Source organism: Oscillospiraceae bacterium, from assembly GCA_035380125.1.
Lineage (GTDB): Bacteria > Bacillota > Clostridia > Oscillospirales > JAKOTC01 > DAOPZJ01.
In genome coordinates this window covers 3435-110934 of sequence record DAOSWV010000008.1, presented here as the reverse complement: position 1 = coordinate 110934, position 107500 = coordinate 3435, and the positions used below count along the sequence as shown (strand labels likewise).

93 protein-coding genes, 3 tRNA genes, 1 rRNA gene, 2 pseudogenes and 1 other annotated feature are annotated in these 107500 nt (G+C 49.5%); of the genes and pseudogenes, 77 read left to right on the top strand and 22 right to left on the bottom strand.

Features of this window, described 5'->3' with window-relative positions; genetic code table 11:
- Window positions 1-79: 79 nt before the first annotated feature.
- From PK629_04540 to PK629_04525, 4 genes are all read left to right on the top strand, one after another.
- Window positions 80-155 (top strand) — tRNA-Lys (locus tag PK629_04540).
- Between the two features lie 189 nt (window positions 156-344).
- A tRNA-Glu gene (locus tag PK629_04535) sits at window positions 345-419 on the top strand.
- Window positions 420-584: 165 nt separating this feature from the next.
- Window positions 585-700: ribosomal RNA gene (rrf, locus tag PK629_04530) — 5S ribosomal RNA — on the top strand.
- 103 nt (window positions 701-803) lie between these two features.
- Window positions 804-880: transfer RNA gene (locus tag PK629_04525), tRNA-Ile, on the top strand.
- A 274-nt stretch (window positions 881-1154) separates the two neighbouring features.
- On the opposite strand, the gene PK629_04520 is transcribed toward PK629_04525, so the two are convergent.
- Window positions 1155-2081, bottom strand: a complete 927-nt coding sequence (locus tag PK629_04520; protein HOP10739.1) for a leucine-rich repeat domain-containing protein — start codon at window positions 2079-2081, stop codon at window positions 1155-1157.
- A 310-nt stretch (window positions 2082-2391) separates the two neighbouring features.
- Here PK629_04520 and PK629_04515 point away from each other — a divergent pair, with 310 nt between their 5' ends.
- The 3 genes from PK629_04515 to PK629_04505 are packed head-to-tail and all read left to right on the top strand — an operon-like array spanning window position 2392 to window position 4869.
- Complete coding sequence (locus tag PK629_04515) at window positions 2392-3231, top strand: hypothetical protein (GenBank protein HOP10738.1); 840 nt, start codon at window positions 2392-2394, stop codon at window positions 3229-3231.
- Window positions 3232-3270: 39 nt separating this feature from the next.
- A complete protein-coding gene (locus PK629_04510) occupies window positions 3271-3891 on the top strand; it encodes a hypothetical protein (protein ID HOP10737.1) in 621 nt (206 codons plus the stop codon).
- A gap of 48 nt (window positions 3892-3939) precedes the next feature.
- Entirely contained in the window at window positions 3940-4869 is a 930-nt protein-coding gene (locus PK629_04505) for an aminoglycoside phosphotransferase family protein (protein HOP10736.1), read from the top strand.
- Between the two features lie 47 nt (window positions 4870-4916).
- On the opposite strand, the gene PK629_04500 is transcribed toward PK629_04505, so the two are convergent.
- From PK629_04500 to rbsK, 3 genes are read right to left on the bottom strand one after another with little or no spacing between them, the layout of a single operon-like run.
- Window positions 4917-5549 carry a histidine phosphatase family protein gene (locus tag PK629_04500; GenBank protein HOP10735.1) on the bottom strand — a complete coding sequence of 211 codons (633 nt, stop codon included), beginning with the start codon at window positions 5547-5549 and terminating at the stop codon, window positions 4917-4919.
- 29 nt (window positions 5550-5578) lie between these two features.
- The gene (locus PK629_04495; GenBank protein HOP10734.1) at window positions 5579-6661 is read right to left on the bottom strand and encodes a uroporphyrinogen decarboxylase family protein; all 1083 of its coding nucleotides are present in this window, start codon (window positions 6659-6661) and stop codon (window positions 5579-5581) included.
- Window positions 6658-7584 carry a ribokinase gene (gene rbsK, locus PK629_04490; protein ID HOP10733.1) on the bottom strand — a complete coding sequence of 309 codons (927 nt, stop codon included), beginning with the start codon at window positions 7582-7584 and terminating at the stop codon, window positions 6658-6660. The genes PK629_04495 and rbsK overlap by 4 nt, the downstream gene beginning before the upstream one ends.
- 232 nt (window positions 7585-7816) lie before the next feature.
- Here rbsK and PK629_04485 point away from each other — a divergent pair, with 232 nt between their 5' ends.
- Window positions 7817-8275, top strand: coding sequence for a DUF4234 domain-containing protein (locus PK629_04485; GenBank protein ID HOP10732.1), 459 nt, complete (start codon window positions 7817-7819; stop codon window positions 8273-8275).
- Window positions 8276-8288: 13 nt separating this feature from the next.
- Here the strand turns inward: PK629_04485 and PK629_04480 are convergent, their stop codons facing one another.
- Window positions 8289-8435, bottom strand: coding sequence for a hypothetical protein (locus PK629_04480; protein ID HOP10731.1), 147 nt, complete (start codon window positions 8433-8435; stop codon window positions 8289-8291).
- A 77-nt stretch (window positions 8436-8512) separates the two neighbouring features.
- On the bottom strand, window positions 8513-8734 hold the full coding sequence (locus PK629_04475) for a hypothetical protein (protein HOP10730.1): 222 nt from the start codon (window positions 8732-8734) through the stop codon (window positions 8513-8515).
- Between the two features lie 374 nt (window positions 8735-9108).
- Between PK629_04475 and PK629_04470 the strand changes: the two genes are divergently transcribed.
- A complete protein-coding gene (locus PK629_04470; GenBank protein HOP10729.1) occupies window positions 9109-9825 on the top strand; it encodes a prolyl oligopeptidase family serine peptidase in 717 nt (238 codons plus the stop codon).
- An 85-nt stretch (window positions 9826-9910) separates the two neighbouring features.
- Here the strand turns inward: PK629_04470 and PK629_04465 are convergent, their stop codons facing one another.
- Window positions 9911-11572 (bottom strand): hypothetical protein, encoded by a 1662-nt coding sequence (locus PK629_04465; GenBank protein ID HOP10728.1) that lies wholly within the window; start codon window positions 11570-11572, stop codon window positions 9911-9913.
- A 289-nt stretch (window positions 11573-11861) separates the two neighbouring features.
- Here PK629_04465 and PK629_04460 point away from each other — a divergent pair, with 289 nt between their 5' ends.
- The 4 genes from PK629_04460 to PK629_04445 all read left to right on the top strand — a co-directional run bounded on the left by PK629_04460 (window position 11862) and on the right by PK629_04445 (window position 18594).
- Window positions 11862-12758 carry a serine hydrolase domain-containing protein gene (locus tag PK629_04460; protein HOP10727.1) on the top strand — a complete coding sequence of 299 codons (897 nt, stop codon included), beginning with the start codon at window positions 11862-11864 and terminating at the stop codon, window positions 12756-12758.
- Between the two features lie 129 nt (window positions 12759-12887).
- Entirely contained in the window at window positions 12888-15371 is a 2484-nt protein-coding gene (locus tag PK629_04455; GenBank protein HOP10726.1) for a substrate-binding domain-containing protein, read from the top strand.
- A gap of 69 nt (window positions 15372-15440) precedes the next feature.
- Entirely contained in the window at window positions 15441-16808 is a 1368-nt protein-coding gene (locus tag PK629_04450; protein HOP10725.1) for a sulfatase-like hydrolase/transferase, read from the top strand.
- 265 nt (window positions 16809-17073) lie between these two features.
- On the top strand, window positions 17074-18594 hold the full coding sequence (locus PK629_04445; GenBank protein ID HOP10724.1) for a hypothetical protein: 1521 nt from the start codon (window positions 17074-17076) through the stop codon (window positions 18592-18594).
- Window positions 18595-18740: 146 nt separating this feature from the next.
- Here PK629_04445 and PK629_04440 read toward each other — a convergent pair.
- The 3 genes and pseudogenes from PK629_04440 to PK629_04430 all read right to left on the bottom strand — a co-directional run bounded on the left by PK629_04440 (window position 18741) and on the right by PK629_04430 (window position 22143).
- A pseudogene (locus PK629_04440) lies at window positions 18741-19445 on the bottom strand (cysteine synthase family protein).
- A gap of 266 nt (window positions 19446-19711) precedes the next feature.
- Window positions 19712-20911, bottom strand: a complete 1200-nt coding sequence (locus PK629_04435; GenBank protein HOP10723.1) for a metallophosphoesterase family protein — start codon at window positions 20909-20911, stop codon at window positions 19712-19714.
- Window positions 20912-20943: 32 nt separating this feature from the next.
- Window positions 20944-22143 (bottom strand): patatin-like phospholipase family protein, encoded by a 1200-nt coding sequence (locus PK629_04430; protein HOP10722.1) that lies wholly within the window; start codon window positions 22141-22143, stop codon window positions 20944-20946.
- Window positions 22144-22298: 155 nt separating this feature from the next.
- Between PK629_04430 and PK629_04425 the strand changes: the two genes are divergently transcribed.
- Window positions 22299-25301, top strand: coding sequence for a glycoside hydrolase family 2 TIM barrel-domain containing protein (locus tag PK629_04425; GenBank protein HOP10721.1), 3003 nt, complete (start codon window positions 22299-22301; stop codon window positions 25299-25301).
- 36 nt (window positions 25302-25337) lie between these two features.
- Complete coding sequence (locus PK629_04420; GenBank protein HOP10720.1) at window positions 25338-26399, top strand: uroporphyrinogen decarboxylase family protein; 1062 nt, start codon at window positions 25338-25340, stop codon at window positions 26397-26399.
- 71 nt (window positions 26400-26470) lie between these two features.
- Here the strand turns inward: PK629_04420 and PK629_04415 are convergent, their stop codons facing one another.
- Window positions 26471-26884 carry a hypothetical protein gene (locus PK629_04415; protein HOP10719.1) on the bottom strand — a complete coding sequence of 138 codons (414 nt, stop codon included), beginning with the start codon at window positions 26882-26884 and terminating at the stop codon, window positions 26471-26473.
- Between the two features lie 137 nt (window positions 26885-27021).
- On the opposite strand from PK629_04415, the gene PK629_04410 reads away from it, so the two are divergent.
- The 16 genes and pseudogenes from PK629_04410 to PK629_04335 all read left to right on the top strand — a co-directional run bounded on the left by PK629_04410 (window position 27022) and on the right by PK629_04335 (window position 45331).
- The gene (locus PK629_04410; GenBank protein HOP10718.1) at window positions 27022-28098 is read left to right on the top strand and encodes a Gfo/Idh/MocA family oxidoreductase; all 1077 of its coding nucleotides are present in this window, start codon (window positions 27022-27024) and stop codon (window positions 28096-28098) included.
- 92 nt (window positions 28099-28190) lie between these two features.
- Window positions 28191-28904, top strand: coding sequence for a ThuA domain-containing protein (locus PK629_04405; GenBank protein ID HOP10717.1), 714 nt, complete (start codon window positions 28191-28193; stop codon window positions 28902-28904).
- Window positions 28905-28913: 9 nt separating this feature from the next.
- A complete protein-coding gene (locus PK629_04400) occupies window positions 28914-29882 on the top strand; it encodes a sugar phosphate isomerase/epimerase (protein ID HOP10716.1) in 969 nt (322 codons plus the stop codon).
- Between the two features lie 167 nt (window positions 29883-30049).
- A complete protein-coding gene (locus PK629_04395; GenBank protein ID HOP10715.1) occupies window positions 30050-31114 on the top strand; it encodes an alpha-L-fucosidase in 1065 nt (354 codons plus the stop codon).
- A 16-nt stretch (window positions 31115-31130) separates the two neighbouring features.
- Window positions 31131-32171 carry a Gfo/Idh/MocA family oxidoreductase gene (locus tag PK629_04390; protein ID HOP10714.1) on the top strand — a complete coding sequence of 347 codons (1041 nt, stop codon included), beginning with the start codon at window positions 31131-31133 and terminating at the stop codon, window positions 32169-32171.
- A gap of 74 nt (window positions 32172-32245) precedes the next feature.
- Window positions 32246-33226, top strand: coding sequence for an SGNH/GDSL hydrolase family protein (locus PK629_04385; GenBank protein HOP10713.1), 981 nt, complete (start codon window positions 32246-32248; stop codon window positions 33224-33226).
- Between the two features lie 178 nt (window positions 33227-33404).
- Window positions 33405-34319: a homoserine O-succinyltransferase gene (gene metA, locus PK629_04380; GenBank protein HOP10712.1), complete on the top strand. Its 915-nt coding sequence runs from the start codon at window positions 33405-33407 to the stop codon at window positions 34317-34319.
- 430 nt (window positions 34320-34749) lie between these two features.
- The gene (locus PK629_04375) at window positions 34750-35319 is read left to right on the top strand and encodes a cupin domain-containing protein (GenBank protein HOP10711.1); all 570 of its coding nucleotides are present in this window, start codon (window positions 34750-34752) and stop codon (window positions 35317-35319) included.
- A gap of 5 nt (window positions 35320-35324) precedes the next feature.
- The gene (locus PK629_04370) at window positions 35325-36962 is read left to right on the top strand and encodes an AMP-binding protein (GenBank protein ID HOP10710.1); all 1638 of its coding nucleotides are present in this window, start codon (window positions 35325-35327) and stop codon (window positions 36960-36962) included.
- Window positions 36963-37202: 240 nt separating this feature from the next.
- Window positions 37203-38486 (top strand): NAD(P)/FAD-dependent oxidoreductase, encoded by a 1284-nt coding sequence (locus PK629_04365; GenBank protein ID HOP10709.1) that lies wholly within the window; start codon window positions 37203-37205, stop codon window positions 38484-38486.
- Window positions 38487-39158: pseudogene (cmk, locus tag PK629_04360) on the top strand ((d)CMP kinase).
- A gap of 21 nt (window positions 39159-39179) precedes the next feature.
- Window positions 39180-39803, top strand: a complete 624-nt coding sequence (locus PK629_04355) for a lysophospholipid acyltransferase family protein (protein HOP10708.1) — start codon at window positions 39180-39182, stop codon at window positions 39801-39803.
- Window positions 39804-39822: 19 nt separating this feature from the next.
- Window positions 39823-41988 carry a bifunctional 4-hydroxy-3-methylbut-2-enyl diphosphate reductase/30S ribosomal protein S1 gene (locus PK629_04350; GenBank protein HOP10707.1) on the top strand — a complete coding sequence of 722 codons (2166 nt, stop codon included), beginning with the start codon at window positions 39823-39825 and terminating at the stop codon, window positions 41986-41988.
- A gap of 89 nt (window positions 41989-42077) precedes the next feature.
- Window positions 42078-42806, top strand: coding sequence for a sporulation protein YunB (gene yunB / locus PK629_04345; GenBank protein ID HOP10706.1), 729 nt, complete (start codon window positions 42078-42080; stop codon window positions 42804-42806).
- Window positions 42748-44766 (top strand): NAD-dependent DNA ligase LigA, encoded by a 2019-nt coding sequence (ligA, locus tag PK629_04340; GenBank protein ID HOP10705.1) that lies wholly within the window; start codon window positions 42748-42750, stop codon window positions 44764-44766. The genes yunB and ligA overlap by 59 nt, the downstream gene beginning before the upstream one ends.
- A gap of 157 nt (window positions 44767-44923) precedes the next feature.
- Window positions 44924-45331 carry a hypothetical protein gene (locus PK629_04335; GenBank protein ID HOP10704.1) on the top strand — a complete coding sequence of 136 codons (408 nt, stop codon included), beginning with the start codon at window positions 44924-44926 and terminating at the stop codon, window positions 45329-45331.
- 85 nt (window positions 45332-45416) lie between these two features.
- Here the strand turns inward: PK629_04335 and PK629_04330 are convergent, their stop codons facing one another.
- From PK629_04330 to PK629_04320, 3 genes are read right to left on the bottom strand one after another with little or no spacing between them, the layout of a single operon-like run.
- Entirely contained in the window at window positions 45417-46043 is a 627-nt protein-coding gene (locus PK629_04330) for a hypothetical protein (GenBank protein HOP10703.1), read from the bottom strand.
- Between the two features lie 53 nt (window positions 46044-46096).
- Window positions 46097-47788, bottom strand: a complete 1692-nt coding sequence (locus PK629_04325) for a hypothetical protein (GenBank protein ID HOP10702.1) — start codon at window positions 47786-47788, stop codon at window positions 46097-46099.
- A 36-nt stretch (window positions 47789-47824) separates the two neighbouring features.
- Window positions 47825-48886 carry a uroporphyrinogen decarboxylase family protein gene (locus tag PK629_04320; protein ID HOP10701.1) on the bottom strand — a complete coding sequence of 354 codons (1062 nt, stop codon included), beginning with the start codon at window positions 48884-48886 and terminating at the stop codon, window positions 47825-47827.
- Between the two features lie 444 nt (window positions 48887-49330).
- On the opposite strand from PK629_04320, the gene PK629_04315 reads away from it, so the two are divergent.
- The 5 genes from PK629_04315 to PK629_04295 are packed head-to-tail and all read left to right on the top strand — an operon-like array spanning window position 49331 to window position 56041.
- Window positions 49331-50500 carry a zinc ribbon domain-containing protein gene (locus PK629_04315; protein HOP10700.1) on the top strand — a complete coding sequence of 390 codons (1170 nt, stop codon included), beginning with the start codon at window positions 49331-49333 and terminating at the stop codon, window positions 50498-50500.
- A 21-nt stretch (window positions 50501-50521) separates the two neighbouring features.
- Window positions 50522-52324 (top strand): zinc ribbon domain-containing protein, encoded by a 1803-nt coding sequence (locus PK629_04310; GenBank protein ID HOP10699.1) that lies wholly within the window; start codon window positions 50522-50524, stop codon window positions 52322-52324.
- A 29-nt stretch (window positions 52325-52353) separates the two neighbouring features.
- Window positions 52354-53697 carry a zinc ribbon domain-containing protein gene (locus tag PK629_04305; GenBank protein ID HOP10698.1) on the top strand — a complete coding sequence of 448 codons (1344 nt, stop codon included), beginning with the start codon at window positions 52354-52356 and terminating at the stop codon, window positions 53695-53697.
- 23 nt (window positions 53698-53720) lie between these two features.
- The gene (locus tag PK629_04300) at window positions 53721-55487 is read left to right on the top strand and encodes a zinc ribbon domain-containing protein (protein ID HOP10697.1); all 1767 of its coding nucleotides are present in this window, start codon (window positions 53721-53723) and stop codon (window positions 55485-55487) included.
- The gene (locus PK629_04295; GenBank protein HOP10696.1) at window positions 55484-56041 is read left to right on the top strand and encodes a zinc ribbon domain-containing protein; all 558 of its coding nucleotides are present in this window, start codon (window positions 55484-55486) and stop codon (window positions 56039-56041) included. The genes PK629_04300 and PK629_04295 overlap by 4 nt, the downstream gene beginning before the upstream one ends.
- A gap of 442 nt (window positions 56042-56483) precedes the next feature.
- Here the strand turns inward: PK629_04295 and PK629_04290 are convergent, their stop codons facing one another.
- From PK629_04290 to PK629_04275, 4 genes are all read right to left on the bottom strand, one after another.
- A complete protein-coding gene (locus tag PK629_04290) occupies window positions 56484-57599 on the bottom strand; it encodes a Gfo/Idh/MocA family oxidoreductase (GenBank protein ID HOP10695.1) in 1116 nt (371 codons plus the stop codon).
- 192 nt (window positions 57600-57791) lie between these two features.
- Window positions 57792-58814: a Gfo/Idh/MocA family oxidoreductase gene (locus tag PK629_04285; GenBank protein HOP10694.1), complete on the bottom strand. Its 1023-nt coding sequence runs from the start codon at window positions 58812-58814 to the stop codon at window positions 57792-57794.
- A 2-nt stretch (window positions 58815-58816) separates the two neighbouring features.
- Window positions 58817-60196 carry a sulfatase gene (locus PK629_04280; protein ID HOP10693.1) on the bottom strand — a complete coding sequence of 460 codons (1380 nt, stop codon included), beginning with the start codon at window positions 60194-60196 and terminating at the stop codon, window positions 58817-58819.
- Window positions 60197-60375: 179 nt separating this feature from the next.
- Window positions 60376-61173 carry a sugar phosphate isomerase/epimerase gene (locus PK629_04275; protein HOP10692.1) on the bottom strand — a complete coding sequence of 266 codons (798 nt, stop codon included), beginning with the start codon at window positions 61171-61173 and terminating at the stop codon, window positions 60376-60378.
- A 261-nt stretch (window positions 61174-61434) separates the two neighbouring features.
- On the opposite strand from PK629_04275, the gene PK629_04270 reads away from it, so the two are divergent.
- The 7 genes from PK629_04270 to PK629_04240 all read left to right on the top strand — a co-directional run bounded on the left by PK629_04270 (window position 61435) and on the right by PK629_04240 (window position 69789).
- The gene (locus PK629_04270; protein ID HOP10691.1) at window positions 61435-61821 is read left to right on the top strand and encodes a GntR family transcriptional regulator; all 387 of its coding nucleotides are present in this window, start codon (window positions 61435-61437) and stop codon (window positions 61819-61821) included.
- The gene (locus tag PK629_04265; GenBank protein HOP10690.1) at window positions 61818-62726 is read left to right on the top strand and encodes an ABC transporter ATP-binding protein; all 909 of its coding nucleotides are present in this window, start codon (window positions 61818-61820) and stop codon (window positions 62724-62726) included. Before PK629_04270 ends, PK629_04265 begins: the two co-directional genes overlap by 4 nt.
- The gene (locus PK629_04260) at window positions 62701-64722 is read left to right on the top strand and encodes a hypothetical protein (protein HOP10689.1); all 2022 of its coding nucleotides are present in this window, start codon (window positions 62701-62703) and stop codon (window positions 64720-64722) included. The genes PK629_04265 and PK629_04260 overlap by 26 nt, the downstream gene beginning before the upstream one ends.
- A 45-nt stretch (window positions 64723-64767) precedes the next feature.
- Window positions 64768-64913, top strand: a sequence feature (ribosomal protein L10 leader region).
- A 28-nt stretch (window positions 64914-64941) separates the two neighbouring features.
- Complete coding sequence (gene rplJ, locus PK629_04255) at window positions 64942-65481, top strand: 50S ribosomal protein L10 (protein HOP10688.1); 540 nt, start codon at window positions 64942-64944, stop codon at window positions 65479-65481.
- A 52-nt stretch (window positions 65482-65533) separates the two neighbouring features.
- Window positions 65534-65914 (top strand): 50S ribosomal protein L7/L12, encoded by a 381-nt coding sequence (rplL, locus tag PK629_04250; GenBank protein HOP10687.1) that lies wholly within the window; start codon window positions 65534-65536, stop codon window positions 65912-65914.
- Between the two features lie 495 nt (window positions 65915-66409).
- A complete protein-coding gene (locus PK629_04245; GenBank protein HOP10686.1) occupies window positions 66410-68410 on the top strand; it encodes an FAD-dependent oxidoreductase in 2001 nt (666 codons plus the stop codon).
- 146 nt (window positions 68411-68556) lie between these two features.
- Complete coding sequence (locus PK629_04240) at window positions 68557-69789, top strand: hypothetical protein (GenBank protein ID HOP10685.1); 1233 nt, start codon at window positions 68557-68559, stop codon at window positions 69787-69789.
- 14 nt (window positions 69790-69803) lie between these two features.
- Here the strand turns inward: PK629_04240 and PK629_04235 are convergent, their stop codons facing one another.
- Window positions 69804-70907, bottom strand: a complete 1104-nt coding sequence (locus PK629_04235; GenBank protein HOP10684.1) for an anaerobic sulfatase maturase — start codon at window positions 70905-70907, stop codon at window positions 69804-69806.
- A 154-nt stretch (window positions 70908-71061) separates the two neighbouring features.
- Here PK629_04235 and PK629_04230 point away from each other — a divergent pair, with 154 nt between their 5' ends.
- Window positions 71062-72510, top strand: a complete 1449-nt coding sequence (locus PK629_04230; protein HOP10683.1) for a sulfatase-like hydrolase/transferase — start codon at window positions 71062-71064, stop codon at window positions 72508-72510.
- A gap of 128 nt (window positions 72511-72638) precedes the next feature.
- Here the strand turns inward: PK629_04230 and PK629_04225 are convergent, their stop codons facing one another.
- Window positions 72639-74189 (bottom strand): ABC transporter substrate-binding protein, encoded by a 1551-nt coding sequence (locus PK629_04225; protein ID HOP10682.1) that lies wholly within the window; start codon window positions 74187-74189, stop codon window positions 72639-72641.
- A gap of 304 nt (window positions 74190-74493) precedes the next feature.
- Here PK629_04225 and PK629_04220 point away from each other — a divergent pair, with 304 nt between their 5' ends.
- Together PK629_04220 and PK629_04215 are read left to right on the top strand one after the other, a co-directional pair.
- The gene (locus PK629_04220) at window positions 74494-75189 is read left to right on the top strand and encodes an MgtC/SapB family protein (GenBank protein HOP10681.1); all 696 of its coding nucleotides are present in this window, start codon (window positions 74494-74496) and stop codon (window positions 75187-75189) included.
- Between the two features lie 103 nt (window positions 75190-75292).
- On the top strand, window positions 75293-77101 hold the full coding sequence (locus PK629_04215; protein ID HOP10680.1) for a DUF4365 domain-containing protein: 1809 nt from the start codon (window positions 75293-75295) through the stop codon (window positions 77099-77101).
- Between the two features lie 138 nt (window positions 77102-77239).
- On the opposite strand, the gene PK629_04210 is transcribed toward PK629_04215, so the two are convergent.
- Together PK629_04210 and PK629_04205 are read right to left on the bottom strand one after the other, a co-directional pair.
- Window positions 77240-78931 carry a phospho-sugar mutase gene (locus tag PK629_04210; GenBank protein ID HOP10679.1) on the bottom strand — a complete coding sequence of 564 codons (1692 nt, stop codon included), beginning with the start codon at window positions 78929-78931 and terminating at the stop codon, window positions 77240-77242.
- Between the two features lie 80 nt (window positions 78932-79011).
- Window positions 79012-79620, bottom strand: a complete 609-nt coding sequence (locus tag PK629_04205; protein ID HOP10678.1) for a stage II sporulation protein R — start codon at window positions 79618-79620, stop codon at window positions 79012-79014.
- Window positions 79621-79997: 377 nt separating this feature from the next.
- Between PK629_04205 and PK629_04200 the strand changes: the two genes are divergently transcribed.
- From PK629_04200 to PK629_04050, 31 genes are all read left to right on the top strand, one after another.
- A complete protein-coding gene (locus PK629_04200; GenBank protein HOP10677.1) occupies window positions 79998-80840 on the top strand; it encodes a site-specific DNA-methyltransferase in 843 nt (280 codons plus the stop codon).
- Window positions 80841-80842: 2 nt separating this feature from the next.
- Entirely contained in the window at window positions 80843-81916 is a 1074-nt protein-coding gene (locus tag PK629_04195; protein ID HOP10676.1) for a hypothetical protein, read from the top strand.
- A gap of 139 nt (window positions 81917-82055) precedes the next feature.
- The gene (gene rimP / locus PK629_04190) at window positions 82056-82529 is read left to right on the top strand and encodes a ribosome maturation factor RimP (GenBank protein HOP10675.1); all 474 of its coding nucleotides are present in this window, start codon (window positions 82056-82058) and stop codon (window positions 82527-82529) included.
- A 32-nt stretch (window positions 82530-82561) separates the two neighbouring features.
- The gene (nusA, locus tag PK629_04185) at window positions 82562-83713 is read left to right on the top strand and encodes a transcription termination factor NusA (GenBank protein ID HOP10674.1); all 1152 of its coding nucleotides are present in this window, start codon (window positions 82562-82564) and stop codon (window positions 83711-83713) included.
- Between the two features lie 3 nt (window positions 83714-83716).
- Window positions 83717-83980, top strand: a complete 264-nt coding sequence (locus tag PK629_04180) for a YlxR family protein (GenBank protein HOP10673.1) — start codon at window positions 83717-83719, stop codon at window positions 83978-83980.
- The gene (locus PK629_04175) at window positions 83973-84287 is read left to right on the top strand and encodes a ribosomal L7Ae/L30e/S12e/Gadd45 family protein (protein ID HOP10672.1); all 315 of its coding nucleotides are present in this window, start codon (window positions 83973-83975) and stop codon (window positions 84285-84287) included. The genes PK629_04180 and PK629_04175 overlap by 8 nt, the downstream gene beginning before the upstream one ends.
- 10 nt (window positions 84288-84297) lie before the next feature.
- Window positions 84298-86799, top strand: coding sequence for a translation initiation factor IF-2 (gene infB / locus PK629_04170; GenBank protein ID HOP10671.1), 2502 nt, complete (start codon window positions 84298-84300; stop codon window positions 86797-86799).
- A gap of 112 nt (window positions 86800-86911) precedes the next feature.
- Entirely contained in the window at window positions 86912-87271 is a 360-nt protein-coding gene (rbfA, locus tag PK629_04165) for a 30S ribosome-binding factor RbfA (GenBank protein ID HOP10670.1), read from the top strand.
- A 17-nt stretch (window positions 87272-87288) separates the two neighbouring features.
- Complete coding sequence (locus PK629_04160; protein HOP10669.1) at window positions 87289-88251, top strand: bifunctional oligoribonuclease/PAP phosphatase NrnA; 963 nt, start codon at window positions 87289-87291, stop codon at window positions 88249-88251.
- On the top strand, window positions 88239-89117 hold the full coding sequence (truB, locus tag PK629_04155) for a tRNA pseudouridine(55) synthase TruB (GenBank protein ID HOP10668.1): 879 nt from the start codon (window positions 88239-88241) through the stop codon (window positions 89115-89117). Before PK629_04160 ends, truB begins: the two co-directional genes overlap by 13 nt.
- Window positions 89114-90016 (top strand): riboflavin biosynthesis protein RibF, encoded by a 903-nt coding sequence (gene ribF, locus PK629_04150; protein HOP10667.1) that lies wholly within the window; start codon window positions 89114-89116, stop codon window positions 90014-90016. The genes truB and ribF overlap by 4 nt, the downstream gene beginning before the upstream one ends.
- Window positions 90013-90972, top strand: a complete 960-nt coding sequence (locus PK629_04145; protein ID HOP10666.1) for an FAD:protein FMN transferase — start codon at window positions 90013-90015, stop codon at window positions 90970-90972. The genes ribF and PK629_04145 overlap by 4 nt, the downstream gene beginning before the upstream one ends.
- Before the next feature lie 346 nt (window positions 90973-91318).
- The gene (locus tag PK629_04140) at window positions 91319-91561 is read left to right on the top strand and encodes a hypothetical protein (protein ID HOP10665.1); all 243 of its coding nucleotides are present in this window, start codon (window positions 91319-91321) and stop codon (window positions 91559-91561) included.
- 70 nt (window positions 91562-91631) lie between these two features.
- Entirely contained in the window at window positions 91632-92153 is a 522-nt protein-coding gene (locus PK629_04135) for a zinc-ribbon domain-containing protein (protein HOP10664.1), read from the top strand.
- A 147-nt stretch (window positions 92154-92300) separates the two neighbouring features.
- The gene (locus PK629_04130; GenBank protein ID HOP10663.1) at window positions 92301-92675 is read left to right on the top strand and encodes a hypothetical protein; all 375 of its coding nucleotides are present in this window, start codon (window positions 92301-92303) and stop codon (window positions 92673-92675) included.
- Window positions 92676-92714: 39 nt separating this feature from the next.
- Complete coding sequence (gene nadA, locus PK629_04125) at window positions 92715-93617, top strand: quinolinate synthase NadA (GenBank protein HOP10662.1); 903 nt, start codon at window positions 92715-92717, stop codon at window positions 93615-93617.
- A gap of 1 nt (window position 93618) precedes the next feature.
- The gene (locus tag PK629_04120; protein ID HOP10661.1) at window positions 93619-94086 is read left to right on the top strand and encodes a GNAT family N-acetyltransferase; all 468 of its coding nucleotides are present in this window, start codon (window positions 93619-93621) and stop codon (window positions 94084-94086) included.
- Between the two features lie 16 nt (window positions 94087-94102).
- Window positions 94103-95320, top strand: a complete 1218-nt coding sequence (locus PK629_04115; GenBank protein ID HOP10660.1) for an EpsG family protein — start codon at window positions 94103-94105, stop codon at window positions 95318-95320.
- 18 nt (window positions 95321-95338) lie between these two features.
- Window positions 95339-96046 carry a purine-nucleoside phosphorylase gene (gene deoD, locus PK629_04110; GenBank protein ID HOP10659.1) on the top strand — a complete coding sequence of 236 codons (708 nt, stop codon included), beginning with the start codon at window positions 95339-95341 and terminating at the stop codon, window positions 96044-96046.
- A gap of 162 nt (window positions 96047-96208) precedes the next feature.
- Window positions 96209-96619 carry a cytidine deaminase gene (locus tag PK629_04105; protein ID HOP10658.1) on the top strand — a complete coding sequence of 137 codons (411 nt, stop codon included), beginning with the start codon at window positions 96209-96211 and terminating at the stop codon, window positions 96617-96619.
- A 92-nt stretch (window positions 96620-96711) separates the two neighbouring features.
- The gene (locus PK629_04100; GenBank protein ID HOP10657.1) at window positions 96712-97062 is read left to right on the top strand and encodes a hypothetical protein; all 351 of its coding nucleotides are present in this window, start codon (window positions 96712-96714) and stop codon (window positions 97060-97062) included.
- A gap of 39 nt (window positions 97063-97101) precedes the next feature.
- Entirely contained in the window at window positions 97102-97461 is a 360-nt protein-coding gene (locus PK629_04095; protein ID HOP10656.1) for a hypothetical protein, read from the top strand.
- A 200-nt stretch (window positions 97462-97661) separates the two neighbouring features.
- On the top strand, window positions 97662-99395 hold the full coding sequence (gene iorA, locus PK629_04090) for an indolepyruvate ferredoxin oxidoreductase subunit alpha (GenBank protein ID HOP10655.1): 1734 nt from the start codon (window positions 97662-97664) through the stop codon (window positions 99393-99395).
- Between the two features lie 104 nt (window positions 99396-99499).
- Window positions 99500-100075: an indolepyruvate oxidoreductase subunit beta gene (locus tag PK629_04085; GenBank protein HOP10654.1), complete on the top strand. Its 576-nt coding sequence runs from the start codon at window positions 99500-99502 to the stop codon at window positions 100073-100075.
- Between the two features lie 47 nt (window positions 100076-100122).
- Window positions 100123-100542 (top strand): acetolactate synthase, encoded by a 420-nt coding sequence (locus tag PK629_04080; protein ID HOP10653.1) that lies wholly within the window; start codon window positions 100123-100125, stop codon window positions 100540-100542.
- Between the two features lie 21 nt (window positions 100543-100563).
- Window positions 100564-101997 carry a proline--tRNA ligase gene (proS, locus tag PK629_04075; GenBank protein ID HOP10652.1) on the top strand — a complete coding sequence of 478 codons (1434 nt, stop codon included), beginning with the start codon at window positions 100564-100566 and terminating at the stop codon, window positions 101995-101997.
- Between the two features lie 57 nt (window positions 101998-102054).
- The gene (locus PK629_04070) at window positions 102055-103062 is read left to right on the top strand and encodes a hypothetical protein (GenBank protein ID HOP10651.1); all 1008 of its coding nucleotides are present in this window, start codon (window positions 102055-102057) and stop codon (window positions 103060-103062) included.
- 8 nt (window positions 103063-103070) lie between these two features.
- On the top strand, window positions 103071-104285 hold the full coding sequence (locus tag PK629_04065) for an L-serine ammonia-lyase (protein HOP10650.1): 1215 nt from the start codon (window positions 103071-103073) through the stop codon (window positions 104283-104285).
- A 343-nt stretch (window positions 104286-104628) separates the two neighbouring features.
- Window positions 104629-105069, top strand: a complete 441-nt coding sequence (locus tag PK629_04060; protein HOP10649.1) for a J domain-containing protein — start codon at window positions 104629-104631, stop codon at window positions 105067-105069.
- Window positions 105070-105439: 370 nt separating this feature from the next.
- Window positions 105440-105589 carry a hypothetical protein gene (locus tag PK629_04055; GenBank protein HOP10648.1) on the top strand — a complete coding sequence of 50 codons (150 nt, stop codon included), beginning with the start codon at window positions 105440-105442 and terminating at the stop codon, window positions 105587-105589.
- A 49-nt stretch (window positions 105590-105638) separates the two neighbouring features.
- On the top strand, window positions 105639-107500 hold a 1862-nt coding region (locus tag PK629_04050), incomplete at its 3' end, for a leucine-rich repeat domain-containing protein (GenBank protein HOP10647.1).

Genomic DNA, 107500 nt, shown 5'->3' with positions numbered 1-107500 from the left:
TCGTGACATGTCACCGGCAACATAGCGTTGTGAAACAACGCATTGGAAGAATGTAACCATTCTTCTTTCGCCGGCGCGAGCACCACTAGCTCAGTTGGTAGAGCAGCTGACTCTTAATCAGCGGGCCCAGGGTTCGAGTCCCTGGTGGTGTACCAGTGACGCTATGCGTCGCAAGTAAGAAGTAATCGTGAAGAGTGAAGAAGTGATTCCGATCTCAAAACTGAATCTTCTGACAAAACTCCGTAACCGCAAAGACCCATGAGAAAGTGAATATCCTTTATCCGGCCCGTTGGATCAGAGCGTTAAACCGCTTGACCAACAAGAGAAGTGAATATCCTTTATCCGGCCCGTTGGTCAAGCGGTTAAGACACTGGCCTCTCACGCCGGTAACATGAGTTCGATTCTCATACGGGTCACCAACAGCTCACAAGTGAGCTGTTTAAAAGAACCTAACGGTTCTTCTCATCGATCAAATTCTCCGTATCCAACGACCAACGTCCTGAACAGTCAGGACAAAACAGCACGATGAATGCTGTACCACAAAAGGGTAACCCGCCCCATATGGAGCGTTTACCATATATCTTGCCGGTGTCGATTGCTTTGAGGTTCCACCCGTTCCCATTCCGAACACGGTAGTTAAGCTCACGGTCGCTCAAAATACTTGGCTGGTAACGGCCTGGGAAAATAGGTGACGCCGGCACAGAAACGATGGAAAACAGCTTGAATAAAGCTGTTTTTGTCGTTTATGGGGATAAATGAATGGACTTAAATGGATAAAAGTAGTATACTGTAGGCAATCAGTCGGGCTCTTAGCTCAGTTGGTCAGAGCTACCGGCTCATAACCGGTTGGTCCCGGGTTCGAATCCCTGAGAGCCCACCAAAAAAGCACTTGCAGAATCTGTAGGTGCTTTTTGTTTTATGAAGTGCTTTTTTCACCGGGGGGATAATCCCTGCGAGGGGATTCGGGACTATCCCCCCAGTGGCCGCTTCGCTCACCCCCCTAACCGAGGTAAACCTTCGGGTGGAATTAATAAAATAATTGATAAATTAATAAGCGTCAAAAGGCGCTTTTTGTATTGGTGGCCCTTTTTTGCTGTCGCAAAAAAGTATTAGCTTTGCATCTATGAATTTTATGCATCCCACAGGAATTAGAATTATTCTTGATAAAAATTTACTTCAACTCCATTATCAAAACTTGTACTTTCATAAAGACAACTTATTGATACATTGACGGTTTTTAAATTGCAACTGGTAAAAGCAAATCTCGAGATTTTATGTACGCTCTTTGGGATCGTTACAGAAGAGAGATTCGTGCAGCCATAAAATGTATATAATGGGATTTCGGTCAATCCATCGGAAATAATAGCGGATGATAAATTTGTACAATTCTTAAAAGTATACAAATCCATTTCTACAACGCTATTCGGGATAATTATTGAAGAGAGACCGGTGCATCCTTCAAAGGCGGATTCACCGATATGGGTAACACTGTTCGGGATAGTCACAGAAGTCAAACCTGTGCAGTCCTTAAAAGTTTCGTTATCAATATCAGTAACACTATCGGGAATTGTTATGGATGTCAAACCGGTACAACCGTAAAAGGCAGATTCGATATAAGTTACGCTATCCGGAATTGTCACGGATGTCAAACCGGTACAACCAAAAAAAGTGTTTCTGAAAAAAGTCACGCTGTCTGGAATTGTAACGGATTTCAAGCCGGTACAGTAAATAAAAGCGGAGTCAATCCAAGTAACACTGTTAGGAATCGTTATTGAAGTTAATCCGGAGCAGCCTTGAAAGGCGTAATTACTAATATTCGTAACACCGTTTTGAATTACCACGGTTTGAATGGAAGTATTATCACGAAATGCCTCAAACCCTATGGAAGTGACCGGAAGACCTTGGATTTTTGACGGAATGATAACATTGACATCTGAACCGGTGTACCCGGTTATTGATACTTTTTTATCAGAGATACGATATTCGAAGTATTCGGAGGGAGTGGATTTCACAACAGGAGTGCATGCAAACAGTGAAAAGAGAGTGAAAAATGCAATGAGTAAAGTAATTAATTTTTTCATATTTTAACTCCTTTATTTAAAACCTGAACTTATATTTTTATAATACTTTAAATTATTGGAAAATGCAAGATACTTTGACTTGCGTGATAATATCGGTATAAGGTATAATTAAGGGAATATTGGCTCATTTTAAAGGAGTTTTTTGTCTGAAAATGTTAATCGAATTTTGCGAAGTGAATACGAAATCTAGGTAATTCATTAAGTCAATACCTACCGGTGGTCGGTGACAGCGTGGAGAGTGAAGGCTGAGGGCGGGTTTATTTTATGGTAGAATAGCAACCAGAGTATTTGTAATTAATTGGAGGCAGCAATGGATATCATAAATCGAACTGTTATAAAAAAATATGAATATACGCAAGTGAATTTAATTACGGACGCCAATGGCAACAATTTTATAGAAAAAATTCGGTTTCATCTACCGCCTGTGTTACCCTTAACTTTTCAATACGACTACAACGAATTTGAAATGATTGAATCAATTATAAAAACGTTGGAAATACCCCATGCCCGAATCATCGAAAGCGTCCAAAATGAACAAAGCACAATATATATCATGGATTTTATAGACGGTATTCATTGCGAAGATGAACCCAAAGCGGAATATTTATATATTACCGCCGAAAAATTAGGCACAATATATCACCAATCAAAAATGAATATGAATCGCTTAAACAAGGATATTATTAAAAAATATACTTTAACCGAAGAGAATATTTTCGATTATATCAAAGTGATCAATCAGTATTATAAGATGCCGCCGATGGATTCAATGATTCATTATATATTTGAAAAATACCGGAACCGACCTTGTTTTGTTACGCATGGGGATGTTCAATTCAAAAATTTCATTTATAACGATGATTTGCATTTGATTGATTGGAGCGGGCAAATTGACCCGTTTTTTTCGGATTTACATAGTCTCGTAACGCAAGCGCACGAGGTAAATGCCGACATAGCGGAAATAAAAAGACGATACTTAAAATTTTCACAAATCAGTTCTTTAGATGATGAAGATATACTCATCGGAGGTATTATCGGTGCCATTAAGGGGGTTTTCAATTTATTGATCTTTGATTGTCCGATTGAATGGATAGAAGATTCTTATCATGGATTATTAAACCTTGTTTCTTTATTGGATTACCGCAAATAAAGATTAGTTTACCCATCTTTAAATAGGAGATGATTTTTATTGAAAAACATTATCATCGCAGGCCCGTCAAGAGCCGGGAAATCGACATTGGCGAGAAAATTAAACGAAGAACTGAATTATTTTGTCATCAGTGTCGATAAACTTGTCGCCACATTTCAAGGGGCATATCCGCAATTGGATATCCGATTGAATTGGGACAGAGATAAGACCACCGATAATATTGCACCGTTCCTGGGTCATTTTCTCGGCATGTTTTCTTCGGCGGACGGGCGCGGACTGCTCCCGTACAGTCATGGCGCTGTAGAAGGAAACCGGTTCGTGTTGGAAGGTGGGTACTTTAATTTCGAGAAGATATCGCCTATTCTGAAAACATATGGGATAGAAGAATTAAAAGATAATTTCATTCTGATCGGATTGGTGCAGAATAATAAAACAGTTGATGAATTCATAAGCGATTTTAAGAAATACGACACAAAAGACGATTGGACGTATCAATTCAATGATGATGATTTACGGGAAGTTGCGGAAGACGCCGTTTTATTCAGCCGGTCGATGTCTGAACATTTGGCGAAATACGGGTTTACGATTTATGATACGTCTGCGGATCGAGAGCAAGTTTTGGAGCAAATCGTAGAAGATATTAAGGCGAAATCGGTATAATGAAACATAGTCGTGGGTCAAGCTCATAAAAAACGGGAGAAGATACTGATGAAAATGATTCAGCAAATATTAAAAGATAAATATGATATAAGTGCGGTTTCAACGGAAACGGTGCCTGTAGGTTGGTCGGCGGCAGCGTGGAAGGTGAAAGGCGAGGACGGCGATTATTTTTTAAAGATATATGACAAGCAAAAGCCCTCTAAAAAGTGTTGGGTTGAACGAATTGACCGGTATATGCCGGCGGTGTTATGGCTGTCGCAAAATAACGGGCTTTCGGGGAATATGATTGCACCGCTGATGACGAAAAACGGGGCTTATAAATGGGAAGATGACGAATTTTTATATCTCGTGTTCCCTTATGTCGATGGGCAGACGATTGGACAAGAAGAATTGAGTCCGGAACAAGTGCGGGAACTGGCAAAAACGGTTGCAACATTGCATCGTTACGGGGCGGAGATTCCGGTTTCGACGCAAGGGTTGAAAGAGAACTTCGACGTTTCGTTTTGCGGTGAATTGAAAGAGTGGTTGGTAAAATCGGGATTGCTTTCGCAATATGCGGAGACAATTTTCAATTTTGCCGAGGAGCTTGAAAAAAGGGCGGTAACACTGCGAAAAGCGGATTTGAAGTTTGTATTTTGCCATACGGATATCCATGGTTGGAATCTGATGCAGGCGGACAAATTAATTTTGATCGATTGGGAGGGGTTGAAACTGGCGCCGCCCGAAGCCGACTTGTTTTCATTTACCAATGCATCTTTCTTCGGATATGCGTGGGAGGAATTTTTGAAGGAATACCGAACTGTTCATCCGGATTTTCAGGTAAATATCGAGGTGATGATGTTTTATCAATTGCGGCGTCGGCTGGAGGATATCCACGCGTTTGCTAAAAGTATTTTATTTGATGGGCTTTCTAAAGAGGATAAAGAACGGTCGATGTGGTATCTGAACCGCGAATGCGAAATATTAGCTGATATGTGAGATGCAATCAAAAAACAAGCTGCTTCATGGTGAAGCGGCTTGCCTTATTATTTAAAATAAGAGAGATCGTTTAATCGGGATATGATGTGGCGTTTATTTATATCTTCGTGTAAAAAGGAAACACCGCCCGACTTGCCGGAGAGATTGCATTGATTAAGCATGGTGATATCCAAACCGAGCCACAGGGCAAAAAATATGCTCAAAGTACCGTCGTGCGAAACGAGAATGAAGTTTTGTTCCGGGCTTGCCATGATTTGTTGGTAAAAACCCGAAAGGCGATTCCACACATCACGTTTGGATTCGGCTTCTGCGAATGGTATATCATCGATATTTTTCGGCCAATCGACGGTTCCCGGCCAGATGGAGCACTTTAAATTGGCACGTGCCCACTCCTTTGATTTCCCAACTGCCTCGCCGAGGTTGAATTCCCGCAAAGCAGGGGTAAGAATCGGTTCGACACCAAAATATCCGGCGACGATATCCGCCGTGTGTTTCGCTCGTTTTAAGTCCGAGGAATACAAGAGATATCGCTCGTTTTTTAGTTCTTCAAAGAGACGTTCTCCGATCCGTTTGGCTTGCTCAACGCCGAGTTCGGTCAAGTCCCAATCTGCCCAAGAACCGATCATACCGTTTGTATGCTGGGCGGACTGAGTATGTTGAATCGTAATGATGTTTTTCATGTATCCCCCTAAAACCGATACGAAGCGGCTTATTTATCTCCGAAAACCGAGCAGATGAGGGTTAAAATCCTTGAGGTCTGGTCTTCGGGGATATCTTCGCTGACTTGAAGCATGCAGGGGGAATTTTGCGCTTCGGCTTTGAAATTCAGAAGAAATTTTTCGATGGTCTCGTCGCTCTCACAGCAGAGGTTTGAGGGAAAGTTCGGGATGATCGCCTTGCCCGGGAAGGCATTCACGGCTTCGGTGAAGGTGTAATCCCCCCCGATTTGCGGCAGCGACATGGACTCGATGACATCGAAATCGGTGTTATTCAAATGGTCTATAAGGGCTTTGATCTTTCCGTCCAGATGGAAGACGTAGGGTTTGCCGGCCTGGCGCAGGATTTTGCACCGTTTGTTATAAAAGGGCATGCAGTATTTTTCGAAATTGTCCGGCGGGGTCATGTCCGAGGTGACATTCTCGGGCTGCCAGATCACATCCGCAGAGGACGAAGCCGCCATGTCGAAAACCTCATCCATTTTGGCTTCCATGGCGTTCATCAATTCAAGCACGGGGTCGGGATCGGTATACAGATCGACCAGAAACTGCTCCGCACCGGCCAATTCGATCAACAATTTTTGATAGGGGCTTCGATCCAGCCGACCGAGTACCACGCCGTCCTCACCGAGATCGTGCTTTTTTTGCTGAATACCGCTCTCGTTGCTCTTGATTACAGTGTTTTCGACGATGTATTGCAGGATTTTATAATCCTCGATATCTTTGATGTAATATTTTCTGATGTGTTCGCTGCCCGCACCGGCTGATTGGCCAATTTCGGCATACACCTTGCCGACCGGGGTTTGATAAGTCCTGCGTTCATAGAGATGGCCTTGCTCCCAAATATAGCGGATATCCAGATCGACGTTTTTGACCTCTGAGATATAGCCGGAATAATTGTGCCACGGCGGCGCGAGCATGGTCGTCACCGGATAATATTCGATAATGCCGAGGCCGCAGCCACGAAATTCACGTTCGGCGCTACCTCTGGGCAAATATCGGGAATAGATGCCGAGAGCCGTTCGGTCGGCTTTTTGGTTATGGTAGGCCGACAGCATTCTCTCTCTGGCGGTCATTTTGAGGCCTCTTTCATAAATGCTTCGACTTCTTCAAGCGACGGGATGGATTCGATGACGCCGCACTTGGTCACCGACAGCGCAGCGGCGTGGTTTGCAAAAATAATGGCGTCCTCGATGGATTGGCCCTTGGCAAGTCCGGCCATCAATGCGCCGCTGAAACAATCGCCCGCGCCCGTCGTATCCACTGCGGTCACTTTCGGGGTTTTAAAGAGCTTACCGCCGTCTTTGGTTACAAGCACCGCGCCCAGTTCGCCCAATGTGATGATGGCGACTTTAACACCCCTGTCCAAAAACCATTTTCCCGCTTCGCAGGCCGAATCAAAGCCGTCCACATGGATGCCGGTGAGCACCTTGGCCTCGTGTTCGTTAGGTTTGATACAATAAATATGCTGATAAAGTTTTTCGGGAAGCGGAGATGCGGGCGCCGGGTCGAGCAGGGTCTTGACACCCATACCGCTGACTTTTTCGAGTCCGTAAGCGACGATTTCCGGATTGTTTTCGAGCTGAAAACCGACGATTTCGGAGTCGCGCATCGCTTCAAGAGAGGCGTCGATATCCGCTTTGGAGAGGTTGTAGTTGGCGCCCGGCACGACCGAGATCAAATTTTGCCCGTTTTCGTCGACCAAGATCACGCTGATGCCGGTGTGGATGGTATTGTCCACGGCGATTAGGTCGCGGCAGATGCCCAACCGGTCATACATCGCAAAGGCGTCCTTACCGTAATTGTCGCCGCCGACACGCCCGATAAAACGGGCTTTTGCCCCCATTTTGGAGGCCGCAACGGCCTGATTGGAGCCCTTTCCGCCGCCGCTTTCGTAAAATTTGTCCGCGATGATCGTCTCACCCGGTTGGGGTAGGATTTTGCCGTTTAAAAACAATCCGACATTATAGCTGCCGATGACTGTGACGGTCTGTGCCACAAAAACACCTCCGATTTTGATTGCTGCCTGTGCATATAAAAATTCTAACACATCCGAATGGATTGTTCAAGCACCGTGCGGTTGCCGGGAGCGTTCAATGCGGGTTGCCTTGATCCTGTATAGAGAAAGCTATGAAGGACGGTTTTGATATAATAAGGCAAAAAATTTGACAAAAAAATTGAAATATATTTATTTAGGCGCTGTTTTTTAAATTTAATAATGGAGGAAAATCATGAGTACGCAGACAACAGAAAAGCCGGAAGTTGAAACCACTTCCCAAATGTCCAATCCTGTCAATGAAATGCAAACCGAACGATCGCTCTTAATTTTTATCGTTTTAGGCATCCTCACCATTGGAATTTATCCGATCGTTTTTTTCTCCGGTATCTCTAATGATATCAACAAGGTCGCAAGTGAGTATGACGGTAAAGAAACAATGCACTACTGCCTGCTGTTCTTTTTAGTCGGTTGGGTAACACTTGGAATCGGGTATTTCGTGTGGTTTCACAGAATTTCGAACCGAATCGGCAACTATTTGTATCGGAAAGACATCTCATATAACTTTAGCGCAAAGGATTATTGGCTGTGGGGTGTTCTGGGCTCTTTAATTATCGTCGGCCCGTTTATTTATTTACATAAGCTTGCGACTGCAATGAATAAAATTGCGGAGTTTTATAATGAAAAGGGATAATTAATTCAAGGATTCAAAAAGAACACGCGCAGTGGCGCGTGTTCTTTTTGCCACTTTCTTGAGGCGCAGGGGAACGGCAAAAACGAAATTCAAGAATCAGACCGTTGCCATCTGCCAAAACTGCGGCAAGCGGTGGAAAGTATAGTTGTTCAACTTTCATAATACCGAGATCCTTCGACTTCGCAAACGATGTAAAAGCATCGTTTTGCTGCGCTCAGGATGACAACAGGATTGGAATTATCGCTTTAAGTCAAATTTCAATTCCAGCGCCCGCTTGTAGAGCGGGTCAAATTCGCAGCCGCAACTGCCGCATTCGGAATCGGCCTGTTCGATGGCCTTAATCAGTTCGTCTGTATTGCTGTCACCCGAGAGCCAGGCTTTGGCAGGCAACGCGATCAAATCCCAGCCGGACTGGGAAAACTTTGTGAGAATGCTGATCAGTTCTTCGCTGCGTTTCATGTGATTTTCCTCCTTGACCGATTATCGGACGATATGAAGCAGACGTATTGTTATCTGTTTTTTATCAATCATTCTGCGCGGTATTGAAAATTTTTATTTTGCCCGGTTCTCTTGGACGCGTTTTACCGGATTGCCGTCCCGAATGACTAAGCATTGCGCTCTGCCTTTAAAGTTCATAACAAATTTCTCCTGTCTGCCGTTTGACCTTTTGATAAGACACCAAATTATGCCATACCGCAGTCTTTTTGTCAAGAGCTATACAATACAAATACTTGAAAATGCCGTTCGGTTCTGATATACTGGATTGGCGTAAAGAGCTATAAAAAGGTATAATTGACGGATAGCGTTCATTAATACATTTCGGGGGGATTATCATGGAAAACATCATCACGGCTGAAAATATGCACCAATTCGCGTATACCAACGAAAACGAATATCCGGGGCCGTATAAAGCCATTGTATTGGACTTTCACGGACTCGGGTTTTCGGGAATGGTCAGTGAGACGCCGTCGTTTGCACATGCCTGCACCGAGCATGGGGTTTTATATATGTTTCCCTATTACGGACCGTGGAGTTGGATGAATGATGTGGCGGTCAAGTTCACCGACTCGATCATTGATGCAGCGTTTGAAAAATACCAGCTGGCACAGGACACGCCGATCATCTCGACCGGAGGAAGTATGGGCGGGTTAAGCGCTTTGACATACACCCGTTATGCAAAAAGAACGCCTGCGGCCTGTGCCGCCAACCGTCCGGTCTGCGATTTGCCCTATCATTTCACCGAGCGGGTTGATCTCCCGCGGACGATTTATCACGCGTTTGCGCATTATGACTGCGGATTTAATGAGGCGTTGGAATCGGCTTCGCCGATGCATCAGGTGGACAACATGCCCGATATTCCCTATTATATCGTCCACGGAGATGCGGATAAATCGGTTAATATGCAGCTGCATCCCGATCGGTTCGTGGCGAAAATGCGTGAAAAAAATTATACGATCACCTATGAAAAGGTACCCGGCATGGGACACCCCGATTTCGAGGGCGATCCCGTAAAACGGTATTGGGATTTTATTTTCAGTTTTGTGAAATAACGAGATTCATGATAAAGAGCCCCTTGGAAAGAGTCCCTTGGCGGCGCTCTTTCCTTTATTTAACAAACATTTAGCTTTAGCCAATCTATTTTCGGACATAAGTGATATAGGTGAAGCCGTCGGGGACACCGGGGACGGGGTTGCCGTCCATACTGACCGAGTGTGCGTCGTCACGCATAAATTCGGTGTTGAGTATCTGCCAAACCTCATTATTCAATTCTCCGACGTTGAGGTCCCACAAAAACACAATTTCAGCCTCGCCTAATTCGGTGAGCAGATTTTCTTCGAACCAGTCATATTCACCGGTGAAATTGGCGGGATCCTGCACAAAAACGGGCCCGAGCGGAGAGTGTTCGGTCAAACCGATAAAGGCCGGCCCGCTGTTGAAGCCGAGAAATAAATATCTGTCGAGTCCCTTCTCATCCAACAGGCGATCCACATATTCGGCGTGCGTCTTCATTGTATCCAAATCATGCAGAAGAGTGTCGTCATATTCCATGGACGGCATGATGTAAAAGGCGAATGCCAGCACCACAAACAATGTCGCAACGGCTATGCGGGACCATTTTTTGAGCGAGAGGAAAGGCGTTTTGGCAGGGGCGGATTTATACGGCAAAACCGGTTCGGTTACACAACCGCGCAGCACCGGCAAAAAGAGCGCAAGAAGAAGGGGAAGCGCGAAAACAAAGTGATGACAAAAATATTGCCCGCCGATTGAAACCGCAAAGGAAGCGCTCAGAACGGCAAGCGGCAATGCAAAAAATCTGCCGATCCAATTCAAGCGGGACATTCTGCTTTTTGATAAGAACAAACCGAAATCTTGAATCATATAGAGAAACACCAACAGCATGAACAGCACCATCATGCACAGCAAAAGGGGGGAGAATTCCCCGAGATCGACGATCAAACGCTTAAATTCGAGCATCCGGGTAAAGGGTGAATCGGCTGAACCGATTCTGCTGGAAAGCATATATTTGAGATAAATGGTCAGATAGGGTTTCAAAACACCGGTGGCGGCCATTGCCGCAGTGCCGATTATGCCGCCGTAGAGAAGCGGCAGAACCGTCTTATAAATGAACGCGCGTATTCCTCCCGCAAAAAGCAGGGATGCCCCCGCCGCCACCAGCACAAACGGTTCCTTCAGCAGTCCGGCACAGGCCAAAAAGAGGCCCGACAAAATTACGCCGGGTGACCAGGGCTTAAGTTTGTCCGCGTCACGATCGAAGATTAAAAACAGATAAATGCATACAAATGCCGATCCCATTGCCTCGATTTGAACATGCCCGCTGTGGTTTTGCGCATACAACATCAGCATAGCTCCGAACGACAAGGCAGAAAGGATCATCAGGATGCGGGTGAGTAAATCGCAGGTTTTTCTCCGGCATACTTTGAATGCCGCAGCCACCGGAACCGCACAGATGACCAGCAGACAGCAAAAATTGAAGATACTCATGGCGTAGACCCCGCCGGTGAGCCGCAGGGACAGCGCCGACAACCAAAAGATCCCCGGCGGTTTCGTCTCAAAAAGGTCTGCATACGGCGTCAGACCGTTGAGAATACCGTGCCCGACCGCCCAATAAAGGGGATCGTCAAAATTATAAACCGCCTCCAACTCGGAGCCGAGGCGTGCTTGAATTTGTTGAGCGGCAGATACGAAAAAAAGAGCCGTGACGGCGAAAATCACTGCGCTGAAAAGCAAAATATGTAATTTTTGAGACCTTAAAAGTGGTTTTATCGTTTTGTTCATCGGTATCTTTCCAAGAAGGTTTTTATGCAGATTCCGCACAAATTTACATTATTTTACCATATATGCGCATGTGTGTCAACTTATTGGGAAGGCATGTGAGCGTTGACAAAAACAGGGAAATGCTTTACAATAACTGACGGGAAAAGAAATTGCAGTCATCTGTTTCCCGCAGAGCAAATGGAATTGTATGGGAATTTCGGGTAACTTTTTGATGACCGACGAGGGGTAAAATGCTACCGGGAATAGAATCAATACGATCATCATTTCCATATTGACAGGAGGCATTTTTATGGACAGTGGATTATTGGATGGACTTATAAAGCAGGTCAGCGAGCAGGGCCCGAACGTGTGCAATGTGGTGGTTCGCCAAAACGGGGAGATCATCGCGCGTTATGATTTTGCGCCGGAACAGCCGCGGCTTTTATATTCAGTCAGCAAGACCTTTACTTCCATCAGCATCGGCCTGGCCGAGTGCGAGGGGCTGCTCGGGTTGGACGATACGCTTAACGCGTTTTTTGACTGCCCGGCGGGGTTTGAGAAAATTAAGGTGCGGCATCTGCTGAAGATGTCAAGCGGGCATGATACCTGTCCGCTGGAAGCCGCCGATAATATGGACGACATCGAGAAAATTTTCTTCGGTCGTCCGCTTGTCTATGAACCGGGAAAGGTGTTCGTCTATAACAACGCCGGTACATATATGCTTTCAAAGCTGCTCGGAAAACGAGCGGGGTGCAATTTAAAGCAATTCCTGTTGCCTCGGCTGTTTGAACCGCTGGGTATTGCCGAACCGCGTTGGGATGAGGATCAATTCGGCGTCAGTCACGGATTCACAAATCTCTATCTGAATGCGACCGATTTGTCAAAGGTCGGACAGCTGCTGCTTGATCACGGGAAGTGGAACGGCAAACAGCTGCTGCCGGAGCAATATCTGGAACAGGCAACGAAAAAGCAGATTTCCACCGAAAATGTCAGGGATTCGTGGGCGACGGCAGATTCACACGCGGGGTATGGATACCAAATTTGGATGAATTCCTATCCCGGCAGTTACCGTATGGACGGCTACAGGGGACAGTATGTCGTGATGCTGCCGGATAAGAACGCGGTCGTGACCTATCTTTCGGATGAAAATGAAAACATGCTTGGGGTGTTGGAACTGACCTGGAAGTATCTGATTGATCAATTGTAATCATGTTTCGGGAGGGGAAATTTTGTGAAAAGGATAATTGCGGCTCTGTTAATCGTTTTTTTGCTGCTCACCGGGTGTGGAAAAACATCAGCGGTGTCATCTTCTGTACCTTCCTCACAGGCAGTATCAGTGGCTTCATCTAAATCGACATCATCTTCTGCCGTTTCGACGGTAAGTCAACCTGTTTCTTATGACACAAAACCGGATGATATGAGCGCGGTGGCGTTTTTGCGGCAGAATTTCCCCGTGACCGACGGGTCGACTTCGACAATTCCGCTGGATGCGGCGGTGCGCAGTGCCATTTTCAACACGGGGCTGGATTATGAGACCGGCAATGTCAAACACACGACCACGTTCGGGTCGTTTGAACGGCTGCTCTCCGGAGAAGCCGATCTGACCTACACAGTGCCGCTGTCTGCGGAACAAAAGCAAGCCGCAGCTGATGTCGGCATCGAATTGGAAATGGTTCCGATTGCGCGGGAAGCGTTTGTGTTTGTGTTAAACGCCAAGAACCCTGTGACCTCTCTGACACAGGAACAGCTGCGCGGTATTTACAGCGGCGAGATCACCAACTGGAAGCAGGTCGGCGGAAATGACGCTGAAATCGTGGCTTATCAACGCAATTTGACCAGCGGCAGCCAGACCTATATGACCGCTTTCATGGGGGATACGCCCCTGATGCAAGCGCCTCAGACGATTGTGGCGGCAACGATGGGTGAGCTGATGGACGCGGTTGCGTTGTATGACAATGCCGAAAATGCGATCGGCTATTCGGTGTATGCCTATGCCGCAGATATGTACGGAACCGGTACGGAATTGAAGTTTGCCGCGGTCGACGGAATTGCACCCGATGACACGACAATGACCGATGGCACATATCCGCTTCTTTCGGAAAATTATGCGATCTTTCGTGCATCGGAACCGGAGGGCAGCCCAGCACGGGTGCTTGCCGAGTGGTTGGTGACCGAAGACGGGCAAACAGCAGTCTCAAACGGCGGGTATATCCCGTTCGGTGTCGACCCCTCGACCGTGGTTGCTCACGACAATGCGTGGGCTGAAGTCGGAACCGGTCCGAAAGCGACGGGGAAAGAGACCCTGCCGACGAGTTATTACAAGGCGGATCTAAATGAGACCAGTTATAACGGTACTTGGAATGACGGCGCATACACCGTCACGCTGCTTGACGAAAGCGAACTGAAAATTTCTAACCGGGATCGGTATACTTCCGAAAGCGTCGTCTGGGATATACGCGCCGATTTTACCGGGCTGACTGATGATAAAAAGAATGCCCAAATCACTAAATTTCTGAATGACTCGATCGCACAACTGAAGACCGAGAGCTTGGAAGTCGAGGCCTATGTCAGACGGCTAAATCTTGATGCGCAAAAGAAAAGGAACATCTATTATGAAGTATACAGCATCAGCTGCCAATGGCATCGCAATGAGGATGTACAGTGGAAAAGCGCTGTGCAGATCGATATTCAATGCTATAACGGGTATTTGTCGGCGGCGGTTTTTCTGAGTTACTACGGGTCTGAGGAAAGCGGCATCTACGATTGCCGAACTGCGATATTTGACCTGTATACCGGCAAGCAGGTTCCGTACACCGACCTATTTTATTCCGGAACCAATATCGCCGACGGGTTGAATTCCGCTGTGAAGCAATATGTAAACGATAATCTGAATTGGGACATGGGGTACGCACATATTCGCCACGAAAATCCCATCGTGACCGACGAAGTGACGAATTTTACGCTGAATAAGATTTATTATCCCCGCATCAACCATTGTTTTAACGCGGGGGTAATAATAGAGTATGATATTTTTGCAAAAAATTCGCAGGTCAGCCGACTTCGCAGTATGGACGGCTTTTGGAGTTCGGCAGTAAAGGTCTATCGAACCGCACTGACCGAAACGATAGGTTACGGTCAACGTAGGAACGGGGTATTGGCGGACAAAGAAAAATGGTTTTATGCGGTTGAGGCGGATGACTATGTTTCTCGGGCGGCTGCCGATAAAATCAACGCTTCCGTTCTTGCATATATCGATGAGGTACATTCGAAACCACTGATGGATTATTATAAAGAAACCGGAATGACGCGCAACGAGCTTGTTTTATATTTCAATTCGGGGATTGATGATAATCTGAAAAGCACCCTGGACGATTATCTCAATGACCGGGGCGGTACGATTGAGAAAATTCTCGGAAATGGAATTGCCTATAATCAAAACGCACCCACTGTGATTTGCGGGAAGTGTGTGGTTTATCCGCGGGCAGGAGCATATTTTTGGAGCGGTTTTCTCGACAGCGATTATCCGCTGGCATTTTATCTGCCTGTCTGCTTGATTTTCGATATTGATACCGGAGAACCGATACAGCTTTCAAAATTATTTTTAAACGGATGGGAAAAGGCGGCGATATGGAGTGAAATTTCGGCGACTTATTACTCGAATTCTGAACCAACGGAAATACCTAATGTTAATAATCTGGCACTTGTCAATCTACAATGGGGAAGGGGATATGCCATACAGTCAGTTGCCATCTTTATGACCAAAGACGGCAAGAATACCTATCGGGCGGAAATTCCCGGGGAATATTTGAATTTTGACTGAGAGTATGATAAGATAGGGTTGTAAACGACATTATAGACCCGAGCATATAAAACGCGAAGGATTGATTTGATGAAGCAGCCCAATATCTTATTTTTTTTGGCCGACCAACACCGGTATGACTGCACCGGGTATGCCGGTAAATACCCCGTGGCGACGCCGAATATCGATGCGGTGGGCCGCGAAGGGGTCTGTTTCACCAACGCCTATTGCCCGACGCCCGTCTGCGCGCCCGCACGTCAGTCCTTTTTGTCCGGACGCAGGGCCGAAGCCATCGGCGCACTGCACAATTTTAATTTTATCGAGACAAAGACCCTGATGCCGGAGGATTTTCATCTGATCAAGGGGTTGAAATCCGCCGGATATACGACTTCGTTCGTCGGGAAATGGGACGGATCGGTGCGTCCCGCAGAGGAGTTCGGAATCGACAAAATCTGTTCGCACCGGGACTATAACGCCTACATCAAACAGAAATATCCCGATGTGAAATATACGAATTCCTGGTTCGGCGAACACAGCCCGATTCCGCTCGAGGACAGCCGTACCCACTGGCATGCCGACCGTGCGATTGAACAGATTAAAGAGTTTTCTGCGGATGAGAAACCGTGGTTCATTTGGATTGACGGAACCGATCCGCATTTGCCCTGCCATCCGTCCAGCCCGTTTTTTGAGCAATACAAGCCCGAAGATGCGGCGATTTGGGACGGATTCGGCGACCGGTTTATCGACAAGCCCTATATTCAGCGGCAGCAGATTTTGAATTGGCGGCTCGAAAATATGACCTGGGAAAACTGGGCGCCGACCGTGGTCGCTTATTATGCGATGATTTCACAGGTGGACGATTCGTTCGGGCGGGTGATTGACGCGCTCAAAGAGAGCGGCCAATACGACAACACGCTGGTGATCTACACCTCCGACCACGGCGATATGAGCGGCAGCCACGGGATGATAGACAAGCATTATAACCTCTGGGATGACGTGATTCGGATTCCGCTGGTGATGCGCCTGCCCGGAAAAATTGAGCCCGGGACGGTCTGTGATGACTTTGCCAGCAACGCGCTCGATTTACTGCCGACTTTGGCCGAAATCGCGGGCTTTGAAGTGCCCGAAAGCGTGGTCGGAACATCATTGTTCGATATGGAAAACAGACCGGACTGCGCCGTCTGCGGCTCCGGCGGACAGCAATTTGGGGCGTTTACGCAGCGGTGCATCCGCACAAAGACGCACAAATATATCTGGAATCTGACTGATATTGACGAGCTGTATGATTTGACAAAAGATCCCGGCGAACTGCACAACCTGATCAAGCTGCCGGAATACAGTTTGCTGGTCTCGGTGATGCGCCGCAAGATGAAAGCCGAACTGGTACGCTGCGGCGACCCCTATGCTAAAACCAGCTGGCTGAATCGGCAGCTCGACGAGGATGTTAAGTTAATATAATCAAAATGTAGGGGCGGTTATCATCCGCCTGTTAAATTTATTTTTGTATAGGAGCAGTGAATGCTGCTCCTTTTTTGGTTTTAATGTGTCGGTATTTGTCGAAAATATATAAGAAAAATTAACTTGGAAATAGTTTACATATTATTTAATAAAAGGTATAATAATCCTATAGTTGCTGTTTTTGATTAAAATATAATGAATGGAGGGGGTTATAAGAAATTTTAATAGTAAAAAACTAATTATGGATAAGAAAGGTGAAATTATTATGATGAAAAAGTTTTTAGCGATTTTATTAGCATCTTTCGTATTAATTTGTGGTTGTGTTAACTCCAATGTTACTGATTCATCAGAACTTGACGAATCGAATATAGCCACTTCCTCTGCTAAAACCGATGCTGACAGAGTTCCCTCAACGGCTTATTTGGATTATGATGAATTTTATTCACAAGAACGTTTGTATCGGGACGAGACGTCGCCCTATATGTATGACAGCAGATTTACGCACAAACGGAATTCTACGACAGGAATTCACACATTGACTTACAAAGATTCGGTAACGGGGCTTGAAAAAGAATGGGATCCGAAAACCGAGGGCGAAATTACGGATTTCGCCATCACATACCTCGGATTAGTTATAGTGACCGGCGGAAATCGGATTTTGGAATGCGGCTTCAACACGGAAAACCGCAAAATCTTATATGAGAGTAAAAGTTCAATTAAAGAATTATTCGCATATTCGGAAATCATCTATTTTTTGACAGAAGACGGAGCGGTTTATAGTATTCACCGGCAAAGTGGAGAGCTTGATTTGATCATTCAAAACGCGGAAATTGTCTCTTTTGAACCATTATCAAATTATGCGATTGTGCTTAATAAATACAACCCTGAATGGTTGGAAAAATATGCGGATACACAAGAAGCTGATGATCCGAATATCTCTATGTATCTGGGTTGGATATATGATGTTTCTACGGGAAAAACAAGAGAGTTTTCGATAGAAGAATATGATAATAAACGAAAAGATTACTATTCGCAGACCAGCAACGACGGTGCAGATGTAGATAAAATTGATTTAACATTTAAAAATGATGCTGTTTTAAATTATGTAGATTGTGAACTTCATTATTCAGCTTACAGCGGAACTGTCAACGGAAACGCGGTACCAACATCCACTTATCCAATCGGTTCATATATTGGAAATAATGAAGGAGGAACTTTTCAGCGAACAGCGTGTACGCATCATAGCAGTGCTTGCGGTGTCAATGCATGCGACTGTTATGTTATGGAAAGTGCAATTCAATGTGCGGCTTTTGCGAAACGTGTATACAAAAATTTTTTTGGAAGCACTACAGCAGGCACAAATATACCATTAACTAGTATTAATTCAACCACAGATGCTCAAAATTTTTTTCAAGGACTAATACCGGGTGCCAGAATTTATTGCGCAAAAAGTGATTATTCCGGAAGCCATCAATTTATGGTTATAAGTACAGATTCGGTTGGGATTGTTCTGTATCACGCAAATTATACCGGACCTTGTAAAATTGCAATTTCATATTTTACATATGCTGAATTAGATAGTAAATATCGAAACGCTGATGGTTATGACGGTGTTCATACGGTGCATTCAGGAACATGGCAGTATTATAGCCCCACTCAACATAGACGAGTATGTACTATTTGCGGTGCGATCCAATACGGGACACATTATATAGATGGTCCGGCGGGTTGGGGTAATTGCGCGGTGTGCGGCGCGTACGGAAACTGGCCGGGTTCGTCTAAATAAATAATTTAAAAATAAATTAGTTAAAATATTAAAACGCACCGGAATTATTATCGGTGCGTTTTCATATTTAGAAGAAGTGCTATATACTTTTCTTAAACGGTTTTTCGTTTGTTAAATGAATATAAATGGGCGGATGCGACCCACCCCTACTTGGATTTGAATAAATCGGTGCTGAGATATTTTTCTCCACGGTCGGCGAAAACCACGACCACAAAGCCCTCGTCGATTTCTTTGATGCCTTCCAGCGCGGCCAGCATGGCTGCGCCGCTGCTCATGCCGACGAAAATCCCCTCTTCCCGGACGATGAATCTTGACATTGCAAAAGCGGCTTCGGATTCAATCATCACCGTCTGATCAATTTTTGATGGATCGTAGATTTCGGGAACAATCGCCTCCTGCATGTTTTTAAGGCCTTGAATATAATGTCCGCGGACAGGTTGGGCTTCGATGATCTGTATCGCGGGGTTTTTGCTTTTCAGTCCCATGCCGACGCCCATAATAGTCCCCGAAGTACCGAGCGCGGAGACGAAATGGGTAACCTTTCCGCCCGTATCCTCTCAGATTTCGTTGGCGGTCGTGCAGTAATGGGCAATCTTATTATATTCGTTTGAAAACTGGTTTGGCATAAAATATTGCTCCGGGTGATTTCGGCAAAGCTCATGCGCTTTTCGGATAGCCCCGTCTGTGCCCTGCGAAGATTCGGTCAGAATGATTTTTGCCCCGAACGCCTCGATCATTTTGCGGCGCTCGACCGAAACCGCCTCGCTCATGACAATGACCACGTGATATCCCTTCACCGCGCCGATCATGGCAAGCGCAATGCCCGTGTTACCGGAGGTGGGTTCGATGATGCGCCGCAAGATGAAAGCGGAACTGGTGCGCTGTGGTGACCCCTATGTTAAGACGAGCTGGTTGAAACGACAGCTAGATGAAGATGTAAAATTGACGTGATAAAATGTAGGGGCGGATATGATCCGCCCGTGTTTCAGAAAAGAAAAAACGGCGGGGTGTGCTCATCCCGCCGTAGTTGTTATATATATTGCCATTTCTTATCGCAGAGGGTGGGAATGCGCGTTATGGAGTAAATAGGTTTCAAATTTTCTGACATGTATACGGTTCACCGTAGGCGGATGATATCCGCCCCTACATTGATTTTTTTACGTTTTTTGCGACGGACAGCCACGGTAATCATGACGGCTGCCGCAATCAATACGAGCAGACCACCTGCAGCCATGAACACATAATTTTGAATCAGAACGCCCTGTGTCGACGCCAAAAACGTCGGCAGGGGCGTTTCGACGATGTCGCCGTAATATAACAATTCGGTGCTGTAGGACAGATCGTTTTCATGGATGGTCACAACACGCGTGCCGTGTTCAGCACCTGCTCCGTAGATATAGAAAGTCAAGCCGGGGGTCGACACGAGGTCGATGCCGCGGTAGGAGACGATGAAATCATTGACATGGTCATGCCCGAAAAAGGCCGTCTTAATGTCGCCGTTGGCCACCCATGCGTCGAATTCAGCGGCGTTTTTAACCGGTGAGCAGGGGCCTTCGCCGAGATTCCCGGAGGCGTTTTCGGAATTCAGGATATAATAATGATCGTGCCAGGCGTCAATGCCGCGCACGGCGCCCTCGGTACCCTTCGGAACCTCGAGCAGCGCGTCGTAGATCTCGGGAACGATGATGTGCTGGAACGCAAAGCCCGGCAGCTGTCTGCCGTATTCTTGAGTCAGCTGTGCCGAAGTCCGTTCGTACCAGTCGACCTGGTCTTTTTCGACGCAGGCATAGGTGCCCTGACCGGTCGTATCATAAGTGCCGCTGTCGAAAAACCACAGCACACACAAAGGAGTGCCGTTCGCGTCGTTCACCGTCAGATAATAATTACCGCAACCGGTCATCGGCTCACCCTCGATCGCAAGGCAGCCGGGAAAGGACTGATAATAGGCCAGCTGGGTCTCCTTGGAGATACCGCCCTCGTCGTCGTGGTTGCCGAAGACCACGGCAAATTTTAAACCGCGGTCGACCACCGGCTGCACGATTGCGTCGATGGCCGCTTTGGTGGCCTCGAGATCGTCACCGATCGACGGCGCATGAATCATATCGCCCAAAAAGACCACAAGGTCGGGATCGGAGTTATCAAGCGACGCGTTGAGCAGATCGAGCATCGCCTGCTGCGGATGGTCGGTATCCTGCGGATCGGCGAGAATTAAAATTTCGAATTCGCCGCTGTCAAAGGTCAGCGACTGTGCGCTGAATGAAACAACAAGTCCCGTGCAAAGCAGCAGCGAGAACAAAAAAGCAAGCACTTTTTTCATCGGATGATACCCTTTCGCGTGTTTTGGAATTTTTACATTAATTTTATTAAGCTGTCGGCAAGCAAATCAAAAGCCTGCGGGGAAAGTCCGAGTCCGACGCGTTTGACGTGTTCCCCGATGATCTCGGCGATGGAATCCTCCTTTGAAGGAATCGGCGTCTCTTTGAGGGTTTTAACGAAATCGGGATAATTGAAAATCTGCAGCCGTTCGATGCCGCACGCTTTCGCTCTGCGTTCCAGAATTGCCAGAGCGATTTCACGGTAACCGACCGACGGCGAAAGGCCGCATTCGCGTGCGGCAGCGGGGAGAATTTTTTCAAATAACAGGCGTTTCGGCTCGCCTTCGTACAGCGTCATCAAGTCGGCAATCGACTTGATTTCTTTTTGCTTAAGCGCTGCAAACAGGGCGAAAAAAGCTTTTTCTTCGGGTGGATTTTGGAGATAATAGGTTTTGCCCGCATACTCTTTGACCATTCGGAGAGCGTCGCATCGGCCCACCTTCATGCTGCGCATGATCCGTTCATGGCTGAAATCGAGGATGTTTCCGAGGTCCTCTGACGGGCCTAATTCGGTTACACGCAAATCCGATTTCCGGAATTTTTTCACCACGCCGATGGCGTAAGTGCGAATCACCAGCACATCGCGGAAGCCCTTGCGGTAAAGCATATTGACCGGCAGGTTGTTGTAAAAACCGCCGTCGATATAAATTTCGCCGCTGATCGGTTCGAGTTTGAAAACCGGCATATTGGCGCTGGCCATGAGATATTCGATCAGCTTTCCCTCGGGGATATCCTCCTTGAATAATTCCATCGGTTTGACATCGGGCATTTTCAAGGTGACGATTCCGAATTCTGTCGGGGATTCGCGCAGCTTTTGTTCGTCGTAAATCTCTGTGAGGATTTCCCGGATCTTGGTGGTGTCAAGTCCTTTTTTCTCAAAGAAGGTGTGCAGAGCCGTGCGCATCGGGCTGATCTTTTTAAAATCAAATTTTCGGTAAAGAATATCATGCAGAATCGTCTCGTCGACATCAAATAATTTCGAGAGTGAGAGTTTTTCCCACCAGTCACGGCATTTTTCCCAATCCCCCTGAGCGATCAGGCCGCCGTTGAGCGCCCCGATTGAAGAACCCGTAACGCCGCCGAAAGCGTATCCGTTTTCAAAAAACGCCTCGACCGCGCCCATTTGATAAGCGCCTCGTGCGCCGCCGCCTTCCAATACCAAGCCTTTGGTCATACAGTTCCTCCTCTCACACATACTAAACTCATATCGCTTTGTTTTGAGTGTAGCACGATTTTCAATTTTATTCAATACGGTGCGAAAGGATTCGCGGTTTTGGTTGACATCGGAGCGGCGCATCGGTATAATTTGAACAGATTGGAGGCATCGACATGGGACTTTTTTATAACACGCAAAACGGACTGCCCGAATGGCAGGCCAATCCCGAAATATTCTCGATTAACCGGCTGCCGCATCGGTCGGATTTTTCACGTTATTCGACCCTCGCCGACGCTTTGTCCTGCCGCCGCTGGAGCGGAGAACGCTATCTTTCCCTGAACGGCGAGTGGGAGTTTGCATGGGTTCCCTGTCCCGCTGAAGTTCCCGAGGGTTTTCAAAACGGCGAAACGGAGTTCGGACACATCGAGGTACCCTCAAATCCGCAGGTTTTGGGGTACGGTATACCGCAGTACTGCAATGTGCAGTTTCCATGGGAGAACGGCGAAGATGTGATGGCGCCCTATGCACCCGAGAAGAAAAACAGTGTTTATTGTTACCGTAAGCGCTTCTTTTTACCGCAGAGCTTTGACAGCAAAGAAGTGATTTTGCATTTCGCGGGCGTGGATAACTGTTTTTATCTCTGGGTCAACGGACATGAGGTCGGATTTTCGAAAAACTCCTTTAATGCGGCCGAGTTTGACATTACGAAATATCTGCACGAGGGTGAAAACCTGATTGCGGTGCAGGTGATGCAGTACAGCGATTCCAGCTGGCTGGAGGATCAGGATTTTTGGCGGCTGTCGGGTATTTTCCGAGACGTATTTTTATATTGTATCCCCCAGAAGGCACTGGCCGATTTTGGTACGATCTGTGATTTCGACGGCAGCAAAGGTATTTTTGTTTTATACGGAAAGACGGGGACCGCTTCGCACGCCGCACTGTATGATGGCAGCAACGAGGTATTCTCGGCTTCGGTGACGGACACGTTTAATCTTTCGGTGGTGTTGGAAAACATCAAACCGTGGAGTGCCGAAAAGCCCAATCTCTATACGCTTGTGATTTCCGCCGATGACGGCAGCGAATTCTGTTCGACACACGTCGGTTTCCGGCGCATTGAAAACCGGGCGGGCGTGCTGTATCTGAACGGCGCGCAATTGAAGTTTGTCGGTGCGGACCGGCATGAATTCGACGCGAAATACGGGCGCGCGATCACCCATGAGATCATGGAGAGCGACGTATTGATGATGAAGCGGCACAATATCAATTCGGTGCGCACTTCGCATTATCCCAACCATCCGTATTTTCTGGAACTGTGCGACAAGTACGGGCTGTATGTGATCGACGAGACCAACATGGAGACCCACGGCACCTGGGGCTGGCCCGATGTGCAGCGTGTGCCGGGTAACGATAAACTCTGGGAACCGGCACTGCTCGACCGCGTCGAGGCCGTATTCCAGCGTGACAAGAACCGCCCGAGTGTGATTTTGTGGTCGCTCGGCAACGAGAGCAACGGCGGCACTGTGATTCACGAGATGTACCTGCGCTTCAAGTCCAAAAACGACGGGCGGCTGGTACATTACGAGGGCGGAAGATGGTGCGAAGACGGGACTTGGTCGTCCGACTTTGTCTCGGCGATGTACTCAACCTTTGAGGAGTGCGAAAAACTGCTGAAGCAGGGCAAAAAGGAACAAAAACCGGTCGTGCTTTGCGAATATGCCCATGCGATGGGCAATTCCTGCGGCGATCTGGACACCTATACAGATTTGTTTTATAATACCGAGGGTTTTGTCGGCGGCCTGATCTGGGACTTTGTCGACCAAGCCCTTTGGAAGGCCGAGAACGGCAAGACCTTTTTGGCCTACGGCGGCGATTTCGGTGATGATCCGAATGACGCCGAATTCTGCGGTAACGGCCTGATCACAGCCGACCGCAGGATTACGCCGAAACTGATTCAGGCCAAGCACAGCTACCGTCCGGCGGTGTTTTCGTGCAAAAAGCCCGGCAGCGGCGCATACACAGTTAAAAACCGCGCGCTGTTTACCGATATCAACGAATACGATATCGTCGTGACCTATACCAAATTTGCGGGATTCGAGCAGACGGTGCTGGCTTCGCAGAAACTGACTGTCAACTGCCCGCCGGGACAGAGCGCAGAATTCACGGTATTGCCGCCGAAAAAAGTCGACGGCGAACTGCAGGCAAGGGTTGAATTGGTATTGCGCAATGACACGCTTTGGGCCAAGGCCGGCTATTCGGTTGCCTGCGACGAGTTTATCACGGGCAAGCAGCCGCCGGTTGCAGTGGTCAAGGCGACAGCGCCAAAAGCGGTCAGCACTTACGGCAATATCTATGTTGAGGGGCAGAATTTCTCGGCGCGGTTTTCACGCCGCAGAGGCGAACTGGAGAGTTACCGCGTAAACGGAAAAGAACTGCTGGCTGCGCCGGTGCGTCCGATTTTCTGGCGCGCGCCGACCGACAACGACAACGGCTGGCGGATGCAGTCGGCATTGGCCTGTTGGCGCGGGGCTTGTGACAGCCGCGGGGCGATTCCGCTGTCCAATTTCAAAAACGTCAGACAGGGCAAGGACTGCGTGGAAGTCGAGGTCTTTACCCGTGCGGCAACTTTTATCCCCAACATCGTTGAACTGGTCTATCGGTTTTACGGCGACGGCACGATGGAGATCAATTTCGAGACCACGCTCAACAAGAACGTCCCCTGTCCGCCGAAAGTCGGTATGCAGTTTGTGCTTGCCGGCGGTATCGAGACCGTGAAATGGCTCGGTATGGGGCCGCATGACAACTACTGCGACCGCGTGACCGGATGTCTGTTGGGCGTTTGGGAGAAGCCGGTCGATGAGATGTACTTCCGGTATCTCAATCCGCAGGAGAGCGGAAACGCCATCGGGGTTCGGATGGCCAAACTCTCGGGTGAATACGGGCTTTCGGTGGTTTGCGACCGGAATTTCGAACTGAATGTGGGTCGCTACACCGCGGAGGAACTGGAATTCACCGACCACTGGCACGAACTGCCCGAGACCGATAAGACGGTTTTGCAGGTCAATTATGCCAGTCAGGGCGTCGGCGGCGATTTGAGTTGGGAAATCACCGCAAAACCGCATGAACAATTCCTGATTAAGCCCGGAAAATATAAGTATCAGATCAAGATCACTCCGTAGGGAAATTTATCAATTTAAAAAGGACGGACACAAGACATGACCATGACAAGCAGAGAACGCATGATGCGGTGCTATGAGCACAAAGAGGCTGATCGCATCCCGATGACCGACTCCCCCTGGCAGGGAACGCTGAACCGCTGGCGGAGTGAAGGACTGACCGAGGAGGCCTGGGAGGACAGGTTCGGCTTTGACCGCATTACCTTTTACGGCGGCGACAACTCCCCGCGTTTTCCCGTACGCGTCGTCGAGGAGACCGATACGCACATCACCAAAACCACCGAATGGGGCGTGACTCTGCGTTATATCAAAGGCGTTGATTCTACACCGGAATTTCTGCATTTCGAGGTGACCGACCCCGACAGCTGGCGTAAAATTCGGGATCGCATGACCCCTTCGCGCGACCGCATCGATTGGGGCAAGGTGGAGCGGAACTATAAACTGGCGACCGAAAAAGGACTCTGGCGTTACGCCAACTTTTGGTTTGGTTTCGACATCACGCATTCCTGGTTTGTCGGAACAGAGACACTGTTGATTGCCATCGCCGAAGAACCCGAATGGTGCGCCGAGATGTTTAACCGCGAACTCGACGTGAACATCGCCCTGATTGAGATGATGCTGGATGCGGGATATGAGTTTGACGGTATTCAATGGCCCGATGATATGGGGTTCAAACAAAATCAGTTTTTCTCGCTGAATACATATCGCGAACTGCTCAAGCCGGTGCAGAAACGCGCCTGTGACTGGGCACACGCGCACAACCTGAAAGTGCATCTTCACTCCTGCGGCGACATCAATCCGTTTGTGCCGGAACTCATCGAGATCGGCGTTGATGCGCTGAACCCGCTCGAGGTCAAGGCGGGTATGGATCCGGTCGCTCTGAAAAAGAAGTTTGGCGACAAGTTGGTTCTGCACGGGGGCATCAATGCGGTTAAATATGAGGAGACCGAGGCGTTTATCGCCGAGATGGAAAAGGTGATTCCGGCCGTCAAGGAAAACGGCGGTTACATCTTCAGCTCCGACCATTCGATTCCGAATAACGTCTCTCTGGCCGAGATGACTGCGATCGCCGAAGCGGCAATGCGGCTTGGGAAATATTGATATAGCATTGCTTTGATATGTAAAAGAAACACCTTCTTGCTAAAGAAGGTGCTCGGAATATCAAAAGATATTTATGAGGTGTATTTCCATTTCAGTTTAACGATTACTGTATCCGGTGATATTGGCTTTAATTCGTCCCCTTTTTTTATGGCTTCTTCCCCAACATCAGACCAATGTAAACGATATTCAACAGTAGCTCCGGGTTTAATTGAAAAATAGATCGATTTTTCAAAATAAAAATCTTTCAATGGGTGCTCGTTTTCGACTCTGAACACGGCAGATTCAATTCGGCACGTCTTGTTTGTTGTGTTTGTAATCTTGTATAATCCATATTCGTCTGTTCCTACATCACATCCTTCAATAATAAAACCAATATATTCAATCTCAAATATACGTTTCCATTCTGTACTTTTGTAAATAACACCAAAGGTAGTTGCAGTGGCAACAAGAAGCAAAATCCCCAAAATGATTATTTTTTTCTTCATGAGTATCACCTCTTATCACCATAATATACCAGATAGATTAATTTTGCAATATGAGATATAATTATTAGCGCGCTTTTTCTTGATTTAGACAACGGGTATGATATAATAAAAACAATTTATATCGGAGGTAATTATTTATGACAAAGGTTGCAATCATCGGCTGCGGCGGTATCGCCAACGGCAAGCATATGCCGTCACTCAAAAAGACCGGTATGTGCGAAATGGTCGCGTTCTGCGATCTGATCAAGGAACGCGCCGAAAAAGCGGCTGCGGAATTCGGCGTGAAAGGCGCCAAGGTCTATACCGATTATAAAAAGCTGCTCAAGGATCCGGAGATTGAGGTTGTGCACGTCTGCACTCCGAACCGCTCCCACAGCAAAATCTCGGTCGACGCGCTGAACGCGGGCAAGCACGTGATGTGTGAAAAGCCGATGGCGATCAATTATAAAGAGGCGCTGAAAATGGTGGAGGCCGCAAAGGCCAACAACAAACTGCTGACCATCGGTTATCAGCAGCGCAACCGCCCCGATTCGAACTATCTCAAGGCCGAGTGTGAAAACGGCACATTGGGCGATATCTATTTTGCCAAAGCGCGTTCGGTCAGACGGCGCGGCGTTCCGACTTGGGGCGTGTTTTTGAACGAATATGAGCAGGGCGGCGGCGCGCTGATCGACATCGGTACCCATGCGCTCGACCTCTGCTTGTGGATGCTGAATGACTGGGATGTCAATTATGTCGTCGGCACCTCGTATCACAAACATAATCAGGATTCCCAAACCGCCAATATGTTCGGCGATTGGGATACCAACGAATTTACAGCAGACGACGCCTCGTTCGGTTTTATCGTGATGAAGAGCGGTGCGACCATTTTCCTCGAAGCCACCTGGGCGCTGAATACCCTCGATCAGGCCGAAGCCAAAGTCGAACTCTGCGGTACCAAAGCCGGAGCGGATATGGTCGACGGGCTGCGCATCAACGGCGTCAGAAACAACCGTCAGTATGTTGAAAAGCCTGACTTTGCAACGGGCGCTGTCGCTTTCTTTGAGGGTGATCAGGGCGGCAGTCCGGCCGACATCGAAGCGAAAATCTGGATGAAGGCCGTCAACGGCAAGGGTGAATTGCTGGTGAAGCCGGAACAGGCCGCCGTCGTCACCCGCTGTCTCGACGCGGTTTATGAATCCGCCAAAACCGGCAAGCCGGTATACTTTAAATAGCAATATCAAAACTGCGGTTTTGACTTAGGAGTTTTGCGCTTTTGCACAAAACTCCGACAAGCTAAAAAGTTTTCAAATAAAGAGGGATTATTATGAACGTGACTATTTTTGTCGAGGACGACAAAGCCAATACCCAACCCGAAGTGTTGGAGGTCTATAAAGACGGCATCGCCGCCGAGCTTGCGACGATTTTTAAGAGCGGAAAAGTGCGCACAGTCAGCAGTTTTGAGCCGGAATGCGGCTTAACCCAAGAGGTGCTGGACGACACCGACGTGCTGTTGTGGTGGGGACACCGCTTCCACGGCAATGTGCCTGACGAGGTGGCAAAACGCGTTGTCAATGCCGTTTTGTCCGGTATGGGTCTGATCGCCCTGCACTCGTCGCATTACTCCAAGCCCTTCAAGACGCTGATGGGAACGACCTGCTCGCTGCGCTGGCGTGAGGGCGATTTCGAGCGGCTCTGGATCACGTCACCGTCGCACCCGATTGCCAAAGGACTGCCGGATTATATCGAACTCGAAAAAGAAGAGATGTACGGCGAATATTTCGACATCCCCGCACCGGACGAGATTGTCGGCATGGGGTGGTTTAGGGGCGGCGAGGTCTTCCGCTCGGTCTGTGCGTTCCGCCGGGGTCTGGGCAAGGTGGTCTATATTCAGCCCGGCCATGAGACCAACCCGACCTATAAAAACAAAAATATCCGCAAGTTGATTCATAACGCAGCTTCGTGGGCGGCGGAAGGCACCAGAGCCGCAGCGCCGACCGGCAGCCGGCACTGCCCGGTTCCCCTTGAACAGAAGCAATAGGAGGTTGTTATGAAATTAGGCGTTTTGACCGTGCTGTTTTCCGACCGGTCACTCGAGGATACGCTCAAATATCTGGCGGGTTTGGGAATCGACACCGTCGAACTCGGCTGCGGCGGATATCCCGGACGCGCACACTGCGACCCGGAGATTTTGCTGTCGAGCCAAAAAGCGTTGGACGAATTTAAGGCGAAATTTAAGCACTACGGCATCGGCATCTCGGCGCTTTCGGCGCACGGAAACCCCGTCCATCCAGACAAGGCCGTTGCCGCGACCGCGCACGATCATTTTATGAAGGCCTGCCAACTGGCGCAGAAGCTCGATCTCGACCGCGTGATCACTTTCTCGGGCTGTCCCGGCGACCATCCGGGCGCGAAATATCCCAACTGGGTGACCTGCCCGTGGCCGGACGATTTTCTGAAGATTTTGGAGTGGCAGTGGGATGAGGTTTTGGTGCCATATTGGAAAGACACGGTCAAGGAGGCCGGCAAGTACGGCGTCGACAAGATCGCGTTCGAGATGCACCCGGGTTTTTGCGTCTACAATACCGAGACGATGTTGAAAATTCGCGACCGCGTCGGCCCGCAGCTGGGCGCGAACTTCGACCCGTCGCATCTGTGGTGGCAGGGCATGGATCCCGTCGAGGCCATTTATGCGCTCAAAGGCGCGATCTATCACTTCCATTCCAAGGACACCAAGGTCAATCCGCGCACAACCCGCGTAAATGGTGTATTGGATACCAAACATTTCTCTGACGAACCGAGTCGGAGCTGGATTTTCCGCACGGTCGGTTACGGACACGGTGAAGATGTCTGGCGCGACATCGTTTCGGCGCTGCGTCTGACCGGATATGACTACGTCATGTCGATCGAGCACGAGGATTCGCTGATGACCAACACCGAGGGATTGGAGAAGGCAATCGACCTGTTACGCAGAGTGATTGCGTTCGAACCCAAACCCGGCGGCATGTGGTGGGCTTGAATATAGTAGGGAACGGTCTTGACCGTTCCGTTATTCTCATTGCATTTTTCGAATTTATAAATTTAAAACGGTAGTATCATGATGTTCCTGCGGGCATTCGCCCGCAGGAACATTACCGCCGGAACGGTCAAGACCGTTCCCTACAATAATCAAAGGCAGGAATAAATATGTCTTCACAGAAAGAGGCGGCCGCCGAACACGCGATCATCGGTGCGTCCGCGATCTCAAAACCGTATGAACGCAATACCCACCCCGACGCGCAGTGGTTTCCCACTGCGGGCCTGGGTCTTTTTCTGCACTGGGGCATTTCCTCGGTGTTCGGAAATACCGATATCTCTTGGGGGATGATGGAGGACTGGGGATGGGACGCACCCCTTCCCGGCTATCCAAAGGTCACGCCGCGGCAATATTACGAAGAGGGTATCGCGAAGTTCCATCCCGATCAGTTTGAACCCGAAAAATTTCTGGGCGCGGCGGTCGAGGCCGGTTTCAAGTATGCCGTTCTGACCACCAAACACCACGACGGATTCACGCTGTTTCCGAGCAAATTCGGCGAAAACGGCGCGGCACATTCTCTGAACGGGCGCGATCTTGTGGGCGAATACGTCGACGCCTGCCGCAAGGTCGGTATCAAGGTTGGTCTTTACTATTCACCGCCGGACTGGTATTTTAACCGTGAATACATGAGCTTTAACGTCAACAAGAGGCCCGACGGAAGCCGGATTTTGAAGAATTTTGACCTGCAGCCCATCGACAAACTGCCCGAGATGCCGCCGGAACACAAAAAGGCCTATGCCGAATTGATCCGGGGTCAGACGCTGGAACTGTTGACACGGTACGGAAAAATTGATATCATCTGGTTCGACGGACGCGGCGTCGAGGAAAGCGATCCCGATCCGATCACCATCGAGGAAATCCGCACCCTGCAGCCGCAGATTCTGATCAACCCCCGCATGCACGGCAAAGGCGACTTCTCGACCCCCGAGTGCAGCATTCCGAAAACCGCACCCGAGGGCTGGTGGGAGATGTGCCATCTCTTGAACGACCACGGTTGGGGCTATACGGTGCATCCGTACAAGAGCTTCGAGTGGTGGCGCGAGACCTACGAGACCGTGCACGCGATGGGCGGTAACTTTTTGACCAACGTCGGTCCGATGCCGTCGGGTGCGCTGCCGGACGAATATTATGAGCGCATGGCACAGATCAAAGCGTATTTTAAAGGCAAAAAATAACGGAGGGTATAATTTCATGCACAAGGTAGGAATCATAGGATACGGCGGAATGGGCAGCGGATGGCATCCGCAGCGGTTTGAAGATACCGGCAGAGCCAAAGCCGTCGCCGCCTATGACATCAATCCGGTGAAGCTGGAAAAAGCCGAAAAAGACGGGCTGGTCGCCTGCCGGAGCGCCGCGGAACTGCTGGCGATGTCGGATATCGACATCATCGTGGTCGCGACGCCGAATAATTTTCACTGTAAATATTCGCTGATGGCGCTTGAGGCCGGGAAAAACGTATTGTGCGAAAAGCCGGTCATGATGAACGCCGCAGAACTCGAAAAAGTGCTCGATATGTCCAAAAAAACCGGGAAAATCTTTTCGGCGCACCAAAACCGCCGTTTTGACCGCGATTTTGTGACGGTGAAAACCGCCATTCAAGAGGGTATGATCGGCACGCCGTTTTATATCGAGAGCCGCGTGCAGGGCAGCCGGGGGATCCCGGGCGACTGGCGCTGCGTGGCCGAGGCCGGCGGCGGCATGCTCTACGACTGGGGCATTCACCTGCTGGATCAGATTTTGTGGATGGAGAAATCCCCGGTCACCGAGGTCTACTGCCAAATGCTCAAAGTTAAATTCGATGTCGATGACAACTTCAAGCTGCTGTTGAAGTTTCAAAATGGGCTTTCGGCATTGATCGAGATTGATACATATTGCTTCCTGCCGCTGCCGCGCTGGCATGTGCACGGCGATCACGGTACCATGGTGGTGGACGACTGGAAATGCAACGGCAAGATCGTGAAATCCAAGACACTGGAGATGGTCTGGGAAGAAGGCGTCGTTTGGACCGAAGGCGGCCCGACCAAGACCATGGCGCCGAGACCCCGCGAGAGCGTGGAAGAACTGGCACTGCCCGACGTCAAGACCGACGTGGTCGACTTTAGCCGCAACTTCCTTGACGCGGTAGAGGGTAAGTGCGAACAGCTCGTTAAACACGACGAGATGCTGCGCGTGATGAAGATTATTGACGCGGCGTTCCGTTCCGGCGAAGAGGGCATTTGTGTCAAATTTTAAATAATGAGTTTTAAAACCCGCGAAACGGCAAAACCGGACGCGGGTTTTGTATATCAACGAAAGGGTGACAGGGAATGAAAAAGATCGATATTTTTGGGGCGCCCGTAGTGCTGCACGGGTTTGACGCCGAAGGCGTAAAAAAATTATGGCGGCTGCCGTTCGCGCTGCACGATCAGGTCAATCTGGGCGTGGCAACGCTCTGCAAGCACACTTCGGGCGGACGCATCCGGTTTTGTACCGACAGCAAAAAGCTGAGTGTCCGGGTGACGGTGACCGAGGACTGTCTGTTTCCGCATATGCCGCTCTCGGGCAGTTCGGGGGTCGATCTGTTCGTCAACGGGCGGTTTGTGCAGAACTGGCGGCCCGATCTGAACAGGCGGGTCTTTTCGTTTGAATATAATATGAGCGGAGAGAAAAACGAGATCTGCTTCTATCTGCCGTTATATAACGGCGTGGAGGCGTTTGAACTCTATGCCGACGACGGGGCTTTTATCGGCGCGCCGAGGCCGTATACCCATCAAAAACCGGTCGTTTTCTACGGCTCATCGATCACACAGGGCGCCTGCGCCTCAAGACCCTCGAACAACTATGTCGCCGAGGTCTGCGAGATCGTCGACGCCGATTTCCGCAATCTCGGCTTTTCGGGAAACGCGCTGGGTGAGGAGAACATCGCCGATTATATTGCGGGGCTGGATATGAGCGTGTTCGTGCTCGATTATGATCACAATTCCTGGACGGAGCGGCTCGACGAGACCCATGAGCGGTTTTTCAAACAGGTGCGGGCGAAGAACCCGACACTGCCAATCATTATGATGACTCGCCCCGATTTTGACGCAAACATTCCCGACAGCACCCGCCGCCGCGAGATCGTGAAACGAACCTACGATAACGCTGTGGCAAGCGGGGACAAATTTGTCGCGTTTTTGGACGGCGAGACGTTTTTCGGCAATGTGCTGCGCGACCACTGCACGCCCGATACCTGCCACCCGACCGACCTCGGATTCGAGCGTATGGCGATGGCGGTGCTGCCGGCGCTGAAGAAGTTTTTAAGTTAAAAATCCTGTAGGGGCGCACCTGTGTGTGCGCCCGAGTACATGGATATCAACAGGAAACTGTTGCAACGGATATTCCAACGTGCGCACACACAGGTGCGCCCCTACGGTGTTGATTGCAAAATAAGCGGGCTTATGCTATAATTCTGTCATATTTCACCTTTTTGAAAGGATTTATCTTATGCCGATCTGCATTCCGCTCGATCTGCCGGCGCGGGAGATACTCGAAAACGAGAATATTTTCGTTATGGACCGCAAACGCGCTTCGTCGCAGGACATTCGTCCGCTGCGGGCCGCGATTGTCAACCTGATGCCGACAAAAATCGCCACCGAGACCCAACTGCTGCGGCTGCTGGGCAACTCACCTTTGCAGATTGAGGTTGATTTATTGCAGACGGCCAGCTATACGCCGAAAAACACGCCTTCCGATCATTTGGAGCGGTTTTATACCACATTCGATGCGGTCAAAGATAATTTTTACGATATGTTGATCATCACCGGCGCGCCGGTCGAAACGCTGCCGTTTGAGGAAGTCGCCTATTGGAAAGAATTCTGCGATATCGTCAAATGGGGCAAGAAGCATGTCTATTCGACGCTGTACATCTGCTGGGCGGCACAGGCGGGTCTTCATCTGCTGCACGGGCTTAATAAAAGATTACTTAATCAAAAGCGGTTTGGCGTGTTTGAAAGCATTCCGCTGAAATCGAATCACCCGTTGCTGCGCGGCTTTAACGATACCTTTTATATCCCGCATTCGCACCACACCGAGGTGGCGGTCGAGGATATTCTGACCGAGAAAAAAGTGGAGTTGCTGGCGGCTTCGAAGGCCGCCGGAGCCGACATCGCCGCGACCTCCGGCTGCCGCAACGTGTTTGTGTTCGGGCATCTCGAATACGACACCGACACGCTGAAAAACGAATATGTACGCGACCTCACAGCGGGGAAGCCGATTGAGATTCCGGTCAATTATTTTACCGACGACGATCCCGACAAAGCACCGATCAACCGTTGGCGCGGCCATGCGAATCTGTTTTTCGCCAACTGGATCAATACGGTCTATCAGGAGACACCGTACGATCTGAGCAGGGGATTTTGAGAATGTAGGGGCGGATATTATCCGCCCGTTGAAATGTATAAAAATATATCTATTCATTATTTTTAATGTATGCGGGCGGATAATATCCGCCCCTACAAACAATAAAACCTCTTGACAGCGGGAAATCCGCGTGTTAAAATGCAGGTACATACGGTGACGAAGAACGGCTGCGCCGAATTCTTTTTCAGAGAGCCGGCGGTCGGTGCGAGACGGCAAAGAAAGCAGCAGCGGATCCCTTCCGAGTACAAATCCGATTTCTTTTTAAGGATAGGCGTTTGCGTGGCGGCCGCGTTAGGGCCGGAGGCTTGTTTGAGCCGATAAGAGGCGCATTTTGCGCAATATGGGTGGTACCGCGGGTGTTATCTCGTCCCAATTCAGGGGCGGGATTTTTTGTTTTTTACTTTTTGCTGATTATGAAAGGAGCGTCAACATGGAAACCAAATTGACCGAGATCGCCGAACGAATTCAAGCGCTGCGCGATATCTGCGGATTCAGTGTCGCCGAGATGGCCGAGGCGACCAACCTGACCGCAGAACAATATGCGGAATATGAGAGCGGCACGAAGGATTTTTCATTCACGTTTTTGTACCTCTGCGCCGAGAAATTCGGGGTGGATATGGTCGAACTGCTGACCGGCGAAAATCCGCATCTGACGGGATATACCGTTGTGCGCGGAGGCAGGGGCCTGCCGATCAAACGTCGTGAGGGGTTTGAATATAATCACCTTGCGGCCAATTTCCGCGCCAAACAGGCCGAACCGTTTCTGGTCAGAGCGCCGTATTTTGAGGCGGCGCAGACACAGCCGATTCCGATGTCCACGCACGAGGGGCAGGAGTTTGACTATGTGCTCTCGGGTACGATGAAATTTGCGCACGACGGGCATTTTGAAGTTTTAAACGCGGGTGACTCGGTGTATTACGACTCCGGTACGCCGCACGGAATGATCGCAATCGGCGGCGATTGCATGTTCCTTGCGGTTGTGCTGAAAGGCAAGGTATAAACAATATGAGAAATATCAATTTAAAATATGTTGAGGAAAAATACGATGAAAACGGGATTCTGAGTGAATATAAACTCAAGATTCCGGAAAATTTCAACTTTGCCTACGATGTGGTCGACGATATCGCCGCAAATGAACCCGACCGCCGTGCGATGCTCTGGGTCGGCAAGAACAGGGAAGAGCGTACTTTCACCTTCGGCGATATGAAGCTGTGGTCGGACAAGACCGCGAACCACCTGCGTTCGCTGGGCATCAAAAAAGGTGATCCGGTCATGGTAGTGTTGAAAAGGCATTACCAGTTCTGGTTCTGTGCGCTGGCACTGCACAAACTCGGCGCGGTGCTGATTCCTGCCACCTATATGATGACCGCACACGATGTGAAATACCGGATCGACAGTGCAAGCGTCAAAGCCGTGATCTGCACCCCCGATGGGGACGTCGGAGCGGCGGTTGAACAGGTCGAAACCGAATGTCCGACCTTGAAGCTGAAGATGATGGTCAACGGCGCGCGAGCGGGTTGGCTGGACTTTGACGGGGGTGTTGCAGCGGCAGATGAAAAATTCGAACGGGTTGTGACCAATGTCCATGAACCGATGCTTTTATATTTTTCGTCGGGGACGTCGGGTTATCCCAAGATGGTGCTGCACGATTATGCCTACGCACTGGGACATCTGCTGACGGCCAAACATTGGCACTGTGTCGTACCCGATGGACTGCATCTGTCGATTGCCGATACCGGCTGGGGCAAGGCGGTCTGGGGCAAGCTGTACGGACAATGGCTGATGGAAGCCGGAATCTTCGTCTACGACCTTGAAAAATTTGTGCCCGCCGACATCCTTTCGATGATTGGGAAATATCAGATTACCACGCTGTGTTGTCCGCCGACAATGTTTCGGATGTTTATTAACGACGGACTGGAAAAGTACGACTTATCCTCACTTCAATATACGACGATCGCCGGCGAAGCGCTCAATCCCGACGTCTTCAACAAGTGGTATGCGGCCACCGGATTAAAGCTGATGGAGGGATTCGGCCAGACCGAGACAACGCTGGCCATATGCAACACCAAGGGCATGACGCCGAAGCCCGGTTCGATGGGCAAGCCGTCGCCGCAGTATCAAATTGATCTGATCGATCCCGACGGCAACAGCTGCCCTAACGGTACGACCGGTGAGATTGTGATCAGATACGAACCCCATCCGCCGGGCCTGATGTGCGAATATTACCGCAATGAAGCCAAGACCACAGAGGCCATGCACGATGGCTGGTATCACACCGGCGACACCGCCTGGCGCGACGAGGACGGTTATTTCTGGTATGTCGGGCGCAACGACGACATCATCAAATCGTCGGGCTACCGTATCGGTCCGTTTGAGGTCGAGAGCGTTCTGGTGACCCATCCGGCAGTGTTGGAGTGTGCCATCACCGCAGTTCCCGATCCCGTGCGCGGGCAATTGGTCAAGGCCACAATCGTACTGCGGTCCGGTTTTGCGCCGAGTGACACACTGGTCAAGGAGCTGCAGGACTATGTCAAGCACGAGACCGCGCCGTATAAGTATCCGCGTGTGGTCGAGTTTGTCGAAAAGCTGCCCAAGACTATCAACGGGAAGATTCGAAGAGTTGAAATTCGAGAAAAGGGCTAAAGAATTGTAGGGTGGGATGACCACATCCCGCCGTGCGGGCGTACAGCCCGCAAAAATGCTTTAGTTTATGTAATTAAATGATGATACTTATTCAAAGATAGAACAAAAAAACGAGAGTTCTTTAAGGCATATAATACGCGGTGGGGTGTGGTCACCCCGCCCTACTTTTTATAGAGGTTTTCTTGTTAGATTGGTAAACATGTGTTATAATAAATCAAATTAAGGCGGGGAGGCGGACGTTTGGCGGTTTGTGCGGTGATCGGCGGCGGTGCCGGAGGCATGATGGCAGCCGGACAGCTCGGTGCGGCAGGGATTGAAACGCTGCTGTTCGAGCCGAATACCCGTCTCGGTGCGAAGCTGCGTATCACCGGAAAAGGCCGCTGCAACCTGACCAATGCCTGCGATGTGCGTCAATTCATCGACAAGGTTGTCACCAACAAAAAGTTTTTATTCGGTGCGGCAAACCGGTTTTCCCCGAATGACTGCATCGCTTTTTTCGAAAACAATCTCGGGGTTAAATTGAAAATCGAACGCGGCGGCCGGGTCTTTCCCGAAGACGACAATGCTCACACCGTGGCAAATGCCCTTGAAAAATATGCGCTGGCACACGCAAAGTACATTCAATCAAGGGTAACGGCAATTGAAGCGCGCAAAGACGGCTTTTTAATTAAAACGGAAAACGGTGATTATAACGCCGACAACATTTTGATTGCGACCGGCGGGATGAGCTATCCGAAAACCGGCTCGACGGGCGACGGATACGGTTTTGCAAGAACGCTCGGGCATATTGTAACACCGCTGCGGGCCTCATTGGTGCCGCTTGTCTGCGCGGAGGATTTATGCCGCGATTTACAGGGGTTATCATTGAAAAACACCGGACTGAAGTTGTTCATCGAGGGCGTAAAAAAGCCGGTCTATGAAGAACAAGGCGAATTATTATTCACCCATTTCGGCGTCAGCGGACCGTTGATTTTGTCGGCGAGCGCGCATTTGGGCGACGAGACGGTAATCAGAGCGGGCGGCGCACAGGCGCTGATGGACGCGGGAAAGATTAAAATTTCGCTCGACTTAAAACCGGCGCTCGACGAAGAGCGGTTAGATGCACGAATTTTACGGGATTTTGCCGAAGAACCGAACCGGGATTTTAAAAATTCGTTATCCGCATTATTACCGTCAAAAATGATTATGCCGATCGTTAAGCTCTCCGGCATTCCGGGCGACACCAAAATCAACGCAGTGACCGCCGAACAGCGTAAAAAGCTGGTGCGGCTGCTGAAAGATCTGCGGCTGACCGTGACCGGGACAAGGCCGATCGATGAGGCGGTTGTGACCTCGGGCGGCGTGGACGTGCGCGAAGTCGACCCGGTGACGATGGAATCCAAAATCGTGAAAAATCTCTTTTTTGCGGGTGAAGTGCTCGATTTGGACGCCTATACGGGTGGATATAATCTGCAGATCGCATTCAGCACGGCGGTTGCAGCCGCACGGGCGATCATCAATCAAAATTCGGGGGAAGTGAAATAAATGCCGATATCTATCGCAATTGACGGGCCTTCAGGCGCGGGGAAAAGCACGCTGGCACGCCGTCTGGCCGAAGAACTGGAATATATCTATATTGATACCGGCGCTTTATACCGCACGGTCGGCCTGCATGCGGTGCGGGTGACCGGCGGATATGACAACCCGAAAGCGGTGGTCGATTCGCTCAAGAGCATTGATATCAAGATGAAGCTCGATGACGGCAAACAGGTGATTCTGCTCGACGGAGACCCGGTCGGCGATAACATCCGGACGCCGCTGATTTCGATGGCGGCCTCTGCGGTTTCGGCGATTCCGGCGGTACGCGATTTTTTGATGGAATTTCAGCGCGGCGTGGCGGCAAAAAACAGTGTCGTGATGGACGGGCGCGACATCGGCACCGTGGTTCTGCCGAATGCGAAAATTAAAATATTTTTAACCGCTGCCCCCGAGATACGGGCAAAGCGGCGTTATCATGAGCTGCTTGAAAAAGGCAAACAGGTGACCTATAAGGAAGTTCTGGCTGATTTGAAAAAGCGCGACGCTGACGACAGCAGCAGGGCGGTAGCACCTTTGAAACCCGCACCGGACAGCGTCACCGCAGATACGACGAATTTGGATTTACAACAGTCTTTTGAATTGCTGATGCGCATTGTCAACCGAAAACTGGCTGAGGAAAAACGGCTGAAAAAACACGCAGTGAAAAAGGCGGATAGAGAGCTGTATTCCATCACTTGGCAGGCCAAAGTACAGAAAAATCTGCGCGGATTTGCGTTTTGGCTGTTTCGGGTCAAGGTAGTGGGTGTTGAGAATATTCCCAAAGAGGGACAGGTTGTGATCTGCCTGAACCACCTGAGTTATCTTGATCCCGTACTTACGGCTTTCGCCAGTCCCCGTCCGATCAATTATATCGCCAAATCGTCGCTGTTCACGAAGCCATTGCTCGGATTTTTAATTCGAAAACTCGGCGCATTGCCGATTGATAGGGACAAGCCCGAAGTCGGTGTCTTCCGCACAATCGGGAATCTGCTAGAAAAAGGACGCGCCATCGGGATTTTCCCGGAAGGTACCCGCAGCAAAAAGACCTATGAGATGCAGCAGGGCAAAGCCGGCGTGGGGATGATCGTACTCAGAGCCGGTGCACCGGTGGTACCGATATTGCTCGAATACCCCAAGCGTGCGGGCATGTTTAGATCCACATTAATCACAATCGGAAAATCGATACCAGCCCAACAGCTTGACGTCGGAACCGGAAAGCAGCGTTTTCAGGCTTGCGCCGACGCAATTATGGAATCCATCGCCGCGTTGAAGGAATCGAAATAGATGATAGAACAGGAGCCCTATGGAGATCATCGTCTGTAAAAATGCCGGAACCTGCTACGGGATTAACCGAGCTGTGAATATGCTCGAGGATCTGTTGGCAAAGGGTAAAAAGGTCTGCACACTGGGGCCGCTGCTGCATAACAAGCGGTTCATGCAGGAGCTTGTGGGCAAGGGTGTGCGGGTGGTCAATGACCCGTCTGAGACGCTGCCCGGCGAGTGCCTTCTGATTCGCAGCCACGGCGTTTCGGAGGCGACGGTAGAGCGGATAAAGGCGCTGGGACTGGAGTTTTACGATGCCACCTGCCCGAGCGTGGCGCGTATTCACAAGCTGGTTGCGGAAATTCCCAAAGACGATGTTTTGCTGGTAGCCGGTGATGCGAGCCATCCGGAAGTCATCGGAATTTTGGGTCATGCGGTTTGCGAAGCCCACACATTTGGAACAAGTTGGGAACTGGAAGAGCTGATTAAAACACGCTCGAATTTTGTCGAAAAAACGGTTTGGTGCGCCGCACAAACTACTTTTTCGGTATCGGAATGGAAAAAATGTGAGGAAATTCTCAAAAAGCACTATACAAACTTGAAAATTTTTGATACAATATGTAATACGACTCGTCTTCGGCAGACCGAAGCGAAAGAAGTTGCTTCGGTTTGTGATTTGATGTTCGTGATCGGCGACCGCGAGAGCTCTAACACCACAAAGCTCTTTGAAGTCTGCAGTGCGATCACGAAGACCATGCGTGTCGAAAACCCCGACGAGATCTCGCGGGTACCGGATTGCCGCCGCATCGGCATCACCGCAGGGGCGTCTACTCCGGTCAAAAACATTATGGAGGTTGTTCACAAGATGGACGAAAACAAAGAAATTCTTCAAGGCCAAGAAGAGGTCGAGAAGACCAAAACGGAAGCCAAAGCTGAGGTCGAGGAGACAAAAACGGAAGCCAAAGCTGAGGAATTTGACTTCGAGGCCGAACTGGAAGAGTCGTTTAAACGGCTTTCCAAATCGGATACCATCAAGGGTATTGTGACGGGTGTCTATCCGGGCGAGGTCGCCGTGGATATCGGCCGCAAACATGCCGGCTATATTCCGCTCGACGAACTTACCAACGATCCCAACGCCAAGACCTCCGATCTCGTCAAGGTAGGGGACGAACTTACATTGATGGTGCTGAAGACCAACGACGTCGACGGCACGGTCATGATGTCCAAAAAGCGCGTCGATGCCAATGAGAATTGGAACAAGATTCTCGAGGCAAAGGAAAACGGCACCGTGCTCGAAGGCTTGGTGGTTGAGAATGTCGGCGGCGGCGTGATCGCTACATATGAGGGCGTTCGCATCTTCATCCCCGCATCCCACACCGGAATTCCCAGAGAAGGAAATCTTGACGACCTGCTGCGTCAGACCGTCAAGTTTATCATCATCGATATCGACGAACGCGGCAGAAGAAAACGTGCCGTCGGTTCGATTCGCAAGGCCTCTTCCAGCAACCGCAAGGAACTGACCGAGAAGTTTTGGGAGACCGCTAAGGTCGGCGATGTCATCGTCGGCAAGGTGCGTTCCATCGCCCAGTTCGGCGTGTTCGTGAACCTGAACGGCCCGGATGGCCTTGTGCACCGCACAGAGCTCAGCTGGAACCGCTTCAAGAATCTCGAGGACGTCGTGACGGTCGGGCAGGAACTCAAAGTCATGATCAAGGAACTCGACCCGGAGAAAAAACGGATCTCATTGACCGCGAAATTCCCGGAGGACGATCCTTTCAACAAGTTCCTGACACAGTTCAAAGTCGGCGACGTGGCCAAAGTCACGATCACGAGTTTGGTAACCTACGGCGCATTCGCCATGGTCATCCCGGGTGTTGAGGGTCTGATTCACATATCCAACATCGCCAACCGTGTCATCGCCAAACCGGCCGATGTGCTCAAGAAGGGCGAAGAGGTTGACGCCAAGATTATCGACATCAACCCCGAGTCCAAAAAAGTCAGTTTGTCGATTCGCGCACTGATCACGGAGGAGACAGACGCAAACGCCACAGAAGTCGTCGCGTCTACGGCAGAGGAACCTGTTGAAACTCCGACAGAAGCCCCTGTTGAGGAAGCACCGGTTGAGACTGCACCCGTTGAGGAAGCGCCGAAGCCCAAACGCACCACCAAGAAAAAGGCCGAAGAGACTCCGGAAACGGCCGAATAAACAAATAAAAACAGACGGGCGGGCTTCGGCCTGCCCGTTTTCCGTAACATCAGCCGCACCTTTTGCATATAATGATGCGGGGGCGGTGTATGATGGCAAAAAGACGCAGAGGGCGGAGGCGCGGCACGGTCGTGCGGACGATCATTCTCTGGCTGTTGATTTTGGGCTGTTTGGGAGCCATAATAAAGACGGGTGACAACCGTCTGCGCGCCATTGTCAGTCAGCTTGCACAGACCCGGGCCAAGGAATACAGCACCCTTGCGATCAATACCTGCGTAACCGACGTTTTGGCCGAGGACGGCACTGATTATTCGAATTTGATCTATATTCAGACCAATGAAAACGGTTTAAGTGTTGTCCGAACCAATATGACAGCGATCAATACATTAAAAGCCGGACTGACCACCGCAATCCAAAAACGCCTTTCGGAATACGACGACGGTAAGCTCTATATTGCGCTGGGCACATTGGTCGGGAGCGACGTATTTACCGGCAGGGGTCCGAAAATTGAGGTTCAGCTGGTGCCGGTGGGCTATGTGACCACTGCGATTACCAACGAATTCACGAGTGCCGGCATCAATCAGACGCTGCACAGGATTATGATGTCGGTCACGGGTACGGTTACGGTCGTCATGGCGGGTTATTCGGCCACATCTCAGGTGACGGCAGAGTTCTGCATTGCCGAGACCATCATCGTCGGCGCTGTGCCGCAGGCTTATACACATGTTACCGGGTCGGGGACTACAGATAGCAACATCAATGATTTTATGGCAAATCCGGATGGGAGCAGTGGAGTTGGTGGAACTGGATTTCAATAAGGCAAAACAAAGAGCCGAATTTTTAAGAAGACAAATTGAAAAGGCCAACGAGGAGTACTACAATCAGGACAACCCCTCGTTGGAGGATTTTGAATACGATGCTATGACCCGGGAACTGCGGGAGATCGCAGTGAAATTCCCGGAATTGGCCTTTGAACTGGAGCCGATTGCAAAGGTCGGCGGAAAGGCGTCTGCGCTGTTTTCGCCGGTGGAGCATCTTGTGCCGATGGAGAGCTTGCAGGATGTGTTTTCGTTTGAGGAATTAAAGGATTTTAAAGATCGGGTGAAAACCGTTTTTCCGAATGCCGAGTTCGCCGTCGAGGCGAAGATTGACGGGCTTTCGGTGTCGCTGGAATATGAAAACGGTGTTTTTGTGCGCGGCTCGACCCGTGGCGACGGCAGAGTCGGAGAAGATGTGACCGCGAATCTGATGATGATTGAGTCGGTGCCGAAAAAGTTGAAAAACGGGCCGGAGTTTTTAGAGGTGCGCGGCGAGGTCTATATGCCGAAAAGCGTGTTTGCCAAGTTGGTTGAGGCACAGAACGAGAACGGCGAAGCTCCGTTCAAGAATCCGCGTAACGCCGCCGCCGGTTCGCTGCGGCAAAAAGACAGCGAGATCACCAAGTCTCGGCATTTGGCGGTAATCGTTTTTAACATCCAGCAGATTCGCGGGAAAGAAATTTTAAAGCACAGCGAATCGTTGGATTATCTGGACAAGCTCGGTTTTCCGGCTTCGAAATATATCGTCACTTCCGATTTTGACAAGATGATTGAGCGAGTGGAGGAGATCAACAAGACCCGCCACGATTTGCAGTTCGACATCGACGGCGCGGTGATTAAACTCGATAATTTAGCCGACCGCACAAGATTGGGCAGTACGTCAAAGTTTCCGCGCTGGGCGGTGGCGTATAAATACCCGCCGGAGATTAAAAAGACAAGATTGCTTGAAATCTCGATTGAGGTCGGACGCACGGGCGTGCTGACCCCGACAGCGGTGTTTGAGCCGGTGACGCTGGCCGGAACCACGGTCAGCCGCGCGGTGCTGCATAATCAGGACATGATTGACGAAAAGGGCGTCGCTGTCGGTGATATCATCGAGGTACGCAAAGCGGGTGACATCATTCCCGAGGTGGTCAGCGTGGCGCAAAAGAGCGGAAACGAGACCTATCGGATTCCGTCGGAGTGCCCGTCGTGCGGCAGCAAGGTCATCAAAGATGAGGATGGCCCCGCAATTCGCTGTCCCAACCCCGATTGCCCCGCCAAACGCTTCCGCGAGATGATCCACTTCACCGAGAAGTCGGCCATGGATATCGACGGACTTGGTCCTGCGGTGCTGAAAGCGCTGCTCGACAAAGGGCTTGTGAAAGATATCGCGGATTTATACACCCTTCAAAAAGAGGATATTGCCGCGCTCGATAAAAAGGGTGAAAAGTCGGCGCAGAATCTGCTTAACGCGCTCGAAAAGAGCAAGAAAAACGATCTGTGGCGATTGATCTCGGGACTCGGCATCCGGCATGTCGGCGAGACGGCGGCGCAGGATCTGGCGCTGCATTTCGGCACACTGGACGCGCTGCAAAACGCCGGGGTTGAGGAAATTGCGCATGTCGAAGGCGTCGGCGGGATTACCGCAGAGAGCATCAATTCGTATTTTTTAAATGATATAAACCTCGCTTTAGTCGAGAAACTGAAAGCGGCTGGACTCAATATGACCTGCCTGACCGAGAAAAAGAGCGGCGGGCCGCTGGAGGGTAAAATTTTTGTGCTGACCGGCACGCTGTCGATTCCGCGTTCCGAGGCCGAACAAATGATTAAAGATGCGGGGGGGAAGACCAGTTCATCGGTGTCAAAAAACACCGATTTTGTGCTTGCGGGCGAAGACGCAGGGAGCAAACTGACCAAAGCGCAGGCACTCGGTGTAAAAGTGATTTCCGAGGCGGAGTTTTTTGAGATGGTGAAGTAAAATGATTTATAAATAACCACCCCGACACTTCGCAAGGCCACAAGAAGAATGTCGCGTAAGAGACATTCTTCAAAGGGATTCACATAGGTGAATCCCTTTCCTCCCCAGAGGGGAATTATAACGGCTATTATCCCCTATTGAGAGTATGGAGAAATATATGAAATTCGAAGAGATGAGTAATTTATTAGGAGTATATTTTCCGAACCTGAAGCAAGTAATTGATGCCGCTTCGGAAGAGGATAAAGAGTATTATAAAATAGGATCATATATACTTTACGGGGAGGTTTTTAACCCATATATCAGGCAGTTACTGCTCGAGGAAGAAAATCCGGAAGAAATAGAGCATGTATTTGATTTCTTAGAAAAGATGGCAATATGCGAAGACCAAGATGTAAGAAACCTATTGCAAGTGGAAATTCTTGAATTCTTATGGGGGAAAGAGACCCATGAAAAAGCTTTTAAGTACATGCATTCCTATACAAAGCAAATATACAACAAAATTGAAGTTTACTTTAATATTCCCACAAAAGAAAAACCACACAAAAGTAACAGCCTTCCGAATTGAAGGCCGTTTTTGGTCGTCGAGAATGACGATTCCTATGAAGGATCACACCAGTACTTCACCCACATTTTTATATAGAGAAACAAACCTATTGACTTTCACTATATGAAAATGCGAGTTCTCCGTTTACATTTAGTTCATACGGCGTGTCATCATATACATACATACCGTAATAAAAAATATTGACCATATCAGGCACATATGCATTTAATGCGGTGCTATGAAATACGGTTCCTTTATTATCTGTTACCTGATATTGCGAAAAAGAATCATCAATATACGCATCATATTCAATTATTACAATACCCTCGTTGATATAGTGCCGATAATGAATAAATCCTTTTTTATAAATAGAGATTTGAAAATCGGTTTTTTGAGTACGCGACGGCATTTTCCATTTATCGCCGGCCTTTTTTAAATAATATGATGTACGTGAACTATGAGTTTCGATAATGACATAGGCACCTTCAGTGCCGTTGTCTAAAATGCCTACGACGCTGACAGGTTTCCAATTTTCTGTTGTATATTTAATCGCCGCTTCCGGAGTATTGTATGAAAACATATACGGAATCGCTCCAAAAGACGTCCAAAGGACTAACATGATTATAATTGAAAAAAATCTTTTTTTCTTAACCGATAAGGTTTTTATAGGTTTTATTTGCATGATCAGCCAAACCAGCCCCACAACAATCGGGATTAATAAATATTGAAACATATATCCTCCTCAATTGATTATTGAAGAATCCCGATGTGGTGTATTGATTTAAATCACGGTAGAATAATCTCAAACTCGGCGTTCTTGCCGGACAGGCCGGTTTTCCAGAGCCAAGAAGCGTTTTTGGTGACCTCTTTGCGGCAGTCCTCGGTGTCGGTGAAGTTTAGTACCTGCGGGAACGGGCCTACCCGGAAATCGAATTCGAGCGGGATGGTACTCTCGACATTTACGCGCACCTTGCGCAGCCAGCGCTCGTGCTCCATGCGATAAGAAATGCGTCCGCTCTGCCCGTTCTGAAACACCGGGAAGTCTTTTATTTCGATGGTGTCATAGGTCCACGGGATGCGTGGCAGAATGCGCAGTTTCGGGCCGTTTTCGATGCCTGACATCAGCGTCAGGGCTTTGAGAGGCTCGGCTTCCTGCACCAGATTGCCCTCGTCGCCCGGGTTTTCCATCACGCCGAAGCGTCCGTTATTGTGGAATCCTCCCGTATGGTCTCGGGCGTCTTCGTAGGCGTCATAGTCAAAACACTCGTGGGGAATCCACGGGTTCATCTCATGGGATGTCGGATGCATCACATCGCCGTCATAAGAAAGGCGGGCGACACCTTCGAGCAGTTTGGTGTAGGCGTTAACATCGTCCATCAAAATGGCGGCTTGCGTCATAAAGCCCTGCCCGTAGCCGGTCATGGTGTCGTCGTGGCGGTCGCGCATGCCCTCCCAGCAGGTGTTGCTGACGAAGCCGTATTTTCGGAAGTAAAGTCCCTTGCACATCTGATCGAGGATATATTCATAGCTATTGGAATTTACTGTAGCGTGGCTGCCCTGTTCGGGGCGGCACAGACCGAGATCGGAGTCGAAGATAAAAGGCAATTGGCGCGTCCAGGCGTTGATGGCGAAATGAATGCTGTCCCAGTCCGCGTAGTTGTATTCGCTGCCGTCGCGTCCGTCGATTCCGTTGGTCCAACACCCCTCGCGCACGGGGGAATAGCGCGAAAAAGCCGCTTTGGTTTTTTCGGGCGTCCAGCTGCGCTCGCCCATCACCAATTTCTCGGTGAGGGCTTTCGTCATCTTTTCGTGCATTTCGGACAGCTTTGACACCAGTGTTTTGTCTCCGGCGGCTTCGGCCATGGATTTCAGAGCGGCAAGAGCGATTTTGATGCCGTAATTCGGATAGACGGCGTAAACTACATAGGCGGTGTTGGGGTTGCCGGAGAGTTCGGATTTGCAGGGCAGCAGGCCGCCGTAGGGGGAATTCTGCATCATACGGTCAATCCACCCGATGACAGGCGAAACACCTTCCAAAAACTCTTTGGCTAATGAGGGTTCGCGCCCTGCGGCAAGCCAGGTGTTGTAAAGACCCAATAGAATCAGCGCGTTGCCGTCGGTTTCGAAATCGCCGATTTGAGTCGGTTTTGCGGGCTTTCCGGTGTAGCGGTCGATGATACGGCCCCAATGATCGGCTTCGTTGAGCGCGGAAAGCATATAGCGTGCCACGGGCAGTGCGAGGTCGGCAAAGCCGAGCCGCGCGATTTCGATCAGGCCGCGTCCGCTGTCGCGCGACCACATCTCGTTATAATAATTAGTATATTGATGCGGGAGGGTTGAGGTATGTAAAAACCCCTTTTTATAATTCGGGTCCCTGCCCATTTCCACTTTTATGATTAAGTCGTTCACCGTCTCGGCATAGATTGCGTTCATTCGTCCCGCAAAATCGCAGCCGCCGAACCGCATGGCAGGTTTCATAATAATTTCCTCCCGATTAAAACTGACCTGACTATATCATAAATGCGTTCGAATTTCAACAGGAGAAGGGTTTATGCGACGGTTTGCTTCATCGCTGTAAAACTCATCGACAGCGGCGAAGAAGGCGTCGATGTTTTCCCACGGGGTGGCGGGCGGAATGTCGCAGCCGGATGAGATGACAAAGTTTTTATAACCGCAGCACTCACCCATGATGCGCAGGGTCTCGACCCGAACCGATTCGGGCGTACCGTTACGCAGCTGGACAGCCGGATCGACATTGCCTATGGCGATGATGTCCGAGGGGATTTTTTCCATCATCTCTTTCATGTTGATTGAGTTGCCGAAATGATAGGCGTCACAGTTTGTGCGCAGAATCGAATCAATGATGTCAATGGCGCTGTTGCCGCAGTTGTGGTAGACCACAATGAAGTCGTCGCTCTTGACGGCCTCGGCGATGCGGCACATATACGGTTCGGCAAATTCGGCGGCCAAGTCGGGCGAGAGCAGGCCGGCCAGCGGTTCGGCGACAGCTACACCTGCGCAGCCGGTGGCTTTGTAGGCACCGATGTATTCGATGAGAAACTGCGTGACTTTTTCCATGGTCTTGTGCACCATATCGGGTTCGGTGTAGCAGTTGACCAGCGCTTCGGTGACGTCCATCAGACGCCCGGCCAGCGAGAACGGTCCGATAACACCCGCCAGCACGGGCCGGTCTGTGATGAGCGGCAGTGCTTTTTGGATGGCTTCGATATATTTTCCGGTTCTGCCCGCGCCGACTGGGGGCACAGTCAACGCATCGGCGTCCTCTTCGCAGGTGACAATCGAACCGGTGACCGTCGGGACTTCGTCGTCTGAGAGACGGATTTGGGAACCGAATGCCTCGGCCTCAACCGACAGATCCATCATACTGACCGCAGCGGCTTCGGGTACCCGGTCGGCGATCATCTTCATGCCTTTGGCCTGCAGGTCACTGTCGGAAATCAATTCCTTGACGGTGACGCCTAACAGTGATATGGATGGGAACGACAAAATCGGCATCGCCTGTTTACGGTCGGCTTTGAGCAGGCTGCCAAGCCATTGTCTGGGGGTCTGATTCATTTTTATCCTCCTTTTCAGGGAAACGAAGACATGTTCCCCTAATAAAACGATTCCAGTTTAAACGGTTTTAAAATGAATATATAGTAAAAAGGTTTAAATTTTGAAAAGATTTTTCCAATTTTAAAAAGACTGAAAAACCCATGTGTCGAATTTTGGTTGACTTGGTAAGCAGAATTAAGTATAATAATGGAAGATGTAAATGCTTGCACGCGCCGATTTGGCCGATAAAAAATAAACAGAATAGGGGACAATTGGATGCTGAAAAAGTTGATTTGCGCTTTTCTTGGGATTGTTTTATGTTTTGGACTGGTGGTTTCTGTAGCAGCTTCCGGTACGGTGACTTATTATTTGGAAGAGCCGGGTTTCAAAATTAGTTTACCGGACGATTCAATTGTCTTAACACGGGATATGAAAGCGAATGATCCGACTTTAGATTTATTCGAAATGACAAACAGCCAGGTGAATGAAGCGCTGGAAGCAAGCTTTTTATATCTGGAGGCATTCGATTCCGAATTTTCATATGAGTTGATTGTCAATATGCTTGAATTTTCACAGACAGATTTTAACGACCGGGATGACGCCGGAATGGAGCTGTTTGTGATCTCATACACAGCCGGAATGGAAGCAATGGGAACGGAATGTCTTCGATATTATATTTATGAGCATGAACAGACTAAGTTTGTTGTGACTTATACACGGAACAAGAGTGATGACGGATATTCATACGGATTGGTTTATACGACCGTCTATGAAGGGAAATCAATAAGCATTATATTAAAAACACTTTCGGGATCATTGGGATCTGATGACGAAAATCTATTGGCTGGTATTATTGACAGCATAGAATTTGATACAGCTGCTTCCCAAGCAAGTTCCAAAGCGAGTGTATCATCCCAGAAAACCAGTTCCAAGACGAGCAGTGCAGCTTCAAGCAAAGCCGCGTCTTCTAAGGCTGTTAGTTCTGCATCAAATACCGCTGTCAGTTCAACCTATTCATCCATGTCTGCAAGTTCCGCTTCAAGCAAACCAACTGCCACACAACCCGGCGAATCTGATGGCGGGAATTCGGTTTCGGCAATTATAATTACACTTTTGATCTTCGCTGCGCCGATAATCATTTACCGGTATGCAATTGCGAAAAAACCGATTGAGTCCCGCAAAGCGCTGATGATTACGATTTTTTACGGGCTTGTTGGTGCCGCTGTCACCGTATTTCTTGCCGTATTTTTCGACATCGGATTTGCCTGTGTCGGTGCGGTGGTTGTGTGGAGTTTTGTGAATTATTTCATACTGGTCAAAGGCAAGAAGCAGGTCGTGGTCGCTACTCCCGATTATTCCTACCAATCTGATGGATCGATGATTCACATTGAGCAGCCGCAGGTGTGGTATGGTGAAGGCACGGCGGAACCCGAGCAAAAAGCGGAAGAAGAAAAGCCGAAAACGGTCGTAATAACGGAAGCGGTGAAAAATCCGGCTGAACCTGTCAAAGAACAGGTGAATTTGGAAAACGCGGAAACTCCGCAATTCTGCTATAACTGCGGGGCAAAACTGAGGCTCGAGAGCAAATTCTGTCCCAAGTGCGGTGCAAAGGTCGAAAAACTCGGGGATGAGTGATAAAGAGAAAGGTAGATTAAAATGAAGAGAATCGTCAGTTTTTTATTTGCGGTGATTATGATTTTGGGGTTCATGTTTTCTGCTGCCGCCGCCGGCACAGAGAAATTTTATCTGGACGAAGTGGGAATGACAATTTCAATACCCAATGAATTTTATGTCTTTACAAAAAACACAAAGGCGGATTATCCCGGGTTTGCGCTGTTCGGGTATACCAAAGAGAGTTTATTAAAGATGATGTCTTCGATAAATTGCATTCTGTTTTCACAAAATGCCAAAGGAGACACCGGTGTCAGCATCGCTGTTACAAAAGCTGATAATCCGGATTTGAATACCCTCGACGACAACGAGTTGGAAGCATTGTGCAGGATAGAGAAAGAGTCGTTTACGGCGAATGGGGCGATTGTGACCAAATCTGATATTTATAAACAATCACAAACCGTATTCCAGAGAATGATTTATAAACTTGAAACCGGGACTGATTTTTCTAATTGTATACAGTATTCTACAGTTCTTGACGGCGATATAATTGTGGTGCAATTTCAAGTTTACTCAAGAGGGTTAACATCAGCCGATGAATCCGCTATGAAAGGCATTGTCGACAGCATTCGATTTGATTTATTAACTCCATCCCAAGCAAGTTCCAAAGCGAGCGTATCATCCCAGAAAACCAGTTCCAAGACGAGCAGTGCAGTTTCAAAAACGAGCAGTGTGGCTTCAACAACGGCATTCACCTTTACTGACAGTGAAACGCAAACCACTTTCACCGTTCCGTCTAATTGGTCCAAAAAGTCGCTCTCTAAAACGCGCCAATATATCGATACAAAGTTTGTGTATAATCAAGACAGCGAAGGCATCATCATGTACGGCAGCACCGATTTGTGGGCTGAGATGTCCGATGCGGATAAAATCGCGTTTTCTCGAGCGGATTTTAACAATGATTTATTCACAGCCGCCGATCTCGCAGAAGCGATGAACGTGAATGCAGATCAAGTTAAAACGGTAAATTATAATGATATTTCATATTATAAGATCGTCACAAGCGTTCCTATAGAGATACCCGCAAACAATGCATCTGTTACGATGACTTTGCTGTTGCATGTAGATAACGGATATCTTTATGCATTTTATTATAACGGGACAAGTTCCAGCCCTTACTATAAAGATTTTGAGGCGCTGCTGCGCAGTGTGAAGTACGCGGAGCCGATAATCATGAGCAGCACTCCTTCACAAGCGGCTAGTTCTGTCTCGAGCACGCCGACCGCTGTACAATCCGGTCAATCTGATGGAGGGAATTCGGTTTGGGCTGTTGTGATTACGCTTTTGATCTTCGCTGCACCGATTATCATTTACCGGTATGCAATTGCGAAAAAACCGATTGAGTCCCGCAAAGCGCTTATGATTACGATCTTCTACGGGTTCGGGGTCGCCGCAGTGACCGCGCTGCTGGCCGTGCTTTTTGATATCGGTTTTATCTGTATCGGTGTGGTAGTTTTGTGGAGTTTTGTCAATTATTTGATTTTAACAATGGGTTGGCAGCGCAGAGCGCGTGAAATGGCAGAGAAAGCGCAGGAAAATGTCCCGGCTTGGAAGCAATACGGGCGAAATATCGAATCCAAGGTTCAACAGCAAGAACCGAACGTTAATCAAATCTCAACGCAAAAAGCGGAAATTATAAAAACAACAATGCCGCCGCCATTAACGGCAGAGCCCAAAGATGCGGGAGAGCAACCTCAATTTTGCGAAAACTGCGGTAAAAAGTTGAAACCTGATACTAAATTCTGTCCCAAGTGCGGTGCAAAGGTCGAAAAACTCAGGGATGAGTGACAAGATGAGCAACAGAAAGGAAGATTAAAATGAAGAGAATCGTCAGTTTCCTATTTGCGTTCATGTTGGTTTTGGGGCTTTCTTTTTCCGTACACGCCTGGAATCCCGATAAAGATGGCGCTCAAATATACATATTGAAAAAGCCGAGTATGTTTATATCTTTTCCAAATGATATGTTTGTGTTTACGAGAGAAATGGATTCAAAAAGTCCTGTTTTAGAGAGATTTGGTTATACAAAAGAAGAATTGATTTCGGAATTTGAAAAAAATGATACTTATCTCAGAGCTTGGTCATCCGATTTATCATATGGAATCTATATATATATGAATCAAACGGATAATCAAGATTTAGCAGATTACAGTGATCGGGAATTTAATAATTTAAAGGAAATACTTGAAGAGGATTTTGAAGAAGATGGTGCTCATGTCACGGGAATGACAGATTTTTATTCCGGAACAACTAGATTTATACGGACCAGTTATTATATGGATGATGAGGACCCACTGTATGGGATTGAATGTGTAACTTTTAACGGCGGCGAACGAATTTTTATTGATCTCATTTCTTTTGACGGCCCGGTTTCCTCAACCGCTGAATCGTTATTCGATGATATACTCGAGAACATGACGATTATGCTGTCTTTTGACTTTATGTTTAGTTCAAGAACAAGCAGTTCCAAGGCGAGCAGTGTTCCCTCATCTAAAACAACAACGAGTACAGTCACTTCTTCAAAAGCTGCTGTTAGCTCTTCAACAGTAACGTATCCCGCTCCGAGCACACCGAGCACAATGACTGCCGCACAGGCATATCTACATAAATACGGCCGAATTTCTTTTTGGTCGATATTGCTTACGATTATCATTTTCACCGCACCAATTGTAATCTATCGATATACGAACATCAAGCATGCTGTCGAACCGAAAAAAGCATTGATGATTACGATTTTTTACGGGCTTGTTGGTGCCGCTGTCACCGTATTTCTTGCCGTATTTTCCGACATCGGCTTAGCCTGTGTCGGTGTGGTGATGATATTGAGTTTTGTCAATTATCACATGCTGGTCAAAGGTAGAAAGCAGCCCGCTCCCGATTGGCAGGATGAAACGATGATCCAAATTGAACAGACGATGGAATGGAATGGTCAAAACACAACGGTGCAGGAAGAAAAAGCTGCGGAAGAATCGGTTTCACCGGAAATTCCGGAATCGGAAATAAAACCGGAAGTGGATAAAACAACTGAGTCGGTCAAAGAGCAGGGGAGTCCGGAAAACGCGGAAACTCCGCAATTCTGCTATAACTGCGGGGCAAAACTGAGGCTCGAGAGCAAATTCTGTCCCAAGTGCGGTGCAAAGGTCGAAAAACTCGGGGATGAGTGATTAATATGGGAAGGCGGATTAAAATGGTTCGAAGGATTATCAGCGTTTTGTTTGCGGTGATGTTGGTATTTGGGCTGACGGTTTCGGTTGGTGCGGAAAACACGGTGTGGTATTATTCAGACGATTTGGGGATTGCTGTCCCGGTTTCTGATGGGATGAGTCTTCTCTCGCGCTATATGAGTGCCGACGATCCCCTTTTAACAAAACTGGGGCAGACGAGAGAAACCGTTTTAGCTACTTTTTATGAGAACAATGTATATCTGCAATTATGGGAAGACGACCTTTCCGGTGTGATCAATATCAGCATGACTTCCAGCAGCTTGAAGGACATGAGAGATTTCGATGAGACGGAATGGGACAGTTTCATTACTTCAATTCTTGATGAATTTGATTACGCCGATGTCAGCGATATCACGGTATATTATCTGCTGAATGGCACTTATGCTCAATTTTCAATCTATGTATACAATGGTGCTTCATATATTTATTGTTATTATTATGTCACTGTTTATCAGGGAAAGAAAATTGTCATTCAGCTGTTTTCGCAAAGCGGATCTCCCACGTCAAGCCAGCAAAAGGCTTTCGACTCCTTTGTGGGTGGCATCTATTACGGAACGGAAGAAGAGATTTTCGGCGATTCGTCCGGAAGTTCGAGTTTTGTTTCGACGTCCGCGTTCACATATACCGACGACGCTGTCGATACCTCATTTACCGTTCCGGCAAACTGGTATTCGGAGGCTGTCTCGGGGACGGACCCCTATGTGACCGCCGTATTCGTTTCGAATGAAGACGAGGATGCGGTAATTGTTTACGGAAGCGAGGACCAATGGTCCGATTACAGTTCTCTGAAAGGCATTGCCCGTGCGGACATCAATAACGACTATTTCACCGAAAAGGAAATTGAGGATAAATTTGAGTTTACTACAGATATCTCCGTCAAATATGTGGATGGGGTAAAATACTTTACATTCAAAAGTTACAGCGGGAATATGGTCTCCACCAGTTTGATCATGTATCACAATGCGGTTTTTTATTGGTTTGAATTTTACGGCGATGAAAACCATCCGTATTACGGCGATTTTATCTCGCTGATTAAAAGCGTGAAATATCCGGAGGTCAGCGTACCCGCTACTTCGCAGAGCAAACCGGCGTCTTCACAAAACACATCCGCAGGCTCGCAGAGTTCCGTTGCATCTTTACAAAGCGTACCGGCGTCTTCGCAAAGTAAACCGGCGAGTACTGTCGGCGGGAACGAGGGGGCGGCTTCGGCGATCCGGGCGTTTAATACGAAAAACAAAGGACTATATATCGCTTTGGCGGTTGTGCTTTTTGCACTGCCGATTCTCATTTACCGGTATGCGGTGCGTAAACGGCCTGTCGAACCGAAACGCGCGATGGAGATTGTATTGATTTACGGTGCGGTTTCACTGGCGGCATTGGCGGCTATAGCGGCATTTTTGGAGGGAAGCTGGGTCGCCGTCGGTATCGTGTTGATTTGGCATATTGCAAGTTATTTCATTTTGACGAGTGGCCGCAAACAAGCGGTATATAATGACTATATTGTAACTGTACCCGCGGAAACCCACTATCAACCGACGCCGACTTTGCAGTGGCAGCAGCCGACAGTCCATAACGAAATACCAAAACCTGCGCAAGAACCGAGTGTGAATTCGAAGCAGCCCTTGTTTTGTGAAATGTGCGGCAGCAAATTGAAAGAGGGAAGCAAGTTCTGTTCGCAATGCGGGGCTACGGTGGTATTGCTTCGGGAGGAAGGAAGTGAAAGGCAATGAGTTTACGGTTCGTTTGGGCGGTTACTGCTTCGGGATATTCCCTTGAGCCCGGTACTCTCATTTTAAATCTGATTCTCACGGTGGCGATCTATTCGCTGCCCATTATCATTTACCGGTATGCGATTCGAAAAGAACCCGTCTCGCCTAAAACAGGGAAGGCGATCACGATCGTATATGGGATCTTTGCTTTTATATTTATGCTGTTAATCGCAAGCGCAACCGGAGGGAGCGCTTCGGGCGGGGCAATCTTTTTATGGAGTTATGTCAATTATAAAATATTGACAAAAGGCTGGGTGCAGTACAGAGATACGGAGACAGCCGCACAGGAGCGGGCGGAATCCGGTTGGAGAAAATTCGAAATCAAAGAAGAGGAATCTTTGCCAAAACAGGCGGAAACGGATTTAAAGAGTCAGGAGGTCCCGGAGGTTACTGCACAGAGAAAAGATAAGAAAAAACGACCGAAATATTGCGATTTGTGCGGAAACAAACTGAGTGCGGACGATGAGTTTTGCGATTCCTGCGGAGCCAGAGTGACTGATATGTATAAAGAGTGATTAGGTTTTATCAATGAACGACAACCCCGCCGCTGCGGCAAGCAGCGGCGGGGTTGTGATTGTATCAGCGGATGATTGCTTTAAAACGGATTAGCGGTGAACAGAGGGGCTTTTATAAGGCCGAGATCCTTCGGCTTCGCGCAAAGCGCTTCGCTCAGGATGACAAACCATCGAGGTCGGAAACGCGGCTACAAAGAACTGCCTTGAAGCGGTCTCTTGACATAAGACCTACACCGAGGTTTGAAGCGCGCGCTATCATGCGAATGGGCAGAAGATTCTGTGGCGCGTTTGTGAGTCAGCGCTGTTTGTCGAGTTATCACAGCGAACTCGAACTACCGAGGATTCCCACTCACATATAAACCTTCACCGAGGCCGGAAACGCGGCTACGAGGTGAACGGAACGCAGGTTATAACGCGCGTATTGACCGCGGGTTCTCACCCGCTAGCCGATGAAACCGGGAGTGCCGTGGATCGGCGGGAGGGCACGGGGACGAACCAGCGCGCCGCCGTTTTCAAACGACTCAATGGAGGCAACCGTGTATTCGAGAGTGGCCAGCGCGTCACGTCCGGAGCTTCTAATGTGTTCGGGCGGGACTTTGTTGGTCATGTCTTCGAGGAAAGCGTGCAGGCGGTTGCTGAAAGTAATGCCGAAATCCTTGTCCTTGAAATCAAAAACTTTGGGCTTGGGTGTGCCCATGCCGTTGTTTTTCTTGCCTGCATCCCAGTAATAGAGCTTTTCGACGCAGTTTTCAATGCAGAAGGTGCCCTTGGTGCCGGCCATCTCGAAACTCCACCAGCCGCCGAGTCCGAAGAAGGCGTCGCCGCGCTGGGACAGCAGATAGCCGATGCTGCCGTTCTGGAATTTACAGTTGATGCCGTTGATCGACCACATCAGGTCATCCGCGCTCTTGCGGACGCCGGGTTTGTCGAAGAAGGCCTGGACATGGGTGATGTCGCCGCCGAATTTGCGCATCAACGAGAACGGGTGAGAAAGGAACGCATAGGCGTGGGAATAGGCGCAGGCCATTCTCGGATATGTCGTACCGTGATAGTTGGGTGCTTTATAATCCTTTTCGCCGCTGTTAAAACCGACCTTGTGCAGAATATAGACCGGCGCGCCGATCTTGCCTTGATTGATCAGTTCCTGTGCTTTGTCGGCAGGCTTGGTAAACCCGTGGTTGAGGTTGCAGCCGAGGTAGAGGCCTTTTTTGGCTGCCGTGATGACCATCTCACGCGCCTCGTCGGCGTTGTTGCTGATCGGTTTTTCGACAAAGGCGTTGAAGCCCGCGTCGAGTGCTTTCATAACCGGTTCATAATGCCAAGAGCCGTTGTCAAAACCCGAAGTGGTGACATCAATGTAATCCAGTTCGGGATGGGCTTTCATCATCTCGTCTTGAGAATAGAACGCCTTTACGCCGTGTTCTTCGGCGGCCTTGTCCGCGCGCTCTTTGTTGACGTCGCAGACGCAGACCAGTTCGGCCAGCGGATCGGCTTTGTAGCATCTGGCGTGGGTGTTGCCGATGCCGCCCATGCCGATAATTCCGACTTTGATTGCCATTTCATTACGCTCCTTTTAAGTGTAAATTAATAATGAAGCTATTCGTGTAGGGAACGGTCTCGGATCGCATCCGATGTGACCGTTCCGAGCTCGCGCGGTGACGTGTGAGTGATAGCCGCTACGGCGACGATTAAAGATTTTACAACACCGCAAATGCGGCGTTAAGGAATGGTCAAGACCATTCCCTACGGATTACTCTTTCACGTCCCGCACGAAAACCGGCTTTCCGGTTTTCAGGGATTGGATGCCCGCGTGGATGATGCGGCTGGCTTCGAGACCCGAAGCGCCGCTGCCGTCGATGTCAGCGGGTGAAACACCTGCCGCGCACTCCTTGGCAAAGCTGTGAATGCGGTCTTGGAAGGTATCGTAAAATCCACTGAAGCCGCCGAATACCGGGTTGGTGTAAACCCGCTTTTCGGGATTTCCCGCCGGGTACAGTGTCGCTTCCCGCCACATGTCTTCGAATACAAGGCGGCCTTTGGTCCCGGCGACTTCACAGCGTTCCATCGGGTGTCCGCGCTCGATGTCGTAGGAACTGGTGAGATGACCGACCGCACCGCATTCAAATTTGAGGTTGAACGAGGCGGTCGAGTAGATCTCACGACCGGGCGCTTTCATCGCAAAGCAGTGCACCTGTTCGACGTCGCCGCCGAAATAGCGCAGGATGTCGCAGCTGTGCGGGTTGAGCGCTTTCATGTGGTAATACTCAGTGTCGAAATGCGGTTGGAAACGGCCGATCCAAAGTGCCATGTTTAAAAACAGCAGATCGCCGATGAGGCCGTCGTTTTGCCATTGTTTCGCCGTTCTGGCCGCCGGGGTGAAGCGGTGGTTGAGGTCGACTGCGAACCGGCGGTTAAGCGCTTTAGCCAGATCAACCATTTCTTTACCCTTTTTCAAGTTGTTGCAGATCGGTTTTTCGGTCAAAACGTCACAGCCGGCGCGCAGAGCCTGCATGGTCGGTTCGTAGTGGTCGGACGCATACTCGAACCCGCCTGTGGCCACGCTGACGAGATCGGGTTTGAGTTCGTCGAGCATCTTCTGTGCGTCATACCAGACCGGAATATCGTACCGCTTCGAAGCCGTGTCGGCACGCTCTTTGTTGATGTCGCAGGCGCCGACGAGTTCGGCATCGGGGCAGGTGGTATAAGCTCTGCAGTGGTTGTTGCTGCCGATCGGACCCAGTCCGATCACAGCCGCGCGAAGTTTTTTATCCATGATTATTTCTTTTGCTGCAGCTTTTGCGCCGCACCCGGGTCACCGATGTGCATTCCGAAGTAGGCCTCGTCAGAGCTGATAAAGCCGCGTCCGAGATTTTTGCCGTGCCAGTTCAGGTTGGTGTACATCGGGTTGGTTCTCCCGGTCTCCTTTTCACGTTTTGCGATATGCGCTTCCATCTTGGCGCGCAGTTCGGCGACGACGTCGGGACGGATGTCGGCGACGTTGACATATTCGTGCGGGTCCTGTTCGAGGTCGTAGAGCTCGATTTCGGCTTTGTAGTGGAAATCCGGTTCCAATGCGACCATCAGCTTCCATTTCGGGGTACGCCAGCCGTGCTTGCGCATCCAGGTGCATTCGGTGATGTAAAATTCGTCACAGTGCTCCATGGTGCCGCCGAATGAGGTTGAGAACATGCTGCGCCCGTCGAACTTGATGTCGGTTTCAACGCCGAGGATATCCAAAACAGTCGGGGTGACGTCGGCCAGTGTGCAGGTGTCATCGACCCGCTTGCCCTGCGGAACACGGCCCGGGAAGCGAACGGCGAACGGAACGACAAGGCAGTTGTCGTACATGCTGTGATGATCGAAATAGCAGTCGTGGTCATACAGTGTCTCACCGTGGTCGGAGGTGAAGACGACCAAAGTGTCGTTTTCAAGACCGAGATCCTTGAGTTTTTGAAGAATTAACTGGATGCAGGAATCCATATAAGCGATCTCGGCATCGTATTGGGCGCAGACATATTCCGCGTCGGTGCACCCCTCTGGGAACCAAGTGGCGAAATAGTCGCAGAACGGTTTGAAATTATAAACCGGGTCGAGCGAGTGGTTGTTCGGATCAAACTCGTTGCCCTGATAAAACATCTTGTGGAAGGGTTCGGGGGCGCGGTAGGGGGAATGCGGATCCATATGGCGCATAAACAGGAAGAACGGTTTATCGCCCTTGGACAGGCGTTCGAGTTCGGGAATCGAGACGGCGTTGAGGTTTTCCGCCTTGTGCGCCCGACCGTCGGCCTGTGCGTTCCAGCCCTCAAAGTCGATGTAGTTGTCGAAGCCCCTGCCGGAGCAATTTTTAAAACCGACACAGGTGGTGTCATAGCCGTTTTCGCGTAAAATCTCGGCCAGTGTCTTGATACCCGGAGCCAGTTCGCCTTCGTGGCGCAGTGCTACGACGTTGGTGCCGAAGCAGTCCATGCCGGTGAGCATATTGGCGTAGCCGGGTGTTGTCGGAATATGGGCTGAGAAGCAGTTGTTAAAAACAGTACCTTTTTCAAGATATTTGTCGATGTGCGGCGTGGTCAGCCGGTCGTAGCCGTATAAGCTCATACGGTCGCGGCGGAGGCTGTCGATGCCGAAGAAGAGAAGATTGGGTTTTTTGGTCATAAAGGTGTCTCCTTCATTTTAATGTAGGGGCGGATATCATCCGCCCGCATTATTAAGCGGTTTTTAATGCAGGAGCGATACGGGTATCGACCCGCCTTAATCGTCCGCATTATAGAACGAACATTGTAATATTGGCGGGCGGATGATATCCGCCCCTACAGGATAAACGCCAAAGGTGTTTATCTGGCTCCAAGCATTTTCAAGCAGGCGTTCATATAGCCATAGCTCTCGGCGGCGATACGGGTGGCTTCGACCATGTCTTGTTCGGGACCGATAATTTCGAGGGAGACGGGGCCGTCATAGCCGGCTTTGACCATGGCTTTGAAATAGCCGAACAGGTTGATTTCGCCTCTGCCGCAGGCCTGCAGTGCGGGAAGTCCCGGACTCGGGCCCGGACCCACGCAGTCGCGGATGTGGATATGTTTCATGCGCGGCAGCACTTTTGCCAGCGCTTTTTCGGGCTTTTCACCGGCGCGGTGGATGTGGCTGGGATCCATGTCGATTCCGAAATAGGGATTGTCGATGGCCGCCATGGCGCGCAGGGTGGTGGGGGTGCTGTAAATTGAGCAGCCGACGTGTGCTTTGCAGCACAGCGTGACTTTGTAGCTTTCGGCCAATTCGGCCAGCGCGGTCAAGCGTTCGATGGTGGCGGCAAATTCTTTACGGCTGCCGGCTTTTCCGCCCGGACCGATATTGATGACGGGAATGCCGAGTTCCGCTGCGGCCTCAAAGGCCTTCTTGAGGCGCTCGGGATCCTGGGAAGCGACTTCGGAGGACAGCAGTTCAAGTCCCGTCTCGTCCAAAACGCTCTTTATGTAGGATTTCTGCGATTTCCAGTTATCGGGCGACAGATGTTCACACATGCCTCCGATTGCGGAGATTTCAATTCCGTCATAACCCGCCGCTTTGACCGCACGCGCGGCTTCGGCGAAGTTATAATGCTTGAACAACACGGAATTGACGCCAAGTTTGATCATGTTTTGACCCATCCTTTCGTTATGAGAGTTTAAGAAATTCTCCTAAACCCTCTTCTTGTCAGGTGACGCGTCCATTATAAACTGTCTTCCTGTCGAAAGCAATCTTTTTCACGAATTTATCATAATAAACAGCAGAATTTCAGGATATTTTTAAAAAAATTCATAAAAATTCCAAAATAAGTATTGACAAGCTTTTCCGGGCATGATATATTAACTGTAATGGTACGAGTAATACAGTGTACCTTCTCCGGAAAGGGGGAATTGGATTTGATCGCAATCGATTTTTCCGATAAGCGCCCGATCAACGAGCAGATCATCGCCAAGGTCATCGATCTGGCAGCAAAGGGATTTTTGCCGCCGGGAAGTCCGCTGCCGTCGGTACGTTCATTGGCTACAGAACTCTCGATCAACCCCAATACGGTGCAAAAGGCCTATGCGGAACTGGAGCGGCTGGGCGTGATTGTCTCGGTGCGGGGTCGGGGCAGCATCATCGCCGAGAACAACGAGCCGCTGCGTAACATACAGGTCGAAAAGCTGCATGCGGGGCTGCGGGAAGCGGTCGAAGCGGCAAGGCATCTGGGGATGTCCTGCGACGAGGTCTGCGGCGAAATAAGGGATATTTTTGACGGAGGGGGCGACCGGAAATGATAAAAACCGAAAAACTGACCAAGAGATTCGGCGATTGCACCGCGGTGAACGCGGTCAGCACCGAGATGCATGAGGGGGCTGTGTTCGGCCTGATCGGCTCCAACGGCGCGGGCAAATCGACGTTTCTGCGGATGCTGGCGGGCGTACTGAAACCCGACAGCGGAACGCTTTCCATCGACGGAGAGGACGTTTGGGAGAATCCGACGGTTAAGAGCCGATGCTTCTTCATCCCCGACGAGCCGTATTTTTTTAAAAACGCCACGCCGGAGACCGTAAAGGATTTTTATGCGATATTCTATCCGAAATTCGACCGGGCACAGTTTGATAAAATTATCTCAGTCTTCGAACTGCCGCCGAAAAAACGGCTCTCCGAATTTTCCAAGGGCATGAGAAAGCAGATCATGATCATCGCGGCGGTGGCGAGCAATTGTGATTACTTGTTCTGCGACGAGACTTTCGACGGGCTCGATCCGGTCGCAAGGCAGGCGGTTAAGGGCATCTTTGCGGCGGGCATGGTCGACCGGAAACTGACGCCTGTGATCGCCTCGCACAACCTGCGCGAACTCGAGGATATCTGCGACCGAATCGGGCTGCTGCACAAGGGCGGCATCCTGTTCGAGCAGGAACTCGACGCGATGAAATTGGGCATTCACAAGGTACAGTGCGCGTTTTCAAGCCCCAAAACCAAGGCCGATTTCTCAGATGCGGCGGGTTTCGAAGTGATCAAATTCACAGCTCGAGGCGTGGTGGTCACAATGACGGTCAAAGGCACGCGGGAGAGCGTGCTGGAGCGGGTGAACGGGTTGGCGCCGCTGTTTGCGGAACTGCTGCCGTTATCGCTCGAGGAGATCTTTATTTCGGAAACGGAGGTGTGCGGTTATGACATCAAAGACATCCTCTTCTGAATTCGGGAAGCTGACGATGCACCGCTTCAGGCAGTTGACTTGGCTCATCACCCTCTGGTCGGCGGCGCTGTTTTTCATCCTGCCGGTACTGCAGAGTATGCAATTGGGTCTACTGATGCCGAATAAAAGTTCACATTTGTCAAAGGATGGGGTCAATCTGCTTTTAGCGGATGAGAATTATCTGGTATTGGCCGGCGCTTTGGTGACCGGGATCATTGCGGCGTGCGTGGTGCAGGCGTTTATGAATTCCAAGAACCAAAATGACCTTTGGCTTTCGCTGCCGGTCCGCCGCGAAAAGCTGTTTGCGGTCAATCTGACCGCCGGTGCAATGGCGGTGTTGATTCCGTTGACAGCGGCTTATATCCTTGCCTCAGTGATGACGGTCCTAACGCCGGATGCGGCGGCGTTGTTCGATTTTTCGGCGGTACTTATGGGTTATCTACGGGCGGTCGGACTGTTTGCGGTGGCTTATGCGATCACGACACTCTGGTGTGTGCTCAGCGGGCGCACAATCATTGCGGTGCTCTGCACGCTGTTCACCCCCGCGATCGGAAGCGCGACAGCGGGTCTTGCCGTACTGCTGGTCCTGATGCAATTCAAGACCTTTTACTATACTCAACAGACCATGAAGATACTGATCGAACTCTGCCCGTTCGCGCCTTTTTTCGCTACATCTATAGCCGATAAACTGATCACCACCATGGAGATTGTTTGGGCTGCTGTTGCAGTCATATTGCTTCTTTTATCGGTTCGGCTGTTTCAAAAGCGATCCCCGGAAAAAGCCGGAGACGCACTTGTATATTCCAAAGCACTACCTATTGTGAAATACCCGCTGGTTTTTCTCTCGACAGCACTCGGATGGGTATTTTTCAAATTGATAACGAGTGAGACCGGTTGGGCGATATTCGGTGCGATTGCTATTGGTTTATGTGTATTTTGCCTCGTGAACGTGCTGGAAAAGTTCGATTTTCGAAACATTCTGCACCATTGGTGGAAATTCATCGCCACCGCGGCCGTGTTCGGATTGTGTATCGGCATACTGATTCTCGATCCGTTATCATATGATACCCGCCTTCCCGCAAGAGAAAAAATCACTGAAGCCAAAGTGTATCAATTGACGATAAACGGCATCGACTTGAACCCATCTTCTAATTTTCAACAGACGATTAAAGACCCCGAGATCATTGACTCGCTGTATAACTTATCGCAATTCGTTGTAGGAAGGGAAGAATACTTAAGCTATAATACCAGTTTTGGATATAGAAATGATCCCTCGGATATTCCTTTCTCTGATATTAGTAATGCTTACGGAAGCAAACACCTGTTGTATACAGTGGACTATAACGGGTTTATTCGACAATATTCCGCCTTTATCAGCGATGATCAGGAAAAGTTGCTGGTAGCCATCTTCAGCAACCCGAAGGTCATTATGAAAACCAACGGTGCGTATACCTATACGGCTGATGAAATTGAATTAATGACTATCGAATTTTCAAATATCTCCATGAGCTATACGGTCAAAGATACCGTTGCTACCGGACCGGAGAACAACGGAGCTGTCGGGGACGTGATCTACGCACTGCGTTCAGGCGCTTTGACAACTACTGCCGAAAAGTTGGAGAATGCGCATTTACTGTGTGTGCTTCACATCAAAGGTGAAGATGGCAAAACGGTCAGGGTGCCGGTATATGATTTCTATGAAAAGACTCGGAACATCTGGTTATGGCCGGTGATTGAAAATCATATGCTGAAAACCGATCCGGCGTTGATTGAGAGTATTCGGGTTGAGCGGCTCTATGATAATTTCTCGCAGACCGTTACCGATTCGACACAAATTGCCGAACTCGCGCCGGCATTAATCACTTATATGGATACGGATTATAACCCTTTGATTTCGACAGAGAATGACTATACGGTCACGGTTACCTATAAGGACGACAGCGTGTCCTATCCGAGATTGTGCGATCAGCAGCTGCCGGACTGGCTGAAAAATTGATAAAATCCAATAAAAACCCTTGACAAGGGGTAAAAACTGTGGTAAAATTTCTTCGCTGTTTATCCGCAGACAGCAGGTCGGGCTTGTCCCGCTAACGGTTCCGAATACGGTAACCGCCTGCCGAGGAGAGTGTCACAAGCAATTTCGTGGCGGCTTTCCTATCTTTAGGGAGCCGCTTTTTTGTTGGATAACGGTATAAAAAATCGGGAGGTGAAACTTTTGCCGAGTAATAAGATTTTGCAGGAAAAACAGGCCGCTGTTGCCGAGATCGTCAACACGCTGAACGGAACGATTTCGGGTGTGTTGGTCAGCTATCAGGGCATCACAGTCGCGGACGATACCAAACTGCGTGCAGAACTGCGCAAAGCGGGTGTCAAGTACAAAGTACTCAAAAATTCCTTGCTGAATTTTGCGGTCAAAGAGGCCGGTCTTGAGGGACTGACCGAGGTGCTCGAAGGCACGACGGCGCTTGCCGTCAACACCGAGGGTGAGACCGCAGCGGCAAAAATCCTCTGCGAATACGCCAAGAAAAACGAGAAATTCGTCATCAAAGCCGGATTCGTCGAGGGTAATGTCATTGACGCCGACAATGTAAAAGCGCTGGCAAAGCTGCCGTCCAAGGAAGTGCTCATCGCACAGGTTCTGGCGGGCTTCAACGCGCCGATCACAGGTCTGGTCAATGTTCTCAACGGCAACATCCGCGGACTGGCAGTCGCTTTGAACGCCATCGCGGAAAAGAAAGCGGCCGAGGCCGCGTAAGATTCGTCGCATAAAACGGCGAAAGAATGAATCAATAATGGAGGAAATTAAAATGGCATCCGAAAAAGTAACCAAGCTGATCGAAGACGTAAAAGCACTTACAGTTATTGAGCTCTCCGAGCTGGTCAAGGCCCTCGAAGAAGAATTCGGCGTTTCCGCTGCGGCTCCTGTCGCGGTCGCAGCAGCTCCGGCAGCAGCAGCTCCGGCAGCAGCAGCCGAGCAGACCGAATTCTCGGTCGTTCTGGCCGAAGTCGGTGACAAACGCCTCGACGTGATCAAGGCAGTCCGCGAACTGACAGGTCTCGGCCTCAAAGAGGCGAAGGATCTCGTCGACGCCGTTCCGAAGGCAATCAAAGAAGGCGTTTCCAAGGCAGACGCAGAAGATCTCAAGGGCAAACTCGAAGCCGTCGGCGCGAAAGTCGAACTCAAGTAAAAACGAACAACTGCGTTGTTCGTTGCAAAACAAAAAACCGGGCATCCGCCCGGTTTTTTGTTTGGCCTTTTCCATCTGTCATCCGGAGATGCATACCGTCAGGCAAGCAGTGAGACGGTGCGTTTCAGGATTCTTTTCATGTTTTTACTCCCTTCGTTCTTCGCTTATCAGGATAACCATTAATTTATCAGTTAAAAATTTACATAATAATTTGTAAAAATGGTACGTTATCGTGATGGTTTTGTGATGAAGATTTTTGATTCGATATTTCAGTTGAATCTTTTAAAACCATTTGTTATGAAAGTCCATTTATATTTATGCGAATCGATGATATTGATGGGCAGTGCGAATATGCCGACGATTAAATATTTTGTGAATTTTCTGCGGATTCTCTTGATTTTCCCCGTATTAAGTCTCCATAAATTGTTCATAATATCAAATGTAATTTGTGAAGATTCGAAGCTTCTTGATTTGGCGTATAAAGGAGGTAATATTATCAACAGGAAGAGTCTTTTTGAACCCATGAAAATCGGCAAGGTTGAAATCAAAAATAAGATTTCAATGGCACCGATGGGTGCTTTTGGCCTGATTAATGACGATGGTTCATATAATCAGCGAGCAGTCGACTATTATGTGGAAAGAGCAAAAGGAGGAGCCGGGCTCCTGATTACCAGCATCACGAAGGTTGAAAATGAAATTGATAAAACCGTTATGCCGGCTTTCCCCTGTGCAACCACCAATCCGATTAAGTTTATTGAGACTTCATCGGAAATGACGGAAAGAGTGCATGCTTACGGGGCTAAAATTTTTCTTCAGCTGACGATGGGCTTTGGCAGAACCGGTGCTTCCGTTCTGATGGCCAAGCATCCGGTTTCTGCTTCTGCGATACCAAACTATTGGGATCCTACGGTGACGTGCCGTGCACTGACCACCGCCGAAGTGGAATCGATCGTTGAAAAATTCGGGGAAGCTGCCCAGATTGCTAAAATGTCCGGTTATGACGGCGTGGAGATCCACGCGGTGCATGAGGGTTACTTGCTTGATCAGTTCACACTGGCGATTTTTAACCGCAGAACTGATAAATACGGGGGAGATTTGAGAGGAAGGCTGACGCTGCCCATTGAAATTGTCCAGACGATTAAAAAAACCGTGGGAGCGGATTTCCCGGTTGGTCTTCGTTACAGTGTCAAAAGCGCGATCAAGGACTGGAGACAAGGCGGATTGCCCGATGAGGACTATCAGGAAAAAGGACGTGACCTCGCGGAAGGGCTCGAAGCCGCAAAAATTTTGGAAGCAGCCGGCTATGACGAATTGAATACGGATGTGGGCACCTATGACGCATGGTACTGGGCGCATCCGCCGGTCTATCAGAAACACGGACTGTATCTGCCGTATACCAAGGAGCTAAAAAAGGTCGTCAAAATTCCTGTAATCGTCGCCGGAAAATTGGACATTCCCGATCTTGCCGTAAAAGCCCTTGAGGACGGTTCGGCGGATATGATCGGTATTGCAAGAGGCTTACTGGCCGATCCTGAGTGGCCCAAGAAAGCGATGGAGGGAAGAGATGCTGAAATTCGTCCGTGTATCGGCTGTCATACGGGATGCCTCGGAAGAGCTTTTGAGGCGAAGCCGCTTAGCTGTGCTGTGAATCCGGCCGTCGGTAGGGAACGCTATTATGAGATGAAACCGGCTGAGGTTCCCAAAAAGGTTCTGATAATCGGCGGCGGAATCGCCGGAATGGAGGTTGCGAGAGTCGCCAAGACGCGGGGGCATCAGATTTTGTTGTTTGAAAAAACTAATAAGCTGGGCGGTCACGTCATCCCCGGATCAAAACCCGATTTTAAACTGGATGACAGACGCCTGCTGGATTGGTATATCAATCAGATGAAGCTGTTAAAGGTGGACATTCGGATGAATACGGCAGCGACCGAAGAGACTGTCAAAACGGAGCATCCGGATGTGGTCGTGGTGGCGACCGGTTCTAACGAAGTCATTCCCAACATTCCCGGCATTGATAGGCCAAACGTTTTTTCAGCGACCGAAGTGCTGAATGGAACGAAAAAAGCCGGAAACAAAGTCGTCGTCGTAGGCGGAGGCCTTGTCGGCTGCGAGACGGCACTTTGGCTTTCCAATGAAGGTAAGGACGTTACAATCGTGGAAATGCTGGACGACATCGTGAAGTCCGGAAGCCCCGTGCCTCATATGAACCGAATTATGCTGATTGACTTGATTAAGCAGGCTAAGATTCAGGTGATTACAAAGAACTCTCTGCTTGAAGTCAAAGAGAACGGAGTCACTGTTATCGACAGGAAATTCAAGCGTTGCGAACTGCCTTGCGACTCCGTTATTATAGCAGTGGGATTCAAATCAGATAACGGTTTATTTAAGGATCTGAACGGAAAGTATCCGGAGCTCTATATTGTGGGTGACGCCTTTTGCGCTAATAACATTCAAAATGCCGTTTGGACGGCAAATGAAGTGGGTCTGCATGTGTAAAACGAGAGCAGAGATATCGCTCAATCAACTATAAAATAAAATTCAGCCGGGTGTATCCGGCTGAATTTTATTTTTGCCCATGGTTGAAAAACGCTTCGGCTTTTGTTATGATAATACTATCAGATAAAGATTTCGGAGAGAATGAAATGGACGAACTGACACGAATCAGAGACCTTGCAAAGGAAACGCTCGAATATGCGCACTGCGGCGAGATGAACCGCAGGCGCGAATTGTGGCGTCACCACAACAGCTTGCATTTTACGCGCCCGTTGATTTATATCCGGGCGATCCCGTTCGACGAATTCTTAAATCCACGCGAATTGATTTGTGAGGATCCGTATTACCGGGCGCTCGAGAGAACTTTTTTGCTGAATCGGTACCGGATGAAACTTGCGGATGACTATATCATCGAGCCGTTTCTGACGGTGCGCGCGGTGTTGAAAAGCGCACCGGACGGCGTCTACGGGGTACCCGCAGAGATGGGTGAAAAAGTGCCGGGCGGTGCTGCTGCGTTTGCGCCGTCGTTGATTGACGAAGAGGACATCGAAAAACTCCGAGTTGCCGATTATGAAGTGGACGAAAAGGCGACCGAAAGCGAATATGACCGTCTATATGAAGCGGTGGGCGGTGTTTTGGACGTCGAGACCGATCGGCAGGGGCTTTTATGCAGCATGTGGGCCAACGACATCTCCACGGTTTTGGGAAAGCTGCTCGGTATGGAACAGATGATGTGGGATATCTATGACCGCCCAGAATGGCTGCATCGGCTGTTGTCTTTTATGCAGAGTAAAATTTTAATGCACATGGATCAGACCGAAGCGGCAAACGGATTCCGGCTGATCAATCACCAAAATCAGGCAATGCCCTATGCCGAGGAACTGCAGCCGCCGCAGGCGGGAAAAGGCCCGGTGAAACCAAGCGAGTTGTGGGGATATATGGCGTCGCAGGAATTTACGAATATCGGTCCCGAGGCCTTTAAAGAATTTATGTTTGACTATCAGAAGCCGATTTTGGAGCGGTACGGGCTGACCGCATACGGCTGCTGCGAGGATCTGACGCATGACATCGGCGTATTAAAATCGCTGAAAAATTTGAGGCGAATCGCGGTTTCGCCGTTTGCGGACGTCAAAAAGTGTGCCGAACAAATCGGCGGGGATTATATCGTATCGTGGCGGCCGAATCCGTCCTCGGCGGTGTCGTACGGTTTGGACGAGGACTTTGTACGCAAAAATCTGCGGGAGACCTTTGCGGTTTTCGACGCGAACGGATGCAAATTCGATATCACGCTGAAAGATGTCGAAACCGTCGGCGGGGACGAAAATCGGATTATCCGATGGACGCAGATCGCACGGGAAGAGATCGAAAAACGGTATCAATAATCGGAAGTTTTATTTTACAGGGATTCGGATTGAAATTTCTCAGCCAGCTCTTTCATGCGGCCGTAGGCGTATTCGAAAAAGTCGATGAAGCCCTCGCAGAAGATGTTCGGGCCGGGATTTCCGTTATCAAACGGTTCGCGGTGGCGGCGGCAGCCGCCTTTGCATAAAAAATGCCATTTGCATTCGGCGCATTTCGGATCGGGCATCCGGGACTGTTCCAAAAAGCGTTTGGCGTTTTGGGATTTGGCCAGCGCGATAAAGGAATTTTCATTGATGCTGCCCAGCCGATAATCGTCGAGCGCGTAAAAATCGCAGGGATAGACGCTGCCGTCGGCCTCAATGACAAAATAGGAACCGCAGCCCGACCGCATGCTGCAGTCCTCGGGAACACGTCCCATCAAAACCATGATGTAATTGTCAAAAGTCCGGACACTGACGTAATTTCCGTTTTGAATATCTTTGTAATACTCGTCGAAGGTCTGTTTTAAAAATTCGCCGTAGGCCTTCGCGGTCAGCGAATGTTCGTGCGTTTGTCCGTTGAGATCGTCCAAACACGGGATGAACTGCAGAAATTTATGCTGCTTGAGGGCGCGGTAGACCTGTTTGGCGTTTTTGGCGACGGCATCGGTGACGACGCAGAGGATGTTATAATCCACGCCGTGCTTTTGAAACAGGCGGATGGAATCGAGAACTCTTTGGTGGGTGCCGTTTTTGGCGCTGTCCAACCGCAGCGCGTCGTGAATTTCCTTGGTGCCGTCGAGTGAAACGCCGACCAAAAAATGATTTTCGGCAAAAAATTTTGCCCATTCGTCATCGATCACATAGCCGTTGGTTTGAATCGCATTCAGTACTTGAATTCCCGAGCGGTTATAGAGATTTTGATAATACAGCAGTTTTTTATAATAATCCAGCCCTGCGAGTGTCGGCTCACCGCCCTGAAAACCGAAGAAGCAATTTCCCTCACCGTAAAAAAACGCCTTGCGGACGAGGTTCTCCAAGGTCTGCTCATTCATGATGCCGTATTGTTTTGTCTCGCGGTTTTCGGTCACATCGCTGTAAAAACAATATTTGCAGCGCATATTGCAGAGTCCGGATGCGGGTTTGATCAGCATACTCATTGGCGGCACGGGCGTTCGTCACCTCACGAAATTAAATTTTAGGGTTGTCAATCCACCGGGAAGAATGATATAATCATTATATGTTGATTATAGTGGCGGGCTGTCGGTTTGTCAAACGCAACAGCCGGTCCGAACTTCGGAAAGGAATATGATTATGCGGGTTTTATTTGTCGATATCGATACCACGAGAGCGGATCATCTGAGCTGCTACGGCTATCCGCGCAAAACCACCCCGAATTTCGACAGCGTCGCCGAAGATGGGGTTCGATTTGAAAATTATTATTGTTCGGACGCACCTTGTTTGCCGTCCCGTTCCGCACTGGTCTCCGGGAAATTCGGCATCGTGAGCGGCGTGGTCGGGCATGGCGGCACCTGCGGCGACCGTCGGCTCGAAGGCGAACCGCGGAGTTTCCGGTGCAGTTATGACCAGAACAACCTGCACAACCGCTTCAGAGATGCGGGCATGCACGCGGTCTCGTTCAGCACCTTTGCGGAACGCCATTCCGCCTATTGGTTCGACGCGGGTTTCAACGAGATTCACAACGTCGGCAAAGGCGGCTCGGAAAAAGCGGAAGAGGTCATGCCGCTCGCATTGGAGTGGGTGAAAAACAACGGCGCGAAAGACAACTGGTATCTGCATATCAATCTCTGGGATCCGCATACGCCCTATAGGACGCCGGAGGATTACGACCCGTTCAAGGATGAACCGCTTCATACCTGGGTCACCGAGGAGATTTTTGAGAAGCAGCTGAAAGCCATCGGTCCGCACGGCTTGATGGAAATCGGGATGTATAACGACAACGAGAATCCTCTGTACCCGAAACATCCGGGAAAGGTGACCGAATATCAAAAACTGCGGCAGCTGATTGACGGCTACGACAGCGGCATTCATTATGCGGATATGATGTACGGCAAGGTCTTTTCGGAACTGAAGCGGCTGGGGGTCTACGACGATACGGCGATCATCATTACCTCCGACCACGGCGAGAACATGGGCGAACTGGGCATTTACAGCGAACACGCGACCGCCGACCGTCCCACCTGCCATATTCCGATGATCATCAAGTGGCCGGGCGGTGCCAAAAACGCCGTCGACAAAGGGCTGCATTACAATCTCGATTTATTGCCGACCGTCGCCGAACTGCTGGGTCAGCCGAAACAGCCGTCCTGGAACGGGGATTCGTATGCCGGAACCGTGTTGCACGGAGAGGATTGCGGCAGAGACAGTTTGGTCATCTCGCAGATGGCGCACGTCTGCCAGCGGAGCGCGGTGTTCGGAGATTGGCTGTATATGCGCACTTATCACGACGGGTATCATCTCTGGGATAAGGAGATGCTGTTTAACACGAAAGAGGACCCGTATGAGCAGCACGACGTCAAAGACGAATACCCCGAGGTCTGCGCCAAAGGTGCAAAGATCATTCTTGACTGGCACGACGAACAAATGGCGGCTTCCGGAAATATCGACGATCCGATGTGGACGGTGTTAAAAGAAGGCGGACCGCTTCACGCAAAAGGGCATCTGCCGGAATATCTGAAACGGCTTGACAAGACCGGCAGGAGCGAAGGCGCTCAAAAACTGAGAGAAAAATATCAGGTATAAAAATCCCGCTGAGATCCGGCCGAGATTCTTCATGTGCGCATCGCGTGCGCTTCGCTTAGAATGACAAAGAAAAAAGGGGCGCCCGCCGGACGCCCCTTTTGATTGCAAAGATGTAACGGTTTTATAAATTATCCGTAATAATAGGCAGTTTCCTTACCGATGGCGGCATTCATCTCGTCGAGCATTTGATTGCCGCCCATGTTGAGCAGGTCGAGACGATATTGCATAACGATCTCTTGAACCGTGTAATCGGTGTCGGTAATGGCTTCCCAAATACATTTTTGATATAAATAGCGGATGTCTTTTGTGGAACTGAAATAAGACGGCGAGCTGAAAAGTGAATAGACGGGAGCGATTTTCATTATTCCTCTTGTCTGAAGCAAATTGTACAGGGTTTGATAATATTGATTGGCTTCTCCGGCATCGGATTCCGAGTCGGTGACAACAACGCCGTCCTGACTGTAATAAATGTTTGCATCCGAGTAAGAGAATATATCCGTGAGTTTGCCGGTCAAATCGGGTGTACAGGGGTATGTATAACTGCCGTCTGCGTTTTGAACCATCTTAATAGTGATCGTTCCGTCGCTGTTCAGAATATAGTTGTCCGATGAGCCCAGCCAGCACTCGAGATAATTGCTTTCCGAGCCGAATAACATATTGACAAAAAGATCAACGGTCTCTTGGGGTTGGTCGGTGTCTTTGGCCATGACAAACCCATCCACCATATTATTTAATATGCGGGGATAAGCCGTGTTCAAGGTCCAAACAATCGTGCAGTCCTCTTTATCGGAACCGCCGTAATAAGTGGGACATGTGCCGTCTGAAAAGCTTTCAGAAGGGGCGCTGTAGTCCTTGGTTATAACCAACGCACCGGCTTGACAGAGTTCACGCAGATATTCCAGCGCATTAATGGCGCTGCCTTTTGTTAAGAAATCCAAAAAACAGTCCTCGCCGGGGTCATAACCGAAAGGAGAAGAATAGATATTTGCGCTGTATAATCCGAAAGCATTGATAACATCCTCTATTTGAGACAGATAGTATGAATACAACGCGCTTTGCCCGTTTGCTTCCGAATAAGCGACCGCGAATCGTTTTAAAGAATCAAGATCGGTGACGGGGATATTGATCTGATCAAGGGCCTCGTTGTCGATATAACGGACGCTGATGGACCGGGAGACACTGGTGGGGATTGCGTAAATATGCCCTTGGTATTCAAACGTGGCTTTTAATTCTTCCGGCAAGGCGTTCCAGACCGCGTTATTGGCGAGATAATCTTCCAGCGGCACAAGGGTACCGTTGTCTATACCTGTTTGGATATCATCATATCCGTTGATGTAGACCATGCCCGAAAATGTTTCTTCACCGCTCAGAATATTGATTGCCTGGATATAAGCATCGCTGTCGGTGTTATACCCGTTTTTCCAAGTGAGATGTGCGATGCTGAATTTGGTGCCATATCGCTCGGACATTTCATCTAACCACTGTTGTTCGGCTTGTTCGGCGTTTTCGGCATCTCCGTTGGTGAAAGAAAAAGGCGCGATGATATTCATCGTCTCGGGATAATCTACTGCCTGTCCGACAAGCCCATTCGGCAGAGAGGTCGAGGGCGCTCCACAGCCCGTTAGGAATAAAGCCCCGCAGATCAGCAGGGATGTGGAAAGTTTAAACAGCCGTTTCATATTTGTTCCCCTTCATATTCAATTTTGATTTGGTTTTATTCCTTAATATTCTCACATTAAAAAACCTATTGGAAAATGGTTGTAGAAGCGGGCGTTACAGAATGAAATTTTAATACCATACGGTAAATCAACTAAATTTTACCACAACAATTATGTGATTTTCAATGAATTACTGTGATGAGATTGTGAAAAGTGAGGAAAAGCGCCGTAAAACGAGATATTGCTTTCAATCAGGTGGTGTGGTATAATATAACAGAAACGAGGAAGGCGGTTTTTACCGCTTGATTGATATGGGGAGAAAAGAATGAATGATATTATCGATTTTTTAAGGGATTTTAATATTTGGACCGTATTGATTCGGTTGGTGCTGGCGTTTGTCTGCGGCGGCATCATCGGCACCGAACGCGAACTCAAAGGCCGCTCGGCGGGCATTCGGACGCATATTTTGGTCGCGCTGGGCTCGGTTATGGCCACGATGACCGGATTTTTCGCGATGGATACATTCGCCCTGTCCTCCGATCCGCTGCGTGTGGCCGCACAGGTCATTTCGGGCATCGGCTTTTTAGGCGTCGGCACGATTCTGGTCACCGGTCACTCTCATATCCGAGGACTGACCACCGCAGCCGGCATCTGGACCACCGCCGCAATCGGTGTGGCACTCGGTGCCGGTTTTTATGAAGGCGCACTGATTTGTACCGTGCTCGCTTTTATTTCGATCGGCTTTTTACAGCGGCTTGAACGGCGAGTCAAGAACAAAAAAGGTGCATTGACTGTCTATGTGGAAATCAAAGACGCCGACCGTTTGAACGAAATTCTTGAACAGGCTGCGGCAAAGTCCTATCAGATTTTAAGCACTCAGATCGTGCCGGCCAAAAGCGGAATGCCGAATTATCTGGGTATTGAAATGAAACTTATCGCCGGGTGTGATATAAACAAACAGCAGTGTCTGCATGTGCTCTCGAAAATTGAAGGTGTGTCGTTCGCGGTGGAAACATATTGAAAACTAAATTATAAAATCATATATACCTTTAGTACAAGAACCTTTTTATGTTGTTCAAACTATGTTTTTTATAGATTTATAAAAAAATGAAAGGGGTTAGAGCGTGGATACAGAAATAATTGCAACAACAGCAGTCAAAGAGCGGCTTGCACTCTGTGACGGTCTTCAGTCATTTATTAACGAGCGCGATAAAGAACCTCTATGGGATGGACATATATATGTTTTCCAAAAAGATAATAACAAAAAGGAAAATCTTATCGGTCGAGTTTCTGTGCAAGTTAAAGGTAAGGAAAAGGACGTAAGTAAAGAAACAACCAATATCAATTATGAAATAGAAGTTACTTCACTAAAAAAATATCTCCAAGACGGCGGTTTGATTTATTTTGTTGTTGTGTTCAGCGAAAACGGAGAAAAGAATTTATTTTACAAAATCCTACTACCGTTTGATATTCAACAGATATTAAAAGATGCAGAAGGAAAGAAAAAGAGAAGTATTAAAATGCATAAACTTCCTGAAGATAACGATTCAATCCGTCATCTCTTCATTAAGTTTATCCAAGATAAAAAGCGCCAAGCAACACAAATTGTGTTCTCCGAAGAGCAAATGGTAGCAGCGATAAGAAATGGTGGTTCATTGAAGTTTCACGTACTTCCTAAAGTAAAACCTCGGAACTCTTTCGATATGTTGCGAGAAACTACGACACAAGATATATATTTATATGTTGAAACTAAAGATGGAGTAGAGATACCATTTAGTAAAATTGAACAGAGTTTTTTCTCTATGGCAATAGAAAAAAAAGACATTCCCGTTTGTGTAAATGGAATTAAGTATTATGATAGCATATCATACGGTTATGAGAACGAAAAAGCATACATCTATATTGGACAAGCTGTGAAGATACCTTTTATTGAAGGTGAGAAGCCACGAAAGCAAACGACAAAGTTTAAGTTAAAAGGAACTCTAAAAAATAGGATTGTTGACAGTGATTTTTTAATTGCTCTGGCTGAGAATAAAATAATTTGTTTTGGAGAAAAGATTTTACTTAATATATCGATTGATAACTATGAAGAAGTTGAGAACTTAAAAGAAATTAACGAAACGCTCAAAAAACTAAAAAGTGCACTTGATTATTTCGGTGTTAGCACAGATTTAGATATGGATAATCTGTCTGCGGAGGATAATATGGCTATCGATGATATTATTCGGGCTTCTTCTGGTAAGCCGTTATCATTCAACGAAAAAGATCTTCCGCATATATTTTATAGCGTGAAAAAAATAGGGAATATTTCAATTCGCATCCTGGTAAAAAAAGAAAAATATATTGAAGGGTATGTTCTTTCAAGTGCCTTTTCTGATGAAATTCATGTAACACTCGAATTTGTGAACAACGAGGGCAATAAGGTAATTATTAACCCCTGGTCGTTATTTGTTGATATGACGGCTCAAGATTTTCTTTATTCAAATGTTGATTACTCAATTATATTGAAATCAATACAATCTTTGGACACGCTTGGCAAAGAGGTAGAAATTAGTGATCCAGAGACAGGAAAATCCATTAGCACAACCGTTATGCTTCTTGAAATTATTTCAGCATATGATTCACAGAGTATAAAAGACCACAAGCTGCTTCAATTCGCACTTGATATAGCTGAGACTATAAAGAGCGATTCTCCCGTGACAATAATCAACAAATTTCAAGTGATAAGACGTATGAGGGATTTAACACCTGACGAGATTGCGGATTTAGTGGGGTTGAGGCGCAAGTTTAAAGACAATATTTTGATAAAATGCGGAATATCCATTATTTTAGGCGAATATGATGATGCAAAAAAATTATTGAATGAATTACCGGAAGAAGAGCGAAAGCGAATACTTGATTACCCATTATACAAACTTATACCAAGGAGATAGATGGATTTTAAGAAGCGCTAAGAAGTTTAGCCCATAAAAGAAATTGTATCAAATTTTTATCAAAAACGATACAACATACTGTCTTAATAAAAAGCGCCCGGAGATCGGGCGCTTTTTGGTATATTATAATGAGATGATTCAGGGATTGATCAGGGCGGCAAAATCCTTTTCGTATCGTTGCGTGGCTTCATCGGCCTGCGGGAAGGTCGGTTTTTTGAGCAGGAAATAGGTTTTCAGTTTTGGCTCGGTGCCCGACGGGCGCACGATCACACGCGTATCGTCTTCAAATAAAAACGACAGCACATCGGACGGTTCCATGTTGGTCGGCTTGGTTTTGCCTGTTCTGAAATCGGTCTCGACGCCCGTCAGATAGTCGGTCATACCGACGATCTTTTCGCCCCCGGCTTCTTTGGGCGGGGCTTCGCGCAGGCGCTTCATGATAGCCGCCATCGTGTCCATCCCGCTGACGCCCTCGAAGACGAACGCTTTCTGCAAGCTGCGGTAACAGCCGTACTGCGCGTAGAGTTCGGCGAGCCGGTCGAGCAGGTCTTTGCCCTGTTTTTTATAAAAGGCCGCCATTTCGCAGACGAACATCGTCGAGACGACCGCGTCCTTGTCGCGCACATGGGAGCCGATGGTGTAGCCGTAGCTCTCCTCAAAACCCATCAGAAAACGGTCCGATTCGCCGCGTGCTTCCATTTCGCTGGCGACACCGCAAATGTATTTGAAGCCGGTGAAGACGTTCCGGATTTCGACGCCGTAATAAGCGCCGATGGCATCGGCCATGGTGGTTGTGACGATGGTCTTGACCGCCACCGGGTCTTTGGGCATAGTTCCCGCCGCGATGCGTTGGGAAAACAGGTAATCGAACATCAGACAGCCCATCTCGTTGCCGGTGATCAGGGTATAGCCCCCATTTTTATCGGGGACGGCGGTGCCGAGCCGGTCTGCGTCGGGGTCGGTTGCAATTAAAATGTCGGCCTTTTTCTCGGCGACGACTTTCAGGCCCTCTTCAAGCGCTTCGCGAAATTCCGGATTGGGGTAGGGGCAGGTCGGGAAATCACCGTTCGGTTCGGACTGAGATGCCACGAGTGTGGACGAAACCCCGAGTCGTTCAAAGAGTTTTAAAACAGGCACTTTTCCGGTGCCGTTGAGCGGAGTGTAGACCACGTGCAGGCCGCTGCCTTTGCAGATGCCCGGATGGACCGAATTGGCGTAGACCCGGTCGAGGAATTTTTCGACCATGGGTTCACCGAGCATGGTGATATCCGTGCCGCCGGTTTTGAGGCCGGAGAACGGGTCGACTTGTTCGATATAAGACAGTACCTTTTCGCTGGCTTCGACAGAGAGCTGGCAGCCGGTTTCGTCGTAGGCCTTGTAACCGTTATATACAGAGGGATTGTGGCTGGCTGTGATCATTACGCCGCCGCTGCACTTGAGTTCGCGCACCGTGAACGACAACACGGGCGTGGGCTGTAGGGTCTCGTACAGATATACTTTAACACCGTTGGCCGCGAAGATACCGGCGGCCAGGCGGGAGAATTCGTAGCTTTTGTGGCGGGAATCGAACGAAATCGCCACCGAGGGATTTTTAAAATTTTCAGCGAGATAACGCGCAAATCCCTGCGTGGCCTTGCCGACCGTGTAGATGTTCATACGGGCGCTGCCCGCGCCGATCACGCCCCGCAGCCCGGCTGTGCCGAATCGGAGATCGTCGTAAAACCGTTCTTTGATTTCGGACTCATTGCCTTTGATTGCGGCGAGTTCCGCTTTGATTTCGGGGTCATCGACCTTTTCGCACCAGATTGCGTACCGTTCGAAAGCTGTCATATGCTCACGCTCCTCACGCAAAAATTATAGCAGTTTTCAACCGGCAATACAAGCCGTCGCAACCGGTGCAGAGTGCTTTTTTAACCGGCTTTTTTGCGCCACTTCTCAATCAGTTCGACCAGCTTGAACTTTAAGACATAGCCGCTCTTTTTTGAGGCGAATTTCCACCCGTTTTGGTCGAGGTAGGCCTCCAGCTGCGCCTCTTGATCCGAACTGGCAGAGATGCACAGGGGCGGAAAGGCAATGCAGAACCAGTTTTTGCCCTTGCCCTCACCGAGCGTCAGCTGGACGGTGGTATAGGTTCCGGCGGGCAGCATAAATTCGCCGTAATCGGTGGTGTCAAAATAACGATCGGTGAGTTCGGCAGACGCGCTGTAGTCCACGCCGGATTTTTTAAGAATATGGTTTGCGGTATCCTCAAAATCGTCAAGCGCTTTTTGGGCGGCGGCTGCGGCCTCGGCTTTGGATTCGGCTCCGGCGAAAACGTCTTGAAACTGTTCGGTCAATGCGTCGCGGATTTGGAGTTTTAAATCTTGGTCGAAATCGCTGTCGGAATTGGCGACGATACGCAGGCGGATCGTATTTTCGCGCACCACCTCACACTCGTCCGAAAACTCGGTAAAACCAGACAACACGCAGATGACCAACGCCATCGCCGCTGCGATGAAAATAAAGGTAATTTTTTTCATCTAAGTACATGCCTCCTTTTAAACGGGAAAAAGCCCCGTTGTAAAGGCATTGTTGACGGGTTCGAGGAGGAACATGCAACTTTGTATATAAGATAAAAATTAAGAACAGGTGAACCTGTTAATTAAAAAATTATCATTGCATTATTCGCAAAAGTACAGTATAATTATATGAAGTATAGAGGTGATGATGTAGATTTTTTGACAACCAAAGAAGCAAACGAATTCCGGGATGTATGAATACTTCGTGTTTAAGCCCTAGGTAGAATCAACAAATATTAAATTTCACGAAATGTTTGGTTATCACTAAGATACACCTAAACAAAATGGAAGAAAAACGGCAAATAGTCAAGATTTAAGTTTTTAAGAGGTAATACGAAATGTCTTTTCAAGAACTTCGGCAATGTACTTTGCCTATACAGCAAGAATACCAAAATGTAGACGAATATATTGATAAAAATAAAGCAGGAACCACTCAGCACACATCTGATATTCTTGCTAATTTCCGTAATAAAATTATCTGCGGGAATATTCTTGATGTTATTAAGAACATACCAGATAAAACTGTTGACCTAGTGGTAACTTCACCACCATATAATTTAAAAAACTCCACGGGCAATGGCATGAAAGATGGGCGGGGCGGTAAATGGAAAAATGCTAGCCTTGTGAACGGGTATGCGGATTATGATGATAATATGCCGCACGAACTATATGTTGCTTGGCAACGTGAGTGTTTATCTGAAATGATGAGAGTTATACCAGATAATGGTGCAATTTTCTACAATCATAAATGGCGGGTTCAAAATGGTTTATTACAAGACCGTCAAGACATTGTGAGCGGTTTTCCGGTGCGTCAGATAATAATCTGGCAACGCAAAGGTGGCATTAATTTTAATTCTGGTTATTTTCTTCCTACTTACGAAGTCATATACCTTATTGCTAAACCCAAATTCAAACTTGCTCCTCAAGCTAACGCTTACGGCGATGTTTGGGAATTTGTACAAGAAATGAAAAACGGGCATCCTGCCCCATTTCCTGTTGCATTGATCAATAGAATCGTTTCTTCAACAAAAGCAAAAATTGTACTTGATCCGTTTATGGGATCGGGAACAACTGCCATCGCCGCAATACAAAACAAGAGGGATTACATAGGGATAGAACTTTCAAAGGAATACTGTGAAATGGCAGAGGAAAGAATCGAAATCGAAAAAGAGAGGATATAATTTTGGAACAGTTAACAAAAGTTATTTCAAATAGCTCTTGGCGTAATGCCTATTGGTTTGCCCGTATGCTTTTGAATGGTGACAAATATGGCGGTGTCGGTAAATCGAAAGAAAAGCAGCTTTTAGAATTGACTTCACAATTGGAAATTATCATTGGGCGTAATGCTCTTACAAACGAAGACAAAATAAAAATTAGTAAAGATGCCATAACTAAAACGCTCACAGGGCTATTTACGAAAAATGCAAAGGGTTTTGTTTTAGCAGATTTACTTGCAATTGATATAAACGATAACATTTTATCGCTTGATGATATTGTGGTTTTTATTGTTTCAATCAGGTATATGGTAGCACCTATGAATGCTGCTATGACACTCGTTCCATCAAGTGATAAAGAACTTTGTATTTCAACAGCAAAGAATATTCTCGATTCGCTTGGAGAATCCGCGGTTGGAAAAGTTGTAAGTGCTTGGGACGATATGGGGGTAAAAGGGTGCTTAGATGTTGAACGCAGTATTGTTGTCTCAGAGTTTACTAAATTGCGTTCAAATTTAGCGGCTTTATCTTTTCAGCGTTCAGAAGTCGAAGATAATATGGTCTTGACAGCCTTTGTACAAGAATTCGAACGCAGACTGGGTCAAAAACGAAAAAACCGTGCTGGGACAAGCCTGGAGGATGTATCAACATTTTTATTTGATTATTACGGATTCACATCTCACCCGAAACCCGACCATTTTCAAACTGATATTGAAGTTGATAAATGGTTTAAGTGTAAAGACGGCTGGTCAATCGGAATAAGTTGCAAGCGGACTCTAAGAGAACGTTGGAAACAGGTCTCAAGTGCTGATAGTAATGCGCTTTCAAGATATAAAATTAAGGAGATTTGGCATTTAATAACATACGATAAAGACCTTAGTGATGATAAATTAACAATGCTGGGGCAACAACGGCAAATTTTTTATTTATCTGAAACAACCGACCGTTATAAATCGGCTTCGGCTCACATCGGAATGAAGAATTATGTTCGTCCGCTTAGTCAGTTTATTTCTGATATACGAAAAGAGCAGGAAGGTATATAAAGCGGAGAAGAAATTTATTAAAAAGCAAAAAACCTCTTGCAAACGCGGAAAAAGTATGTTATACTTGACAAGTCATCGAGTGGGTCTTCCCGCTCTTTCGTTTTTGTTTGGGGCATTTTTTGAAAGGAGATAACGGGATTTGGGGAAAAATATCGCCACGGCGCGTGTCGCCGTTACGGTGCGCGAACTGATGGAACCGGTCGCAAAACAGTGCGGCGTATCGATTTGGGATGTCGAATACCTCAAAGAGGGCGGCAATTTTGTTTTGCGCGTCACGATCGACCGAGCCGAGGGCATCGACACCGACTTGTGCTACCAATTCACCGAACTGGCCAATCCCGTCATCGATGAGGCCGATCCCATCAACGGCAGCTACTGTTTTGAAGTCAGTTCGCCGGGTCTGGACCGAAAACTGCGCCTGCCCGAACATTTTACCGCCTCGATCGGCCGCGAAGTTGAACTTCGTACCATCCGCCCCGTCGACGGAAGACGCGATTTTACCGGTATTTTGACCGGCTTTTCCGACGGCGTGATCTCGCTTGAGACCGATGGAGAAGAAAAGTTATTCCCGCTGCGGGAAACGGCATATACTAAATGGAGATTTACATTATAATCGATTTTTTCGAAAGGAACTGATGAACCGACATGAGCAAGAAGATCGTCGCCAAGAGCGCCACACCCGATACCATGGAGATATTTGAAGCGGTAAAGCTGCTCGAAAAAGAAAAGGGCATCACCTCCGGCATGCTGCTGGAGCGGATTAAGAATGCCATCGCCATCGCGGTGCGCCGCGACATGGGCTGTGAAGACAATACCATCACCGACATCGATATGAAAACCGGCAAATTCAATGTCTATATCCGCAAATCAATCGTTGAACAGGTGGAGGACAACAATACCCAGATTACCGAGGCGGAAGCCAAAAAGGTCGAGAGTTACGACCCGGAAAACGGTTATGTCGACGTGCCGCTGAACACCAAGGATTTCGGCCGCATTGCCGCACAGGCCGCCAAACACGTGATCCGGCAGGGCATCCGCGAGGTCGAGCGTGAGCAGATGCTGGAAAAATTCCAGAATTACCGCTTTGAACTCGTCACCGCGCGTGTCATCCGCATCGACCCGATGACGTCGAACGCCACTGTCGAGATCGACGGAAACGAACTGCTTCTGCCGCGTACCGAACAGCTGCCCGAAGAGACCCTGCGTCCCGGCCAGCTGATCAAGGTCTACGTCGTCGACGTTAAGGACAGCGAAAAGGGTCCGCGTGCGCTGATTTCCCGCACCCATCAGAACATGGTGCGCCGCCTGTTTGAAAAAGAGGTCTTCGAGATCGCAGACGGTACCGTTGAGATCAAGGCTGTCGCCCGTGAGGCCGGCAGCCGTACCAAGATCTCGGTTTACAGCCGCGACCCCAACATCGATCCGGTCGGCGCCTGCATCGGCCACAAGGGGGCGCGCGTTGCACAGATCATCGACGAACTGGGCGGCGAGAAGATCGACATCGTCAAGTATTCCCCGCTGCCGTCTTCAATGATCGCCGCGGCTTTGGCTCCGGCATCGGTTATCGACGTCGAGATTTTGGATGAGGAAAACAAGCTGAGCCGCGCCATCGTGCCCGACCATCAGCTCTCGCTGGCCATCGGCAACCGCGGCCAGAACGCCCGGCTGGCAGCCAAACTGACCGGTTGGAAAATCGACATCCACTCCGACAAGGAGGGCGCGAACGAACCCGGTTATATGGCGTTCGATTTCGACAACGACTTCTTCGCCTCCTCCGGATCGGACGATTCCAACTGATTTATGGCGGAAAAGAGGATCCCGCAGCGCATGTGTACCGGCTGCGGCGAGATGAAAGATAAAAACACATTGCTGCGCGTCGTGCTGACCCCTGAGGGCGAGATCCTGCTCGACAAAAAGGGCAAGGTCTCCGGGCGGGGCGCATATGTGTGCAAAAGCGCCGAATGCCTGAAAAAGGCGATAAAGACCAGGCGGCTTGAACGCAACCTCAAAACGTCCATTTCGCAGGAGGTCTACGACCGGCTGGCAGAGGAGATCAATGGCTGAAAACGATAAACTGATGAGTACCATGGGATTGGCGCGAAAAGCGGGACGGCTGGTGTACGGCTATGATACCGTCAAAAACGCGATCCAGACACACAAAGCACTGTTGGTGCTGACGGCGTCTGATTTATCGCCCAAGACCCTTTCCAATGTAAGATTTTTATGCGGCGAAAAGGTGAAACACATTTCACTGGACCGCACAATGGAGCAGTTTTCCGCAGCGGTCGGAAAGGCCGCGGGCGTCGTCGCAGTTGTCGACGAGGGATTTGCAAAATTGATACAGGGATATCTGACGGATACCCGCGAGTAGGAGGAGTTCAATGATCACACGAAAGTACAAAGTCCACGAGGCGGCGAAGGATTTTGCGATTGGCGGTAAAGAACTGACCAGCAAGGATATCCTTTCGATTATCGACCCCGACGGGAAAGAAGGCAAAAAATACTCCACGGTGATGACTGAGGAGGAGCTGGATCTGATTTTTGACCGGCTCACCAACGAGAACAGCGTCAAGAATTTTATGGAGTTTTTTGCCGAGGCCATGGCTGAGGCCGAGAAAAAACGTGCAGAACTGGCCAGAAAACAGGAAGAGCTGGCGAAAAAGCAGGCGGAGTTGGCCAAGAAACAGGCCGCTCAGCCCAAGCCCGCACCGGCAGCTGTTGAATCAGCTCCGGCAGCAGCGGCGCCACAACCCGCCGTTCAGCCCGCAAAGAAAGCACAGCCGAAACCGGAACCCAAAAAGCCGCAGAAGGTCGTCGGCTATCAGCGGCCTGCCGGCGTACAGCCGGTGATGACCCCGTCCGAGCCCAAGAAGCCCAAGGAACGCGTGATTCTGCCGCCTCAGGAGCGCGTGATCCGTATGGTCGACACCCGATCAGGCGTGGAAATCAACGCCGACAAATACAGCGGACGTTATGAACAGAGCGGTCCCGCCAATCTCAATTCGCGCAAGTATGAGCCGCGCAAACAAAAGATCAATCAACGGTCCCGCCAGCAGGGCAGACCCGCGTTCTCGAAAAAAGAGACCGAGGCCGAAAAGCTGCGCCGTCTGCAGCTTGAAAAAGCCCGTAAGCAGCAGCTCAAAATCACCGTCCCGGACGAGATTTCGGTCGGTGAGCTGGCCACCCGTTTGAAAAAGAACGTCGCCGAAGTGGTGAAGAAACTGCTCTCGCTGGGCACCTTCGCCTCGGCTTCCGATATTATCGATTACGACACCGCCGAAATTGTCGCAATGGAATTCAACGTGAAAGTGGAGCGCGAAGTCGTAGTGACGATCGAAGAGCGCATCATGGACACGAGTGAAGACAACGAGGCCGATCTCGAACTTCGCAGCCCAGTCGTGGTGGTCATGGGCCACGTTGACCACGGCAAGACCTCCCTGCTTGACGCCATCCGCAAGACCAAGGTCGTCGAGGGCGAGGCCGGCGGAATCACCCAGCACATCGGTGCTTATCGGGTTAAAATTAACGGCAAGGACATTACGTTCCTGGATACCCCGGGCCATGAGGCATTCACCTCAATGCGTGCCCGCGGCGCCAATATGACGGATATTGCGGTGCTGGTTGTCGCGGCGGATGACGGTATTATGCCGCAGACCGTCGAGGCCATCAATCACGCCAAGGCCGCCGGCGTTTCCATCATCGTGGCCATCAACAAGATGGATAAACCCGGCGCAAACCCCGAAAAAATCAAACAGCAGCTGACCGAACATGAACTCGTCATCGAGGAATGGGGCGGCGATACGCCCTGTGTGCCGGTCTCGGCTGTCACACATATGGGCATAGATGAACTGCTGGAGACCATAATACTGCTGGCGGACGTCAAGGAGCTCAAAGCCAATCCCAACCGCGCCGCCAAGGGTGCTGTCATCGAGGCCCGCCTCGACAAGGGCATGGGCCCGACCGCCACATTGCTGGTGCAAAACGGCACGCTGCATACCGGCGACGTACTCGTCGCGGGCGATACGGTCGGCCGCGTGCGCACAATGACCGACGACAAGGGCAGAAAACGCGAGAGCGCCGGCCCGTCCGAACCGGTTGAGGTCACAGGTCTTGACGCGGTTCCGACTGCGGGCGAGAGTTTTGACGTTGTTTCCGACGAGCGGCTGGCCAGAGAATTGGTTGATCAGCGCCGCACCCAGGAAAAAGAGGAAAAATTCAACGAGTTCCGTAAGGTTACGCTCGAAAATCTGTTCGATTCGCTCAAAGAGGGCGAGATCAAGGAACTGCCCGTTATCGTCAAGGCCGATGTCAACGGTTCGGTCGAGGCCGTCAGCCAGTCGCTGCAGAAGATCGGCACCGACGAGGTACGCGTAAAGATCATCCATGCCGCCGTGGGCGCGGTCAACGAATCCGATGTCATGCTGGCACAGACCGCCAACGCGATCATTGTCGGCTTCAACATCCGCCCGGATTCCATCGCCGCCGAAAACGCCAAAAATGCGGGCGTCGATATCCGGCTATACCGCGTTATCTACGACTGCATCGATGAGATCACCGCCGCGATGAAGGGCATGCTCGCACCCAAGTATAAAGAGGTGATGCTCGGAAAAGCCGAAGTGCGCCAGGTCTATAAGATTACCGGCGTCGGCGCAGTCGCGGGCAGCTATGTGCGCGAAGGCAAGATCACCCGCAATGCCCAAATTCGCCTCGTGCGCGACGGTATTATCGTTGCCGATGACAAGATCGCAGGGCTGCGCCGCTTTAAGGACGACGTGAAAGAAGTTGCCGAGGGCTATGAGTGCGGTATTTCGCTTGAAAAGTTCTCCGATATCAAGGAAGGCGACATCTTTGAGGCCTACACCATGGAGGAGATCAAACAATAAAAAACTGCTGAAAGGGCGGTAAGAACAAGGAATTTGGTCCTTTTGCGATATGAAATAAATAAATTTTTGTAGGACCAAATGTCCCGGATTCTGCGAAAGGAAGGCCATCAAGATGTCATATACGAATCAGCGCAACAGCGAGGATATCAAACGAGTGCTCTCTACGGTCATCCCGACGCTTAAGGATCCGCGCATTTCGGGCATGCTCTCGATCGTACGGGTGGATCTGTCGGGTGACGGGTCCATCTGCCGCGTCTATGTCAGCGCTATCGAGGGCATGAAGGTGGCCAAGGTTTCAGCAAGAGGATTGGAGGCCGCGGGCGGATTCATCCGTCATGAGGTCGGTTCCCGGCTGCGGCTTCGCGTGATTCCGCATTTTGAGTTCATCGCCGACAACAGCATCGAATATTCCGCTGAAATTGCGAAAAAACTCAAGGATTTGAATACCCCGGGAGAAAAAGACGGAGAATAGTAAATTCGGAGGAGAAAATGGGCGACGAACTGGTAAAAGCCGTTGCGTTTTTAAAAGAACGGGACGATTTTCATATCATCTGTCATGTCAATCCCGACGGCGACGCCATCGGTTCGGCGGTCGGACTGGCATTGATTTTGCATGAACTCGGAAAGAAGACCAAGGTCTGCTGCGCCAGCGAGATTCCGCTCGTTCTCCGCTTTTTATGGGACAAACTGCCGCAGGACTGCGAGACCCCCGAGACGATTTTATCCGTCGATACGGCTTCGGTCGGGCAGTGGGGTAAGCTTTGGGCGGATTATAACCGCTGTGACCTCTCGATCGATCACCATATCTCTCATGTGCAGGAGCGCTTTGAAGATCTTCTGGTGCTTGATTCAAGCGCCGCCGCCACGGGTGTAATTATTTTACAGATTGCGAAACTGCTCGGTGCCAAACTCACCCCGACGATTGCCGATGCGCTCTTTGCTGCCGTTTCCACAGACACCGGCTGTTTTAAGTATGCCAACACCAATGTCGGTGCGCATGCCGCTGCGATCGAACTGACCGAGGCGGGTGCCGATACCGAAACCATTACACGAAAGATGTTCGAGACCAAGAGCCGCAGCGAGATGGAGATGTGGCGTATGGTTTTGGATAGCATCAAATATTATTCCGACGGCAAAATCGCCGTTGCGACCGTCACGCAGAAAATGCGCGAAAAGGCCGGATTTTATAACGACGACCTCGGCGAATTAGCCTCGATTCCCCGTCAGATTGAGGGTGTCGAATGCGGCATCACGCTCAAGCAGCTGTCACGGGGCGTTTATAAAATTTCAATCCGGACCAATGAGAAACTCAGCGCCGAGGAGATTGCAAAAGCCTTCGGCGGCGGCGGACATACCCGTGCGGCGGGCTGCACGATTCACGGCAGCCAGATCGAGGTGCGGGACAAGCTGATTGCCAAGGCCGAGGAGCAGTTGGCGGCATGGACGGACTGATCTGTGTCAATAAGCCGCGGGATTTCACCTCGTTTGACGTGGTGGCAAAATGCCGCGGAATTTTAAAAGAACGGCGCATCGGCCACGGCGGAACCCTTGACCCGATGGCGACCGGCGTTCTGCCGCTTTTTTTGGGCCGTGCGACGGGTGCGGTAGGCCTCTGCCCCGATACGGAGAAGACCTATCTTGCTGGGATTCAATTGGGGATTACAACCGATACATATGACATTACAGGGACTACGGTCTCGACCTGTCAACCCAAAAATTTGGGCGTGGCTGATATCGAGGCGGTTTTATCGGATTTCCGTGGCAACATTGAGCAGCTGCCGCCCATGTATTCTGCGGTCAAGGTGAATGGTCAGCGGCTTTATGATATCGCGCGAAGCGGGCGGGAAATCGAACGGAAACCGCGTCCGGTCACGATTGGTGAATTGATTTGCTATGAGGAAGACGGCGGGCTTTTTTTGCGTGTCACTTGTTCCAAGGGAACCTATGTACGCTCGCTGGTACACGATATCGGACAAAAACTGGGCTGCGGAGCGGCGCTTTCTTCGTTAGTGCGCACCCGGGCCTGCGGGTTTACACTTGAAGACTGCGTAACATTGGAACAGCTTCAGCAGTGTCGGAACGAAAATGATGAGACACGGTATCTGCGCCCGATTTCGGATGTGTTCAAAACATTGCCCGAACTTGACATCACCGGTGAAAAACTGCGGCGGTTTGTGAACGGCGCGGATATTGAGACCGATGTGCCCGACGGGCTTTATACGGTGTTTCACGGCGGCTTTATAGGGATTTGTTCCGTTGCCGGGAACATCGGCCATACCAAAAAACTCTTTTGTGATCCTCTGGAGATTGCCTTATGAAAGTCATAACAGATATTGCGGATATTGATTTTAAAAAGCCGGCGGCGGTTGCATTAGGCTTTTTTGACGGTGTTCATTTGGGACACCGTGCGGTAATTTCATCAGCTGCAGAAAGTGGTCTGATGCCGGTGGTGTTCACCTTTGCACAACATCCCCGTGCGTTTTTCGGCGATGCGCCGGAACTGATCTCCGATTTGAACGACCGGCTTTCCTGCTTTGAGCAGCTTGGTGTGGAAGTTGCCGTCGCGGTGAAGTTTGCCGATTTTGTCGGGATGAGCGCTTCGGAATTTTATGCCTTTCTGCGGAATAAACTGAATATGAGAGCGGCTTTTTACGGGTATAACTACCGCTTCGGAAAAGGGCAGGAGGGCGGCGAAAAATTGTTGGCGCAATGGTGCGAAAAAGACGGGATTGCGCATACCCGCATTGAACCAGTGCTTTTTAACGGCGAACCGATCAGTTCCAGCCGGATTCGCGCGGCGATGAACGAAGGCGACGTCGCGTCGGCCTCGCAGATGCTGGGGCGTGCAATCGTGTTGACGGCACAGGTCGGAAGCGGAAAAAATTTGGGGCGAAAACTCGGATTTGCAACCATCAACCAGCCGTTAACAGCGCCGGTGAGGCCGCTTTTACGCGGTGTCTATGCCGCTTCGGTAACGCTGGAAGGCAAAACCTATCCGGCAGTCACCAATTTGGGCGCGCGCCCAACGGTGCTGCAGTCGGAGGAGGCCGCCGAGACCCATATCATCGGCTTTGACGGGGATCTTTACGGCAAAACCGTTTGCGTGCAGTTTTTAAAATTTTTGCGCCCTCAGCGCAAATTCGATAACGTGGAACAACTTCAAAACCAGATTCGGCAGGACGTGGCGGCGACGATGGAAATGAGGAATGTGAAATGAAAATGATACGGAAAACGGCGGTCTGTCTGGCCGCTTTTTTGCTTTTGACGCTCGGACTTGGCGGCTGTCAAATTTCGCAGGAGCCGGAAACTCGCACGGTGTTCGCCATGGATACCGTGATTACCCTGACGGCTTACGGGGAAAACGCCGGGAAGGCGCTCGATGCCGCAGTGCAAAAACTCAACGATTATGACCTGTTGCTTGACGTAGACAGCGGCGACATCGGCGCTGTCAACGAGAATGCGGGAGAATTTGTCGGGGTCAGCGAGGAAGTTTATAAGCTTTTATCTGACTGCGTAGAGTTTTCACGCCAAACGGACGGGGCTTTTGACCTCACGGTCGGCAGATATATCAATTTATGGGGATTCCGGTCACAGACCCGTGTGCCGTCTGATGAGGAAATTGCAGAGGCGGCGGAGTTTGTCGGGTGGGAGCAGATTGAATTGGCGGACGGCAAGGTGAAAATTCCCGAGGGGATGCAGCTCGATCTCGGCGCGGTGGCCAAGGGATTTGTTGCGGGAAAATTGAAAGAACTGCTGACCGAATATGGGATTGAAAGCGCGATTTTATCGCTGGGCGGCAATGTGACCACGCTCGGAGAAAAGCCGGACGGTTCGCAGTTTGTTGTCGCCATCCGTGATCCCAACGATCCCGATGCTTATTTGGATACGGTCAATGTGTCGGACACTGCGGTTGTGACCTCGGGCAGTTATATGCGTTATTTTGATGTGGACGGCGTGCGCTATCACCATATCATTGACCCCGAGACCGGTAAACCCGCAGACAGCGGATTGGTCTCGGTCACCGTGATCTGTACGGACGACACCGCAGCAGATGCCTATGCGACCGCATTTTTTGTCATGGGCGCAGAAAAGACGTCCGAATTTTTAAAAGACCGGCCCGAAATTAATGTGATTATGGTTGAAACCAACGGAGAAATCATACGAGTCAATTAAAAACCATGTAAAATGCCTTGACAAAAGCGGTTTCCGGAAATACAATAAGACTATTAAGTCCGGCTCATAAGCATTTCGAAACGGTTGTCTGCTCGTAAAGAGCCGGCGTACAGAACGAAAATGATAAGGAGTGGATTTTATGGCAAATGAAAATTGCGAAAAATGCGGCGCAGCCTTAAACGGCGCCCAGTTTTGCCCGTCCTGCGGAACCGCGGCGGTTCAGGTGCAAACCCAACCGAACCCCCAGCCTGTCCCCGTTCCGTCACCCCCTTCGGCCGGATCCGTTTATTCAGCGCCACCCCCTCCGGCCGATGTAAAACCGCCTAAGGGCGGAAGGTATTCCGTGATGGGCATCGGTTCTTTTATGGGCAGTTTGTTTTTGCTCTCACTTCCCATCGCGGGTTTCATTCTCATGATCGTCTGGGCCAGCGGCGGATGCAAAAACGAAAACAAACGCAATCTTGCCCGAGCCATGCTGATTTGGTGGGGGATCGGAATTGTCATCGCAGTGATTTTGAGCGTGCTTTTGACAGCTTGGGGCATATCCGGTATCAATGAAATTCAAAATTGGCTTGACATGATGTATTGATGTTTAATCCGAATTTCGGAATTGAGTCCGACGGATTACATAAAAAAATTAATTTCAGGGAGGAAATCACATGCCATTCTGTGGGAAATGCGGAGCGGAAGTTCCGGAGGGAACCAAATTTTGCGGCGTTTGCGGTGCTGAGATTGCGGGAGGTTCGGCGCAACAGGCCGCACCGACAGGTGCCCCGGTCGGTGCGCCGGTTCAGACCGACGATGTCAAGGATGTGACCGAGAATAAATGGATGGGAATTTTGGCTTATTTCGGCCCGCTGGTATTCATTCCGATGTTTGCGGCAAAGAATTCAAAGTTCGCCAGATTCCATACGGTACAGGGATTCAATCTGTTTTTGCTTTGGATTGCTTACACGGTCTTGTTTAGTTTACTCGGACTGATCAAAGTCACCCGTTATGTTTGGGGTGTTCCTTATATGGGCACGCCGGCTATCATCAACATCCTCAGCGTGATTGTCAGTTTGGGCATTACGGCACTGGCCATCATTGGAATCGTATTTGCCGCTCAGGGAAAAAAGAAAGAACTTCCCGTTATCGGTAAATTGCATATTCTCGATTCGTTCATGAAACCCTCTGTTTGATTTTAATGGACGCGCGATCAAAAACCGCCGGTGCAACCGGCGGTTTTTCTTGATATTTTGAGCCGAAATATGCATTCGGTTTGTATTCGTTGCATGGATATGGTATAATATGTCCACAAATTAACGACGCGGAGGGATTCGGGTCATATGAAACGTACGATTTCGGCTTTACTGCTGGTCATGGTTTTGGTTTTGGTTTTGGTGTTTTCCGGCTGTTCCAATCTCGCAGAGCCGTTTTTGGGAAAATGGAGTTACGATTACGCCGACAGCGGTTTGGGTATGTATTATATCTTTGAAAAGAAAGGCGTACTGAAAGCGCAAACCCTGATCAGCGAGGCGGAGGGAAGACCCGCGCTTGATTACGGCACTTATAAGGTTGTTGACGAGGATACCATTCTTATGACGGATACGTTTGGCGAAGAAAAGGAATATACTTATGAATTCGCCAAAAACGGGACAAAACTTACGATATCCGATGCTGACTATATCATGGGATTCACAAAGGTAGAGCCTGAGGAATAAATTCTTCGGGTCTACTATACGAGAGGATGGTCATGACAGATGACAGTCAATGAGATGCAGGAGCGCATCCGCAAGCTGAAAGCGGGAAAAGGAATCTGCGTACTTGCGCACAGCTATCAAGGCCGCGAAATTACCGAAGTCGCCGATTACAGCGGCGACTCTTATCAACTCAGTGTGATGGCGGCAAAAACCAACGCCAAGACCGTGATCATGTGCGGCGTGCGGTTTATGGCGGAAACGGTGAAAATTCTCTCGCCCGATAAGACCGTTTATTTAGCCAACCCGACTGCCGGATGCCCGATGGCCGAACAGATGGATAAAGAGTTGATTGAAGGCGTTAAAAATCAGTTCCCCGATTATGCGGTCGTTTGCTATATCAACACCACTGCCGAACTCAAGACCGTGTGCGACGTCTGCGTCACCTCGTCGTGCGCCGTCAAGGTCTGTTCGAGAATCCCCAACAAAAATATTTTGTTTATTCCCGACTGCAATCTCGGGAAATTCGTCGCCGACCAACTGCCGGAGAAAAATTTCAAGCTGCTGCAGGGTGGCTGTCCGGTGCATGCGGCCATCACGCTGCGCGATGTCGAAGCGGCCAAAAAAGCCCATCCCAACGCCCTGCTGCTGGTGCATCCGGAATGTGTTCCGGCGGTGGCTGCTGCTGCTGATTATGTCGGCTCAACTTCGCGCATATTCCATGATGCCCGAGAATTCATCATCGGCACCGAGAACAGCATCGCCGAACATTTGCAGTATGATTATCCGAACAAGCGGTTTTACACGCTTTCTAAAAACCTGATTTGTGAGAACATGAAGGCGACGACGCTGCCCGATCTGTTGGCCTGCTTGGAGGGCGTGGGCGGTGAGGAGATTACGCTCGATCCCGATACCCTCAAAAAGGCGCGCCGGTGTATTGACGAGATGATTCGGCTGAGTGAGTGAGATGGTAATCAGAAGGGCGGAAGCGGGCGACTGCGCCGAAATCGCCCGGCTTTTAAAAATTATCGCGGCGCAGCACGGTGCCGGCAGACCTGATTTATTTGACGATTCGCACGGAAAATATGATACCGCAGGGGTTACGGCATTATTAACCGACAACGCGGTGTTTGTCGCCGAAGGCGGAAACGGTATTCTCGGCTATTTGATCGCCAAAATTAAGGATCAGCCCAAGATTGCGGTTCGAAAGGCCTATCGCTGCGTCTATATCGACGACATCTGTGTTGACCCGAATGGTCGGAAACAGGGCGTGGGGCAGGCATTGTTTGAGGAAGCAAAAAAATATGCGCTGCAAAACGGCTGTTATAACATTGAGCTGAACGTCTGGGAATTTAACGCAGGCGCAAAATCCTTTTATGAGCGGATGGGCATGTCGACGCAGAAGCGAACCATGGAGTTGATATTGCCCAAATAAATTTCAGGAGATGAAGATGAGTCCGTATCTGATTGTCTATGGCTTTTTATTGATCTTTGCAGCAATCGCATTTTTAAAAAAGAAGGATTACAACCTCTTTTTTATAGCGTCAGCTGTGGTATTGACGTTATTTTTGGCGCTTCGTTACGGCCAAGGCAGTGATTATTTTGCCTATATGCGTCTGTATGAAGAAGCGCCGGGCGGCATCATCTCCATTCAAAACTTTTGGGGTAAAAACGAGAACGTTGAAATCGGATGGAAACTGCTTGAGGCCGTTTTTCAAGCGATAAAAGCGCCGTTTTGGGTTTTTATCGGTGCGATCGGCGCCGCTTCGATGCTGCTGTTGGTCCGGTTCGCCGTGAAATGCTGTCCCGGTGCGCGTACGTTTGCGCTGCTGCTGGCCTACCCGACCCTGTATCTGACCTATTTGGTTTCCGGCATCCGGCAGGGACTGACGATCTGTGTGTTTTTAGGATTGATGCTGCCGTTTTTACTTGAGAAGAAATATTGGCAGTATTTTGCGGTCGGCATCGCCTGCCTTTTTATTCATAAGGCCTCGTTTATCGTCCTGTTTGCTCCGATTGTGCTCTTTTTAAGTCAAAAGGCGGTCTGGTGGATTTTGAGCGGGTGTGCGGCAGCCGGGGTTGTGGTCGGTATTCCGTTTGTCAGTGAGCTGCTCCAAAACATCGCATTTGCCCTCGGAAAGAGATATACTTTCAACGGAATTACGGATATCAGCTGGATCGCACTGGCCGAACGACTGGTCACATTCGCGGTGATTGCCTTTGTCTATTGGAAATATAAAAGAGAAAACGAAGACAAAACAGCAGATTTGGTATTTAAAATTTATTGTTACGGGCTCGGGGTCTATCTGCTGCTGATGTCGGCGCCGATGATCGCCAGCCGTATGATGTTTCCGCTCAAGATGGCCGAGATCATGCTGGCCGGAATATTTATCGTAAAAATGCCCAAATGGCGGTATCCCGTCTTTTTGTTCTTTGTCGCACTGACTGCGGTGATGACCTGGAAGAATATCGGCAGCTATATTGACCAGGGGATTTATAATTGTAAAATCGTCAATTACCCCTATGTCACTGTTTTGCAGAACCAAGAGACCATTTTTGAATGGCGCGATCCGCAGGGAATTTCGGATACTGTTATTGACCGAAAACTTGCGCAGTCAATCGGTGTTCCGGAACAATATCTCCCTGAGGAAAAAGAAGAGATCCAGTGATTTGAAAGGAGCAATTATATGCCTATTCCGACACCACACATCGAGGCCAAAGCCGGTGAAATCGCAAAAACTGTGCTGATGCCCGGAGACCCGCTGCGGGCCAAAAAACTTGCCGAGACCTATCTGACCGACGCCGTCTGCTACAATCAGGTGCGCGGTATGCTCGGCTACACCGGTTACTACAAGGGTAAGCGCGTGTCGGTGCAGGGCAGCGGCATGGGAATTCCGTCCATCGGCATCTACTCGCACGAGCTGTTTAACTTTTACGGGGTCGAGCGGATCATTCGCATCGGCTCGGCGGGCGCTTTCGACGTCTCGCTCGACGTCGGGGACATCGTGCTCGGCATGGGCGCCTGCACCAATTCCAACTATGCGACGATGTTCAATCTTTCCGGTACTTTTGCACCGATTGCAGATTGGAATCTGTTGAAAGCCGCCGCAGATGCCGCTGAAAAACTCGGCATCAAGTATAAAGTCGGCAATATCGTATCGTCGGACACCTTTTACGGAGAGGATAAAAAGTTTTCCGAGGGGTTCCGCGATATGGGTGTGCTGGCCGTTGAGATGGAGGCCGCCGCGCTGTATATGAACGCGGCAAAGGCGAAAAAGCAGGCGCTGTGCATTCTGACGATCTCGGACTGCCTGTTCAAAGAGGGCAACGCCACCTCCGAACAGCGCCAGAACGCCTTCACCGATATGATGGAGATTGCGTTGGAGATCGCGTAAAATCGTGTAGGGAACGGTCTTGACCGTTCCGGTTTTTTCTGCAAGGATTGAAGCGCGCGCTACGAGGTGGTCGGTCAGAAGCTTATTCAACGCGTTTGAAACCGCCATCATGGCGGCGGAACGGTCAAGACCGTTCCCTACAATGTAAAACGGGGGATTATGATGGACTATTCATCTTTGGTGACATCGGCGTTTGAGGCGCGAAAAAACGCCTATGTGCCGTATTCGAAATTTGCCGTCGGGGCGGCGTTATTGACTGCCGACGGGCGGATTTATTTGGGCTGCAACATTGAAAATGTCACCCTGACCCCGACCGTCTGCGCCGAGCGGACCGCTTTTTTCAAGGCGATCAGCGAGGATGTCCGCGAATTTGCGGCGATTGCCGTTGTGGGCGGGCTGGTTGACCTCGGAGAGAGGCAGGTGGATTTCTGCACACCCTGTGGGGTCTGCCGTCAGGTGATGGTCGAGTTCTGCGGACCCGATTTTAAAATTGTCACTGCGCGTTCAAGGGACGATTGGCGGGAATATACATTGGATCAATTGCTGCCGGAGGCCTCAAAACCGAAGTTTTAATAGATGCTTTGATATGACGCCTTGCCGGCAATTTCTAACTGCATATATCCATAAAATAACAGGAATTATGTTATTGGAGGGGAATATCGTCCATGCTTAATTTCATTAAAAAGAATATTGCTAAAGTGATTGCGATTTTCATGTTGATCGTTTTTTTTAATTTTTGGGTTGGTTCGATAATAAAATGTGAAATACTTACCAATCAATACGGATATGAGTTTAATAATGTGATTAAAAATTACAGCATGTTGGAAGATACGGATTATTATAAAGTGATAAAATACAATGAAGAAACAGCGGTAGTGTATTGTGTCAGAAAAGGTGAGTATGGAGATACTGCTTATATGGTAAGACAAGGTAGGACATGGATGATCAAAAGTTTTCATACTGTATGGTCATCAACGGGCAGCGCAGATGATTTTATTTGGCCTTATATCAGATGAGTGTAATGAACATTTGCTTTTGCAAGGGAGATATCGTCCATGCTTAATTTCATTAAAAAGAATATCGTTAAAATAATTGCGCTTTTTATATTGATTGTTTTTTTGGATTTTTGGGCCGTTTCCATATTAAAATGTGAAATACTTACTTATAAACACGGGGCGGAATTTTCAGATGCGGTCAATCGTTTTAATATGATGGATGTGGATTATTATAAAGTAATTAAATATGATTATGATGATCATATGGCGCTGGTTTATTGCGTTGCAAGAGGAGGTGCCGGAATTACGATGAGTTTTAAAGAAAACGGAAATGCCACAGGTTGGATTTATCTCGGATGGAGGACTGTTTGGTCTTCATCCGGCAGTGCAGATGATTTTATCTGGCCTTATATCAGGTAAAAAGCAAAAATGGAAAATCAATTGTTATAGTCGTTTGGCGCGTTTGAAAAGCTATAGGAAAATTGATTATTAACGCATTCCTTTCTTGCGTTTATGGCGTATTTATGGTATACTCGTGAAAATCGGATTTTTATAAAAATTCGTTTTTTCGGGTATCATTTTTTATCCGCCGGAGATTTTCGGCGTGACGGAGGACATCAATGAGCGAATCGAACGAGAAAAGATTATTTTTAGGCAACGAGGCGGTCGCCAGAGGGCTTTATGAGGCCGGATGCAAGGTCGTATCCAGCTATCCCGGCACGCCCAGCACCGAGATCACCGAGTATGCCGCCGAATACGATGAAATTTACTGCGAATGGGCACCGAATGAGAAGGTCGCGGCGGAGGTCGCCATCGGCGCTTCGTTCGGCGGAGCGCGCGCGTTCTGCGGCATGAAGCACGTCGGCCTTAACGTGGCTGCTGACCCGATTTTCACCGCGTCGTATACCGGCGTGGGCGGCGGGCTTGTCATCGGCGTGGCCGACGACCCGGGCATGCACTCGTCCCAGAATGAACAGGATTCGCGCCATTATGCAGTTGCGGCGAAACTTTTGATGCTCGAACCGGCGGACTCCGCCGAGTGCCGTGATTTTGCCAAAACGGCTTTTGATCTCTCCGAACAGTTTGACACGCCGGTCGTTTTGCGTCTGACCACGCGTATTTCCCACTCCCGTACCCCCATTGAATCGGGTGAGCGGGTGGAAGTTGCGCTGAAACCCTATGAAAAAAACGCCGCGAAACGGGTGATGGTGCCGGCCAACAGCCGCATGCGCCATATCGCCGTCGAGCAGCGCATGAAAGCGTTGGTTGATTTTGCTGAGACCACGCCGCTCAACAAGATTGAAAAAGGCGGAAAGATCGGCATCATCACCTCCGGCATCACTTATCAATACGCCAAAGAGGCGTTGGGCGACAAGGCCAGCTATTTGAAACTGGGCGTCGTCAACCCGCTGCCGGTCGAACTGATTAAAAAATTCGCCTCAAGCGTCGATGAATTATATGTGCTTGAAGAACTCGACGACGTGATCGAGACCCACTGCGTCAAGATCGGCGTCGCCTGCAAGGGCAAGGAACTGTTTTCGCTGTGCGGCGAATACACCGCCAATGCGATTAAAAAGGTTATTTTGGACGAAGAAGTCAAGACGCTTGAGGCGCACAAAGTGCCGAACCGTCCGCCGGTGCTGTGCCCCGGCTGCCCACACCGCGGTATCTTCCATGTGCTGTCGTCGATGAAACTCTATGTCAGCGGCGACATCGGATGTTATTCACTCGGGGCCGCGCCGCCTTTGGCCGCGATGGACAGCATCGTCTGCATGGGCGCGTCGATTTCGGCTTTGCACGGCTTTAACGTCGCGCGCGGAGACGAGTTTTCCAAACGCGCCGTCGCCGTCATCGGCGATTCCACGTTTATGCACTCCGGCATGACCGGACTTTGCGATATCGCATACAACAAAGGCATTTCCACCGTTTTGATTCTCGACAACCGCATCACCGGCATGACCGGCCATCAGCCCAATCCGCTGACCGGCAGAACCATCAAAGGCGAACCGACCGTCGAGGCCGATCTCGAATTGCTCTGCAAAGCGTTCGGCATCAAGCGGGTGCGCACGGTCGATCCGTTCGACCTCGAGGGCTGCAAAACGGCGCTGACCGAGGAACTTGCGGCTGCGGAACCGAGCGTGATCATCGTCAGAAGACCCTGCGTGCTGCTTAAAGAAGTCAAACTGCTGCCGCCGGTGAAGATTTTGCCCGACAAGTGCAAAAAGTGCAAGGCGTGTCTGAAACTCGGCTGCCCGGCCATTGTCAACGGCCCGGATGGCCCGTACATCGACCAGACGTTATGCACCGGCTGCGGACTGTGCAAGAGCGTCTGCAAGTTTGACGCCATCGTTTGAAAGATAAATCTTTCAAACGAGACGAGTTTTACGCTTTTTTATAAGCACAGATGAATTAAATTTTACGGATCGCGTAAAACATCGCGACCTCGGAGGATGATTATATGAACAGAAATATTGTAATCGCGGGTGTCGGCGGACAGGGCACATTGCTCGCAAGTAAGATTTTAGGCCAGTGCGCCTTAAATTTGGGATATGACGTCAAGGTCAGCGAAGTCCACGGCATGTCGCAGCGCGGCGGCTCGGTGGTCACTTATGTGCGGTACGGCGACGAGGTCGCTTCGCCGCTGATCGAGAATGGGCAGGCCGATATTTTATTGGCGTTTGAACAGCTCGAGTGCCTGCGGTGGCTTCCGGTTTTGAAACCGGACGGCGTCGCGGTGATGAGCGAACAGAAAATCGCGCCCATGCCGGTCATCACCGGCGTTGAGCAATACCCCGAAAACATCGCAAAGACCATTCGCGGCTACGGTGTGAAGCTCTATTCCTGCGACGCGCTCAAAATCGCGGAAGAACTCGGCAACATCAAGGCGGTCAACGTGGTGCTGATCGGACTGCTGGCCAAGCACTCGGACATCCCGAAAGAGGAATTTATCAAGGCCATCGAACAGACCGTCAAACCGCAGTTTGTCAAACTCAACCTCGCCGCATTTGAGCGCGGTTATACAAGCGGAATTTAAAACAGCAAGTTTTATAAACGGCATCATATTACAAGGGGGAAACGCAAATGTTGAAACAGCTATCGGTATTTTTGGAAAACAAGGCCGGCAGTGTCTGCGAGGTGGCGGAACTGCTGCAGAAAAAGAACATTGACGTTGTGGCTCTCTGCATCGCGGACACCGCAAAATTCGGCATCTTGCGCATGGTTGTCAGCGACCCCGACGCGGCGGTCGAACTGCTGCGCGGGCAGGGGCACACCGTTTCGCTGACCGACGTTTTAATCGTCGGTATCGAGAACAAACCCGGCGGAATGCTGCCGGTTCTGCGGGTATTGAACGAAGCAGGCGTCGGTATCGAGTATATGTATGCCTTTGTCGGAAAGACCAAGGACGCCTTTATGGTGCTACGGGTCGAGAATCCCGGGACAGTCGCCGATATTCTGACGGCAAAAGGCATCACCTGTGCCGATCAGAGCATCATCGGTTAAAATTTAAAAGGAGACATTAACATGGCGGGAAATCAGAACAAGGTCGAAGCAATCACCTCAATGGAAGAGGACTTTACCAAGTGGTACACCGACATCTGCCTGAAGGCAGAACTGGTAGACTACACGGCGGTGAAGGGATGTGTGGTGCTGCGACCGTACGGCTATGCGATCTGGGAGAATATTACGAAAATTCTCGACGGGATGTTCAAGGCCACCGGGCATGAGAACGTCGCAATGCCGCTGTTGATCCCCGAGAGCTTATTACAAAAGGAAAAAGACCATGTCAAGGGGTTTGCCCCCGAGGTGGCCTGGGTCACGCGCGGCGGTTTGGAACCGTTGGAGGAGCCGATGTGCATCCGCCCGACCTCCGAAACGCTGTTTTGCGAACATTTTGCACACGTTTTGCAGTCATGGCGCGACCTGCCGATGAAATACAACCAGTGGTGCAGCGTCGTGCGCTGGGAAAAGACCACGAGGCCGTTTTTGCGCAGCCGCGAGTTCTGGTGGCAGGAGGGCCATACGATTCACGAGACCCCCGAAGAGGCCGTCGCCGAGACCGAACAGATGCTCGGGGTGTATGCCGAATTCGCCGAAAAATCTCTGATGATCCCCGTGACCAAGGGCAGAAAAACCGACAGTGAGAAATTCGCCGGAGCCGAAGCGACCTATGCGGTCGAGGCCATGATGCACGACGGCAAGGCGCTTCAAGCCGGAACAAGCCACTATTTCGGCGACGGGTTCTCGCGCGCGTTCGGCGTGACCTTTACCGGCCGCGACAATACGCTGCAATATCCCCATCAGACCAGTTGGGGCGTCTCGACGCGGCTTGTCGGCGCGATCATCATGACCCACGGTGACAATAACGGGTTGGTTCTGCCGCCCGCGGTCGCTCCGATTCAGGTTGTGATTCTTCCGATCGCCCAACATAAACCGGGCGTGCTTGAGAAAGCCGCCGAACTTAAAGAGCGGATTGCGAAATTCGCGCGGGTCAAGGTTGACGGCAGCGACAACTCCGCCGGCTGGAAATTCGCCCAGTATGAGATGAAAGGCGTTCCGCTGCGGCTGGAGATCGGCCCGAAAGACATCGAAAAAGACCAATGCGTTCTGGTGCGCCGCGACAACGGCGAAAAGTTATTCGTGCCGCTGTCCGATTTGGAGACGGTCATTCCGAAACTGCTCGGTGAACTGGCAGACGGGCTTTATGAAAAAGCAAAAGCCAATCTTGCACGCCGGACCGTGCGCTGTGCGACGATGGATGAGATCATGGCGCACGCCGAGGAGAACTTATTCGTACATGCGTCGTGGTGCGGCGATGAGGCCTGCGAGGACGCAATGAAGGAGAAAGCGGGACTTTCGAGCCGCTGTATCCCGTTCGGGCAGGATATGCCGTCCGATAAATGCGTTGTCTGCGGCAGACCCGCCAAATATGAGGTCATCTGGGGTAAGGCGTATTAAATAAAAAGAAATTTCGAGGGGGAATTCATCCCCCTCATCTCTTATTTGGAGGCAGTTATGGCGTTTCCGAAACATATTTACACGGGTTTTTTTCCGAAATTTCATATTCAGGGCATTGCGGTCGATACCAAAAAGGGCTATTTGTACTGTTCATTCACAACCGCGCTGCTCAAATATACGCTTGACGGCAAATTCATCGGCAGCGTCGGCGGTCTCACCGGCCATATGGGCTGCATCGATTTTTGCGAGGACGACGGGCGCGTGTGGGGTTCGCTGGAATATAAAAACGACGCGATCGGCGCGGGGATTCGGAAAAATCTCGGCGGTAAAGCTGAGAATATCAACGGGTTTTATGCCGTTGCGTTTGACGTTGACCGCATCACGAGGGCGGATATGGACGCGACAAGAGACGGCATTATGACGGCGGTTTATCTGCGGGAAGTCGTCGAGGATTACGAGGCGCCGGGGCATCGTTACGGCTGCAGCGGCATTGACGGCACCGGTTTCGGGCCGGCGTTTGGGCAGCCCGCGGGGACGAAAGAGTACCTGCACATCGCCTACGGTATCTACGGAGATGTCGCGCGCGGCGACAACGACTATCAGATTATTCTGCGCTATGATCGGGAAGAACTCAAAAAATACGAGCGGCCGCTGGATCAGAAAGCGCCGCACCAATCCGGCCCCGAACAGCCCGACGCCAAGATTTTCGTCTTTACCGGCAATACGGTATACGGCGTGCAGAATCTCGAATACGATGCGGCAAGCCAAAAATGGCTGATGGCGGTCTATCACGGGCAAAAGTCCACATTTTCGAATCCGCCGATGTTCTGGTTCGACGGGCAAAAGGCGCCGGTTGAAAAGGCGATTAAAGAGAGCGGCGAACGGCATCTTGTGATCGAGCCGGTGGGAACGAGCGCATTCACCTACGGGCAGACCGGCATCTGCGCACTCGGCGAGGGCTTGTTTTATATCAGCCACGACGGCGCGGACGGAGAAAAGCAATTCTCGGATATCTATCTTTATCAAATGACGGACGGAGAGAACCCCGATTTTCAACGGGTGTGAGGTAACATATGAATTCATTGCGGCATCTTTATAAAATCGGGCGCGGGCCGTCGAGTTCGCACACGATGGCGCCCGACAAAGCGTCGAGGTATTTTGCGTCGGAGTTTCCGGATGCGGATGCCTATAAGTGTATTTTATACGGCTCTCTCGCCATGACGGGCAAGGGGCATATGACCGATCTGATCATTCAGAACGCGTTTGCGCCGAAACCCTGCGAGGTCATTTTTGATAAAAAGACAACAAAACTACCGCACCCGAACACGTTTGATTTATTCGCCTACCAAAACGGCAACGAGATCGGGATGCGCCGGGTGATCAGCATCGGCGGCGGAAGCTTTCACATCGTCGGGGAAGAAGCCAGAGAGCCGCGCCAGTATTATCCCGAAAACAATTTTACCGAAATTATCGAGGCCTGCCGCAAAAATGAACTGCAGATTTGGGAGTACGTCGAGCGCATTGAGGGCGAACGTGTTCACAATTATCTGCACGAGGTCTGGCGGGTGATGCAGAAGGCCATCGACGAGGGATTGGCGACGAAAGGCGTTTTGGCGGGCGGACTCGGCGTGAATCGCAAAGCGAATTATTTATATAACCGCAGGCACGAAAACGAATCGCCGCAGACCCGCGAAAACCGGATTGTGTGCGCCTATGCCTTTGCCGTGAGCGAACAGAACGCGGGCGGCGGAGAAGTCGTGACCGCGCCGACCTGCGGCGCCAGCGGTGTGCTGCCGGCGGTATTAAAATATATGCAGCAATCCAACAATTTCACCGACGAGGACATCATCCACGCGCTGGAGACGGCGGGTGTGGTCGGCAATGTGATCAAGCAAAACGCCTCGATCAGCGGCGCCGAATGCGGATGCCAGGCCGAGATCGGCAGCGCCTGTTCGATGGCGGCCGCGGCGGTGGCACAGTTGTTCGGGATGAGTTTGGATCAGATCGAATATGCCGCCGAGGTGGCGATGGAACACCATCTGGGACTGACCTGCGACCCGGTGGCCGGATTGGTGCAGATCCCCTGTATCGAGCGCAATGCGGTTGCGGCGATGCGCGCCATCAACGCGTTCCGGATCGCCGAATTTTTGACCGAGACGCGCAAGGTGTCGTTCGACACGGTGGTCAAGACGATGTACGAGACAGGGAAAGACCTTTCGAAGCGTTACCGTGAGACCGCCGAGGGCGGTTTGGCGAAGTATTTAAAAACAAAGAAACGGAAAATGTAAGTAAAAAAGCATAAAAGTTTCGCTGGCCTTTTCAAAGGCCACAGGATTCAAAGGGGCAGAGCCCCTTGTCGCATTCCGCAGAATGCGAAATCTTTCTATTAAAACGACAGGGGGGATTATTAAGGGGGTCTGTTGCTAACCCCCTTAATAAGGGTTCGGGGAACAGTGTTCCCCGTCTTGAACCGTAAAAGACGTGGGTTCATTTATTAAGGAGGAAAATCTTTTTCCGCGCCTTTCAATGAGAGGGAAATTAAGAGTACCACGGGGAAGCTTCTGCAAAAAAACGATAAGGGTCGACGGTGGCGTCGCTCCATATAAAACATAAAGGGGTGAAAAGCCCACAATGGACATCGCAGAGGTCAAAAGCAAACTGCGCAAATTAAAGCGGCTGGAATGCACGCTGCGCAATTCGGGACAGCTCAAAAACTGCCCCGTTTTGGTATGGGATAATTTCTTCGACCTCTCCGAAAACGGGCAAAAAGTCAAAAAAGCGCGGTACGATGCGATTGCGCTGTGCGCTTTGAACCGCGAACAGCTGAAAGCTGTGATCGATGAGTATTGGGCGTTTGTATACGGGGAGTTATTTCAAGAGAATTTAATACAGGGACGACTGTTTTACGACCGCGACGCGCTGATTCAACTGGGGCTGCCGTTCGATTCCGACGAGACGGCGGTGAAAAAACGGTTTCGGGAACTGGCGAAAATATACCACCCCGACGTGGGCGGCGATGCCGCAAAATTCATAGAACTGATGAATTTATACCGGCGGTTGATTGTGGCTTAATTATGCCGATTTATATTAATAAAGCAATCGTTTTTATCAGTCCGAGATTCTTCGGCTCCGTTTCACTCCGCTCAGAATGACAGAAATGCAGACGGCTATGCTGCGAAATTTATCGAATGATGAACTTATACCGGCGGTTGATCGTGACGTAAAGATTATAATATGTAAAACAAAATCCCCTGCTTTTCAACCGAGGTTTTTTGCGAATCAAGGGAGTTTTATACTGCGGAACAATTGACAAATATATACAAGGCGTTATATACTTTTTATATTGATGGCGGAAGGAAGTCATAGAAATGAGAAGATCCAATGGTTTAAAAGTTTTCTCAATTGTTTTTTCGGTTGTTTTTGCGATGACTTTTTCAGGAGGGTGCGGCGCGAAAACGGCAAACTCACAGACGGCAAATTCGCAAACGGCAAATTCGCAAACGGCAAATTCGCAGACGGCAAATTCGCAAACGGCAAATTCGCAAACGGCAAATTCGCAGACGGCAAATTCGCAGACAGCATCGAACAGTGAGCTATCCGATACAGAGGAAGGATTAACTTATACGCGAGATGGATTCGTTGTGGAAAACGGAATTCTTGTCAGTTATTCAGGAGAAGAAATAAATATTATAATACCCAACGGGGTAATAGGTATCGGAGATAAAGCATTTTCCGAATGTTCCGATTTTACATCAATCACAATTCCCGACAGCGTTTCAAGTATCGGGGACAGTGCGTTTTATTATTGCTGCGCTCTGACATCAATCACAATCCCCAACAGCGTTACAGAGATCGGAGACGAGGCATTTTCAGGATGTTTTGGTCTGACATCAATCACAATTCCCGACAGCGTTACAGAGATCGGAGACAGGGTATTCAGTGATACCGGTCTCAGTGAACCGATTTTTATAAACGGCGGCACGGTTTTGTGTTATGTGCCTGCAAGCTATACAAGTTATACCATTCCGGATACAGTTACTTCAATAAACGGTGCATTTTTCGAATGTTCCGCTTTGACATCAATCACAATCCCCGACAGCGTTACAAATATTGAAGATGGTATGTTTAGAGATTGTTCCGCTTTGACATCAATCACAATCCCCGACAGCGTTACAAATATTGAAGACGGTGCGTTTGGAGATTGTTCCGCTTTGACCTCAATCATAATTCCCGACAGCGTTACAAATATCGGGAATGAAGTGTTTAAAAATTCCGGCCTCAGTGAACCGGTTCTTATAAACGGCGGTACCATTTTATGTTATGTACCTGCAAGCTATTTAAGTTATACGATTCCGGATACGGTTACTTCAATAAACGGCGCATTTTCAGGATGTTCCGGTCTGACATCAATCACAATCCCCAACAGCGTTACAGAGATTAGAAGTTATGCGTTTTCCGAATGTTCCGGCCTGACATCAATCACAATCCCCGACAGCGTTACAGAGATCGGAGAAAGGGCGTTTTGGAGTTGTTCCGGTCTGACGTCAGTCACAATCCCCAATAGCGTGACATATATCGGAAGTTGTGCATTTTCAAGATGTTCCGGTCTGACGTCAATCATAATCCCCAACAGCGTTACATATATCGAGGACAGTGCGTTTTGGGATTGTTCCGGCCCGAAATCAATCACAATCCCTGACAGCGTTACAGAGATCGGAAATTATGCATTTTCTGAATGTTCCGGCTTGATGTCAATCACAATTCCCGACAGTGTTACAAACATCGGAGAAGAGGCATTTTCAGGATGTTCCGGTCTGACATCAATCACAATTCCCGACAGCGTTACAAATATCGGGGACAGTGCGTTTGGTTATTGTCCCAATCTGATGTCGGTAATCATCCCCGACAGCGTTACAGAAATCGGGAATTATGTATTTGCCGGATGTTCCGGCCTGACATCAATCACAATCCCCGACTGCGTTACAAATATCGGGGACGGTGCGTTTTGGGATTGTTCCGCTCTGACATCAATCACAATCCCCGACAGTGTTACAGAGATCGGGAATTATGCATTCTCCGGATGTTCCGGCTTGACGTCGGTAATCATCCCCGACAGCGTTACAGAGATCGGGAATTATGCATTTGCCGGATGCTCCGGCTTGACATCAATCACAATTCCCGAAAGCGTTACAAAGATCGGGGATTACGCATTTTCGGGATGTTCCGGCTTGACATCAGTGATCATTCCCGGCAGCGTTACATACATCGGAAATAGGGTATTCAGTAATACCGGGCTCAGTGAACCGATTCTTATAAACGGCGGTATGGTTTTATGTTATGTTCCTGAAAGCTATTCAAGTTATACGATTCCGGATACGGTTACTTCAATAAACGGTGCATTTTTGGGATGTTCCGGTCTGATATCAATCACAATTCCCGACAGTGTGACATCAATCGGAGACGAGGCATTTTCCGAATGTTCCGGTCTGACATCAATCACAAT

Bases quoted from the DNA above. Each gene is read 5' to 3' on its own strand.
- PK629_04160 (HOP10669.1), top strand. From the start codon at position 87,289: ATGGGCGACGAACTGGTAAAAGCCGTTGCGTTTTTAAAAGAACGGGAC.
- PK629_04220 (HOP10681.1), top strand. From the start codon at position 74,494: ATGAATGATATTATCGATTTTTTAAGGGATTTTAATATTTGGACCGTA.
- PK629_04460 (HOP10727.1), top strand. From the start codon at position 11,862: ATGGACAGTGGATTATTGGATGGACTTATAAAGCAGGTCAGCGAGCAG.
- ligA (HOP10705.1), top strand. From the start codon at position 42,748: ATGATTTTATGGCAAATCCGGATGGGAGCAGTGGAGTTGGTGGAACTG.
- PK629_04485 (HOP10732.1), top strand. From the start codon at position 7,817: ATGAGTACGCAGACAACAGAAAAGCCGGAAGTTGAAACCACTTCCCAA.
- PK629_04480 (HOP10731.1), bottom strand. From the start codon at position 8,435: ATGAAAGTTGAACAACTATACTTTCCACCGCTTGCCGCAGTTTTGGCA.
- PK629_04230 (HOP10683.1), top strand. From the start codon at position 71,062: ATGCGGGTTTTATTTGTCGATATCGATACCACGAGAGCGGATCATCTG.
- PK629_04280 (HOP10693.1), bottom strand. From the start codon at position 60,196: ATGACCAAAAAACCCAATCTTCTCTTCTTCGGCATCGACAGCCTCCGC.
- PK629_04335 (HOP10704.1), top strand. From the start codon at position 44,924: ATGAAATTCGAAGAGATGAGTAATTTATTAGGAGTATATTTTCCGAAC.
- PK629_04305 (HOP10698.1), top strand. From the start codon at position 52,354: ATGAAGAGAATCGTCAGTTTCCTATTTGCGTTCATGTTGGTTTTGGGG.
- PK629_04465 (HOP10728.1), bottom strand. From the start codon at position 11,572: ATGAACAAAACGATAAAACCACTTTTAAGGTCTCAAAAATTACATATT.
- PK629_04470 (HOP10729.1), top strand. From the start codon at position 9,109: ATGGAAAACATCATCACGGCTGAAAATATGCACCAATTCGCGTATACC.
- PK629_04325 (HOP10702.1), bottom strand. From the start codon at position 47,788: ATGAAACCTGCCATGCGGTTCGGCGGCTGCGATTTTGCGGGACGAATG.
- PK629_04265 (HOP10690.1), top strand. From the start codon at position 61,818: ATGATAAAAACCGAAAAACTGACCAAGAGATTCGGCGATTGCACCGCG.
- rplL (HOP10687.1), top strand. From the start codon at position 65,534: ATGGCATCCGAAAAAGTAACCAAGCTGATCGAAGACGTAAAAGCACTT.
- PK629_04295 (HOP10696.1), top strand. From the start codon at position 55,484: ATGAGTTTACGGTTCGTTTGGGCGGTTACTGCTTCGGGATATTCCCTT.
- PK629_04505 (HOP10736.1), top strand. From the start codon at position 3,940: ATGAAAATGATTCAGCAAATATTAAAAGATAAATATGATATAAGTGCG.
- PK629_04130 (HOP10663.1), top strand. From the start codon at position 92,301: ATGAAACGTACGATTTCGGCTTTACTGCTGGTCATGGTTTTGGTTTTG.
- PK629_04450 (HOP10725.1), top strand. From the start codon at position 15,441: ATGAAGCAGCCCAATATCTTATTTTTTTTGGCCGACCAACACCGGTAT.
- PK629_04285 (HOP10694.1), bottom strand. From the start codon at position 58,814: ATGGATAAAAAACTTCGCGCGGCTGTGATCGGACTGGGTCCGATCGGC.
- PK629_04260 (HOP10689.1), top strand. From the start codon at position 62,701: ATGACATCAAAGACATCCTCTTCTGAATTCGGGAAGCTGACGATGCAC.
- PK629_04410 (HOP10718.1), top strand. From the start codon at position 27,022: ATGACAAAGGTTGCAATCATCGGCTGCGGCGGTATCGCCAACGGCAAG.
- PK629_04425 (HOP10721.1), top strand. From the start codon at position 22,299: ATGGGACTTTTTTATAACACGCAAAACGGACTGCCCGAATGGCAGGCC.
- PK629_04140 (HOP10665.1), top strand. From the start codon at position 91,319: ATGGGCATCGGTTCTTTTATGGGCAGTTTGTTTTTGCTCTCACTTCCC.
- PK629_04435 (HOP10723.1), bottom strand. From the start codon at position 20,911: ATGAAAAAAGTGCTTGCTTTTTTGTTCTCGCTGCTGCTTTGCACGGGA.
- PK629_04070 (HOP10651.1), top strand. From the start codon at position 102,055: ATGGCGTTTCCGAAACATATTTACACGGGTTTTTTTCCGAAATTTCAT.
- metA (HOP10712.1), top strand. From the start codon at position 33,405: ATGCCGATCTGCATTCCGCTCGATCTGCCGGCGCGGGAGATACTCGAA.
- PK629_04395 (HOP10715.1), top strand. From the start codon at position 30,050: ATGTCTTCACAGAAAGAGGCGGCCGCCGAACACGCGATCATCGGTGCG.
- PK629_04315 (HOP10700.1), top strand. From the start codon at position 49,331: ATGACAAACAGCCAGGTGAATGAAGCGCTGGAAGCAAGCTTTTTATAT.
- PK629_04430 (HOP10722.1), bottom strand. From the start codon at position 22,143: ATGACCAAAGGCTTGGTATTGGAAGGCGGCGGCGCACGAGGCGCTTAT.
- PK629_04120 (HOP10661.1), top strand. From the start codon at position 93,619: ATGGTAATCAGAAGGGCGGAAGCGGGCGACTGCGCCGAAATCGCCCGG.
- PK629_04500 (HOP10735.1), bottom strand. From the start codon at position 5,549: ATGAAAAACATCATTACGATTCAACATACTCAGTCCGCCCAGCATACA.
- PK629_04060 (HOP10649.1), top strand. From the start codon at position 104,629: ATGGACATCGCAGAGGTCAAAAGCAAACTGCGCAAATTAAAGCGGCTG.
- PK629_04135 (HOP10664.1), top strand. From the start codon at position 91,632: ATGCCATTCTGTGGGAAATGCGGAGCGGAAGTTCCGGAGGGAACCAAA.
- PK629_04520 (HOP10739.1), bottom strand. From the start codon at position 2,081: ATGAAAAAATTAATTACTTTACTCATTGCATTTTTCACTCTCTTTTCA.
- PK629_04085 (HOP10654.1), top strand. From the start codon at position 99,500: ATGAACAGAAATATTGTAATCGCGGGTGTCGGCGGACAGGGCACATTG.
- PK629_04350 (HOP10707.1), top strand. From the start codon at position 39,823: ATGGAGATCATCGTCTGTAAAAATGCCGGAACCTGCTACGGGATTAAC.
- PK629_04100 (HOP10657.1), top strand. From the start codon at position 96,712: ATGCTTAATTTCATTAAAAAGAATATTGCTAAAGTGATTGCGATTTTC.
- PK629_04300 (HOP10697.1), top strand. From the start codon at position 53,721: ATGGTTCGAAGGATTATCAGCGTTTTGTTTGCGGTGATGTTGGTATTT.
- PK629_04330 (HOP10703.1), bottom strand. From the start codon at position 46,043: ATGTTTCAATATTTATTAATCCCGATTGTTGTGGGGCTGGTTTGGCTG.
- yunB (HOP10706.1), top strand. From the start codon at position 42,078: ATGATGGCAAAAAGACGCAGAGGGCGGAGGCGCGGCACGGTCGTGCGG.
- PK629_04370 (HOP10710.1), top strand. From the start codon at position 35,325: ATGAGAAATATCAATTTAAAATATGTTGAGGAAAAATACGATGAAAAC.
- iorA (HOP10655.1), top strand. From the start codon at position 97,662: ATGAGCGAATCGAACGAGAAAAGATTATTTTTAGGCAACGAGGCGGTC.
- PK629_04320 (HOP10701.1), bottom strand. From the start codon at position 48,886: ATGAATCAGACCCCCAGACAATGGCTTGGCAGCCTGCTCAAAGCCGAC.
- PK629_04400 (HOP10716.1), top strand. From the start codon at position 28,914: ATGAAATTAGGCGTTTTGACCGTGCTGTTTTCCGACCGGTCACTCGAG.
- nadA (HOP10662.1), top strand. From the start codon at position 92,715: ATGACAGTCAATGAGATGCAGGAGCGCATCCGCAAGCTGAAAGCGGGA.
- infB (HOP10671.1), top strand. From the start codon at position 84,298: ATGATCACACGAAAGTACAAAGTCCACGAGGCGGCGAAGGATTTTGCG.
- nusA (HOP10674.1), top strand. From the start codon at position 82,562: ATGAGCAAGAAGATCGTCGCCAAGAGCGCCACACCCGATACCATGGAG.
- PK629_04290 (HOP10695.1), bottom strand. From the start codon at position 57,599: ATGGCAATCAAAGTCGGAATTATCGGCATGGGCGGCATCGGCAACACC.
- PK629_04145 (HOP10666.1), top strand. From the start codon at position 90,013: ATGAAAATGATACGGAAAACGGCGGTCTGTCTGGCCGCTTTTTTGCTT.
- PK629_04240 (HOP10685.1), top strand. From the start codon at position 68,557: ATGGACGAACTGACACGAATCAGAGACCTTGCAAAGGAAACGCTCGAA.
- PK629_04175 (HOP10672.1), top strand. From the start codon at position 83,973: ATGGCTGAAAACGATAAACTGATGAGTACCATGGGATTGGCGCGAAAA.
- PK629_04445 (HOP10724.1), top strand. From the start codon at position 17,074: ATGATGAAAAAGTTTTTAGCGATTTTATTAGCATCTTTCGTATTAATT.
- PK629_04375 (HOP10711.1), top strand. From the start codon at position 34,750: ATGGAAACCAAATTGACCGAGATCGCCGAACGAATTCAAGCGCTGCGC.
- PK629_04210 (HOP10679.1), bottom strand. From the start codon at position 78,931: ATGACAGCTTTCGAACGGTACGCAATCTGGTGCGAAAAGGTCGATGAC.
- PK629_04405 (HOP10717.1), top strand. From the start codon at position 28,191: ATGAACGTGACTATTTTTGTCGAGGACGACAAAGCCAATACCCAACCC.
- PK629_04095 (HOP10656.1), top strand. From the start codon at position 97,102: ATGCTTAATTTCATTAAAAAGAATATCGTTAAAATAATTGCGCTTTTT.
- PK629_04475 (HOP10730.1), bottom strand. From the start codon at position 8,734: ATGAAACGCAGCGAAGAACTGATCAGCATTCTCACAAAGTTTTCCCAG.
- PK629_04415 (HOP10719.1), bottom strand. From the start codon at position 26,884: ATGAAGAAAAAAATAATCATTTTGGGGATTTTGCTTCTTGTTGCCACT.
- PK629_04065 (HOP10650.1), top strand. From the start codon at position 103,071: ATGAATTCATTGCGGCATCTTTATAAAATCGGGCGCGGGCCGTCGAGT.
- PK629_04225 (HOP10682.1), bottom strand. From the start codon at position 74,189: ATGAAACGGCTGTTTAAACTTTCCACATCCCTGCTGATCTGCGGGGCT.
- PK629_04385 (HOP10713.1), top strand. From the start codon at position 32,246: ATGAAAAAGATCGATATTTTTGGGGCGCCCGTAGTGCTGCACGGGTTT.
- PK629_04105 (HOP10658.1), top strand. From the start codon at position 96,209: ATGGACTATTCATCTTTGGTGACATCGGCGTTTGAGGCGCGAAAAAAC.
- PK629_04420 (HOP10720.1), top strand. From the start codon at position 25,338: ATGACCATGACAAGCAGAGAACGCATGATGCGGTGCTATGAGCACAAA.
- rbfA (HOP10670.1), top strand. From the start codon at position 86,912: ATGTCATATACGAATCAGCGCAACAGCGAGGATATCAAACGAGTGCTC.
- PK629_04495 (HOP10734.1), bottom strand. From the start codon at position 6,661: ATGACCGCCAGAGAGAGAATGCTGTCGGCCTACCATAACCAAAAAGCC.
- PK629_04275 (HOP10692.1), bottom strand. From the start codon at position 61,173: ATGATCAAACTTGGCGTCAATTCCGTGTTGTTCAAGCATTATAACTTC.
- deoD (HOP10659.1), top strand. From the start codon at position 95,339: ATGCCTATTCCGACACCACACATCGAGGCCAAAGCCGGTGAAATCGCA.
- PK629_04205 (HOP10678.1), bottom strand. From the start codon at position 79,620: ATGAAAAAAATTACCTTTATTTTCATCGCAGCGGCGATGGCGTTGGTC.
- PK629_04080 (HOP10653.1), top strand. From the start codon at position 100,123: ATGTTGAAACAGCTATCGGTATTTTTGGAAAACAAGGCCGGCAGTGTC.
- PK629_04180 (HOP10673.1), top strand. From the start codon at position 83,717: ATGGCGGAAAAGAGGATCCCGCAGCGCATGTGTACCGGCTGCGGCGAG.
- PK629_04390 (HOP10714.1), top strand. From the start codon at position 31,131: ATGCACAAGGTAGGAATCATAGGATACGGCGGAATGGGCAGCGGATGG.
- proS (HOP10652.1), top strand. From the start codon at position 100,564: ATGGCGGGAAATCAGAACAAGGTCGAAGCAATCACCTCAATGGAAGAG.
- PK629_04115 (HOP10660.1), top strand. From the start codon at position 94,103: ATGAGTCCGTATCTGATTGTCTATGGCTTTTTATTGATCTTTGCAGCA.
- PK629_04200 (HOP10677.1), top strand. From the start codon at position 79,998: ATGTCTTTTCAAGAACTTCGGCAATGTACTTTGCCTATACAGCAAGAA.
- ribF (HOP10667.1), top strand. From the start codon at position 89,114: ATGAAAGTCATAACAGATATTGCGGATATTGATTTTAAAAAGCCGGCG.
- PK629_04235 (HOP10684.1), bottom strand. From the start codon at position 70,907: ATGAGTATGCTGATCAAACCCGCATCCGGACTCTGCAATATGCGCTGC.
- truB (HOP10668.1), top strand. From the start codon at position 88,239: ATGGACGGACTGATCTGTGTCAATAAGCCGCGGGATTTCACCTCGTTT.
- PK629_04310 (HOP10699.1), top strand. From the start codon at position 50,522: ATGAAGAGAATCGTCAGTTTTTTATTTGCGGTGATTATGATTTTGGGG.
- PK629_04515 (HOP10738.1), top strand. From the start codon at position 2,392: ATGGATATCATAAATCGAACTGTTATAAAAAAATATGAATATACGCAA.